We start from the raw sequence: 112,717 nt of genomic DNA on the forward strand, positions 1-112,717 counted from the left end.
GGCCAGCGAAAAGCGCGGGTCCTTGCGGTCGAAGTCGAGCGCGCGGACCGTGCCGACCGGAATGCCGTTGAAGCGGACGGCGGAGCCGACGCTCAGGCCGTTGGCGGAGCCGGGGATGCGCACCACCAGCCGCTCCATCTTGCCCTCGCGCCCATAGGCGGACATCCAGTAGACAAAGCCGAAGGCAAGCAGCAGCACCACCAGGGTGAACAAGCCGACGATTGCGTAATTTGCTTTCGTTTCCATGCCTCAAGCCGTTTCACTCATAAAAGGGTTCACTGAAATCCCTTTGGATTGACGTTAGGTGACCAGTCCCGGAATAGTGCGCGCGCGTTTGCCGCGGAAGTAAGACTGGACCCATGCATCCTTGCAATCGAGCATGTCCTGGATCGTCCCTTCCACCATTACACGTTTATTGCCGAGCACAGCAATCCGATCGCAGACAGAAAACAGGCTGTCGAGGTCATGGGTCACCATGTAGACCGTCAGCCCCAGCGTATCGCGCAATTTGGCGATCAGCTGGTCGAATTCCGCAGCGCCGATCGGATCGAGGCCGGATGTCGGCTCGTCGAGAAACACCAGCGCCGGATCGAGCGCGAGCGCCCGGGCGAGCGCCGCGCGCTTGATCATGCCGCCAGACAGTTCGGATGGATATTTGTCCCCCGCCTCAGGAGCCAGCCCCACCAATTCGATCTTCAAACGCGCCAGCTCGTCCATCAGTTGCTTTGGCAGGTCGAGATATTCCCGCATCGGAAACTGGATGTTCTCCTTGACGGTCAGGGCGGAGAACAGCGCCCCATGCTGGAACAGCACGCCCAGGCGCATGTCGAGCTCGAAACGCTCCTTGTCCGGCATCTTGCTGTAATCGGCGCCCAGCAGGCGGATCTCGCCGGCTCGACGCGGAATAAGCCGCAGGATGGTGCGCATCAGCACGGATTTGCCGGTGCCAGACGCGCCGACGAAACCGAGGATTTCGCCGCGATAGACGTCGAGATCGAGTTGATCGAGCACGAGATGATCGCCAAAGCCCACGGTGACGCCGCGCGCCGACAGGATGACGTCCTTTTCACCCTTGGCCGCCCCAGTCTGATGGTTCGTCACACTTTCCATGCCCGCCTCAAAAATCGATCGCTGCATAGAACATGGCGAAAAGACCATCCACCAGGATCACCACGAAGATGGCCTTGACCACCGAGGCTGTCACATGCTTGCCCAGAGACTCCGCGCTGCCGCCGACCTTCAGTCCCTCGATCGACGCCACGATGCCGATGATCAGGGCCATGAACGGCGCCTTCAGCATGCCGGAAACAATGGTGGAGATATCGATCGCGCCCTGCAGTCGGGCCAGGAAGACCTCATAGGTCACCCCCGAATAGACATTGGCCACCAGCGCCGCGCCGATCAGCGCCGCGAAATTGGAGATCACCGTCAGAAGCGGCAGCGCGACGATCAGCGCCAGAAGGCGGGGAAACACCAGCACGCCGACCGGATTGAGGCCCATGACCTGGAGCGCGTCGATTTCCTCGCGCATTTTCATCGAGCCGATTTCGGCCGTGATCGCGCTGCCGGAGCGGCCTGCGACCATGATCGCGGTCAGCAGCACGCCGATCTCGCGCAATTGCAGAATGCCGACCAGATCGACGACGAAGACTTCGGCGCCGAAGTAACGCAGCTGGAATGCGCCCTGCTGCGCGATGATCGCGCCGATCAGGAAGGACATCAGCGCGATGATCGGCGTGGCGTTGACGCCCATCTGTTCGAGCTGTGTGAAGACCGCCGCCGGCGACAGACCGCTGCCGCGGCCCAGCTTGAGCTGCGCGCCGCGCACCGCCGCGCCGATGATCGACATCGCCTGCAGGAAATCCTCGACGAAGCTCATCACCAGTCTGCCGAGCGGTTCGAACAGCCGATCGAACAGCGGTTTACGCGGCGAAGCGTCGAAACTCGGTTCCGGCAGTTGCGGCGGAAGGGCGGCGATCAGTTCCGCGATATCCTGCCCTGCGCCGTCGAGCTCGACAGCAATATTTCGGGCTTCGAAGGCGGACATGGCGCGCCGGATAATCCACGCGCCGCCGGTGTCCATCTGGCTGACCTCGGCGAGATCGAGCGACACGCGGCTGGCGTTTCTCTCGGCGGCGCTGCGAAGCTCGGCTTCGACGGGCGCGATGGTGCTGTTCAGCCACGCGCCCTTCAGGCGCAGGATAAGCGCGCCGGCGCTGTCTTCAGCACTCAGGACAGCCGCGTCCGCCGCATGCTGCATAGGGTCATCCTTCAATAGGACGGCCCTCATGGCCGCCTTGCACTAAAAACTCGTCGCGACCCAAGCGAGTCACGTAAGGGGACTATTGACAATAGTTTAATCACAGGAGCAAGGCGCTGTTTTGATCAGCATGACGCGATTGAGGATTCTATCATGACGCGTGCCCTGGAAATCACATTTGAACGCTATCCCATCGCCGGCGAGTTCCGCATTTCGCGCGGCGCCAAGACCGAGGCCGAGGTGATCGTCTGCGCGATCCGCGACGGCGCAGCGGTCGGACGCGGCGAATGCGTGCCCTATCGCCGCTATGGCGAGACGATGGAGAGCGTCGAAGCCGAAATCGCGGCAATCGGGGACGCGGTCGCGCGCGGGCTCGATCGCGAGCATCTCCTCGGCAAGATGCGACCCGGGGCGGCGCGCAATGCGGTGGATTGCGCGCTCTGGGATCTCGAAGCCAAGCTCGGGCTGGGCCGGGTCGCGGACCGGATCGGCGTCACCGCGCCCGCGCCTCTGGTGACGGCCTACACATTGTCTCTGGGAGACGCCGACGCGATGGGGCGGCAGGCTTCGCAGTACGCCCATCGCAGGCTTCTGAAGATCAAGCTCGGGGCCGAGGGCGACGAGGCGCGCATCCGCGCCGTCCGCGCCGGCGCGCCCCATAGCGCGCTGATCCTCGACGCCAATGAAGGCTGGAGCGAGGAGACGCTTGCCGGGCTGCTGGCGGTGTCCGCCGAATGCAAGGTGAGCCTGATCGAACAGCCCCTGCCCGCCGGTCGCGATCAGTTGCTGGCGACGATCGATCGGCCCGTTCCGATCTGCGCCGATGAGAGCGTGCATGCGACCGCCGATCTCGCCGGTCTCCGAGACCGCTATGACGCGGTCAACATCAAGCTCGACAAGACAGGCGGGCTGACCGAGGCTCTGTCGATGAAGCGCGAGGCGGAACGGCTGGGCTTCAAGATCATGGTCGGCTGCATGGTGGGCTCGTCGCTGGCCATGGCGCCGGCGACGCTTCTAGCGCAAGGCGCAGATTACGTCGATCTCGACGGTCCCTTGCTGCTCGCGCGCGATTGCGAGCCGGGACTGGTCTATGAGGGTTCGACGGTGACGCCGCCTGCGCCTGCGCTCTGGGGCTGAAGGAACCGCGCCCAGAGCACCATGACGAAACCGAGGCCGGCGGCCACAGACATGGCGTAGAAGCCGTGTACGCCGAAGGCATTGTAGAGATAGCCCGACACCCAGGTGCCCAGCGCCATGAACAGCGCGATCATGGTGGTGTAATAGCCCTGCGCCGAGGCCTCGCGGCTTTCATCGACATTGGCGATCAGGAAACGCTGGATGCCGATATGGGCGGTGGCGAAGGTGAAGGCGTGGGCGCATTGCAGGCCGAGATGCCCCCAGAAGCCGAGCTCCATCGGAAAGATGATCCAGCGCAGCACGGCGACGCCGCAGCCGAACAGAATGAGCCCCCAGAGCGAAATGCGCGACAGGAAGCGCGCCGACAGCCAGAACATCAGGATTTCGGCCACGACGCCCGCCGCCCAGAACAGGCTGATCGCCTCGCCCGAATAGCCCTGCTTGGCCCAATAGATCGAGGCGAAGGTGAAGAGCATTGCATGGCTGCCCTGAGACAGCGCCGCGCCGCCGACCACGAGAATGAAATAGGGCTTCAGGAATGGCGACGGCCCGGCCATCGGCGCCGCGTCGCCCGCAGCGCTCGCGCGAAAACCGGCGCGGCCGAGCCGCGGCGCCGTCAGCGCCATCACGATGGTGAGGACGAAAAAGACGGCCATGGCCGGCGCCACCATGCCGCCACCGGCAATGGCGAACAGCCAGCCGCCAATCAGATTGGTGAGAATGAAGGCGGCCGAGCCCCAAAGCCGGATCACGCCGTAATCGAACCCCCAGCGGCGCACCCCCGTCACCAGGATGGCCTCGGCCACCGGCACATAGGGCGCGTAAGCGATGCCCTGCAGGCCGTAGATGATCAGCACCGCCCAAAAGGATTGGCTGAAACAGAGCGCCAGCGCCGTGATCAACGATACGACCGACGACCAGACAAGGACATGAACGCGGTCGGGCGCGCGATCCGCTGCCCAGGATCCCAGCGGCGTTCCAATCATTCTGAGCAGATGCGGCATGGCGAGGATGATGCCGATTTCGGCGTCGCTCATGCCGAGATAATCTAGGAAGACAGGGAAATAGGGCAGACCGATGCCGTTGACCATCAGCGGGGCGCAGAACAACAGCGCGACGCGCAATCCGAACAGGCGCGGCGCGCCGGCGCGTTGGCTGGCGGAAAGGGACTGATGCATGCTGGTATTCCTGTCGCCGGCCATCGGGGATGACGGCCTCCTCCGGCGCCCCGACGAAACAAGGAACGGGCCGGGACATTCATCGGCTATCACTCGCGCAGCTGCTTCGCCATGGCAAATTGAGGCGCCCGGTCAATTCGTCATACTGATTGCAAAGCCGCAACACTCCGCATTATTTACGGCTTTGACCGGCTAATTTGCGATGACCGTCTTACCGATAGTTGATATCGTGACTTCAGGATGAAAGGTGATTTTTGATGCGATTTGTAGGATTTTATAACCAGAATCGCGATTCAACATCACATTCATTCGAATATTTCGGATTTTTCTGGACTTTCGGCTCAAATTCGTCACGATTCAGGCCGATTTCGGAAAAATCCGCACATGCGGAGAATGACTTCATTTTCTACTCATGGTAGCCGTCGACCATGAATTAGCCGATTCAGAGGCGGCAGGGGGAGTGACATGTCCAGCATCTATACCGGTCCGGTGTTCGAAATGGCTAGCAACCAGTTTCGCAGCGTGGCGGATTACCTCGAAATTCCCGAAGGCCGCCGGGACCGCCTGCTTTATCCCAAGCGCGCCATCACCATTTCCTGCCCGATCCATCTGGACAATGGCGAGGTCGCGGTGTTTCAGGGCTATCGCGTCCAGCATCATCTGACGCTCGGGCCCACCAAGGGCGGCACGCGTTTCGCCCCCAGCGTCGACATCGGCGAGGTCTCGGCGCTGGCGATCTGGATGAGCTGGAAATGCGCGCTGGCCGGCCTGCCCTATGGCGGCGCCAAGGGCGGCGTCACCGTCGACGCCTATTCGCTGTCCAAGCGCGAGCTCGAGGGCCTGTCTCGGCGCTACATGCAGGAAATGATCCCCTTCGTCGGCCCGCATATCGACGTCATGGCGCCGGATATGGGCACGAACGAGCAGGTCATGGCCTGGTTCATGGACACCTATTCCATGTATCAGGGCAAGACGGTCAACGAGATCGTCACCGGCAAGCCCGTCTCCTCCGGCGGCACCGAAGGCCGGCGTGAAGCCACCGGCCTCGGCGTCGCCCATCTGATCGGCCGATCGATGGAGCGGCTGAAGATGACGCCGTCCGAGACGACCGCGATCATCCAGGGCTTCGGCAATGTCGGCTCCTATGCGGCGATCGAACTTGCGCGCCAGGGCGTGAAGATCATCGGCGTCTCCGACCACACCGCCTGCTATCTCGACCGCAAGGGCCTCGACGTCGACGCGCTGATCGCGCATACCGCGCAGCACGGATCGCTGAAGGGCTATTCGAGCGAAGCCCTGTTCGATCCGAACCAGTTGCTCGTCCAGCCCTGCGACATTCTCGTGCCGGCGGCGATCGAACGGGTGATCGACGCAGACGTCGCGGCCAAGCTGAAGTGCCGCATTCTCGCCGAGGCCGCCAACGGCCCGACGACGCCGGAAGCCGACGCCGTGCTCGACCAGCGTCGCGACGAAATCTTCGTCATACCGGACATTCTGTGCAATTCCGGCGGCGTCATCGTCAGCTATTTCGAATGGGTGCAGGATCTGCAGCAGCTGTTCTGGAAGCGGCACGAAGTCCTCGACCGCCTGCGCGGCCTGCTCGACGACGCCTTCCAGCGGGTCATCGCGCGCGTGGAGAAGGACAGCATCTCCCATCGCGTCGCGGCCATGGCGATCGGCGTCGACAAGGTCGCTCAGGCCAAGGAGACTCGCGGCCTGTTCCCCTGAGAAACAACGCCATTTCACGCGAAAGGCCGCGACGGTTCGCCCGTCGCGGCCTTTTTCATTCGGGGTCAGTCGATCAGAAAGCCGCCCGCGCTGCGACTTCCATCTTGGGCTTGGGCGCGGTCAGGAGCTTGATCGGCACGAGCGGGCTAGCCTCGGAATTCGGCTTCTCCACCTTGTTCCAGCGCACCAGCTCCATCGTGCCGTCGTAATTCTCGATGATGGCGGTGCAGCTTTCGACCCAGTCGCCGGTGTTGATGTATTTGACGCCGCCGATATCCTCGATCACCGCGTGGTGGATATGGCCGCAGATGACGCCGTCGACCTGGTGGCGGCGGGCCTCCTCGGCGACGACATTCTGGAATTCGCCGATGAAATTGACGGCGCGCTTGACCTGAAGCTTCGCCCAGGCGGAAAACGACCAGTAAGGCAGGCCGAGGCGACGGCGGACCTTGGCGATCAGCACATTGAGCGCGATCGCCATGTCATAGGCCCAGTCGCCGAGATGGGCGATGAACTTGGCGTTGCGCACCACCACGTCGAATTCGTCGCCATGCAGCACGAGATAGCGCTTGCCGTCGGCGGCCTCGTGAATGATGCTCTTCTCGACCTCGATGCCGCCGAAATGGATGCCGGGATAATCGCGCATGAAGGCGTCGTGATTGCCGGGGATATAGATGATGCGGGCGCCCTTGCGCGCCTTGCGCAGCAGCTTCTGGACCACGTCGTTACAATTCTGCGGCCAATGCCAGTTGCGCTTCAGCCGCCAGCCGTCGACGATGTCGCCGACCAGCACGATGGTCTGGGCTTCGTGAACGCGGAGGAAATCGAGCAGGAAATCCGCTTTCGCCGCCTTGGAGCCGAGATGGATGTCGGAGAGAAACAGGGTGCGCACGCGGCGGGTATTGAGAGTATCTGTATCTTGGGACATGACATCGCCTCACGATTTTTCCGTGCCTCTCGAAAAGCAGAGTCCTGTTTCACCATTATGACAGGAGGGCCGGCAGCCGGATCGTTAAGCCCGCATTCATGTTTTTCGGCGAATGATCGCGGGTCTGGGACATGAAATCCACAAACAAGGTGCGTCGCGCGGTCATGACATCACGCCTGATCCTGACTGTCGTGCTGGCGAGCCTCGCCCTGCCCGGCGCGGCGTTCGCCTCGGATATCTGCGATCGGCTGAGCTTCGATCTCGCCACGCTTTCGGGACGCCAGAACCCGGTCGCCGAGAGCCTCAAATACGCCCGCGCCATCAATGACCAGAAAACGTCGCTGCGCGCGCTCGCGGTCGCGCTCCGGGAGAAAGGCTGTTCCTCCGGCAGCATCCTGACCGTGGGCGGCGAAACGGACGCAGCCTGTTCCGAGCTTGAGGACAAGCAGGCGCGAATGCGCCGCAACCTGTCCATCCTGGAAAGCAAGCGCATCTCGCTTCTGTCCGACGCCGAGGATCGGGCGCGGGATCGACGCCGGATCGAGGACGAACTCGACGCCTATGACTGCAACAGCGCGCCGCAACTGGTCAGCACCCCCGGCGAGACGGACGAGCCCCTGGTGCAGGACGCGCCCGGCGGCATGGAGATCATCCGCGCGCCGCAAAGCGAACCAGACCCCGCCAGCAACGGCTTCGTCGATCTCGGCGGCGCCGGCGACAATGGCGGGCTGGTGACGCTCTGCGTGCGCACCTGCGACGGCGCCTATTTCCCGATTTCGTCGCGCGCCTCGAGCTTCAATTTCCAGCGCGACGCGCAGGTCTGCTCGATGATGTGCCCGGGCCGAGAAACGGAACTGTTCTACCACAGCATCGCCAGCGAGAGCACGGAGATGCGCTCGGCGGTGTCGGGTGAAGACTATGCGGGCCAATCCTATGCCTGGCGCTTCCGCACCCAACCGAAGACAGCCGAATGCGGCTGCAATTTCTCGCTCTACTACAAGGAAATGCTGCGGCGGGAGGCGATCGTTTCAGGCAAGGCGCTGCCGAAAAAGCCGGCCGACTCCATCGTCTGGGTCAAGCCGCAATTGCGGGGCGGGCTCGCGCAGGTGGATGCGAAGAGCGCGCCGGCCGTCGAACGGCCCTACACGCCCGATCCGAAAATCCGTCTGATCGGCCCTGCCTTCCTGCCCGACGATCGCGCCATCGATTTCCGCAATCCCGCACAAGCGGAAAAAGACGCCGGATAAAACCTGCGGTCAAGGTTCTATCCAGCTTGCTCCTCCACTACAGTCGCGACAGAGAATCGCTGGGGCGGACGGGCATGAATCAACAGGTCATCATTCATTGGGGAATTTCGAGCTTCTTCGGCTGGGGCGTCTATGGCCTGAACCTCGCGCTCAACTGGGCGGGGGATTCCGGCATCGAAGCCCGCACCTCCTTCCCTTACAATCCCGATCAGGTGGTGGTCGATCCGCTGCGCCGGCTGGCGCTGCGCGGTTTCGAATATAATTCCCGTCAGTTCGTGTCGCAGCTCAAGCCGTTCGAAGGCAAAGCGGCCAATGTCGAGGCGACGCTGCTCGCGGCGCTCGGCAATGACTTCTCGATGAGCAAGGGGCCGCACAACACAGAAATCCACGGCAAACCGACCATCGGCGTGGTGTTCTTCGAAATCCCGCAGCTGTCGGCCGAGACGCTGGCGCGGGCCAAACGCTTCCCGCTGATCGTCTGCGGCTCGACCTGGAATGAGGACATCCTGCGCGCCTACGGACTGACCAATGTCACCACGGTGATCCAGGGCATCGATCCGACCCTGTTCCATCCCGCCCAGCGGCAGGGCGTGCTGTCGGATCGCTTCATGGTGTTTTCCGGCGGCAAGCTGGAATTGCGCAAGGGTCAGGATCTGGTGATGGCCGGCTTCGCGCGCTTCGCCAAGCGCCATCCCGAGGCGCTGCTCGTCACCGCCTGGCATAGCCCCTGGCCGCAATTCGCCCGCACGCTCGACCGTTCCGGCAAAGCCGCGCCCCTGCCCTTCGGCGCTGACAACAAGCCCGACCTCGCCGCCTGGGCCCGCGCCAACGGGCTTGCGGAAACACAGTTCCTCGATCTCGGCGCGGTGCCGAATGCGCTGATGCCTCCGATCCTGCGGGAGATGGACGTGGCGCTGTTCCCCAACCGCTCCGAAGGCGGCACCAATCTGGTGGCCATGGAAGCCATGGCCTGCGGCGTGCCGACCATTCTTTCGGCCAATACAGGCCATCTCGACCTGATCGATGGCAAGAACTGCTATGCGCTGGAAACGCAAGCCAGCGTGTCGGGCGAAGGCGCCGGCGTCGGCTCGGTTTCCGGCTGGGGCGAAAGCAGCGTCGACGAAATCGAGGATTCGCTCGAGCGCGCCTGGCGCGACCGCAATGACGCCCGCCGTCGCGGCGAACGCGGCGCGGCCAAGCTCGGCGGCTATTCCTGGTCGCGCACGGCCGAGCAGATGCGCAAGATCGTCCTGACAAACCGGGCCTGAGGCGGACATCGCCGATGGATATCGCGGTCTATGGCGGCCTGTTTCTCGCCGCCTTCGGGGCCGCGACCCTTCTGCCGATGCAATCGGAGGCGCTGCTGGCGGGACTGCTGATCGCCGGGGGCCATCATACCCTTATGCTGATTGCGGCGGCGAGCCTCGGCAATATTCTCGGATCTCTCGTCAATTGGGCGCTCGGCCGCGGCATTGAGCGCTTCGGCGGCCGGCGCTGGTTTCCGGCAAGCCAGGCGCAGCTCGACCGCGCCGCGCTCTGGTACCGCAAATACGGCCGCTACAGCCTGCTTCTGAGCTGGGTTCCCATCATCGGCGATCCCATTACGCTGATCGCCGGCGTGTTGCGCGAACCGTTCCTGCCGTTCCTGATCCTGGTGTCGATCGCCAAGATCGGGCGTTATCTCGTTGTCGCGGCCATCGCGCTCAACTGGGCCTGAGCATCGCTTCCGCGCGCGCGGCGGCGCGGGCGATCACCGGCGCATAATTTTCTCCAGCGCTTTGACGCTCGAGCCGCATTGCCGGATACCAGGGCGTCGTCTCGCCCGCCACCTGCCATCGCCAATCCGGAACGGCCCGCAGGAGCGCAATGGCGGGACGGCCGAGCGCGCCGGCGAGATGCAAGGGCGCGGTGCAGACGGAGACGACGAGGTCGAGATTGGCCATGATCGCGGCGGTGTCGACAAAGGCGTCAGGGCCGGAATCCGCATCGGGACCGGGATGCTCCAGAAGATAGCTCACGCCCCGGACGCGCCAGCCGGTTCCGAAATCGGTCGGCTCGAGGTCTTCGCGGTCGAGCTTCTGCAGCGCGATCAGGCGCGCATCAGTGATGGAGGCGAAAGGAGTGAGGTCCTCGGGCGACGACAGGCTCCTGCCCTTCTCCGCCGGCGAATTGGGATTGCCCTTCCAGACGAGACCGATCATGGGACGACCATCGGCCTTCGAACGCGCCCTCCATGCGGCTGTCGCTTCGGCCGGCGCGGTCAAATGCGCTGCCATCCGGGGCACGGCGCCGAGGGTCAGCTTCAACCTGTGCGGCAGACTGAGGAGCGCCGTGTGATAATCGCCGTCGGACGCGCCGTGAGTTCCCGTCACCTTGATCGGAAAGGGCAGCGACTTCATCAGCACTGCAAGCTTTTCGGGAACGTGAAACACGACGTCACCGCCCAGTGACGCAACAAGTCCGAGAAGCCGGGCGAACTGGATCGTATCCCCGAGCCCCTGCTCGCCATGCACGATGATGCGCTTGCCCGAAAGCGGCTCGCCCTGCCATTCGGGAATGTTGCGATAGCTCGGGCGATCCTTGAAATCGGCGGTCTTCCACCGCCATTCATACTCACGGAAACCATTGGCGAAATCGCCGAGCCGCATCAATGCGAGGCCGAGATTGTAATGGCCTTCCGGTGACTGAGGCCACAGCGCGGTCGCGCTGCGGAGCAATCCGATCCCTTCGAGCGAGCGACCTGTGTCGACGAGCAGATTGCCGAGATTGTGCATGGCGATCTTATAGCTCGGCTCCACGGCCAGAGACTGCCGATAGCACTGTTCGGCCTCCACGAGATCGCCGGTCTTTGCGAGCGCAATCGCCAGATTGCAAAGAGTTTGCGCAGAAACCGGCCCAAGTTCATGCGCCTTGCGATAGGATGAAATGGCGTCCTCGAAACGCTCCGCATCGGTCAGCGCATTGCCGCGATTGAACCAGAAATCCGACCGCGCCGGCTGCATTTCGGCGAGCTCGTCAAAAATCTGCAATGCTTGGTCCAGCCGCCCGGACTGCCTCAACGCGGAGGCCATCAACGCCTGCGCATCGAAATGGCCGCGATTCCAAGCGAGGACTTCGCGATAGATCGCGATGGCGCCCGCATAATCATGACGCCTGTGTAGATCCACGGCGCTGGTAAGCCGCGCCTGCACATCCTGTTCGCTCATCATCTGTCGGGGTTGCGCCGTCATCGATCCCTCCTCAACGCTCCGCCACCACCGCGGCAAGCCGTTCGGCCGCAGGGAGAACGGCGCTTGCCCAATCCCCGACGCTCTTTTGCCGGAACAATGTCAGAGACGGATACCACGGACTATCGGATCGCTCGTTCAGCCAGCGCCAGTCAGCATGATATTTCAACAGGCCGAAGGTCGGCACGCCCAGGCTGGCGGCCAGATGCAGGGTGGCCGTGCAGGAGGAGACGACAAGATCGAGCGCCAATATGGCGGCGGCCGTCTCGGCGAAATCGCCGAGATCCTGCCCCGGAACCAGCATCGAGCGGGCGAAGTCGCAGGACGCGATCTGATCCAGCCCATCGGTTTTCTGCAGGCTCACGAAACGGACGCCGGGCGCTGCGAAAAGCGGTTCAAGAGACGACAATGGCGGAGAGCGGCCGGCGTCGGCTCTGGCCTTGGGATTGCCCTGCCAGATCAGGCCGATATTCATGGCATCGCCGGCGAAGCGGCTCTTCCAGGCCGCCACACGGGCCGGATCGATGTTGAAGACCGGCGGCGGCGGCACAGTGTCGACCGTTGTTCCGAACACCAGCGGCAAGCTCAGGATCGGCACTTCCAGATCCATCTGCGGACGCTGACGGCCCTGCTCGATGATCACCACATTGGGACCGAAATCGATGGTCCGGAACAGAGTGAGAAGCGGCCCCCTCATTTCCAGCACCAGCTTGCCCACCCGGCGCGCCGCTTCCGAGACGAAGCGGATAAACTGGATATTGTCGCCGAAGCCCTGCTCGCCATGCACCAGCAGCACTTTTTCGGGCGCCGGCGAACCGTCCCACCGGGGAACGCTGAAATCGCGCTTGCGCATCTCCTTGCTGCCCCAGCGCGCCTCGTAATCGAGGAAGCCGCCGGGAAAATCGCCGGCGAACAATTTGGCGTGGGCGTGATCGAGAATCAGATCGAGATCCTCGCCGTCGAGCGAACGAGCGATTTCGAAGGCCGCGAGCGACTCAGCAGGCCGATGCAGATCCCGCATCGCATTGCCGATGCCGCGATGGGCCTTGGACAGTTTCGGCTTGAGTTTGATCGCGGCGCGATACTGTTCAACGGCCTCCTCAAAGCGGGTCTCGTCGCGGAGAATATTGCCGTAGGACAGATAGGCTTCCGCCGTCGGCTTGATGGCGATGGCGCGCGACAAGAGGGTCATGGCCTGCTGCGGCCGGTTCAAGCGACGAAGCGCGATGGAGTAGTTGGTCAGAAATTCCGGCGAATTCTCGCCTTCGCGCTCCGCCTCGCGGAAGAGCACCGCAGCCTGGGCGTTGCGGTCCTGATGGAGCGCGCTGACGCCGAGCATATGCAGGGCGCTCGGGCGCAGCTTCTTATAGCCCAGCACGCTGGCGAACCCCTTCTGCGCGCCGGTGAAATCGTTTCTGCGCTGCGCCTCATGGGCGGCGTTGTAAGCCGCGAGCGGATCGAACGGCTTGATCTCCCCGGGCGTCGACGGCGCGGAGACGCGGCGTTGCGAGAGATCGCCGGAGACGAGCCTCTGAAGCGCTTCGGTCACGCGTCCCATCACGGCGGCGAAAGGCTTGGGCTCAACCTCCCCCGCATAACGGCGGAAAAGACGGGTTTCCGGATACCAGGGGCTATCGGAACGCTCTCTCAGCCAGCGCCATTCGGGATGCGCTTTCAAGATCACCCAGCAAGGACGGCCAAGCGCGCCCGCAAGATGGGCGACGGCAGTGTCCGAGGTGACGATGAGATCGAGATTCATCATCATGGCGGCTGTGTCGGCGAACGCTTCCTTGCCGGAATCGTAGTCCGGGCCGGGGCGCTCCACCTCAAACAACCCGTCGAGCGCATCGATCTGTTCTTCACCCTTGCCCTTCTGCAAAGCGATCAGGCGAACGCCGGGGACCTTCGCCAGCGGCTCAAGCGCCGTCAACGGATAAGAACGGCCCTTGTCGACCTTGGGGTCGGGATTGCCCTGCCAGACGATGCCGACGCGGAAGCCGGGCTTCTCGGCAAGCCATTCGGCCCATTTCGTCACCCGTTCGGGATCGGCGGTGAAATAGCTGTCGCGCGACGGAATCGTTTCGAGCCGCATGCCGGTCAGTCCGGGCATGCTCATCATATAGGCCATGGCGTCGGTCTTGGGCAGTTTGTCGCCATCGCCGAACACGCCGTCGACGCCCGGCACGGTTTTCAGAAGATGTCCGATCACCGAGCGGCAGGCGATGTAGACCTTTGCGGCGCCGCGTTCCTTGAACCAGGTCGCATAGCGGCAGAACTGGAAGGCGTCGCCGAAGCCCTGCTCGGCCATCATCAGAATTTTAAGGCCCTTGGGATCGCCGCCGGTCCAGAGCGGCACGCGCGGGCGATTGGCCATCAGCCCGAGCTTTTCGGACTTCAGCCGCCATTCGTAATGCTGCAGACCGCGTTCGTAATCGCCCTCGTTCAGGAGCGCCATGCCGAGCGCCAGATGCGCATCGGCGTAACCCGGACGCACATTGATGGCGGTCATGAAGGCGCGCTTGGCCGCTTCGTCGTCGTCGCCTTCCATTTCGGCGATGCCGAGATTGTTCCAGCCTTCGGCATGTTTGGGATCAATGGCGACGGCGCGGCGCTGATAATAAAGCGAGAGGCCGAGTTCGCCATGGTTGCGCTCGTAGACGCCGAGATTGGACAGCGCATCGGTGTTTTTGGGATCGAGGAAGGACGCCTGCTCCCAGGCCTCCGCCGCCGCCCGGAATTTTTCCGCCGTATTCAGCGTGGCGCCGAGCTGCACCCAGAGCTTGGCGTTTTCCGGTTCGAGATCGACCGCCCGGCGCATGGCGCGTTCGGCTTCGACATGATTGCCCATGTCGGCATAGACCGAAGACAGCGCCGTGAGCACCGTCGTCGACTTGGGCTCGCGTTTGGCCACAGCCTCCAGCCTAGCCAGCGCTTCGGCATGTTTCCCCTCCCCGGATTCGCGCTTGGCAAGCGAGACCTGCGACGGGGAATGGGAAGGATTGACCGCAAGCGCAAAATTCAGCGCGCGACGGGCGTCGCCCCGTTGACCGAGACTGTCGAAGAGAACGGCGAGATTGCTCCAGTAATCGGCGGAGCCGGGCGAGATCGCTACGGATTGCATGGCGAAAGCGAGCGCTTTCCGCGCCGCTTCCGGGCTCCGGCGACCGCTTTCCAGAACAGCCATGGCGTAGAGGTTCATCAGATGCGCGTCGTCGCGGCGGTAGGCGATAGCTTTGCCGTAAATCGCGATCGCATTCTGGAACTGACCTATCGTGTGAAGCTTGACCCCGTCCTGAACAGGTTTGTCGCCGTGATCATGACCGAGTTCGCCGAACAACGCCGCAAGGTCGGATGCAGCCTCCTCGAACAGCGAACGCCAGTCGCCCGCCTCTTTCTTGCGGAACAGGCGCATGCTGGGATACCAGGGCGCCACCGCCCCCTCGGCGCCCCAGCGCCAATCCGGAGCCTTCTTGAGAAAGAGCCAGACCGGCCTCCCCAGAATGCCCGCGAGATGGGCGATCACCGTATCGGAGGTGATGACGAGATCCAGCGACAGGATCATCGCCGCAGTATCGACAAAGGCGTCGTCGCCGGCATCGAAGTCACTTCCCGGAGACAGGAGGCGCAGACCAGGAGGCGCGGCTTGATCGAGACCGAAATGGCGTTGCAACGAAATGAAATTCGCCCGATCCGCAAGCGACGCGAGCGGCGCCATGGCCGACAGCGGAATGGAGCGGCCGATATCGACCGCCGTCTTCGGATTGCCCTGCCAGCACAAGCCGATGCGCCAGGTGGTTTTGGATTCGCCCCGGAGCCCGAAACGGCGCCACTTCTCGGCGCGTTCGGCTTCGACGCGGAAGCGGCTGACGCCGATCGGAACATTGCCCGGTTCGAGACGGGCCAGCCGCGGCAGCGACATCAACGGCAACCAGGCGTCATGATCCGGAAGCGGCTCCAGATCGGAGCGCAGCTGAATATCCGTCTTCGTGAACAGATCAAGCCGCGAGAGAACATTGAACATCCGCCGATGGCAGACAAAGATCAGTTCCTTCACGCGCTTTCGCGCCGGCGCCAAAAGCCGAAGGAACTGGAAAACGTCGCCGAAGCCCTGCTCGTGGACGACAACGAGACGGCCGTCCGGCATTTCCTGCCCGACCCAGAGCGGTTGCTGTGACAACGGGCTTTTTTCAAGCGCCGCCGACACCCGCATCCTGAGTTCATAATCGTCCCAGGCCGCGAGCCAATCGCCGCGATAAAGACGGTTGACCGAGAGATTGTAGCGAAGCAGCTCCCAATCCGGCCAACGCTTGAGACCTTCGACATAGTGACTGATCGCGGCGTCGACCAGACCGAGATTTCGAAGCGACGCGCCGCCATTGATGAAGGCGACTTTATGCTCCGGATTGCGCTGCAACACCCATTCGAATTCCGCCAGCGCCTCGCGGTCGCGACCAACCGCCTGATAGGCCGCGCCAAGCGCCAGATGCGCCTCGATGCTCTCCGGCGCCGCCTTTAGAGCCGAGGCAGCCAGATTATACGCCCTCTCCTTTTCGCGCAGATCGAGCGAAAGTTGCGACGCCTGAACCAGTAGCGCGACATTGGCGGGCTCCAGCGCAAGCGCCTTGCCCACAGCCTCATAAGCTTCAGCGAAACGCCCTGCCCGGGCCAGGGCGACGCCCAGATTGGCGTAACCACCCACGACGCGGGGCCTGAGCGTGATCGCCTGCTGCGCGGCGGAAACTGCGTCTTCCGTATGGCCAGCAGCAAGCAAGGCGGTCGAATAGTTCTGCCATATGCTTGCCTGCTTGTCGTCGAGCTCGATTGCGCGCTGGAAATAATCCAGAGCGTCGGCAGAGCGCTCCGACATGTGCAGGGCGACGCCCATATAGTGCAGAACAGAGGGATCGCCGGGAGAGAGACGCGAAAGATCCTCGAGCGCAGCAAGACTTTCCGCCACTTTCCCGTCGCCGAGCATACGGCGGCAATCATCCACGGAATAGCGTTCGACTCCGGTCATCTCTCCGCCCATGCCTTCTTCGCTCCTCATTTCCCGGCGGCAACCCGCCTTATTGGACCTTGTACTTCTGGTAGGATTTCTCCTCCATAAGCCCCGACCCTAGCGCGAAGTTGACCTCGCGCTTCAATTCGGCGCGTTTGTCGTTGGTGATGTAGACGGAACGGGCGAGCTGGACGAATTTGTCGCTGAAATCGGCGGCGTTCTCACAATCGCGGATATCGTCCTCGATGTCCCAAAGCGCGGCGTTTACATCGTAAAGCGCCTTGGTCAGCCGGGCGACATCCGGATTTTGAGCATGAGCGCCCAGTTTTTCGGTGAGCAGCGCCAGTTCCTTACGGACATTGGCGAGCTTCCCCTCGTCCGTCATGCGGTCGGATTTGATCTGCAGAATGGTGATTTTGTCGACCAGTTCCCCCCAGGACACAGGCGCTTCGATCATCGGCGTTTCCTCGCTTATCAAGAATCATAATCGTTGGACGATCAGATTACGGGAGCACGCAGAAAACCGAAAACGAAAAGGGCGCGGATCACTCCGCGCCCTCCCCTTATTCAAACCTTGAAGCTTAGACCGACCAGGTGATGTCCGTCTCGCTGAGCTTTCCGGCGGTGATGTTGGTCAGCTTGATGCTGAGATCCGCCGATCCATCGCCGTTGGTGTCGACTTCCAGCAGGTTCGTCGAGGTGACGAACCGCGCTTCCGCAGAGCCGCTCGAGGTCCAACCGCTGTCGTCGCCGAGATAAGTCAGCGAACCGCTGCCGCCTTCGAGGTAGATCATGTCGGTGTCGACAGCGAAGTCGGTGATGACATCGGTGTTGCCGGCATTGGTGGTGATGTTGAAGTGGAACTCGTCCAGACCGCCGCCGCCGGTCACGGTGTCGTTCGCCGCGCCCGAGGTGAAGATGTCGGCGTTCGAACCGAGGTTGATCACTGCGCCTTGCGAGCCAGTCGTGACGATTTCATCGATGCGGGTCGAACCGGTGATCGTCTCGACATTGGTGAAGGTCACGTCCGTGGTGTCGCCGGAGAGCGTCACGGTATCGTTGCCTGCACCGCCGTTGACCGTCGAGTTCGAGTAGCTCGACGTCAGCGTGAAGCTGTCGTTGGAACCACTGCCGGTGATCAACTCGACCGCCGTGAACGTACCGGTCGTAGCGCTGTCGAAGCTGATCGTGTCGGTGCCCGTACCCAGAGAGACACGACCCGTAAACGTGCCGGTCACGCTGATATTGTCGGCGCTGGTGTTGCCTGTGACCGTTTCGACACCGGAGATGGTGACGGTATTGTCATAGGCGCCCATGATGATCGAGTCGCTGCCGGAGCCGAGGTTGAAGATCCCGCCCGTTCCGCCGGCAAGCGTCACCACATCCGAACCCGCGCCGCCCGTCACTGTATCGACGTTGGACACGGTGAAGACCGAGCCGCTGCCATTGGCGATCAGCGTGTCGCCGCCCGAGACGAAGTCGAACCAACCCGCATAAGCCGAGCCGTCGCCGATCGTCACGGTGTCGTCGCCGGTGCCGCCGGTGACGCTCTCGATGCTGAGGATCGTCAAGGCGTTGGTCTGATCATCGAGGAACAACTGGTCCGTGCCGGTGCCGAAGTCGGCATAAGCAATGGCCGCAGCGCCGGAGATCGTCACAACGTCAGCACCCGAGCCGCCGACCATGCTTTCGACATTCGCCACCGTGCCGGTGAAGCCATCGTCGAGCCAGGACAGCTTGTCGCTCGCGCCTGCGTCGAGGTCGATCAACTCGGCCCCACCTGTCGACACCGTCACGACTTCATTGCCGGATCCGCCGAGCACCGTTTCCGCGTTCGACACCGTGACCGTGCCGCCAAGCGCCGCGTCGAGCGTAAGCTTGTCGGACCCGGCTCCGAGGTCGACCGTCAGAGCCGTCACCGCCTGAGCGAAGGTCACGAGATCTGCGCCCGTGCCGCCGGTGATGGTTTCGACATTCGCCACGGTGATGTCGTTCGAGAAGTCACCGAGCACGATCTTGTCGCGTCCGGCGGCCAGATCGAAGTCGTCGCCGACGACGGCTGCGCCGAAGGTGATGACATCCTTGTTGGCCGAACCGACGATGCTTTCGATGTCGGTCACCGTGACGGTTGCGCCGGCTGCGGAGATGTCCAGTTCGTCTGTGCCGCCCTTGCCATCGATAGAGCCTGCGGTGAAGGCTGTGGCCACCACGATCACATCTGCGCCGGTGCCGCCGTTGATCGTCTCGATGTTGGAGGCTGTCAGAGTGTTGCCGCCAGCCGCGAGCGTCAGGCTATCCTTGCCCCCCGACAGGTCGATCGTCGCATCGATCTGGTACTCCAGGGTCAGCGCCTGGATGCTGGCGCCACCGACAATCGCGTCGACATTGTTCAATGTCGCAGTCACTGCCGCTCCGGAGAAATCGACGGTATCGGCCGCGCCGGTATCGAGGTCGATGTACATGCCCGTGTGGGTGCCCGCCACCACGATGAGATCGGTATCCGCGGATCCGTAGACAGTATCGACATCCTTGACCGTGACCGTCCAACCATTCTCGAGAACGACGAACTCTTGCATGGAGCCGCCGACGACGCTTTCGACCTCATCGATGCGATAGATCATGTTCATCGTCGTGCTCAGCGTGAGCTTGTCATTGCCGCCGCCGAGGTAGAACCGATCATGATCGGTGCCCTCAGTGACCGTAATGATGTCGCTGCCCGCATCGCCAGTCACCGTTTCGAACCAGGAAACCGTCAGCGTCGCGCCGGCAGAGTTCAGGGTCAGACTATCGGTGCCACCATCATCCGTGTAGACACCACCCGTATAGGCCGCGCCGAGAGTGACCGCCTCGTTTGCAGAACCACCAGTGAAGGTTTCTACACCTGTCACGGTCAGCGTATTATTGACGTCGGCAAGAGTGAGCGAGTCATTCGAGGCGCCGAGGTCGATGACCTGATCGGTGATGCCCGAAAGCATGGTGATGACTTCCATGCTCGCGCCGCCGACGAAGCTTTCGACGCCATCCAGGGTCGCGGTGACATTGAACGCCCCGAAGGACACATTGTCCCCGGCATCGCCGCCGAGATCGATCGTCAGACCCGTCGAGGCGCTGTTGACGTGCACCTCATCCACTTCGCTCGACGCGCCGGTGACGGTTTCGACCGAAGCCACCGTGATCGTCTGGGCTCCGACCAGGACGACCGTATCGGTGCCCGTGCCGCCGGTGATGACATCGACATCGGTCACATTCACGGAGTTCGTGAAGTTGCCGAGCGTCACCGAGTTGTTGCCTGCATCGAGATCAATTTCAGTGCCGGATTCAGCAGCGCTGAAGGTAATGACATCGTTGCCAGCGGCGCCGGTCACCGTTTCGAACTGGCTGAGCGTCAGGGTCGCGCCCGCCGCATCGGCGGTCAAGGAGTCCAGACCGCCCTGACCATCGAACTGGCCGCCGGCGTATGCCGCACCGAGGGTGATCAGGTCGACGCCTGCGCCACCGGTAAAGGTTTCGACATTGCTCACCGTCAGCGTATTGCCGCTTGCGGACAGAGTCAGCGCGTCATTGCCAGCCAGAAGGTCGATCGCCATATCCACCGAATTGGTGATGGTGATGGCCTGCGTGCTCACGCCGCCGGTCACGGCTTCCACATCGGTCAGCGTCGCGGTGACAGCCGCATTCGTGAAGTCCACGCTGTCGCCGGCGCCGGCGTCGAGATCAATCGTCGTGCCCTGGGACAGACCCGTGAACGTGACGACATCGTCACCCGCGTTGCCGGTCACGGTTTCCACATTCGAAACCGTGAAGGTGCCGGCAGACGAACCGACCAGGGTTACGGTATCGACACCCGCGCCGAGATCGATGATCGAACCCGTCACGCCGTCGAGGAACGAGATCAATTCGATGCCCGTGCCGCCCGTAATGGTTTCGACAGCATCCACAGTCACCGTGGCGCCCGAATTGCTGGTTGTCAGCGAGTCCGCGCCGCCGTCGAAGTAGTAGGTTCCGGACGCTTCCGCGCCGCTGAGGACAACGAGGTCGACATTCGTGCCGGAGGCGACGGTGAAGGTGTCGACGCCGCTGATGGTGGCATTGCCGCCATCGTTCAGCACCAGGGTGTTGTCGCCCGCGCCGAGCGAGAACGTGCCGTTGGCAGCCCCATCGACGAAGATGTAGTCGTCGCCGCTGTCGCCGATAACCGTTTCCACATTGGAAACAGAGAAGCTGTTGTTGACAGCCGCAAGCGTCAGCTTGTCGTTCGCGCCAGCGAGATCCACCAGCTGGTCCGTCATGCCGGAGCCAAGCGTGATGACTTCGATGCTCGCGCCGCCCTCGATGGTTTCGACAGACGTCAGGGTCGCCGTAGTGTGGCCCGTGCCGTCGAAGATCACCCTATCGTCGCCGTCGTCGCCGTCGATCGACATGCCGGTATGGCCTGCCGAAACAGTGATCTTGTCGTTGTTTGTGCCGTCACCGGTAATCGTTTCGACGTTGGAGACGGTGATCGTCATGCCGCCAGAAGCGCCGGAATTGGCGGTGATCGTGTCATCGCCCGAGGCGAGATCAATGACCGCCCCCGCTTCATCATCGATCAGCGTGAGCACTTCGGAAAGCGCGCCGCCGGTGATGGTCTCGACGTCGTCAAGCGTCAATGTCGCTCCGAGCGCCGAGGTGACCACCGTGTCGGAACCGTCGCCGCCATAGATCGTCATGGCGGTTTCTGCACCCGACAGGACGATGTTGTCGTTGTTGGAGCCGGAGACGGTGATCAATTCGATACCGGACACGGTGACAGTGCCGCCATCTTCCATCGTCAGCGTGTCGGTGCCGGCGCCGAGCGTCAGAACCATGTCGGCGACTTCAGAGGTGTAAACTTCGTCATTACCGGCGGCGCCGACGACTGTTTCGATATTTGCAACCGAAACAGTGTTTGCAGCGTTGGCGAGCGTCAGCTTGTCCGCAGACGTACCGCCCAGGTCGATTTCACCGCCCGTGAACTGCGTCAGGAGGGTCACATTTTCGGCAGAAGCGCCGCCGACGATGGTTTCGACATTCGACAGCGTCACGGTCACATCGCCTGTGCCATCGAAGGTGATCTGGTCTTCATCGCCATCGAGGTCGACCGTCATGCCGGTCACCGCTCCGACGACATAAACATCGTCCTTGCCGGTCGAACCGGTGATCGTTTCGATCAGCGTGACGGTGATCTGGTCCGCAGTAGTCAGCGTGATCGCATCGATCCCCGAAGAGCCGATGACCGATTCGATGTTCGTGACGCTGAAGTTGTTGCCGCCAACCGCGAGAGTGAGGCTGTCGTTGCCGGCGTCGAGATCGATTTCCAACGCGCTGATCGCGGTGGCCGAGGTGATGACGTCGTTGCCAGCGGCATCCGCAATGCTTTCGATATTGGCAATCGTCAGCGTTGCGCCGTTGGTGTCGAAGTCGAGAACGTCGCTATCGGCGCCGCCGTCGATATAGCCGCCGGTATAGGTGCCGCCGAGCGTCAGCAGATCGACGCCAGAGGAGCCGGTGACGGTCTCAACGCTGGTGATGGTCAGGGTGTTGCCGGCCGAAGCGAGCGTGATCGCATCGTCGCCGAGCTCGAGATCAACCGCCATGTCGACCGAGTTGGCGAATGTCAGCACTTCCACGCTGTCGCTGGCATGGATGGTTTCGACATCCGTCAGCGTCGCGGTGACGTCGGCGTTGTCGAAATAGACGACGTCCGTACCGTCGTCCAGGTCGATGGTCATGCCATCCGAAGACCCGGTGACATGAACCTCGTCGGCAGCCGTGCCGACGCCGGTGATCGCTTCGACATTCGCAACGGTGATCAAGAGATATTCACCGCTTGCGATCGTCACGCTGTCGGCGCCGTCGCCCAGGTCCAACACCGCGCCGTCTACGAGGTCGGTGCTGAAGGTGATCTTGTCCTTGCCGTCGCCGCCGGTGATGGTGTCGACGGTGTCGACAGTGATCGTCGCGCCGGAGTCGGAGGTCGTGAGAACGTCGGTTCCGCTGTTGAAATACATCGTCACGCCCGTCGCCGCGGCAGTCAGGGTGACGTCATCGTTGAACGAACCGGTCGAGGTGAAGGTTTCGATGCCCGAAACAGACACCGTACCGCCATCGAGAAGCTCGAGCGTATCGCTGCCCTGACCGAGGGACGCCGTCAGGGTCACTGCGCCGTCGACCACAACATAATCGTCATCGCGACCACCGGTGATGGTTTCGACATTGACGATGGTCAGCGAGTTCGTCGTGTTGGCCAAAGTGATGGCGTCGTTGCCGGCCTTCAGATCGATGTAGTCGCCTTCGAGGTCGTCAGCGAAGGTGATCACTTCGATGCCGGAGCCGCCGACCACCGATTCCACGCCGGTCAGGGTTACGGTTGCGGTTGTCGAGCTGAATTCGACAAGGTCGTCGCCATTGCCGAGATCGATGGACAAACCGGTCGCATCGCCGGTCACCATGATGTCGTCATCGCCTTCATTGCCGCTGATGACTTCGACATTCGCGACAGTCAGGGTGACTCCGCCAGGTCCGTCAGCCGAAATCGTGTCCGCGCCAGCGCCCAGATCGATCGTCGCGCCGGTCTCGGTGTCAAGAAGCGTGACGTTGTCGACGCTCGCGCCGCCGGTGATCGTTTCGACCGCATCGACCGTCACTGTGCCGCCAGCAGCAGCCAGGGTCAGTTTGTCGGTGCCGTCGCCGAAATACAGGGTCATTCCGGTTTCAGCGCCGGAAAGCGTGACGATGTCGGACGAAGTGCCGCCGGTCACCGTGTAGGTTTCCACGCCCGAGATGGTGAACGTGCCGCCAGCCGCGACTTCCAGCGTATCGGAACCAGCCGCCAGGTTGATTGTGGAGCCCGAAGCGGAGCTTGCAACGATGACATAATCGTCATCGGCGTTGCCGGTCAGGGTTTCGACGTCGGTCACGGTCAGGGAGTTCGCGGCATTCGCCAGCGTCAGCGAGTCGTTACCGCCCGCTAGGTCGATATCGGAGCCGTCGGCCGCCGTAGCGAGCACCACGACATCGGTCGACGCGCCGCCTTCGACAGTTTCGACATTGCTGAGCGTTGCGGTGCCGCCTGCGCTCAAGGTCACGGTGTCCGCGCCGTCATCGAGATCGATGGAAAGGGCAGACTGCGCCGTCAGGACCGTGACGTCGTCGGCATTTTCGGAACCGACAACGGTTTCGACATTGCTCAGGCTGATGGTCGCCGCCGCGCTTGCGCCGGACAGGTCGACAAGGTCGTTGCCGAGGCCGAGATCGTAAGATCCGCCGGTCATTTCGCCCGTGACATAGGCCAGGTCGACGCTCTTGCCGCCGATTACGGTTTCGACACCCTCGACGGAGATGGTGTTGAGGAAGTTGCCGAGCGTGATCTTGTCGTCGCCATCGCCGAGATCGATGAGGCGGTTATCGACGATCGTCGCGAAGACAACCTGATCGTCGCCGGCGTCGCCGGTGACAGTCTCGACGTTGCTGACGGTGATGGTGCCGCCGTTTGCGCCGAACGTGACGGTGTCATCGCCGGTGCCGAGATTGATCGAGACGCCGGTCGCCGCGGTGGAGCCAAGCGTAATCGCCTCGTCGCCAGCGCCGGCGACGACGGTTTCAACATTGTTGACAGTCGCGGTCGCGCCGTTCGATCCGCTGAAGGTCAGCGAGTCCGAGCCGTTGCCCAGATCGATCGAGCCGCCGGTCATGTCGGTGGAGACGATGACCACCTGCGCCGTCACCGAAGAACCGCCCGTCACGGTTTCGACGTTCATCAGCGAGAAGGTGCCGCTCGCATTGTCGAGCATCACAGTGTCTGCGCCGCCAGCGAGATCGATCTGCGTGGTGGTTTTCAGCGCGCCGTAAACTGCGACGATGTCGTCGTTCGAGCCACCTATCACCGATTCGACATTGGTGATGCTGAAGGTGCCAGAAGACAGGGTGGAAACGATGTCGAGCTTGTCGGTGCCGATACCGAGGTCGATCACCATCGTGTCGTCGATGTCGGATGCGACGACCACGTCATTCGTCTTACCGCCGACGATCGTTTCGATATTCGCCACGGTAACGGTGTTGATGAATGCGCCAAGCGTCAACTTGTCCGCGCCGTCGCCGAGATCGACGATGCCGCCGGTAATCTGCGAATTCAGCGTCACGACGTCGACATTGGAGCCCGCGCCGGATGTAATCGTTTCGACGTTGGAAATGGTAAACGTGCCGCCCGCATCACTGATGTCGAGAGTGTCGTCGCCGGCCTTCAGATCGACGATCACCCCAGTCGCGGCGCCTTCAATATAGACCTTGTCGTCGCCGGTGCCGCCGTTGATTGTTTCAACATTTTCGATCGTCAGCGTGTTGGTGGCGTTTGCGAGGGTGATCTGATCCTTGCCGCCGGCAAGATTGACCGAAATACCTTCGGCGACCGCGCCGAGGACGATGCTTTCGGTCTTTGAGCCGCCAGTGATGGTTTCGGCGTTCGAAACAGTCAAGCTCACGGCGCCGGAGGAAATCACGAGGGTGTCGTCGCCGCCGCCCATATTATATGTCGCGCCGGTGATGCCCGTCGAAAGCGCGACATATTCATTCTGGTTCGAACCGGTGAGGGTTTCGATATCACCCACGGTCAGCGAGTTCTGGAAGTTGCCGAGGGTCAGCGAGTCATTGCCCTTGCCGAGCTTGATCGAGGCGTCCGTCAAAATCGTCGAAGCGACGACCACATCGCTGGACACGCCGCCAACCACCGTCTCGACATTGGAAATGGTGAGAGTGTTGTTGACCTTGGAAAGGGTGATCGTGTCGTTGCCGCCAGCAAGATTGATCGAGAGATCGGCCGAACCGGTGAAGGTGATCGCGTCATTGCCGGCCTTGCCGACGATGCTTTCAATGTCAGAAACGGAGAGTGTCGCGCCCGCAGCGTTGAGCGTCAGGGTGTCGTCGCCTGCGCCGAGCTTGATCACGCCGGTAACCGCGCCACCGAGAGTGACCTCGTCATCCTTGCTGCCGCCATCGATCGATTCGACGTTGCTGACAGTAATATCATTCGCATAAGCGCCGAGAGTGACCTTGTCCTTACCGCCGGCGAGGTCGAGCTCAACGCCATTGGCGCGACCATCAAAGGTGACAGCATCGATGCCGGTGTTGCCGAGAACACTTTCGACACCCTTGATGCTGATGGCGTTCGCGCCCTTGGCCAGAACGACGGTGTCATCGCCCGCGCCGAGCGAAAGATTGATTTTCTTGACGGCGTCGTTGAGCGTGATTTTGTCATCAGCTTCGTCGCCAACAACAGTCTCGATGTTCGAGACCGTAACGGTGGCGCCATCCTCATCAAGGATAAGCTTGTCGTTGCCGCCCGCGAGATCGATCTTGCCCGAAGCATAGGCGCCATCGAGATAGACCGTGTCAGCCGAAGCGGCGCCGACGATCGTCTCGGTGTTGTCGATGTAAATCGTATTGGCGAACTTGCCGAGCGTCACCTTGTCGTTGCCGCCGCGCATGTCGACCTCGACACCCTGGGCCGCCCCCGTGAACACCACGGTGTCAGCGCTCGTGCTGCCCGTCAGCGTCTCCAGCCCGGCGACACTGACAGTCGACGCGTCGGACAAGGTCAGCTCGTCATCACCCGTCCCCAGAGAAAGGACCGCCTTCTGCGAAGCCGCAAGCGTAATCGCGTCGTCACCAGAGCCCCCGCTGATGGTTTCGACATTGGTCAGCGTCAGGTTGTTGCTGGATCCAGCCAGCGTGAGGCTGTCATTGCCGGCCAACAGATTCAGAGATCCCGACACCGACGAGTCGATTAGAATGGTATCGACTTTCGTGGTCGCAGTGATAGCGTTCAGGCTACTCACAGTCACGGTTACATTTGCCATAATACAGCCCCTTTTGCGTATTTGGGGCCATCCTATGCGGGAATGATTACTTAAAACTTACCGTCGAGGTATTAGAAAACGAGTTTCAAGGAAATTTATCGAATGATTTCAATGGGCATAGAATCCAGCCAGCCGTCATAAGTCGATAGAATTTTAATGCTAAATTTTTCACGACGCTTAAGGCCCTTTTAGAACATGCTTTAAGAAACTCCGCACTCGTATCTCGGCGTACTGGTATCCTCTGTTTGTGAGTTTCTTCAGAAACTGTTCTTTAGATCCGGAGTAGACAGTTGCTTATGCGCAACCAGACGCTTGTTTTACGGTTTTCAGGAGGTTCTCGACAACCAATTGCGTCCACGCGGCGGGGCGCGTTCCAATGCTTCTTTCTGGCTGCAATGGCGCGCCCTCATATTCGTCGTGTTGACGATTCCTAAAATACTCTTCTAGAAATAACGTCAAAAGTGAGCGGCAATAAAGACAGGGGCTTTCGAGAATGAGCGCAAGCGACAATGCGACCGGTAGCGGCATCGGAATCAAATCCGTGTCGGTGACCGGCGAAAACCTAATCGACGGCGTGCTGGAAGGCCATCGCTGGAACAGCAGCGTGCTTACCTTTGCGTTTCCGGACCAGAAGTCCGACTACAGTTACGCCGGGGAAAAAAATCACGGCTTTGGCGAAGTCGAGACAAATATAAAGGCGGCTGTTCGTTACACTCTCGATCAAAGTTTTGGCGGCGCGGCCAATGACGGTTTCTCGGTAGAAGGCTTCACCAAATTGAAGATCGCCGAGGGATCGGATACTGGGGCCGTCCTGCGTTACGCCAATTCGACATCCGCCAATCCAACAGCTTATGCGTACTATCCCTCCACGCATGAGCGCGGCGGGGATGTCTGGTTCGGCAACAAATACCCTTATGAAAACGCGAAGATGGGCAACTATTATTTCGCGACGATCATTCATGAGACCGGACACGCGCTCGGCCTGAAGCATGGCCACGAAACGTCGGGAGACTTCGACGCCCTGGAATCGAGATATGATTCTCTCGAATACACCGTCATGAGCTATCGCAGCTATAAGGGGGCCTCGACCACCGACGGCTACACCAACGGCACATGGGATTTCCCCCAAAGCTTCATGATGGCGGACATTGCCGCCCTTCAGCATATGTATGGAGCGGATTACAGCACCAATAGCGGCAACACCGTCTATAGCTGGAATCCGGATAGCGGCATCACCTATGTCAACGATGCGGCCGCGCTGACGCCTGGCGGCAAAAAGATCTTTGCGACGATCTGGGACGGCGGCGGCGTCGATACTTATGATCTGAGCGCCTACAAGAACAATCTTTCTCTCGATCTTCGCCCTGGCGAGGAGTCGCGCTTCAGCCGGTGGCAAAGCGCCAATCTCGACAGCAGCGATCCGAGCAATCTGGCCAGCGGCAATATCTACAACGCCCTTCTGCACGACGGCAACACGGCGTCGCTGATCGAGAACGCCATTGGCGGCTCAGGCAACGACACCATCCGGGGCAACCAGGGGGAAAACCGACTCTCCGGCTCGTCAGGCAATGACAAACTGCTGGGCGGCGATGCGCATGACGTCCTGATTGGCGGCAAAGGCGCAGACACATTTGTCTTCGCGGACGGCTGGGGTCGGGACCGGGTTGCCGATTTCAGCGGCAATGACCGCATCGACCTCAGCGACTTCGACCTGTCCAATTTTGCCGCCGTCAAAGCGCTGCTGGATCAATCCGGAGGAGATGTTCAAATCAAGCTGGGGGATGGCGACGTGCTGGTGATCGCCGACGTCAAGATCAGCGATCTCGAACGGAACGACTTCATATTGTAACCGCAGCCATTGTTCTGATACGGCAAGAGCCGCCCGGACATCCGGGCGGCTCTCTTTATTCATAGGATATCAACTGACCCTTATTCGCCGGCGTCTTCGGCAGCGGCCTTCTTCTTCGGCGCAGCCTTCTTCTTCGGCGCAGCGTCAGCAGCGTCTTCGCCGGCCTCAGCCTTGGCTTCGGACTTCGCAGCCTTCTTCTTCGGCTTGTCGGCCTTTTCAGCAGAGTCCTCCGAATCGTCGTCGGCCAGGAGCTCTTCCTTGGTCACGGTCTTGTCCGTCACCGAGATCTGCGTCAGCAGGTGATCGACGACCTTCTCTTCGAAGATCGGCGCGCGCAGGCCGGCGATCGCGCCGGGCGTTTCGCGGAAATACTTGATGATTTCCTTTTCCTGGCCCGGGAACTGCTGCATCTGGGCGTAAAGAGCCTTGTTCAGCTCGTCTTCGCTGACTTCGACGCCAGCCTTTTCGCCGATTTCAGACAGAACGAGGCCGAGCTTGACGCGGCGTTCGGCCAGCTTGCGATATTCTTCGCGGGCCTTTTCTTCCGTCGTGTCTTCGTCTTCGAAGGTCTTGCCGGACTGGGCGAGATCGGAAGCGATCTGGCGCCAAATCTGTTCGAACTCGGCGTCGACGAGACGGGCCGGGGTGTCGAAGGCGTAGAGCGCGTCCATCTGGTCGAGCAGCTGACGCTTCAGCTTCTGGCGCGTCACGTTGCCGAACTGGCTTTCCAGCTGGCCGCGAACGATTTCCTTGAGGCGATCAACGGATTCGATGCCGAGCTTGGACGCGAGTTCGTCATTGACTTCGAGCGGCTCGGCGGCGGCGACAGCCTTCACCTTGATGTCGAAGGTGGCGTCCTTGCCGGCGAGGTTGGCCGCCGGATATTCGGCCGGGAAGGAGACGTTGATGACCTTCTCGTCGCCGGCCTTGACGCCGACCAGCTGCTCCTCGAAGCCGGGGATGAAGCGGTTGGAGCCGAGCACAAGTTCGGCGCCCTCGTCCTTGCCGCCATCGAACGGCACGCCGTCGAGCTTGCCTTCGTAATCCATGGTCACGCGGTCGCCGTTTTCAGCCGCGCCGTCCTTGTCGGCATAGCTGCGGGCGCTCTCGGCGATGCGGAGGATCTGCTCTTCGACTTCGGAATCGGGGATTTCGACGATTTCGCGGGTCACGGCGATGGAGCTCATGTCCTTGAGCTCGATCGGCGGGATCACTTCGTAGGAGAGCGTGAATTCGAAATCCGCCTCGGCGTTGAGGATCTTGTCGGCTTCCGACTGGTCCTCGGTCATGGCGATTTCCGGCTGGGTGGCGGACTTTTCGCCGCGGCCGGTGAGGATTTCGGTCGGCCGGTCGCGAATGATCTCGTTGACCAGCTCGGCCATCACCGACTTGCCATACAGTTTCTTCATATGGGCGAAGGGCACCTTGCCGGGACGAAAGCCGTTGATACGGACGCGGCCCTTCACTTCCTCAAGCCGCTCGTTCATCCGAGCTTCCATGTCCTTGGCCGGGATGACGACCTTGAGTTCGCGCTTCAGCCCTTCCGCGAGCGTTTCGATAACCTGCATGTTCCTACCTTCATAATCGCGGCGGCGCAGCAGAACGCGCCAGCCTCTCGTTATAGATGAACTCCACCGCTCATCCGCCGGAAAAGCGCTTTATGCAAATTCGGAGTCCTTTTGCAAGCAAAATGGGCCGGGAGAGCCGGAGTTCCCGTCTTTTCCCTCGCCTTTGCCTGTGTATGCCGATTGCGCGAGCGAACGCTCGCCGTCTCATCACTGAATGGAGCCTGGTGCGGGTGGAGGGACTCGAACCCCCACGCTTTTGGCGCGAGAACCTAAATCTCGTGCGTCTACCAGTTCCGCCACACCCGCATCGCCGACGCCCTTCAAGCGGCGTCTTGGCGCGTCCTTAGCACTCGATTCCGAGCATGAAAAGAAAAAAGAGCGTTTGCCTCCCAGGCTTTTACACAATGTAAATCCGAACTTACTATATTGGGTTCGATCGCCAGACAGGCGAGAGACATGCAGACTGCGCATAGCGCCCCTGAGTTTTTTGCGCTGCAAAAGAGAAATTTATCATACTATTCTCTTTTTCAACGACAGGGCGGACCTGACGAGACGGAGATGGCGAACCGTCGGCGCGCAAGCGACAATGCCCTCCCAAAAGGGTGATATGAATTCGGGGTCGCGATCTCCTCCTCCCACGCGCCCCGATGTGACTGACGACACTCCTCCTCCCAGTCGTCGGTCAAACTCAACGACGCCCACCGGACCTCCTCCCCCGGTGGGCGTTTTGATTCCGAGATTTCCAGCATGTTCAGCCCGTGGCGACCGGTTGGGCCGCAGAGCTTTTCCCATATGACCCTGCGCCGGCATTGACGGCTGGCGCTTTACCCGGATGGGCATCCCCCACACTCCGCCCGACCTCCCATACTCTCTCCAATGGATCCGTCACGGTCTTGTCATGATTGTGGGGCTCCAAGCCGATGCTCGGGTGATAAAAATGTGTTATCGCCTTAAAAACAGGCGCCGTGACCACAAATGCGCCGTTGAAACGACATAGTCATTAACAAAACCCAAATATTGTGAGTGACTTAGGTTAATGAGATGCACTTTTTGCATAGGTGCACTGCCAGATTGGCGCTGGTTTCCTGTGCGCCGCAACATTATCTTCTGATCATGAAATTCAGGGCGGCAAACGGACCGCTCCACACAAAAAGGATCAGGATCATGAACATCGCTCGCGCTTACAACAACTGGGTCAAGTATCGCCAGACCGTCACCGAACTCGGCCGCATGACCAACCGCGAACTGAGCGATCTCGGCATCGCTCGCGAAGACATCCGCAAGGTTGCTCGCCAGGCCGTCCGCTAAGCCAGACGACAGATTTTCAACGAAAGCCGCCGGAGCGATCCGGCGGCTTTCGTGCGTCTGGGCGCAGCCTTCGGCGATGCAACATTCTGCGCGGGTTCATCTCCCCTCGGCATCCTCATTCTTCAAACAGCCTGAAATTCAACCTTTGTTAACGCCGCAATCCTCTGCGGGCGACCTGTTAACCAGTGGCGAAACTTTGCGCCGCGCCTCGTATTTGTGCAATGCATGCTTATTTGCATAGCAGCTGCACACAAATCGCACTCCACCTTATTATTATTCGCATGTATAAAGAGCACATCAAGTTTCGAGCCGGGCAGAAAGTCAGGCCGCCAGAGAAAAGTCTAAAGAGGAAACGTCCATGAACCCGCTTCGCATCGCCATCAATTGGGTCAACTATCGCCGCACCATCTCCGAGCTGTCCAACCTGTCCAACGACACGCTCCAGGACATCGGCGTGAACCGCTACCAGATCCGCAACATCGCGGCCCGCTCTTTCCGCTAATCGCGCGAGAGCAAAATTTCTGAACATGTCGACGGCGCCCAATCGGGCGCCGTTTGCATTTGGGGCTATTTCCTTTGAAAAGGGCGGCGGGCAAGCCGCCGCCCCTGGGCGTCACACGAGCTCGCCGAGCGCCGCCGGGCTGAAGTCCTTGAGAGCGTCCAGCTGGCCGTGGCGCACCTTGGTGACCCATTGCGGATCGTTGAGCAGGGCGCGGCCCACGGCGATCAGGTCGAATTCGTCGCGCTCCAGACGCTCGATCAGATTGTCGAGGCTGGCCGGCGTGGAGGTTTCGCCGCCGAAGGCCGCGATAAACTCGCCGCTCAAGCCGACGGAGCCGACGCTGATCGTCGTGGCGCCCGTAAGCTTCTTGGCCCAGCCGGCGAAGTTCAGGCCCTTCTCGCCATCGATCTCCGGGAATTCCGGCTCCCAGAAGCGGCGCTGCGAGGCGTGGATGACGTCGACGCCGGCATCGACCAGCGGCTGCAGCCAGCTCGCCAATTCGTCGGGCGTCGTCGCCAGACGGACCGAGAAATCCTGCTGCTTCCATTGGCTGGCTCGAAAAATGATCGGGAATTCAGCACCGACGGCGGCGCGGACAGCCTTTGTGACCTCGACCGCAAAGCGGCTACGCTCGGCGATCGTCGCGCCGCCCCACTTGTCCTGGCGTTCATTGGTGCCGGCCCAGAAGAATTCGTCGATCAGGTAGCCATGCGCGCCATGAATCTCGACAGTGTCGAAGCCGAGGCGCTTGGCGTCGGCAGCGGCCTGCGCGAAAGCGGCGATGGTGTCGGCGATATCGGCGTCGGTCATCGCCTTGCCGCGCGGCTTGCCCGGCGCGAGCAGGCCCGAGGGGCTTTCGATGCCGTCGGGATTGTAGTCCTTGTCGGCGATGGTGCTGCCGGTATGCCAGATCTGCGGCGCCATGCGGCCGCCGGCGGCGTGCACGGCGTCGATGACGTTCTTCCAGCCGACCAGGGCCGAGTCACCATAGAAATTTGGGATGTTGGGATGATTCTTGGACGCCGGACGCGCCACCACGGTGCCCTCCGACAGGATCAGGCCGACATCGGCTTCGGCGCGGCGGCGATAATAGTCGGCGACGTTCTGGCCCGGCAAGCCCTGAGGCGAGAAGGTGCGCGTCATCGGCGCCATCACGATGCGGTTCTTGAGCGTCAGGCCCTTGATGGTCAGCGGCCGAAACAGCGTGTCTACGGTTTTCTCGGTCATGTAGTCCTCTTTGATATCAGCACCTCGGGAGGTGGACTCCCTATGTATAAATTGTATACCAAGTGGCAAGAACGCACTCTGAAGCTACCAGATATATTCGAGGAAACCGCATGCCGGGAGACGCCTGCTTTCCGATCCGAACCGGGGCCACCAACCGGCTGATTCTCGACCAGATCGCCGACAAATGGTCGATCCTCATCCTTGCCGTGCTCTGCCAGCAGCCGCGCCGGTTCAACGACATCCGCCGCGCGCTTGACAGCGTCACCCAGAAGGCCCTGACGCAATGCCTGAGACGATTGGAGCGCAATGGGCTCGTGTCGCGTCGGATTATCGCCGGCTCGCCCATCGGCGTCGAATACGCCATCACGCCGCTCGGCTCATCCTTGAAGGAGCCGATCCGCGCGCTGCATGCCTGGACGCTCGATCACGAGGAGGAAATCCTCACGGCGCAGCGCAGCTACGACGCGGCGCAGGGCATATTCAGTCAAGCGGCCGAGTGACGCGGCTGAACCGGCTTGGTCTTTTGCAGATCGTCATGTTATGAGCCGCGCCATGAGCACACATCCCTCCCCCATTCATGTCATCGGCGGCGGTCTGGCCGGCTCGGAAGCCGCCTGGCAGATCGCCAACCGCGGCGTTCCCGTCATCCTGCACGAGATGCGCGGCGTCCGCAAAACAGACGCGCACCAGACCGACAGCCTCGCTGAACTGGTCTGCTCCAATTCCTTCCGCTCCGACGATTCCACCTCCAACGCCGTCGGCGTCCTGCATGCCGAAATGCGCATGGCGGGATCGCTGATCATGGCGGCGGCGGACGCCAACCAGGTTCCCGCAGGCGGCGCGCTCGCCGTGGACCGCGAAGGCTTCGCAGAAGCCGTGACGAAAAAGATCGCCCAGCATCCGCTGATCACCGTCATCCGCGAGGAAATCACCGCACTGCCGCCCGAAGATTGGGACAATGTCGTGGTGTCGACCGGACCGCTGACAGCGCCTGACCTCGCCGAATCCATCCGCGAAGCAACGGGCGCCGATTCGCTGTCCTTCTTCGACGCCATCGCGCCGATCGTGCATCGCGACACGATCAACATGGATATCGCCTGGCACCAGTCGCGTTACGACAAGGTCGGACCGGGCGGCACGGGCAAGGACTACATCAACTGCCCGATGACCCGTGAACAATACGAGGCGTTCGTGGCGGCGCTGATCGCCGGCGAGAAGACCGAGTTCAAGCAATGGGAAAACGTGCCCTATTTCGACGGCTGCCTGCCGATCGAGGTGATGGCCGAGCGCGGACCCGAAACGCTGCGTCACGGCCCGATGAAGCCGATGGGCCTGACCAATGCGCATAACCCGACGGTGAAGGCCTATGCGGTGGTGCAATTGCGCCAGGACAATGCGCTCGGCACGCTGTTCAACATGGTCGGCTTCCAGACCAAGCTGAAATATGGCGCGCAGACCGAGATCTTCCGCATGATTCCCGGCCTGGAAAATGCGGAATTCGCCCGTCTCGGCGGCCTGCATCGCAACACCTACATCAACTCGCCGGTGCTGCTCGACCATTCGCTGATGCTGAAGAGCCGAAAGGGCCTGCGCTTCGCCGGCCAGATCACCGGCTGCGAGGGCTATGTGGAAAGCGCGAGCATCGGGCTGCTCGCCGGCCGTTTTGCCGCCGCCGAACGGCTGGGCGAGACGCCGTCCCTGCCGCCCGCCACCACCGCCTTCGGCGCACTGCTCGGCCACATCACCGGCGGGCATCTGGCGACCGACGAGGAGCCCGGCAAACGCTCCTTCCAGCCGATGAACATCAATTTCGGCCTGTTCCCTGAGCCGGAGCCCGGCAGCGTCGCGACGACGTCCGAGGGCAAGCGCCTGCGGGGCAAGGACAAGACTGTCGCCAAACGCCGGGCGATTGCCGCCCGCGCGCTCTCGCATTGCCGCGAATGGCTCGGCGGTGAAGCCACCGCCAACTGACGGATAAGCTAAGACACGCTAATATTCGGAAAATTACCGGGCGCTCAGATGGTGGCGCTCGGTTCGGCATCCCGGTCGATGCGGGTCGCGACGGATCCCAGAAGCCAGAGCGAGACTTCCGCAGCATCCTTCTCGTTTCTGAAGGAAAAGGACCCGGTCAACGCCGGGTGATCGTGAAAATCGATCGAGATCGTCTTTGGATCCTGGGTTGGCGACAGGGTGACGCGTTCGGCATCGATCAGCGTGCAGAGATAGCGGTTGGAAACACGGCGCATGCAGCCTGCGCCGCCGGTCCACAATCTCAAAAACACCATATCGCCATCGGAACTCATCACCAGATTTCGGATGGCTTCATTGGGATAGGCGCGCGCGAATTCCAGGACAGCAAGACCTGCGTCGAACCGTTCGTCCGCTTCGCTTTTGCGTACGAAGCCCGTTGCCCAATAGAAGAAACTCAAGGCGGCTCCGAGAATAACCACCCAAATCGCCAAAACCATCGGCCCACTCCAGCATCATCGCTCTCACGGCTAGCGGATCAAGCTTGCGTGAATGTGGCTCGCGTCGCAATTGCCTTTGCATGCAAAAACGCCGGAGCCTGGGGCCCCGGCGCAGTTTTTCACAACAACCGCAGGATTATTCCGCCTGGGCGACCGGACGCACCAGCGGCGTGATGCGGCGGATGGTGACGCGGCGGTTTTCACGCTCGGCTTCTTCGGTGTTGATCTTGAGATAACGTTCGCCATAGCCTTGGGTGACCAGGTTTTCCGCCGGAATATCGAACATGTCCGACAGCACCTCGGCTACCGATTCCGCGCGACGGTCGGAAAGGACGAGGTTGGATTCGTCCGAGCCTACGGCATCCGTATGACCTTCGATCAGGAAGGTTTCACCCGGATCCTTGTCGAGAATTTCCCGGATCGCAGCGCCGACGCGCTTCAGCGACGAGGCCTGATTCATCGAAATGTCCCAGCTGCCGGTGTCGAAGGTAATCGTATCCAGATCGATGCGGCGAACCTTGTCGCGGATACGCGCCGAATACTTCACTTCGTCGACTGAATAGACGCGTTCGACCGGCTCCACCGGCGGCTCTTCCAGAAACTCGACGTAATTCCGGTTCGGTTCCTTCGACACATCGATGATGTAATCCTCGACCGGAATGGTCAGGCGCATCGGCGGCAAACGGACGCCCGGGTCGCGCAGATACAGTCTATCGGCGCGGCCGAGATCAAGAACCGGAGAGTAGAAGATCACCACTTCGCGCCCAGCCCTTTCGATGCGCGTGCGCTTGATGATTTCGCCATAGCGGTTGCGGATTGTCACGATCCGGGTTCCGTCGGGGCGCACCACCACTTCACGAACGCGATTGTTGGCCAGTCGTTCATAGCGGGTGTCGCCGCGGCGGCCCAGGCGATCGCGATCGTCATCGCGGACGATGACGCGATCGCCCAGCTTGATGATCACGCGACTGTCGCGATCATTCAACCTGCGGCCTTCGCCGAGGTCGTAACCCTGGAAGCCGGTGATCCGGTCGCCCTTTTCCTCTAGCGCCGGGCGCACGCGGATGGGTTTGCCGTCAGCATCCTTGAAGCCAGCCTGCGCTTCGCGATCCGAGCGAGGCGCACGCACCGGTTCGGCCTCCTGGCGCTCACGACGACGACGCTCGCGGGCGGTTTCGTCGCCGTTGTCGGCGTCCTTTTCACTGTCCAGCACCGCGGCGCCGTTCTTCACCGGCAGGCGCTTGGGCTCGCCGCGATTTTCGCCGTCGTTATTGGCGTCGCGCGGCTTCTCGGTCTGGATCTCCTCGATCGAACCGTTGTTCCGCTTCCGCGGCTTTTCAGCCTCATTCGACTGCGAACCGTTTTCTTCTGTCTGGTTGTTGCGCTTGCGAGGCTTGTCCTGCCCCTGATCCTCGATCACGGGTTTGACCTCGCCCTGGCCTTCGGCGTTGTTGCGCTTGCGATTGTCGCGGTTCTCGTCCTGCTGCTGGCCCTGCTGTTCTTCCTGCTGCTGACGCTTGCGCTCCTGACGGCGCTGCTCCTTCTGGCGCTGGGCGTCGTCATTTTGTTGCTGCTGCTCTTCCTGCTGCTGGCGCTGACGCTCCTGGCGCTGTTTCTGACGCTCCTGCTGGCGCTGCTGATCTTCCTGATCCTGCTGCTGGCGCTCCTGTTGACGCTGCTTCTTTTCCTGCTGCCGTTGTTCGCGCTGCTGCTGCTGATCCTGATCCTGATCCTGCTGGTTTTTCTGGCGCTCCTGCTGACGCTGTTGCTTTTCCTGTTGCCGTTGCTGACGCTCCTGGCGACGCTGCTCCTTCTGCTGTTGCAACAGTTCCTCTTCCGACTGCACCTGCGTCGCGTCCGTTGTCTGCGGCGCAGACAACACCGATTGCGGGATCGGCGCAGCCTGAACGGGAGAAAGTCCGGTCAAGGCGATCAGCGGAATCGCCGCCGTGGCCAAAAGCTTGTGTCGTAACGCCATTAGACTGTTTCCTCGCGCTTCGTGTTGTTGTGTTTTCCGAATCGCATTCGATTCGAGGCCATTTTATGTTTCCATCCCGGCCTTGCCGCCAGACTTACGAAATCTGCCCTTTATCAACACTGAACCGACGGTTCAGTTCCCATTCATAAATACGGCCGGCAACATTCATCTGGATGAGCTTATGTTTGGGTGTTGCAATTCGCTGCGGAAAAGGACCATTATTTCAAGGCGAGGCGCTATGAAAAAGCGTCCACGAACAACCGTCGGGCGCAACGCCCGCATCGCATACAGGGGAAACTCATGAAAATCGCTCGTCGCCTGACCCTAGCCGCGGCCGTTTCGGTCGTCGCCGCTTTCTCCGGCGCAAGCTTCGCCGCCGACAAGATCGTGATCGGCACGGAGGGCGCGTATCCTCCCTTCAACAATCTCGAAGCCGACGGCACGCTGACCGGTTTCGACATCGATATCGGCAAAGCGCTCTGCGAAGAGCTGAAGGCCGAATGCACCTTCGTGACCAATGACTGGGACGGCATCATCCCGGCGCTCCAGGCCAAGAAGTTCGACGCCATCCTCGCTTCCATGTCGATCACGCCCGAGCGCAAGGAAAAGGTCGACTTCACCGTCAAATACTACAACACGCCGCCGGCCATCGCCGTGCCGAAGGATTCGCCGATCACGGAAGCCAGCGAAGCCGGCCTCGACGGCAAGGTGCTCGGCGCGCAGTCCTCGACCACCCATTCCAACTATGCCGAAGCGCATATGAAGAAGTCCGAGCTCAAGCTCTATCCGACCGCGGACGAGTATAAGCTCGACCTCGCCAACGGCCGCATCGACGCCGTGATCGACGACGTCGTGGTTCTCTCGGAATGGCTGAAGACCGAAGACGGCGCATGCTGCAAGATCCTCGGCACGTTGCCGGTCGATCCGCAGATCAACGGCGAAGGCGCCGGCATCGCCGTCCGCAAGGGCGACGACGCGCTGCGCGAAAAGCTGAACGGCGCCATCGCCGCCATCCGCGCCAACGGCAAGTACAAGGAAATCAACGCCAAGTACTTCCCCTTCGACGTCTACGGCGAATAATCACAGGCAAAATGCTGAAACGCGGCGGGAGACTTGCTCTCCCGCCCGTTTTGTCTGACAAGAAGAGCGAGAAATCCCGAAAAGGGAACAAAGGGGAAAAGAATGCAGGGAGAAGCCGTCTCGACGGCGGAGAGCAGCGTGTCTCTCCTCGCTTCCATTTCGGCTGGCATCGATGCGTTGTTCGGCGCCATCTGGGCGTTGCTGCATCCGGTGTTGGCGACGGTGGATCCGCTGTGCGGCCCCGTCGGCGTGTTCAATCTGTTTCTGTCGAAATCGCTGCTCGCCTGCGGCGCGACCGGATGGGGCGACGAGATCGCTTTCGGCTTCTATGTCACGGCGTCGCTGTCGGTCTGCACCCTGCCCTTCGGCCTGTTGCTCGGCTTCTTTCTGGCGCTCGCCAAGCAGTCGCAGGAACCCTATCTGCGCCGCGCCGCCGATATCTACATCACACTGTTTCGCGGCCTGCCCGAGCTGCTGACCCTGTTCATCATCTATTACGGCCTGCAGCAGGCGCTGCAATCGGCGCTGGCCGGCATGGGCTATGAAGGGCCGGTGGAAATCAACGCCTTCGCAGCCGGCATGATGGCGCTCAGCGTGGTGTTCTCCTCCTATTGCGCCGAAGTGCTGCAATCGGCCTTCAAGGCCATTCCACGCGGCCAGTATGAAGGCGGCTATGCCGTCGGCCTGTCGCGCGGCAAGACCATGCGGCTGGTGGTGCTGCCGCAACTCATCCGCATCGCCCTGCCCGGCCTCGGCAATCTCTGGATGACGCTGCTCAAGGACACGGCGCTTGTCTCGATCGTCGGTCTCTCCGACATCATGCGCCAGACGCAGATCGCCGCCCGGGTCAGCAAGCAGGCCTTCTTCTTCTACGGCAATGCCTGCATCCTCTATCTGTTTCTCGCCATTCTCTCCTCGATTGTCTTTTCCTGGATCGAACGGAAGGCCAAGCAGGCGGAGGTCCGGACATGAGCATCGCGCACGACTTGATCCCGCCGCAGCCCGCCCCGCCCGCCCCGCCGCGCGCCTTCACGCTGGAGCGGCTGGCCGGCATCGTGTTCATGGGCGTCTGGCTGGCGGCCATCATCGCCGCCGGCTTTTCGATGGTGGAAGGGTTCAGCGGCGACAAATTCGCCCGCTACGCGCCCAAGCTGCTGTCCGGCCTGATGATCACGCTGGAACTGGTCGCCGTGTCGATCATCCTCGGCGCCATCCTGTCGCTGCCGATCGCGTTTGCCCGCATGAGCAGCAACAGGCTGCTGTCGACGCTGTCCTACGGCTATGTCTATCTGTTCCGCGGCACGCCGCTGATCGCCCAGCTCTTCCTGGTCTATTACGGCTTCGGCAGCTTCAAGAGCTTCTGGGAAGGCCTCGGACTCTGGTGGTTCTTCCGGGAAGCCTATTACTGCGCGATCCTGTCCTTCGCGCTGAACACCGCCGCCTATCAGGCGGAAATCCTGCGCGGCGCGATCGAAAGCGTGGCGCGCGGACAGGTGGAGGCCTGCCATGCCCTCGGCCTCAATCGCTTCCACGCCTATCGCAAGGTGATCCTGCCGCAGGCGATCATCGTGGCGCTCAGGCCCTATGGCAACGAGATCATCCTGATGATCAAGGCATCGGCGATCGTCTCCATCGTCACCGTGCTGGACGTGATGGGCGAAACGCGACGCGCCTTTTCCCGCACCTTCGACTACCAGATCTATATCTGGGCGGCGGTCATCTATCTGGTGATCGTGGAAGCGCTCCGGAACCTCTGGAACTGGCTGGAAGCGCGGCTGACGCGCCATCTCAAGCGATAGGAAGTGTTGGCAGCACTCGGGGAGATATGCTGCCAACCCTCTGATTTTTCACAGAAATGTCATAAACCACGCAATTTCTTAAGCTTTGGTCAACCATGCAGGCGTTCAATGGAACGGCAAGCTCAGGGAACTCAAACATTAAGAGGTTGCCATGCACAAAGAACTCGACATGCGGCTCAAGGGCTACGGCCTCACCACAGCCGAAATCATCTATCGCATGCCCGATCATCCCAGCCTGCTGCAGAGCTATATCTGGCAGCATTACGATCTCGCGCCGGACTTTCCCGAGATGATGAATTTTCTCGCTTTCTGGCGGACAAAGCTCGACGGCGCGCTGCATTCCGTCCGCTATGTCCATAACAAGCTGATCACGCCGACGGAATGGCGGGCGCTGAAGGGCGAGATGATCCTGCATTGATTTTGGAGGCCATCAGCCGTATGAGCCCCTCAAACACGGGCGAAGGACGGCGAGTGATGGCCAAGAAAAAGAAGATCGACGAACAGGCGCTCGCGGACGCCTATAACAAGGCTTTGGCGCTCGAAAAATCGGGCCAGTTCCCTGAAGCGGCCGAAGCCTATAAAAAGGTTCTGGCGCTCGACCCGGACGATCACGGCGGCGCGGCCGTCCGTCTCGCCTCGATGGGGCTTGGAGACACGCCGCCGAAGGCGCCCGACGCCTATGTCGCCACGCTGTTCGACCAGCATGCCGAAGCCTTCGAGAGCATTCTCGTCGACCAGCTCGAATATTGCGTGCCGATGCTGACGCGCCAGCGCATCCAGGCGCTCGGCCTCGGCCCGTTCAAGAAGATGCTCGACCTCGGCTGCGGCACGGGCCTGACCGGCGGCGCGCTGCGCGATATCGTCGAGGACATCACCGGCCTCGACATTTCCGAAAACATGGTCGAGATCGCCCATGAGAAGGATCTCTACGAGACGCTTTATGTCTCGGAGGCCGCCGACTATCTAGAAGACAACGAGGACGGCCCCTTCGATCTCGTGACCGCCACCGACGTGCTGCCCTATCTCGGCTTTCTCGAAGAACTGTTCTTCGGCGTCGCCGACAATATGACCTCAGGCGGCCATTTCATCTTCTCCTCCGAAACGCTGCCCGAGGACACGCTGCAGGGCCGCGACTTCATGGTCGGTCCCCACCAGCGCTTCGCCCATGCCAGCGGCTATGTCGCCCGCGCGCTCGACGGAGCCGGCTTCGACGTGGTGGAGATGGTCGACATCACCGTGCGGCTGGAAGACGGCGCGCCGATCGCGGGGCATCTGGTGACGGCGAAGAAGCGCGCCGACTGATTGTTCTCAAACTGCCTGATCGGGTGCAATCCGCCCTTTCCCAACCTCTTCCAATCCTCTAAACCTCCCGCAGTTCATCTGAAATGCGGGAGTTTTTTCATGGCGAAGGCGGCGTTTATAGGGCTTGGGGTAATGGGCTATCCCATGGCGGGCCATCTCAAGGTCAAGGGCGGCCATGAGGTGACAGTCTATAACCGCACCACGGCAAAAGCGGAGAAATGGGCGGCTCAGTTCAGCGGCGCATTCGCGCCGACCCCGGCGGAGGCTGCCAGGGACGCGGATTTCGTCTTCACCTGCGTCGGCAATGACGACGACCTTCGTTCGGTCACCACGGCCCCCGACGGCTGCCTGTCGTCGATGAAGCCCGGCGCGATCCTGATCGACAACACCACCGCGAGCGCTGAAGTCGCCCGTGAGCTGGAAGCGGCGGCGGAAGCGCGCGGCGCCTTCTTCATCGATGCGCCCGTCTCCGGCGGCCAGGCCGGCGCAGAAAACGGCGTGCTGACGGTGATGTGCGGCGGCAGGCCCGACGTGTTCGAGCGCGCCAAGCCCGTCATCGACGCCTATGCCCGCATGGTCGGCCTGATGGGCCCCGCCGGTTCCGGCCAGCTCGCCAAGATGGTCAACCAGATCTGCATCGCCGGGCTCGTTCAGGGCCTCGCTGAGGGCATCCATTTCGCCAAGAAGGCCGGGCTGGACGTGGAAAACCTGGTGAGCGTCATTTCCAAGGGCGCCGCCGGCTCCTGGCAGATGGAAAACCGCCACAAGACCATGAACGAAGGCAAATTCGATTTCGGCTTCGCCATCGACTGGATGCGCAAGGATCTCGGCATCTGCCTCAACGAAGCCCGTCGCAACGGCGCGAAGCTGCCGGTGACGGCGCTGGTTGACCAGTTCTACGGCGATGTGCAGGCCATGGGCGGCAATCGCTGGGACACCTCGTCGCTGCTCGCCCGTCTGGAGAAATGAGCGGGCTCGCCAAAACATCCGATGCGAACGAGGTCATCGCCGCGCTCAAGGCGATGGCCAATCCCGACACGGCCGCCGGCATGGCCCGGTTCGGCATCGTCACGGAGACGGCGCTGGGCGTCTCCAACACCGATCTCCGGACGCTTGGCCGGAAGATCGGCCGCAATCACGAGCGTGCGCTGGCCCTTTGGGAAAGCAATATCCGCGAAGCGCGGCTGCTGGCCGCCTTCACTGAAGAACCTGTTCGCATGAATGTCGATCAGGCGCGGGCCTGGACGGCGGACTGCAATTCCTGGGAACTGGTCGACGCTGTCAACGAGCCGATCATGCTGGCGGGCCACGGGCCGCTGCTCATTCCGGAATTTGCCGCGGACGATCGCGAATTTACGCGCCGCATGGCCTTTTCGATGATCTGCTGGGGCGCCGTGCACCAGAAGACATTGCCTGATGAAGACGTGATCGGCTGGCTCGCTTTTGTCCAGGCGCATGCCCGCGATCCGCGCAACTTCGTGCGCAAGGCCGTCAACTGGGCGCTCCGGCAAATCGGCAAGCGCAACCGCGGCTGTCACGCGGCGGCGCGGACGCTTGCGGAAGAGCTGGCGGAGAGCGCGGACAAAACGGTGCGCTGGATCGGCAAGGACGCCCTGCGCGAACTCGAGAGCGAGGCGGTCTACAAACGCCTCGCCAGGCGCGACTGATTATTCCTCGTGGTTCTTCGGCTGTTCGAGGATCATGTAGTCGAGCGGAAGTTCCGTCGTATATTTGATCTGCTCCATCGCAAAAGCCGAGGAGACGTCGCGGATCTCGATCTTGGAGATCATGCGCTTGTAGAAAGCGTCATAGGCGGCGATGTCGGGCACCACCACGCGCAGGAGATAGTCGACATCGCCGCTCATGCGATAGAATTCAACCACTTCCGGGAATTCGGCAATCACTTCAGAGAAACGCTTCAGCCATTCGATCGAATGGGAGTTGGTGCGGATCGACACGAAGACGGTGACCTTGGTGTTGACCCTGCCGGGATCGAGGATCGCGACACGTCGCTTGATGACGCCGTCTTCTTCCATTTTCTGGATACGCCGCCAGCAGGGCGTGGTGGACAGGCCGACCTTCTTGGCGAGATCCGCGACGGCCAGCGTCGAGTCCTCTTGTAGAAGCCTCAAGATTTTTCTATCGAGCCGGTCCATTTACGCCCCCAGAGGAATAATTTTTCACATAATTGCATGTTTTCCATAAAATGACAGACGGTCAATCAGATAATCCACCGGGAAACACGCGTGCGCAATTCCGGGAGCAGATCGGTCTCGAACCATGGATTGCGCCTCAGCCAAGCTGTGTTGCGCCAACTCGGATGCGGGAGCGGCAGCACGCCGCTTTCGAGATGACCGCGCCAGTCGCGCACCGTGTCGGTCATGGGCTGTTTGCGGCCGAGATGCCAAGACTGCGCGTAGGCGCCGATGGCGAGCACGAGTTCGACCTGCGGCATCAAGGCGAGCGCGCGAGCCCGCCAGAGCGGCGCGCATTCGCGACGCGGCGGAAGATCGGAACCGTGTTTGTCGTAACCCGGGAAGCAGAACCCCATCGGCAGGATGGCGAAATTGTCTTCGTTGTAGAACTGCTCCCTGCCGACGCCCAGCCAGTGGCGAAGCCGGTCGCCCGAGGCGTCGTTGAACGGCAGGCCGCTGTCATGCACCCTGAGCCCCGGCGCCTGGCCGGCAATGAGGACGCGCGCCCGGCCTGAGAGAACCGCCACCGGGCGCGGCTCATGCGGCAAGCGCCGCCCCTGGCCTCCGGCGGGATCATCCCGGCAAAGACGACAGCGGGCGATGTCCGCCGCCAGCGCATCGATCGCATCCATCACGCCATCGCGGCGGCGGGGCGCGCGCCGATCCGCTCGCGCCAGGCGAGAAGGGCAGCGCAGTCCTCAGGACAGGAAAGTCGGGCCGCTTTCAAAAAGTCGAACGCCACGAGCAATGTGATATCGGCTATGGAGAAATAGTCACCGACAAGCCATGGTCCGCCATCCAGATGGCGATCGAGGAAACGCAGCGCGTCGAGGGCCTTGGGGCGGTTCGCCTCTGCCCATTCCCTGACCTGCGGCTGTTCCGCCACGGCCATGCCCGGGTGTCCATGACGAAAGGCGGCGCCGATATGGGCGAAGACGCCAAGCTCGATCCGCCTGTTCCACATCTCCACCAGCGCCCTTTCCCGCGCATCGCGACCGAAAAGCGGCGGCTCGGGATGGAGCTCCTCGACATAGCGACAGATCGCCACCGATTCCGAAATGCAGGTCCCGTCGTCCAGCTCGAGCACGGGCACCCTGTGCAGCGGATTGAGCCGCGCGAAATCAGGATGTTTATGAGCGCCGGATTTGAGATCCACCTCCACTCGTTCGACCGTCACGCCCTTCTCGGCGAGGAAGGCTTTAACCCGGCGCGGATTGGGCGCCCAATCGGAATCATAGAGTTTCATGCGTCTATCCTGCGCTGGCGTTGAGGCGATCGGCGTCTTTTGTTTAAGGAAGGTCGAAAAGCCGCGCAAGGAAGGAGCCGCCATGCTCCTTCTCATCGGCCATGGCGTGGCGGTGGCCCTTGCGCCAATCGGAGGGCCGTTCGAATTCGCCTGCCCAGATGCCCCTTTGCGCCTGCCGGGCCTCGCTCTCCTCCGGCTGGTAGCCGCCGAACGACACCGCCATGCCGGAGCGGACCATGGCGGCGTTCAGATCCTCGCCGGACGCAGCGCATTCGACCAGCAGCCGACGATATTTGTCGGTGCGATCGCCCGAGCAGACAACACCCTTTCGGGTCATGAGTCGCTTCAGCGCTTCCCGCGCCTCGGCGCCGCAGGGCCAGGCGAGACCATCGCGAAAACAGGTCTGTGCGAGTTCAGGCGCATCGATCGCCCTCAGCCTGAGCTTGCGCCCATCGAGATCGAGGCTGTCGCCATCCACCACCCTGAACGCGCCGCCGAGGCGTTCGGCGTCGTCCCGCTCCAGCTTCATCGCGATGAGGCCGATTAGGGTCAGGAAGCAGACAGTGAGAAGCAAGTCCCTGACGAGTCTCATATTTTCATCCTTTTTGTCGCCATCGCGCGGTAGCCCGGGGGAATGCGACATGGCAAACGAAAGCTTAGCGAGGCAGCATCTTCTTAACGAATAAGAGATATTCTTCATTCCTAAATCGCATATGCCAGTTTTGGGTCATGAGTCAGAAAGCCAGTTTGTCTCCAGACAAAATCATCGTGGATCGCTCCCGCGTCTCCCGTAACAAGGACGTGGCCAGGGCGGTGAAAACCACGCGTGAACGGCTGCAGACCAATTCAGGCGCGGCAGGATCTTTCGACAAGGAGCTTCTCGCCCTCCACCTGTCCTCGATCCAGATCAGCGCCGCCGCGCTGCCACTGTTCGTGATCGTGATCAGCCTTTTCGCCAATTCGCTGTTCACCAATATCAATCTGTTCGACTGGATGTTGGCGAGCCTCGGCGTTCATTCGATCCATCTTCTCGTCACGGCCCGCGCGCGTCGCAGTAAGATCACCACCGAAAACGTTACGCGCTGGCGTCGCGCGCTGATCGCCGCGCAGATTCCGGTGGGTTTCTGCTGGGCTTGGTTCGCGGTTCTCGGCTGCCAGACATGCGGGGTCGATTCGTTCTTCTACTTCAAGAGCGCGGTTCTGATTCTGGCTCTGTCGGCGACGTCGATGGCGCAATCGATGCTGCGGGGCGCGACGCTCAGCACATTCCTGCCCGTGGTCGCGGCGCTGGCCTATATGTCGTTCAGCTCGCGCGCGCCGACCGATGTGGCGCTGACGGCGGTGTTCACCACGTCGCTGATTTTTTTCGTGTTCATCACCAGCCAGCTCTATAGCTCGAACATCCGGGTCATGTCCTTCCAGTCGGAAAAGGACGACCTGATCGCCGAACTCGAAGTGGCGAAATCGATGTCGGACGAGGCGCGTCGTCGCGCCGAAGAGGCCAATCTGGCCAAATCCCGCTTCCTCGCCTCGATGTCGCATGAGCTGCGCACGCCGCTCAACGCCATTCTCGGCTTTTCCGAGGTCATGGCCACCGAAGTGCTCGGGCCGCTGAACAACCCAACCTACAAGGAATATGTCGGCGACATCCACACGTCGGGCCAACATCTGCTCAATCTGATCAACGAGATCCTCGATCTCTCGCGCATCGAGGCCGGACGTTATCAGCTCAACGAAGAAGCCGTGCAGCTGGTCGACATCACCGAAGACTGCATCGGCATGGTGCAACTGCGCGCGAAGTCGAAATCCATCCGGATCGTCGAGCAATACGAGCCGTCGATGCCGTCGATCTGGGCGGATGAGAAGGCGGTGCGGCAGATCGTGCTCAACATCCTTTCCAACGCCGTGAAATTCACCCCGCAGGGCGGGGAGATCGTCGTCAAGGCGGGCTGGACGGCGTCGGGCGGTCAATATGTTTCGATCAAGGACAATGGTCCCGGCATCGCCGAAGAGGAAATACCCGTGGTGCTCTCGGCCTTCGGCCAGGGCTCGATCGCCATCAAGAGCGCCGAACAGGGCACAGGTCTCGGCCTTCCGATCGTGCAGGCGCTGCTGCACAAGCATGACGGCCAGTTCTATCTGAAATCCAAGCTGCGCGAAGGCACCGAATGCATCGCCATCCTGCCCGCCAAGCGCGTTCTGCAGACGGTGCCGGCCGTGGAGGAAACCTCCGCCGTCGATCGCAAGAAGAAGAGCTTCGCCTGATCGGAGGCGAAGAGACCGGGCGTCTTCAGAGAAAGACGACCCAGGCCATATAGAGCCCCACCGCCACCAGCATGCAGAAGACGGCGAAGGATCCGAGATCCTTGGCGTGCTTGCCGGTCTTGGACACTTCCGGCGACACACGGTCGACCAGTTCCTCGACGGCAGTGTTCAGCGCTTCGAAGCCGAACAGGATCAGGAAGAGGATGACCAGGATCAGGAATTCCGAAAGCGTCGCGCCGACGAAGGCGAACAGCGCAAGCGCCGCTGCAAACATGATGATTTCGTGCCGGAAGGCGGATTCGCCCAGCGCACGGCGAAAGCCGGCCAGCGAATAGCTGGCGGCGGCGAAAAGATGCGCCAGACCCGTCTTCTTTTCTTCCGGCGCTTCCATGCGCATGTCTCCCGTCACAACCTCACGATCGCGCGCCTGTTCGGCGCCGTCATCCGCGGAATCACAAACATCCGAGAATGTTCTTTAGCAAGGCGATGCTGTCGCGAAGCCTGCGCCCGCGCAGGATCAGGCCTTGTTGCTGACGCCCGCGCTGTCGAATGTCGCCATGCCGGCATGGCAGGCGGCGGCGGCCTTGACGATGCCTGCGGCGAGCGCCGCGCCCGAGCCCTCGCCCAGCCGCATGCCGAGCGCCAGAAGCGGCGTCTTGCCGAGCTTTTCGATCGCCTTCATATGCGCGGGCTCGGCGGAGACATGGCCGATCAGGCAGTGATCGAGCGCCGAGGGATTGGCGGCTTTCAGGATGGCGGCGGCGGCGGTCACGACATAGCCGTCGAGCAGCACCGGAATGCGCTCCATGCGGGCGGCGAGAATCGCGCCGGCGATGGCCGCGATCTCGCGTCCGCCGAGGCGGCGCAGAATTTCGAGCGGATCGGAGAGATGATCCTTGTGCAGTTCCACGGCCTTTTCGACGGCGGCGATCTTGCGCTTCAGCACCTCGCCTTCGGAACCCGTGCCGGGGCCAACCCAGTCTTCGGCCGTTCCGCCATACAGCGCGAGATTGATGGCGGCGGCGATGGTGGTGTTGCCAATGCCCATTTCGCCGAGGCAGAGCAGATCGGTGCCGCCGGCGATGGCTTCCATGCCGAAAGCCATGGTGGCGGCGCAATCGCGCTCGGAGAGCGCGGCTTCCTCGGTGATGTCGGCGGTCGGATAATCGAGCGCGAGATCGAAGACCTTCAGCCCGAGATCATAAGTGGCGCAGATCTGGTTGATCGCGGCGCCGCCGTTCGAAAAATTCGCCACCATCTGTTTGGTGACCTCAGGCGGATAGGGGGTGATCTTCTGCTTGGTGACGCCGTGATTGCCGGCGAAGATCGCAACGAGCGGGCGATTGACCGACGGCTTGCGACCGGTCCAGGCGGCGAGCCAATAGGCGATCTCCTCGAGGCGTCCGAGCGAGCCGAGCGGCTTGGTCAACTGGCTGTCGCGATCGCGGGCCGCAACGAGCGCCATGCTGTCGGGACCGGGCAGATTGGCGATCAGATTGCGGAAATCGTCGAATGGCAGGCCGCTCACGCTCATAAACCAGGTCTCCTGTTTTTGCTTTTCCGGCGACGGATGCGTCCCTATTATCCGCAGTCACCGCAAGCGGCAACCTTCATGACGCCGCAGCCGGTCGCAAAGGAATGAGTTTGATGACTGAAGCAAATCTGGTCGTGGACACCGCGCGCGCAACGGGCTTTCTGAGCCGGCTGCCGGTGCCCGACCGCTTCTTCGAAGGCCATGACGGATCGCTTACGCAGGCGTCGCGCGCCTTCCCGCTGGCCGGGCTGGTCGTGACTGCGCCGGCGGGCGTCGTTCTTGCGCTGACGCTCGGCGTCGGTCTGGAACCGCTGGCCGCGTCTTTTCTCGCCTATGCCGTCATCGCCATGACCACGGGCGCGCTGCATGAGGACGGACTCAGCGACGCCGCCGATGGGCTGGGCGCGACGCGGGATCGCGAACGCGCGCTGACCATCATGCGCGACAGCCGGATCGGCTCGTTCGGGGCGGCGGCGTTGATACTCTCCTATGGCCTCAGGGCCAGCGCGCTTGCGGCCGTGGCCGCTGCTTTAGGGCCGCTCGCGACCCTCGCGACTTTCCTGGCTGTCGCAGCGCTCAGCAGGGCCGCAATGGTCTGGCACTGGCGCGTTCTTCCGCCGGCGCGGACGGATGGGCTGGCGGTGGCGATGGGCGGCCCGGATGGGGCGAGCGCGCTCTTCTCCACCGTTTCCGCCGCTATCATCGCCACCCTCCTGATCGGAGCGGCGGCCGGGCCGCTCGAGGCTCTAGGAGCGATGGCGGCGGCGGCGGCGGCGGCGGCGGGCTTCAGCCGCTATGTGCGCAATCGTCTCGGCGGGCAGACCGGCGACACGATCGGGGCGACGCAGCAATTGTCTGAGATCGCTGCGCTGCTTGCTCTTGCGCTCCTGACCTGACAAACACCATATCTGACGCGACGCGCATCTGAAGGCTTGCCATGGAATCTCCCTGCATTCTCGTTTGTTCGATCGACGACAAGACCGGCTACTGTTTCGGCTGTGGGCGGACCCGCAACGAGATCGGCGCCTGGACGCTCTATTCGAGCGAGGAACGGCGCGCCATCATGGCGTCGCTTCCCGCTCGGCTGGAAACCATGGAACGCAAACCGCGCCGCGAAACGCGGCGCACGCGCATGGCGCGGGAGAGCAAAGTCTGATGCATCGTCTGTTGATCGCCATCATCATCGGCCTCGTCCTGCTGATCGGAGCCATGGCGCTCGCCCCCGACAGCTTTAACATGGATGGCGACGAGATCGCCGAACTGGTGAAATACGGCATGATCGCCGCGTTGATCGGCTCCGGCGTGCTGGCGAGCCAGCGCAATCTCGGACAGGCGGTGCGCAGCCTGGCGATCTGGTCGCTGATCGCGCTTGCGCTGGTCACCGTCTATCTCTACCGCAACGACGCGCAGGACGTGGCGTCTCGGCTGACGGCCGGCCTCATTCCCGGCCGCGCTTCCACCTATACGGATGCGCAGGGCTTCAACACGGTCGTGCTCTACAAAGCGAGCAACGGCCATTTCCAGGCCAATGTGTCGATCAACGGCAAGAGCGTGCCGATGATGGTCGACACCGGCGCGAGCATGATCGCGCTGACCTATGAGGACGCCGAGCGCGCCGGCGTCGACATGGCCGGGTTGTCGTTCACTTCGCCCGTGATGACCGCCAACGGTCAGGCGATGATGGCCCCGGTGACCATTCCCTCGCTCAGCATCGGCGGAATCGAACGCACCAATATCCGCGCAGGCGTGGCCGAACGGGGCCGCATGGACGAGAGCCTGCTCGGCATGAGCTTCTTGCAGACGCTCAGCTCCTTCTCCTTCGAAGGCGACGAGTTGAAGCTCCGCGATTGATCAGGCGAGGCTGACGAAGAAACGGAGCGACACGGCGGTCAGAAACAGGCCGAAGCCGATTTCGAGCTGCCGTTTGTCGAGCGCATGGGCGAGCTTCACCCCATAGGGCGCGACCAGAAGCGTCATCGGCATGACCAGCGCCACGGTGATCCAGTTGACGAATCCCGTCGAGAATGGCGGCAGGAACGGTTCGCCCCAGCCTGCCCAGACATAGCCGATCAGGCCGGGAATGGAGATGAGCACGCCGACGCCCGAGGCGGTGGCGACCGACTGGTGCACGGAGCGCCCGAACAGCGTCATCCAGAGGTTCGACAACACGCCGCCGCCGACGCCCATCAGGCCGGAGAACAGGCCGATGCCGAAGCCCGCCCCGGCATTCAGCGCGCCCTTCGGAAGGTCGTCGCCCAGCCGCCAGCTCTGGCGATTGAGAAACATGCGGATGGCGATGAGCATGGACAGGACCGCGAAGATGCCGCGGAGTTCGGCGCCCGAGACATAGGCCGCGATCAACGCCGCTGCGACCGTGCCGGCCGGGACGGACAGGGCCCAGCCCTTGAGGATCTCCATGTCGACCGCGCCGCGGGCCTTGTGGGCGCGAAACGACCGGATCGAGGTTGGGACGATGATGGCCAGAGAAGTGCCGACCGCGACATGGGTTCTGACCGCATCCGCGACGCCGAGCAGACCATACACCTGATAGAAGACCGGCACCAGTATAGCCCCGCCGCCGACGCCGAACAGGCCGGCCAGCAAACCGGACACGACGCCCGCGGCGACGAGCGCAAGGGCGAAGACGATGAGTTCGGACAATTCGGGCATGGCGAGCCTCCTGCGATCAGGAGACCTGCGCTAAGCTTCAAACGTCAGCGCGACAAGCCGCAAGCAGGGCCAAACCGTCCTGCGGCTCGCTTTTCGGTTACTTCCACTGTCCGTCGACATCGCATCCGCGCGGCGGAATGGGCAGGTTGCCGAAGCGCTTCTTGAGCATGTCGCAGCCGTATTTGTTGATGGGGCCGGGCATCAAGGCGTTGAGGCTCGAGCCGAAATCGTCGAAGGGGCTGTCAGCATGGGCGACATAGGCATACCACTTGCCCCCGAGAAGCAGGAGAGCGGCGGCAAGGAGCGTGGGCTTGGCGATTTTGTAAAGTCTTGAAACTGATGTCTGGGTCATGGCGGCGAACTCTATCTGTCGCCAACATAACGCGCCGCCATTAAGGACTGTTCATGGCGACATATAAAATCTTAACGATTGTGGCGAAGGTTTACAGGCTGCAGTGCCGATAGCCCTTTTTGCGGGCGCGCAGATCGAAGTGGAAGTGATCGCCGTGATAGGGATCGCCGGGTCCGAGCACGGTGGTGAAGTAGCGGCAGGAATCCTCGCGAACGGTCTTCAGCAGCCCCTTTTCGCGGAACTGGAAGAAGCCCTTCTTGCGCACGTCGATTTCCTTACCGTTGTTCAGCACAAATTTGCCGATGTCGATGGCGTTGCCGCGCGCATGTTCGGACCAGGGATTGTTGGAGCGGGAATTCATCTTGCGGCAGGAATAGGACGACATCTGATGGATCGTCTTGATGCCTGAGAAATAGCGATAGCGGGCGGCCGGCACGAGCTCGTTGCGCACCCATTTGGCGAAGGCGCGGGTCACGTTGCAGTTCAGCTTGGCGGCCGGCTTCAACTGCACGCCATTGGAAAAGCCGCTGACGAGGATCGGGTGAGCGATGCCGCAACTGGGGCCGTTGGAAATCGGCGGAATGTCCTCGAAGCGGACGCCGAGCTTCTGAAGATCCTGCCGGCAGGCCTTGTCCGCCTTGGTCAAGCCGCCATAGGATTCCGGGACCTGCATCGGATCCGAAAAACGCGGCACGAAGGCCACCTGCTGCTCAGGCTCCTCCCGACGGCGGCTGGGAAGCGTGATCTGGTTCGCCTCCCGCGCCTGGTCGAACGGCACCGTCTGGGGAGCCGATGGCGCCGACATGTCGACGAGCTCATCCGTGCCGAGACCGGCGACGACCGGTTGGGACGTCGTGCCCTCGGCGATGTCTCGCGCCTGTTCTTCCGCAAGTCCGACGGGGGCGACGCCGAGGCTGTCGTCGATATTGACGCCCTGTTCGGGAATGGTCATCGCCTGCGCGTTGGAAGGCATGGGCTGGCTCGCCTCGGGGGCGGCGTCGACAAGCGGCTGGTCCGTCGATGAGGACAGATCCTGGCCCGGATCTCCCACGCCGGCCAGGTTGGGCTGATCGAGATAGGGATCGACGTTTTCGGTCGTCTGCGCTGGATTGGCTGGCGCGGCATAGGTGGCCTGGCGGGTCTGCCGGGTCACCTTAACGCTGGAGACGGTTTCCGAGCCGATATCGGCGGGCGGCGTCAGATCACCCGAACAGGATGTCAGCGCGACGGCGACGCCGACCGTCAGAAGACGCCGGCTCCAAGTGATGCAGAACGCAATACGCATAGTCTCATCCGTCGGCCAAATTCCGATGCGATTGCTCAGTTTAAGGCCGAAAGGGTTAGCAGAGCGTAAAGCCGGCTATCTTCCCACAGGACAATCAGAAGGCGGCGCGGCGATGGGCCCGCCACAGGCGCCACATTCTGAGCCATTGCGGCGAAACCGGAGGCTCGGACAAGCAGGCAGGGCCGAGCTTTTCGGCCTTGTCAAACACAGACTGCGCCAGTGCGACCGGCAGATAGGCGTCGGCTGCGGGCTGGGCCAGCTTGCCTTTCGCCGCCGCGCGGGCGGAGGCGAGATGATCGCGGCCGTAGCCGATGAAGGCCTTGATAGCGTGGGCGACGGCGGGGCTCTCGCCTTCGAGGAAAGCCGGAGCGGTCAGGCCGGTGGCGGAAAGGATGTCCGCGGGCAGATAGACCTGACTGCGACGCCGATGCAGCGGCGTCAGCAGGAGAACGCCGGCGACGAGTTGGGCGATGCCCGCATGGCCGGCGGCGTCGGCCAGTTGCGGCGCGGCGTCGGGGGCCAGGATCAGGGTGGTCATCTGGATCAGCGCCGACGATGTCTCGCCGGCATAGCCTTCGAACATGCTCCGGCTTTCCATGGGGTCGTCATAGAGATCGAAGATGCGCGCTTCCGTCATGGCCGCGAGCGCTGCCCGCGGCAGCTTGTGTTCTTCGATGGCGTGTATGAGGCCGGCGGCGAGCGGATTGGCCATGGCGTCGCCCGCGCCCTGCCCTTCTACGAGATCGCGCCACCATTGCAGACGGATCTCACCCGGCAAGGGGTCGCGCACCACGTCGCGCACCCGCGCCAGTTCGGCGTTGAAGGCGTAGAGGGCCGCGACCGCGCCGCGCTTTTCCTCGGGCATCAGCAGGCAGGCGAGATAGCGATCGAGATCGGTCGAGCGCAGCGTGGTCAGGCACGCCTCATAGGCTTCGTCGCGGCCCGTGGCCATGGCTCACTCCACGGCGATCAGGGCGGCGGCTGCCGCGCGGTTTTCGGCGAGCAGGATGTTGAAGGTGCGCACCGCCGCCCCGGTCGACATGGGGTCGGCGGAAATCTGCGCCTCCTTGAGCGCCTCCCGAAGGGGACGCTTGAGCGGCATCAGGTTCTTGCCGGTGCCGACGAGCAGCACCTCGATCTCGGCCGCCTCGGACAACACGCGCGCAAGGCTCGCCTCGTCGATATCGGCTCCGTCCGCGACATCCCAGCCATAGATGCCCGAAGGCAGGCAGAGGATCGAGCCGCGATGGCTCATATCCGCGAAACGGAAGCCGCCATTGCCGTAAGCGTCGATCGGCGCCCGTCCCGGGAAATGCTGCTCGCGGATGATGATGCCTCTGGCCACGCTTTACACCGCCTGCGCTTCGCCGGCCTTTTCATCCTTCTCGTCCTTCTTGTCGAACGCATCCGACCGAAGCTTGAAGAGGATAAGGATCGGCGCGGCGATGTAGATCGAGGAGAAGGTGCCGACGAGAACGCCGAACAGCATGGAGATGGTGAAGCCGCGGATGACCTCGCCGCCGAACAGCACCAGCGCCGCAATCGCGATCATCGTCGTGACCGAGGTCAGGATGGTGCGCGACAGCGTCGAGTTGATCGAGGTGTCGATCAGGAGCTCGAGCGGCATCTTTTTGTAGCGTCTGAGATTTTCACGCATTCGGTCATAGACCACGACGGTGTCGTTCAGCGAGTAACCGACGATGGTCAGGATCGCCGCGATACTGGTGATGTCGAATTCCAGCCCGGTGAAGACGAAGAGGCCGATGGTCAGCAACAGGTCGTGCAGGGTCGCGACGATGGCGCCGAGCGCGAACTGCCATTCGAAGCGGAACCAGATATAGACCATGATCGCGAGCAGCGAGAGGCCGACGCCGATCGCGCCCGTCATCGCCAGTTCGCCCGACACGGACGGACCGACCACTTCGACGCGACGGAAATCGTAATCGTCGCTCAGCTCGCCGCGGATCTTGTTGACGGCGGACTGCTCGGCGTTTTCGCCGGCGTCCTGGCTCTGGACGCGCACCAGCACCGAGCTCGGATCCCCGAAGCCCTGCACCTGCACGCCGCCGAGATTGAGTTCGCCGAGACGGTTGCGGATATCGCCGAGATTTGCGTCGCCCTGCTTGGCCTTCAGCTCGATCATCGAGCCGCCGGTGAAATCGATGCCCAGTTCCAGCCCCTTGGTCGCAAAACCTGCGACCGAGGCGATAGCCAAGACCAGAGATGCGCCGAAGGTCCATTTGCGCACGCTCATGAAACGGATCTGCGCAAAATCGAAGAAGCCGGTGCGCACACCCTTGGGCAGCGCCTTCGGACGGGTGCGGCGCAGCCAGATGGAGATCATCAGGCGCGACACGGTGTAAGCGGTAAACACGGTGGTGATGATGCCGATCGACAGCGTGACGGCGAAGCCGCGCACCGGGCCGGACCCCATGTAGAACAGGATGATGGCGGCGATCAACGTCGTCAGGTTGGCGTCGATGATGGTGCCGAACGCCTTGTTGAAGCCGGTCTCCATGGCCTGGGTGATAGGCCTGCCGGCCTTCACCTCTTCGCGGAAGCGTTCATAGAACAGCACGTTGGAGTCGACAGCCTGACCGATGGTCAGGACGATGCCGGCGATGCCGGGCAAGGTCAGCGTCGCGCCCAGCATCGACAGGATGGCGATGATCATCACGACGTTGATGACCATGGCGGCGGACGCGATCGCGCCCAGCGTGCCATAGAAGAACTGCATGAAGGCGATGACGGCGATGAGGCCGATCACGCCGGCGATGAAGCCTGCGCGGATCGAGTCGGCGCCGAGGCCCGGGCCGACGGTGCGTTCTTCGACCACGGTCAGGGTCGCAGGCAGCGCGCCCGCGCGCAGCAGGACCGCGAGGTCGGAAGCGCTCTGGGCGGTGAAATTGCCGGAAATCTGTCCGGCGCCACCGAGGATCGGTTCGTTGATGACGGGCGCGGTGATCACCTGATTGTCGAGCACGATCGCGAAGGGCTCGCCGACATGCTCCTGCGTGATGCGGCCGAACTTCTGCGCGCCGGCGGAATCGAAGCGGAACGACACGATGGCGGCATTGTTCTGCTGATTGAAGCCCGGCTGCGCGTCGACAAGGTTTTCACCCGTCAGGATGGCGCGCTTCTGGAGAAGATACGGCGCCGGCGGATCGTCGTTGGAATAGACGATTTCCGAGCTGGCCGGCGGACGACCATTCATGGCTTCCTGCACCGGCATCGAATTGTCGACGAGGTGGAAGGTCAGCTTGGCGGTCTTGTTGAGGATGGACTTGAGGCGCTGCGGATCATCGAGACCCGGCACCTGCACCACGATGCGATCGGCGCCCTGACGCTGGATCAGCGGTTCGGTCGTGCCGAGTTCGTCGACGCGCCGACGCACGACTTCGATCGACTGCGACACGGCCGACTGGACGCGATAGTTCAGGCCTTCGTCGGTCAGTTCGACGGTGAAGGTCCCATCCGCCGTGTTGCTGACGCGCGCTTCCTGGATCGAGGAGCCGCCGAAACCGCCGACGCTCACCGGCAGGGTGAGATCCTTCAGCGCCTCCTTGGCGGCGTCGATCTGGCTGGCGTCGCGCAGCTTGAAGGTCACCTGCTGGCCGCGGGCGGCGAGACCGGTATAGCCGATCGAGGCCTTGCGGAGATTGCCGCGAACATCGTCGAGCACTGTGTCCATGCGCTCTTTGAGGATGTCGTTGCGGTCCAACTGCAACATGATATGCGAGCCGCCCTGGAGGTCGAGGCCCAGCGTCATCGTCGTCTTCGGGAACCAGGACGGCATGCCGGCAAGCACATCCTTGGGGATGAAGTTCGGAGCGGCGATCAGGATACTGACCAGCGTCACGAGCCAGATGGCGATGGCTTTCCAGCGCGAAAAATACAGCATGAGCGTCTCGATATGGTTCCGTCAGGCGAAAATGCGAAACGGCGCGGAGACCGCGCCGTCAAAATATCAGGGCTTGTTCGCGGCCACGGGCTCGCCCTTGACGCGGACTTCCGCGATCATGGCGCGGACGACGCGGACCTTCACGCCTTCGGCGATTTCGGCTTCGATCTCGTCTTGGCCTTCGGTGACCTTGGTGACCTTGGCGACGAGACCGCCGCCGAGCACAACCTGGTCGCCGCGACGGATGTTCTTCAGGATTTCCTCGCGCTTTTTGACCTGCTGGCGCTGCGGCCGGAAAATCAGGAAATAGAAGACCACCATCATCGGCACGAAGAGAAGAAGAATGTCCAATCCGCCGCCCAGCGGCGAGGACTGCGACGTTGCCGACTGCGCGAAGGCTTCCGTGAAAATCATCTGATACTCCCGACGATGAAACTTGGACGGCCTGATATGGCCGGTTTTCTGGCCGCCGGAATATAGGAAGATGGCCTGTCAATGCAACAGCGGCGTTGGAAATAACCATTCGTAAACCGACGTTTTCACCCGCTTCCGACCTTTCGGGCCCCTGCCCCGCATGTTAGCTGCCTCCCTCACAGGAAAAAGGAGCGACACGATGAACGACGAAATCCTCGCCGCGATCCTCACCGAATTGAAAAGACTGGCCGATGCGGCGGAACGAAGCGCCGGTCCCAAGGCGCCCGTGGTCGACTGGGCGGCGGCGGATTGCTTCGTCTGGGCGCCGGAGCGCCTGGCGCTGCAGGCGGTCGCCCGACCCAACCGCGTCGATCTCTCGCTCATCAAGGGCGTCGATCATGTGAAGTCGATTCTGCATGACAACACCGAGCGTTTCGGCGCGGGCTTTCCGGCCAACAATGTGCTGCTCTGGGGCGCGCGCGGCATGGGCAAGAGTTCGCTGGTCAAGGCGGTGCATGCCGCCGTCAACGACGCGCTGTCGATCCGGCTCAAACTGGTGGAGGTGCATCGCGAGGATATCGACACCCTTCCGGCGCTGATGGACATCCTCAAGACCAGCGGCGAGCGGATCATGCTGTTCTGCGACGACCTCTCCTTCGACCATGACGACACGTCCTACAAGTCTCTGAAGGCGGCGCTGGACGGCGGCGTCGAGGGGCGGCCCGACAATGTCGTCTTCTATGCGACGTCCAACCGGCGGCATCTCCTGCCGCGCAACATGATCGAAAACGAGCAGTCCACCGCGATCAATCCGTCCGAGGCGGTCGAGGAGAAAGTGTCGCTGTCGGATCGCTTCGGCTTGTGGCTCGGCTTCCACAAATGCAGCCAGGACGACTATCTCGCGATGATCGACGGCTATGCCGACTATTTCAAGCTCACGGCCGCACGCGAGCAGATGCATGCGGAGGCGCTGGAATGGGCGACGACGCGCGGTTCGCGCTCCGGCCGCGTCGCCTGGCAGTTCATCCAGGATCTCGCGGGGCGTCTGCGGCAAACGCTTTGAGATCTACCGGAAACGAAGGAAGCCCGGCTGAGGGGCCGGGCTTCTCACGCGCGATCCTCCGACGCACAACTTACTGGAGGAACGTCATCGGGTTGACGGCCACGGCGTTCTGCCGGACCTCGAAGTGAAGCTTGGGACGCTTGGCGCCGCCGCTCATGCCGGAATTGGCGATGACCTGGCCGCGGGTGACCTTGTCGCCGCGCTTGACGTTGAGCGCCGCGGCATTGCCGTAGACGGTGACGGTGCCGTCATCGTGACGGACGAGAACCGTGTTGCCGAGATCCTTGAGGCCGCTGCCGGAATAGATGACGACGCCGTTTTCAGCCGCCTTGACCGGCGTGCCTTCGGGCACGGAAATGTCGATGCCGGTGTTGCGGGCGCCGTCGACGTTCTGGCCGTAACCGGCGATCACCGCGCCGCGAACCGGCCAGCGGAACTTGCCGATGCCCGTGGCGTCAGGAGCGTCCTCGCCGTTGTCGGACGATTTCTGCACTTCGGCGACGCTCTTCTCGGCCGCGGGCGGCGTATAGGTCTTCGGCTTGGCGGCGGTCGCCTGCTTGACGGCCTGGCCTTCCGGAACGGCTGCGGTCTTGACCGGATCAGCGGCTACGGCGCCGGCGGCCGGGATGACCAGCTTCTGGCCGATGCGGATATCGGCGACCTGCATGCCGTTGGCTCTCTTGAGCGCCTCGATGCTCACCTTGTTGGCGCGGGCGATCTTGGCGAGCGAATCGCCCGGCTTGACGACATAGCCTGCGCCATCGGGAGCGTCGCCGGCATCGGCGAGCTTGGCGTCGACGGCCTTCTTCTTGTCCTGCAGCGAGGCGGGAAGCGCGGCCTGCTCCTGGGCCGGGGCCTTACCCGGAACCGGGACCTTCTTGGAGCCTTCGACTGCGGGCGGCATGGCCTGCGCCACGGAATCGGTGACCGGGATCACGACGGTGCGGCCATATTTCAGGTCGGCGGCGCTTTCCATATTGTTGGCGCGCAGGATTTCCCGCTGCGGCACGCCGTATCTCGCCGAAAGGCCCGAAAGCGTCTGGCCGCTCTTGATCTCGACGCGCGGCGACCGGCTGGTGACCTTCCAGATCGACTTGGCGCTGCCGGTGCGGATCGGATCGGCGTTCCGCTGGCTGTCGAGCGTCATCACCTGGCGGGCCGGCATCGGCTGGGCGAGCGCCACGCGCTCCCCGCCCTGGCCGGGCGCGCTCAACTCAGCGCGCTGGACGCGGGACGGAGCCGCCGGAACCGTGCTGGTCCGAAGCGCGTCATAGGGCTGACCCGGATAGGGCTGGTTCGTCGCATCATTGCCATAGACATCGCCATTGGCGATGTTGGCTCTGGGCGTCGGCACCTTGCCGTTGACGGCGTTGACCCGGTGGGGAACGGATGCGGTCGTCAGCGTGTCCGTCCGCGATCGGGAAAACAGGCTGTCGAAACGCGTGACATCCGAACTGCAACCCGTCGCCGCGCCGGCGAGGAGCAACACCGTAACCAAACGGATGGAAGACATTCTGGACTTTACGACTTCATAGCTACGCATGACTGCAACCCGTGCAACGCATTACCTTGGCTATGATTAAAGCGCGTTAGAGTTACCGGGCGGTTAACCGCGAGGGATTCATTGAAATAAATCTAGGAAACGATAACCTTAACAATATCTTGCAACAGGGCTCAAAGCCCTGCGTCACAGGGTCTGCGCGACCTGTTGGACGATCGGCTGGAAGGGTGTTTCGAAAAGATCTTCCCGTTCGAAACGGCTGCCGGCCTTCACGAGACGGATCATGCGGGCCACGCCGTCCTCTCCCAGCACAGGCGCGAGCATCACGCCGCCGGACACCAATTGCTCGGCATAGATCCGCGGAAAGGCGGAAAAGCCGGCGGTGATGAGAATGCGATCGAAGGTGCCCTCGCCCTGCAGCCCGACATTGCCGTCGGCCTGGCGGACGATGACGTTGCGCAGCGCGAGCTTGTCCATGCGCTCCTGGGCGAGATTGACCAGGGTGCGATAGCGATCGATGGTCAGCACTCTTTCCGCGATACGCCCCATCACGGCGGCGGTGAAGCCGCTGCCGGTGCCGATTTCCAGCACGCGATGGCTGGGCTTGAGCTTGAGGAGATCGATGAGCATGGCGGCGAGATCCACGCCCTCCATCACCGCACCGCATTCGATCGGCAGGGTGCGCGCGCTCCAGGCATTGGCCATGAAATCCGAGGGCACGAAGAGATGGCGCGGCGTCTGCTCGATGGCATTGAGCAGTTCGGGACTGGTGACGCCCCGGGCGCGCAGCCTGAGGCAAAGAGCGGCAAATCCTTCCTTGCTGCTCACGCTCTGGGGCATGTCAGCCGTCCTTCAGCGCCTGGTCGATCCGGTCGAGCAGGCTGTAATCGGTCAGGTCGAGCTTGAGCGGCGTCACCGAAATCTTGTCGGCCTTCAGCGCATGGATATCGGTGCCCTCGCGGAAATCGCCCTGCCGATTGTCGAATTTCAGCCAGTAATAGGGGAAACCGCGTCCGTCGATGCGCCGCTCGACATTGACGCCGAAATCGAGCTTGCCCTGCGAGGTCACCTCCACACCCTTGACGTCCGCAGGCGCGCAATTGGGGAAGTTGAGATTCATCAGCGTCCAGGCGGGCATGTCGACGTCGATCAGCTTTTTGATCAGGTCCGGCGCATAGAGCTCGGCGATCTCCCAGGGGGTGACGCGCTCGCCGTCGACATAGGCTGCGGCCTGGCTGAGCGCGAAAGACTTCACGCCCTGCAGCGTGCCCTCGATTGCGCCGGCGATCGTGCCAGAATAGGTGACATCGTCGGCCATGTTGGCGCCGGCGTTGACGCCCGAAAGCACCAGATCCGGTTTGCCCGGCAGCACTTCCTTGCAGCCCATGATGACGCAATCGGTCGGCGTGCCGCGGAGCGCGAAATGCTTGTCGGAAATCTTCCGGAGCCGCAAAGGCTCCGAAAGGGTCAGCGAATGAGCGAGCCCGCTCTGATCGGTCTCCGGCGCAATGATCCAGACGTCGTCCGACAGCGTGCGGGCGATGCGTTCCAGCACCGCGAGGCCTTCGGCATGGACGCCATCGTCATTGGTCAAGAGGATCCGCATGGGCTCAGCTCGCTTTCTCGATCTTCTTCAGACCGCCCATATAAGGCAGCAACACATCCGGAATTGTGATGGAGCCGTCCTCATTGAGATAATTTTCCATCACGGCGATCAGGGCGCGACCCACGGCGGTGCCGGAGCCGTTCAGCGTATGGACGAACTTGACCGATTTGTCGTCGCGGTCGCGATAACGCGCATTCATGCGGCGCGCCTGGAAATCGCCGCAGACCGAGCAAGACGAGATCTCGCGATAGGTGTTCTGGCCCGGCAGCCAGACTTCGATGTCATAGGTCTTCTGCGAGCCGAAGCCCATATCACCGGTGCAGAGCGTCATGGTGCGGAAATGCAGGCCGAGCTTCTTGAGCACGGTTTCGGCGCATTCCGTCATCCGCTCATGCTCGGCGATCGAGGATTGGGCGTCGGTGATCGACACGAGCTCGACCTTGTTGAACTGGTGCTGGCGCAGCATGCCGCGCGTGTCGCGACCTGCCGAGCCCGCCTCCGAGCGGAAGCAAGGCGTAAGCGCGGTCAGGCGCAGAGGCAGCGCGTCGTGTTCGAGGATCTGCTCGCGAACGAGATTGGTCAGCGGCACTTCCGCCGTCGGGATCAGCCAGCGGTCGTCGGTGGTGCGGAACAGGTCCTCAGCGAATTTCGGCAGCTGGCCGGTGCCGTACATGGCGTCGTCGCGCACCATCAGCGGCGGCTGCACTTCGGTATAACCATGCTCCATCGTATGCGTGTCGAGCATGAACTGGCCGATAGCGCGCTCCAGCCGGGCGAGCTGGCCCTTGAGGATGGTGAAGCGGGCGCCGGCGATCTTGGCTGCGCCTTCGAAATCCATCCAGCCGAGCGCTTCGCCGATTTCGTAATGCTCTTTGGCGGGATGGTTCCAGCGCGGCTTGTCGCCGATGACGCGGGTTACGGCGTTGTCGTGCTCGTCCTTGCCGACCGGCACGTCGTCGAGCGGAATATTGGGGATTCGCGACAGCGCGTCGTTGAGCTCGGCGGTGATGCGGCGCTCTTCTTCCTCGGCGGCGGGCAGATCGAGCTTGATCGCCGCGACTTCCGCCTTCAGCTTGTCCGCCAGCTCCGTATTCTTCTGGCCCATGGCCGCGCCGATCTCCTTGGAGGCGGCGTTGCGGCGCGACTGCATGTCCTGCGCCTTCTGGACGATGGCGCGGCGCGCCTCATCGAGCGCGATGAGGGTGGCGGACTGGGCTTCGGCTCCGCGTTTTCCGAGCGCGGCGTCGAGCGCCGCCGCATTGTCGCGAATCCATTTGATATCGAGCATATGAACACCGTCTCTTGGCTCAGGGGCGGAATCCCGACGCATCGTGATTCCGGGTCACCGTGGTTTTGGCGCGAGGAGAGCGGAAAGACAAGCCGCAAGCGCGGCTTGCCGGGCAAATCAGGCGGAACCCTCTGAGCTTTCGTCGGAAAGCCGCAATTTCCTCGTCTTTTCGATCAGACGCGCCGCGTAGATGGCGATCTCATAGAGGATGATCGTCGGGATCGCGAGACCGAGCTGCGAGATCGGATCCGGCGGGGTCAACACGGCAGCGACGATGAAGGCGATCACGACCGCGTATTTGCGCTTGTCGGCGAGCGTCTTCGAGGTCAGCAGATCGACGCGCACCAGCAGCGATGTCACCACCGGAAGCTGGAACACCAGTCCGAAGGAAAAGATCAGCGTCATGATCAGGCTGAGATATTCCGAAACTTTCGGCATCAGCGAAATCGCGATCTGCCCCTCGCCGCCCGTCTGCTGCATGGACAGGAAGAACCACATCACCATCGGGGTGAAGAGGAAATAGACCATGGCGCCGCCGAGCAGGAACAGCACCGGCGAGGCGATCAGAAACGGCATGAACGCGGCGCGTTCGTTCTTATAGAGGCCGGGCGCAACGAATTTGTAGATCTGCGTCGCGATCACCGGAAAGGCGATCACCATAGCGCCGAACATCGCCACCTTGATCTGGGTGAAGAAGAATTCCTGCGGCGCGGTGTAGATCATCTCCGTCGTGGCAGGGTCGAGATGCGACCAATCGACGGCAATGCGATAGGGCACCACCAGCGCATTGAACAACTGCTCGGCGAAATAGAAGCAGACCAGAAAGGCCGCGAAAAACGCGACGACGGCCCAGATCAGCCTCTGGCGCAGTTCGATCAGATGCTCGATGAGCGGCTGCGGCTTGTCCTCGATCTCGTCACTCATGCGTCACCGGTCTCGTCGGTTTTCTTGGCAGCCTTTTTCCTAGGCTTCGGCGCGTCGGATGCAACGCCTTCCGCTTTGGCGGCGGTCTTGCGCGGCGCGCGCGGCGTTTTCACCACTTCGCTTTCGCCTTCGGCTTTTTCCGCCTTGGGCTTGGAGGTCCGCTTGGCCTTTGGCTTTGCGTCCTGAACGACCGGAAGAGGGTTCGCCTCCACCACCGCCGGAACGGGCTTGGGGTCGACCACGGCCGGCGGCGAAGCCGGCTGCACGACGGCAGGCGGAGCGGCCACAGGCGCTTTGGTCTCGTCCGGCTGCGCTTCAGCGGGCGATGGCGCGAGCTTCGCCACCGGTTCAAGGACCGGATTGGATGCAGGCGCGGGGGCCTCGTCCTCGGTCTTCTCACCGGTCACGGGCGTCTCAGCAGACGAAGCAGGCTCGTCCTTGAGATCGGTCGCCTTGCGCAGGTCGGACTTGATGTCCTCGCCGAGCTTTCGGATCGGATTGATCGCGTCACGCAGGCTGTTGGCCGGATTGAGCTTGTTGACCTCGCTCAGACCTTTTCGAACATCGTCGAGTTCCGCCTCGCGCAGAGCCTCATCGAATTGTGAACGAAACTCGTTGGCCATACCGCGCACGCGCGTCGCCATGCGTCCAAATGTCCTGAGCATTCCAGGCAGGTCCTTGGGACCCACCACGATGATGAGTATGAGCGCGATGACGAGGATCTCGCTCCAGCCGACTTCCAGCATGATGATTATCCTGCGGCTGGAGCGGCAAGGGCCGCCCCTGCCGGCGCTTTGTTACTTCGCTTCGTCGGCCTTGTGGTCCACGGTCGGCGTCTTCTCGGCAGTTTCTTCCTCGGCCATGCCCTTCTTGAAGTTCTTGATGCCCTTGGCGACGTCGCCCATCAATTCGGGGATCTTGCCGCGGCCGAAGAAAATCAGGATCACGGCCAGAACAATCAGCCAGTGCCATACGCTAAAGGAACCCATGCTCACACTCCCAGTTTTGTGCCCTAAAGACTTAGTCGCTCTTTATGGCTTTTTCAAACACCAATGTATCACGTTCGCTCATCGAGACAACGACGTCCCTAAGGCCATGCGGCACTTCGTCGGCCCGGATACGCGCCCGGATCGGCTCTTCGAGGCCTTCAACGGCCAGTGTGAACATGTCGACCACGCCCAAAAACCGGCGTGACAGGATGCGGGCCTTGGCGCCGTCGCCATCGGCAGCGATTTTGAGACCCGACAGCCGCAAGGCAACATCCACAGTTTTGTGATCGTCGACGCCGGGCGCGGCGATTGCGCCGAGCGGAGTTTCCACCTGACCGCGTAAAACCACGCCTTCGAACAGATTGACCTCGGAAAAAAACGACGCGGCGAACAGATTGGCCGGATTCCGGTAGAGGATATCGGAAGGACCGACCTGCACCAATCGGCCATCCTTAAGAAGCGCGATGCGGTCGGCCATGCGCATGGCCTCTTCCGCGTCATGGGTCACCACGATCGCGGTCACGCGCGCCTCGCGAAGAATTGAAAGCGTGTCGGCGCGGATCGCATCCTTGAGCCGGGAATCGAGACCCGAAAAGGGTTCGTCCATCAAAAGCACCGCCGGGCGCGGCGCGAGCGCGCGCGCCAGGGCGACGCGCTGCTGCTGGCCGCCCGACAGCCGGTGCGGATAATCCTCGGCGTAATCGGCGAGCCCCACCCGCTCCAGCGCGTGAAGCGCCTCGGTCCTCGCTTCCTCCTTGGGAAGCGCAGTCAGCCCATAGCGGACATTGTCGGCGATGGTCATATGCGGAAACAGTGCGAAATCCTGGAACATCAGGCCGACTCCCCGCCGCTCGGGCGGCAGGAACGTCGCCGGTCCAGCGATTTCGCGACCATTCAGAAGAACGCGCCCGGCGCTCTGGGCCTCGATGCCGGCGGCGATGCGCAAAAGCGTCGTCTTGCCGGAGCCGGAAGGCCCGAGCAGGCAGAGCACCTCGCCCGGCTCCACAGTGAGGGTCAGATCCTGCAGGATCGGCTTGCCGCCATAGCTATGGGTGATGTTCTCGAAGCTCAGGCCGGCTGCGAAGGTCACGCCAGCCGATCGGCGGGGGCTCTGCGCATCCTTCTGGCTGTTGGTCGTCGGCAATGGCGTCTGTCCCGGCGGGGACAGGCCCGCTCACTTAAAGATGACGCTATTCATCCGCTTCACCCCCGGGAGTCAAGAGGCCGAGCTCTTCGAGATCGAGCTGGGTGATGGGATCCTCGTCGCCCGAGAGCTCGTCGTCGCTCTTGGGGATGGGCGCGGACAGTCCGGCAGGAATGCGGCCCGTCAGCAGGCCGGCGGCCTTGAGCTCTTCAATTCCCGGAAGATCGCGGATCTCCTCAAGGCCGAAGTGATCGAGGAAGTCGCGGGTGGTGCCGAAGGTGACGGGGCGGCCCGGCGTGCGGCGGCGGCCGCGGAACTTGACCCAACCCGCCTCCAGCAACACATCGAGGGTGCCCTTGGACGTCTGCACGCCTCTGATGTCCTCGATCTCGGCGCGCGTCACCGGTTGGTGATAGGCGATGATCGCCAGCACTTCGAGCGCGGCGCGCGACAGCTTCTTGGGCTCCTGCCCTTCCTGTCGAACGGCGAAGGAGAGATCGGCCGCGGTGCGGAAGGCCCAGAAGCCGTCGATCTTGACGAGATTGACGCCGCGGGCGGCGTAGAAACGGCTGAGTTCTGCAAGGATGCGCGGCACGTCGGCCCCGCGCGGCAGGCGTTCGGTGAGGTAATGCTCCGACACCGGATTGGCGGAGGCGAAGATCAGGGCTTCGGCGGCCCGCGCCGCGTCCGAATTCAGGATGTCGCCGAGAAGAGCCTGGGTCTCAGGCGTGATGACGTCAGTCACGGCCCGCCTCCATGGCTTCGAGATCGGCGTCGGTGATGGGATTGGAGCCCGTGCGCATGAAGATCGGCTGGAAGGCGCCCTCCTGCCGCACCTCGATGCGGCGTTCGCGGATCAGTTCCAGCGTGGCGGCGAAAGAACTGGCGATGGCGGTGGCCCTTTCTTCGGGATCGGCGGCGTAGCGGATAAGAAATGTGTCGAGCGCCGTCCAGTCATCGAGCGCGCCGACGATCCGCGCCAGCATCAGCCGCGCGTCGGCGAGCGACCAGACCTTTCGTCTCTGGATGGTGACATTGGTGATCGCCTGCCTCTGCCGCAAATTTGCATAGGCCGAGAGCAGATCATAGAGCGAGGCGTCATAGGCCGACTTCCGCTCATCGGGAATGAATTCCGGCGCGCCGCGAGCGAAGAAATCCCGGCCCAGCCGGTTTCGATTGACGAGGCGCATGGCGGCGTCGCGGATCGCCTCGAGCCGCCGGAGGCGATAAGCGAGCGTGGCCGCCAACTCCTCGCCCGAGGGACCGTCATCCTTCGGCGCCTGCGGGATCAGCAGGCGCGACTTGAGATAAGCGAGCCAGGCGGCCATCACCAGATAGTCGGCGGCCAGTTCCAGCCGGACACGGCGGGCGCTTTCGATGAAGTCGAGATATTGCTCGGCCAGCGCCAGCACCGAGATGCGGGCGAGATCGACTTTCTGATTGCGGGCGAGATGAAGCAGCAGGTCGAGCGGACCTTCGAACCCGCCGACATCGATCACCAGCGCAGGCTCGACCTCAGCCACAGGCAGGGTTTCGTCGACCCTGACCGGCCGATCCTCCCAGAGTTTTTCGAGAGGCGCTTGATCCTGCGCGTCAGCCCCCGCCATTGCGCTGCCTCAAGCCGACGGCAGAAGCGCGGCGAACTCTGCCCGCAGTTCGGCCTCATTGCTGTCGTCCGGCGCGGTGAAGGCCGCCATAGCGCGGTCGGCGCGTTCTTTCGTCTTGCCGGCGATCGGCTTGACCTGCGCGATGACGTCCAGCATCTCTTGCATCGCGCCATTGCAATGGAGGACGACATCGCAGCCGTTCGAGGCGATGGCGCGGGCTCGTTCGCCGAGCGTGCCCTTGAGCGCGTTCATGGAGCTGTCGTCGGACAGCAACAGGCCGTCGAAGCCGAATTCGCCGCGAATGATCTCCTCGATCACCTTACGCGAGGTGGTGGCAGGGTTTTCCGGATCGATGGCGGTGAACACCACATGGGCGGACATGCCCATCACTTCGCCGGTCAGCGCCTTGAAGGGCGGGAAATCATGGGCGCGCAACTCGTCCAGCGGCGTGTCGACCACGGGTAGATCGTGATGGGAATCGGCGAAGGCGCGGCCATGACCCGGCATGTGTTTCATCACCGGCAGCATGCCGCCGGCCTTCAGACCATCGGCGGCGGCGCGGCCCATCTGGGTGACGATCTCGGGATTCTTGCCATAAGCGCGGTTGCCGATCACGTCGTTTGCGCCTTCCACCGGCACGTCCAGCACCGGCAGGCAGTCGACATTGATGCCGAGCTTCAGAAGGTCGAAGGCGTGCAGGCGCGACATCAGCCAGGCGGCGCGGACGCCTCTGGCCGGGTCCTGCCGCCAGATATCGCCGAGGTCGCGGCCGGAAGGGTAACGCGGGCAGAGCGGTTCGCGGATGCGCTGGACGCGACCGCCTTCCTGGTCGATCAGCACCGGAGCATTGCGGCCGACGCTGTCGCGCATATCCGCGACCAGCCGCTTGATCTGCTCGGCGTCGGCGGAGATGTTGCGCGCGAACAGGATGAAGCCCCAAGGGTTGGCGTCGCGATAGAAGGCGCGCTCGGCTTCGGTGAGTTCGAGGCCGCTCGCCCCGAAGATAACGGCGTTGACGTCGGTCATGGATGATCTCTCGTGTCGATGTTCAGATGCCGTCATCGCAAGAACCGCGTTTCAGCTCTGCGCGACATGCTGGAAAACACGCGCGGCCGGAACGAAATGTCCCGGCCGCGCGCAGATTAATCGGAAAACTTACTTGGAAACAAGGCAGGAACCGCCGGCGGCCTTGTAGCGAGCGCAGAGCTCCTGAGCCTCCTGCTTCGAGCCAGCAGGAATGCGGACGCGATAATAGGTGCCCTTGTTGGCGATCTGAGCGCGCTTGATATCCACGCCGCGGCCGCCGATCACGCCGGCAAACTTCACCGACAGACGCTTGTAGGAAGTTTCGGCGTCGGACTGGCTCGGCAGCGAGGCGATCTGGATCACATAGGAGCCGGCCGGCGTCGGCGTCTGCGCCACGGGCGCTTCAGCCTGCGGCTCGGCGCTCGCTGTCTGGGCCTCGGCAGGCTGACCGTCGGTCACGCGTCCCTGATCCGTGACGGCGCCGATGACGTTGACCGGCTGCTCCGCGGGACGGCTTGATGGAACCGGCGTGTTGGCCGGCGCGGACGCAGTTTCCACCGACTCGGCCGGCGCCGTCTGCTCAGGCGCGGTTTCTACAGGCGCGGTTTCCGGCGAGGCTGTGTCGGTCGGTTCGGTCGCGGCCGGGACATCGGCCTGCGAGGCGGCGGCGATGGCCGCCTGGTCGGCGGTGACGCCGCCATCGGCCGGAGCCTCGGTCGTGGTCTCTGCTGCGTCGGTTTCGTTGTCGGCGGCGGGCTGAGTCTCCGCGGCTGCGGGTTCGACGGAGCGAGCCGTCTGTTCCTGACCGATGGAGGGGTCGGCGGAAGCCTGCTCGATCGTGCGCGAAATATCATCCGGCTGCAGCCGTTCGGGCACGTCCGCCGGCTGGGTGGTCGCCTCTGCCGGCGCGTCCGGCGTGGCGGCGGCGGTTTCCGCCACGATCTCCTCGCGCGGCACCAGCGAGCCGTCCGGACGGACGATCATGGTGCGCACCTTGCGCGGGGCGACGCCGGTGGCGACCTTCTCCGACGTCGAGACATTTTCCGACGCGCCTTCGGGCAGAAGGCGGGCGTCGGTCGTGTCTTCGGTCGGCGTTCCCATGGCGTCCTGTTCGTCGTCCATGGGCAGGCTTTCCGGCAACAGCGTCTTTTGGACGACGTCGACGGGCTCCTCATTCGAGGTCACGAGGCGCGGCTGCTTGGATTCGTCGGTGCTCGCGCCCGACACGCGGTCATAGACGGCCTTGTCCTGGTTCGGAACCTTCTGGCCGCCGGGATTTTGCGGCGCGACCTTCATCGGTTCCTTGTCGGCGAGAATGATCTTCGGCTCGCCTGTCGACGCCACAAGTCCATCCGCGCCGCCGATAAAGGCGTAGACGCCCGCACCGCCCAGCAAGGCGACGCCGACCACGGAGGCGGCGAGAACCAGAATGCGCCGCGAGCGGCCGCGATCCTCCCGCGTCTCCTCGATATCGACGGGCGACAGGGCCACGCGGTCGAGATTGACGGTGGCGCGGTTCTCCGACAGCGAGCGGCGGAAATCTTCTTCAAGGGCCTTTTCGAATTCGTCGAAATCGCCCGTCGCCTTGTCAGGCGCAGCAGCGGGAGCAACGCTTTCGACGCGTCCAGCCGACCGGCTCGGAATTACGGTGGCCGTCGGCTCGGGACGAGCGGCGAAAAACTCCGCCATATCAGCGTCGATATCGAGGTCGTAGTCGGCCGGATCGGTCGCAGCCGGTTCGTGATCGACCACCGGCAGTTCCGGCACATCGATCTCGGCCAGAGCCTCGAGCGCGTCTTCCTCGACGGAGATCTGCGAGGGATCGAACGGCAAGGAGGCAAGATCGGCGACTTCAGGCTTGACCGGAGCCGCGTCGATGACCACGGGCGCTTCGCGCGCAGGCTTCACGATATTTTCGACGGCGGGATAGGAGTCGTCGATCACCTTCGGCGCAGGTGCGGCGGCAACGGGCTTTGCGGCCGGCGCGTCATCCATGACGTCGAGCAGGTCGAGTTCGATTTCGCGGAGATCGAGTTCGAACGCGCTCTCATCGAACAGATCGGCGTCGGAGAAAAACGGGAAATCGTCGTCATCGGCGGTTTCGACCACGTCCTTGCGGGCCACCGGCTCGACGAGGGCGACATCCGGGGCGGCCGAGGGAGCGCGCGGCGCAGCAACCGGCTCTGCAGGAACCGCAACCGGCGCCATGGCCGTAGCGACGGGGGCCGGCTCGGGCGCGTCAAAAGAGGGAGCAGGAGCGACCGGCGGAACGATTTTGTCCGCGCCCGCGCCGAAGGAGGTCGACCGCGACCAGCCGGTGCGGGTCACGACGGGATAGCGTTCCACATCGGCGAGAAGCCTGTCGAGCGCCATGGCGTCCGCCGTCGAGGGGCGGTCGTCGCGCACGGGTTCGGGTTCGACCACCGCTTCCACGAAGGGCTCGGCGGCGATCGGCTGGCGCCAGAACGCGTCGTCATCCAGAGACGATGGATCGACGGAGGGCGTGGACCGGGACACGGATTGCGGTTCGTCGCGATCGGTTTCATCGTGACGAACGTCGACCGGCTCAGACAGATCCGAGGTTTCGGCCATGGACCGATGCAATTCGTCTTCGAGCGCCTCGACCAGGGTGTCGACCGGAAAATCCTCGGCGTCGTCCCAATCGGCGGCGGCGAAATCCTGGGGCTCCACATATTCGGCGTCGCTCTCAGGCTCGGCGTCGATATCGAGTTCGCCGAACGCCTCGACGAAGTCGGCTTCGTCCAGCGGCCAAGCGCCGGCGTCGAGGCTCTCTTCCTCCTGATGCGCGACCGGCGCGGGTTCAGGAGCGTAGACCGGTAGCTCGGGTTCGCGGCGGGCAAAGACAGGAATGCTCGGGGAGACCGGCGCCGAACCGCCACGGCGGGCGTCGAAGGCCGCGAATTCCTGCATGATCTCTTCTTCGAGATCGAACAGCGAGCGACCCACGGGGTCGAGACGAGGCTGCGGCGCGGCGTCGAACACCGGTTCTGCAGGCGATGTTACGACGGACGGATCGGGAACGGACCGAGCGACGGTTTCTTCGGGCGCGACGGGCGCATAGACCTGAGGCTCGCCGGCGACCGGCTCGAAAGACGGCGCGGACCAGGGATCACGAGCGACCGGCGCTGCGGAAAAGCGAACATCCTGATCGAGATCAGGCGCGACGAAAGAGTCCGGCACAGCAGGCGTCGGCGCAGCCGGCGCGTCCTCTCCAACCTCATATTGCTCGAGCCCCTTCAGGAGTTCGTCTTCGAGGTTGAATTCGGGTTCGCGCCGCGGGGTCGAGATCCGCGCGCGGCTGGGCGTGACGGGAAGGTCGAAATTGACGATCCGGGCAAGCTCGGCCAACGGATCGTCTTCCGCCAGGAAGCCGTCGTCGGCGTTTTTCTTCAGCACCCGCTGGTTATCTGCCATTTCACCACTCAATCACGCATCTCGCACAGGACATGCCAGAGCATTGTGGGCAAATGGTGGCTTCGTTACATCTCGTCCGGCGCGGATGTGCCAAGAATGGACAATCCGGATTTCAGAACAGCAGAAACGGCGCGCACCAGCCCAAGCCTGGCCTGGGTCAATTCTCTATCGTTAGCCTTAACAAACCGTAACTCGGGATTATCACGGCCCTTGTTGTAATGCGCACTGAAGACTCCCGCCAAATCATACAGGAAATACGGCAGGCGGTGCGGCTCCATTGCGGAGGCTGCTGATTCGATCAGTCTCGGATATTCTGCCAGTTTGGCGACAAGCTGCAACTCGCTGGGGTCGGTGATCAGCTTTTTCGCCGCTTCCGAGAGCGATTCCGCGTCGATTTCGAGATCCGGGAAGGCTTCCAGCGCCTGACGGAACACCGAAGCGCAGCGCGCATGCGCATATTGCACATAGAAGACCGGATTGTTGCTCGACTGCTCCGTCACCTTGGCGAAGTCGAAATCGAGCTGTTCGGTGCTCTTGCGATAGATCATCATGAAGCGGACGGCGTCGGAGCCGACTTCGTCCACCACGTCGCGCAGCGTCACAAAGTTGCCGGCGCGCTTGGACATCTTGAACGGCTCGCCGTCCTTGTAGAGATTGATCAGCTGGTAGAGCAGCACGGTCAGCTTGGCCTTGCCCTCGGACACGGCGCGCGCCACGGCTTCCAGGCGCTTGACATAGCCGCCATGGTCGGCGCCGAGCACATAGACCATCTCGCTGAAGCCGCGATCATACTTGTTCTTGAAATAGGCCACGTCGGCGGCGAAATAGGTGTAGGAGCCGTCCGACTTCATCAGCGGCCGGTCCATGTCGTCGCCGACATCCGTCGACCGGAACAGCACCTGCTCGCGATCTTCCCAGTCTTCCGGAACCTGGCCCTTCGGCGGCGGCAGCGAGCCGCGATAGACATGGCCCTTATAGGTCAGGTCGTTGATGGCGCTCTGGATCAGCGCGCCGCCATCGGCATGCAGCGTGCGCTCGGAGAAAAACACGTCGTGATGAACCTTGAGCATGGCGAGGTCGTCGCGGATCATCGCCATCATCGCGTCGATGGCGCGATCCTTGATGATCGGCATCCATTCAGCTTCGGTCATGCCGCGCAGCTTCGAGCCGAATTCATCCTTGAGCGCCTGACCGACCGGCACGAGATAATCGCCGGGATAGAGACCCTCCGGGATGTCGCCGATGGTTTCGCCGAGCGCCTCGCGGTAACGCAGGAACACCGAACGGGCGAGCGTCTCGATCTGCGAGCCGGCGTCGTTGATGTAATATTCCTTGGTGACGTCGTAGCCGGCGGCGATCAGCAGATTGGCGAGCGAATCCCCCACAACGGCGTTGCGGCAATGGCCGACATGCATCGGGCCGGTCGGATTGGCGGAAACATATTCCACATTGACCTTGCGGCCGCCGCCGACGGTCGACAGGCCATAGGCCTCGCCCTTGGCGATCACGCCCGCCAGGAACCGGCTCCAATAGGCGACCGAGAGGCGAATATTGATGAAGCCGGGGCCGGCGACCGCGACTTCGGCCACATCGGCGTCTTCCCTGAGATGCTTGATGATCTCTTCGGCCAGCGCGCGCGGGGCCATGCCCATCGGCTTGGACAGAACCATGGCGGCATTGGTGGCGAGATCGCCATGCGAGGCGTCGCGCGGCGGTTCGACGACGACGCGGCTCAAATCAGCGCCGCGCTTGTCCTCCGGAATGACCTTGTCGGTCAGGATGGATTTGATCCGGGTTTCGAATTCCGCAAACAGGTTCATCGCATATCCTTTCGGCGGCGGTCGCTATCGCAGCCGCCGTCTCAGCCTTTTAGCGGGCTGCCCTATCGCAAATCGGGTGTGCGGTCAAACAAGCGCCTGTGCGCGGCGATGGCGTAGGTGTCGGTCATGCCGGCCAGATAGTCGCCGACATGCCGCGCCTTCACATGCTCCGGCATGCTCTCGATCTGGTCGTACCAGTAATGGCTCTGCATCTCCTTGGGCGCGGCCATGAAGGCGGCATAGAGGTCGGTGACGATCTGGGCTGCGCCTGCGCGGATGCGCATGATCTCGGGATGCCGGTAGATATGGGTGAACAGCAGTTTCTTGATCTGCTTGTCGGTGACCGACATTTCCTCGGAGAAACCCGCGAAGGTCAGTCCGGCGCCGCGGATGTCATCGGCGCTCATCGGCTGCACGTCCTTGAGACGCTGCTGGGTGACGCCGATCACATCCTCCACCATGCGGGTGATCTGACGGCGCATGATTTCATGGGTGAGCCGGCTCTCTTCCAGGCCCGGATAGCGGTCGCGCACCTCGCGCATCAACCCGGCGAGGAACGGCACCTCTTCCAGCATGTCGAAGGTCAGATAGCCCGAACGGAGGCCGTCGTCGATGTCATGGGTGTTGTAGGCGATGTCGTCGGCGATCGCCGCGACCTGGGCTTCGAGACTGGCGTGATTGGACAGTTCGAGATCGTAAAGCCCGCAATAATCAAGAATCGGCTGCGGCACGGGGCCGCGCGTGCCCTGCCCGTCCGGCCCGATCAGCGGACCGTTGTGCTTGACCAGGCCTTCAAGGCTTTCCCAGGTCAGGTTCAACCCGTCGAATTCCGCGTAGCGGCGTTCGAGCTTGGTGACGATGCGCAGCGACTGGGCGTTGTGGTCGAAGCCGCCATAGGGTTCGAGCGCGGCATGCAGGGCGTCCTCGCCGGTATGGCCGAAGGGCGTGTGGCCGAAATCATGGACCAGCGCCACGCCCTCGGCCAGATCTTCATCGAGCCTGAGCGCGCGGGCCAGAGCGCGGGCGATCTGCGCCACTTCGATCGTATGGGTCAGCCGGGTGCGGTAATGATCGCCGTCATGGGCGATGAACACCTGCGTCTTGTGCTTCAAACGCCGGAAGGCGGTGGTGTGGACGATACGGTCGCGGTCGCGCTGGAAATCGGAGCGCGTCGGGCTGCCGCCTTCGGGAAACAGTCGTCCGCGCGTCTTCCAGGCATCCGCTGCGTAAGGCGCGAGCGCGCCGACGCCGAAACCGAGGGCCTGCCTGTCTATCGTCATGAACTCCATTCCCATTGACGCCTGTCCGCCTCCTACTTACCTAGTGCTTCAAGTCAATAAAAGCAGGACATTGCCCGAAGCTTCTCTTTTGGCGTATCATCAACTCACCCAACGGACCTTGACCCCGCTTGGAGAGGAAGACCAGCATGAGCAACACAGTTTCACTCACCGACGCGGCCGCCCGCCGCATCGCCACGATCGTCGCCAAGGATCCAGCCAAGACCGCATTGCGCGTCTCGGTCGAAGGCGGCGGCTGTTCGGGCTTTTCCTACAAGTTCGATCTGGTCAGCGACCAGGGCGACGACGATCTCGTCATCGAGAAGAACAACGCCAGGGTGCTGATCGATTCGATGTCGGTCGTCTACATGGAAGGTTCAGAAATCGACTTCGTCGACAATCTGATGGGCCAGAGTTTTCAGATCAAGAATCCGAATGCGGTAGCAAGCTGCGGATGCGGAACGAGTTTCGCCATCTGAAGGCTGTTCGGCGATTGATTCAGGATCTGGCGGCACATCTCGGAAAAGGTTAGACAAACCGTCCGAGACATCGAGCGCCGAGGAAGACCCGCATGAAAATCGCCACCTGGAACATCAACGGCGTCCGCGCGCGCATCGACAATCTCCTGGCCTGGCTGAAGGAATCCGCTCCGGACATCGTCTGCCTGCAGGAAATCAAGTGCCAGGACGACGCCTTCCCGCGCGGCGAGATCGAAGCGCTCGGCTATCATGTCGAGACCCATGGCCAGAAGGGCTTCAACGGCGTGGCTCTTCTGTCGAAGCTGCGGCCTGAAGACGTGCTGCGGGGATTGCCGGGCGACGAGACCGGCGAGCAGTCGCGCTACATCGAAGGCGTTTTCTCGATCGAAGGCGGCGTGGTGCGCGTGGGTTGCCTCTATCTGCCCAACGGCAACCCCTCCGCTGACCCCGTCAAATATCCCTACAAACTGAACTGGATGCAGCGGCTGGAAGCGCATGCGCAGGCGCGGCTTGCGCTCGAAGAACCCTTCATCCTCGCCGGCGACTACAATGTCATCCCCGAGCCGCATGACTGCTGGGATCCGAAAGTCTGGGAGAATGACGCCCTCTTCCTGCCCGCGACGCGGCAGGCGTTCCGGCGGCTCGAAAATCTCGGCCTGACAGACGCCGTCAGGGCGACGTCGGACGGCGCGCCGCTCTATACGTTCTGGGACTACCAGGCCGGCAGCTGGCAGAAGAACTGGGGCATCCGCATCGACCATCTCCTGCTGTCGCCGGAAGCCGCCGATCGCCTGCAATCGACGAGCATCGAGAAATATGTCCGCGACTGGGACAAGCCGTCGGACCATGTGCCCGTGGCGGGCTTCTTCTCTTTCTGATCGGATCAGCCGAACAGTTTATCGCAGGCGAAGATCAACGCATGGCCATGGATGCCGAGCGCCGCGTAATAGCCGAAGCCGACCAGCATGCGTTCGGCCGGGGTCATGTCGTCGAGTTCGTGGCGCGGCTTGACGGTCGATTTGCTCTGGGTCAGGACGCTGAGCGCCACCATCACCGCGAGGCCGCCATAGAGCGCCGGCCAGGGAATGCCGATTCGCCAGCCGATCCACAACACGGCCGCCGTGACCAGAAATGTCGCGCCCATCAGCCCGTCGCGGGTCGGAAAGATCTGACGGATCACCTGCCCGCCGTCGAAACGCGACATCGGCAGGAGATTGAGCATGTTGAAGGCGCCGCCGACCAGCAGGAACAGCAGCACGAGATCTGCCGCCATCGGGTTTGACGGCGACGCCAGGCCATGCAGCGCCACGCCGATCGGAACCAGGAAGGCCGAGAAACCGGCTCCCATCAAGGCGCAGACGGCGACTTCCAGTCTGGAATTATAGGGCCTGCCGCCCACCGCAACACCGCCGAGCAGCGGAATGAAAATCATGCGGACTTTCTCATGCCCGAAAGCGCGATAGGCGGCCATATGGCCGAGTTCATGCAGCACGATCGTCACGGTGAGGATCGTCGACAGCGCCAGCCCATGCCCCGTCAACCCGAAGAACGGCCAGAGCAGCAGCGTCGAGATGACGGCGAGCGCCACCTGCGTCAAGGGTCGCTCGAGCAGGCCGGACTGACCCGCCTCCCCTGTCTTCAGCCATGTCTCGATATCGCGCAGCTCGCGCCTGAGCATGATGACACGATAGAGGAAGAAGGCCAGCCCACGATAGCGATCGACCAGTTCGACCGTCAGTTCCGTCCTGTTTCCGGCGCCGGTCACGCTGCGCGTCTCGGAGTAATCGGACCAGAAGACAGGATCGAGGGCGGAATCCTCCAGCACGCGCGCCGCATAGGCCAGGCCCGGCCCGCCCTGAATGCTCTCGATGGCGAGCATTCGCCGGATCGGCTCGCCGCGACGATCGTGATGGCTCATCGTCTGGAGCACGCAGCCTTCGGTTTCGCCGGCGCGGCTTTCCAGCAGCTTCGGCGACCAGGTGGCGTGTTTGCCGAGCGGATGCACCATCGCCCAAACCTGTTCCGGCGCGGCTTCGAATGTGCGGCGCATGACGATGCTGCGGCGGCCAAGCGGCGCGGCCATCAACAACCAGAGTAGCCCGACATTCAGAGCAAGCAGCAGGATCGAGGATGGCGACAGGGGCATGGGCGCTCCAAAAGAAGACGTTCGCCCCTGTTTAGACGACCGAAGATTGAAACTGCCCTTTGTCTTTCGTTAAATTTCGAGCGGTCTCACTCGAAAGCAGGGTTCTCGCTGCAGGGCTTGAAGTGAACAGCCACCACCGCGCCATCCCTGTTGAAAAAGCGCGCTTCGCCGCGCAAGCCGTCGGCGAAAGACTGGATCAAGCGAAAACCGAGCTGACGGCTCGTCGACGGATCGAAATCCTCCGGATAGCCGCCGCCATTGTCCTGAACTTCGAGAAGGGCCGAGCCATCGTCCAGGCGCTTGAGCTTGAGCGACAGGCTGAGTTTAACTTCGGCGCTTCCAGCATGCTTCAGCGCATTCATCAGCGCTTCCAGCACGATCATCGACAGATTGGTGAGCTGCTGCACGCTGAGTTCGATCGGGTCGCATTCGACCACGAGATCGCAATCGGCCACGCCGCCGGTGTTGAGCAGATCTTCGCTGAGCTCGCGAAAATAGCGGTCCAGCCGCACCGCGTCGGTCGAGGGATCGTAGAGACGGCGATGAACGCGGGACATCTGGTCGATTCTGAGTCTCGCGTCCTGCAGCACGTCCACGGCCTCGGGAATATGCTTCAGCTTGCGCTGGCTGATCGACAGGAGCGAGGCGACCATGGCGAGATTGTTGGCCGTCCGGTGCTGAAGCTCCTGGAAAAGGGAGCGCTGGTGGCGGGCGAGATCAAGACGCTCCTCCGCCAGCTTGCGGCTGCGCTCCTTCTCGATCTCGAGCGCCGCGATGGTCTTGTTCAGCCAGGCGATGATGGCGATGTCGATGGTCGCGACAAGCCCGAAATAGGCCAGAGCGAGGATGACCGGCCCGCTGACGCCGAAGGCGCCGAAGGGCTCGATGAAGAAGTACCAGGCCGAGAGAAGCGACAGCATCGCGCAGAGCGCGCCGGCCCGCGCGCCGCCGAACACGCTCGACAGGATGACCGCCGGGAAGAAAGTGACGAAGGGAAAGCCGGGGGGCAAATATTTGTCGGACGCCAGCCGCACGACAAAGGCGATCGAAAAGGCTGCCATCGCCAAGCCATAGCCGAATCCCGGAACCCGCTGCACTGTCCTCGCCAGCCGGTGCAAGCCGATCAGGCGACGTTCATGCCAGGCGCCGTCTGTCCACATGTCTCATCGCCTTTCGACTGCAGCATATCCGCAAATCTTTCAAAGGCACCACTGAGGAAAATCTAACATAAGTCAACACACGGAAAGCCGTCGGGCGATATTCTTCGCCATGGCCCAAACGCAAAAAAGCCCGCCTCGAAAGGCGGGCCTTTTTGATTGGTGCGGTCGAGAAGACTCGAACTTCCACGGGTTGCCCCACAGCGACCTCAACGCTGCGCGTCTACCAATTCCGCCACGACCGCATCGTGGTAGAGTGCCGAACTCCGTCGGCGAGGGAGCATCTAGCAAAAGGATTCCGGCGGCACAAGAGCGGTGTGAAAGATTTTTGACGATATTTTTCGGCGGCGCCGCAAAGCGGTGAAACTCTCGGCTCCAGCTCCGGCGGCTTGCCTTTGTGGATAAATTTCCCCACATAGGCGGCAGATCGCATTCAAGGATTTTTTCGCCATGCAGCGCGCCGAACTTTCGCAGTCCATGTGGCCCAGAGAGGCTGGAAATCCCGTGCGTTGGCGTATTTCCGAAGGGCTCGTGAGCTATCCGGAGGCGGTCGCGGACATGGAATCGGAAGTGGCGAGAATCGCTTCGGGCGAGGCGGACGAACTGATCTGGCTGCTCGAACATCCGCCGCTCTACACCGGCGGCACCAGCGCCGACGCGAAAGATCTGCTCTCCCCGGATCGCTTTCCGGTCTTCGCCACGGGGCGCGGCGGGGAATACACCTATCACGGTCCCGGCCAGCGGGTCGCTTATGTGATGCTGGATCTCAAGCGCCGCAAACAGGACGTGCGCGCCTTCGTCGCTGCGCTCGAAGATGTGGTCATCGGCGCGTTGGCCGACATGAACATCAAGGGCGAGCGGCGCGAGGATCGCGTCGGGGTCTGGGTGCAGCGGCCCGAGCGCCCTCGCCTGCCCGACGGCTCCATGGCCGAGGACAAGATCGCCGCGATCGGCATACGCCTGCGCAAGTGGGTCAGCTTTCACGGCTTTTCCCTGAATGTCGATCCGGAGCTCGATCATTTCGGCGGCATCGTGCCCTGCGGCATCTCGCATTACGGCGTGACCAGCCTCGTCGACCTCGGCCAACTGGTGATGATGAGCGACGCCGACACGATCCTAAAGGCCAATGTCGAGCGAGTGTTCGGACCTGTAGAGGCCGAACGGCGCGGCTGAGGCGAGCGCGTCCGACGAATTCGGATCGCCGGCCCCCTGCTTTGGCATAGGGGCCGATTGCGGGCCTTATTGCGGGGTGCTATGGCCTCGGCAAGAGCGCCTCGCAGCGCCAATCCTGCAAGAACAAGCGACTGTCATGGGAGACGCGCAGATGCACAGACCGATCCGGATCGCCCCTTCTATCCTCGCCGCCAATTTCGCGCGGCTCGGGCAGGATGTGACGGACGCCGTTGAGGCCGGCGCGGACTGGATCCATCTCGACATCATGGACGGCCATTTCGTCCCCAACATCTCCTTTGGACCTGATGTCGTAAAAGCGCTCAGGCCGCTGACCGACGCCGTGTTCGACTGCCATCTGATGATCGCGCCCGCCGACCCCTATCTCGAAGCCTTCGCCAAGGCCGGCGCCGACATCATCACCGTGCATGCCGAAGCCGGCCCGCATCTGCATCGCTCGCTGCAGGCGATCCGCGCGCTCGGCAAGAAGGCCGGCGTCTCGATCAACCCGGCCACGCCGGAAAGCGTGCTCGACTATGTCATCGATCAGGTCGACCTCATTCTGGTGATGAGCGTCAATCCGGGCTTCGGCGGTCAGAAATACATTCCCGCCGTGACCGAAAAGATCGCCCGCATCCACAAGATGATCGGCGACCGGCCGATCGAGCTCGAAGTCGATGGCGGCATCACCGCCGAGACCGCCGGCATTCCGGCCGCTGCGGGCGTCAACGTGCTGGTGGCGGGCTCCGCCGTCTACAAGGGCGACGGCGTCGACGCCTATCGCGCAAACATCGCGGCCATTCGCGCGGCCGCCGAAAAGGCTCGCGGATGAAAAAGCGCCTCCGAACCCTGATCCTCACTCTCGCCTGCGCGGGCGGCCTGCTGCAGGCCGATGCTTCGCTGGCGAGCGATGCGGCGGAGATGCGCGTCATCGGTTTTTCCGCCGATGCGAGAATTTTCGCCTTCGAGGAATTCGGCGTTCAGGACGGCTCGGGCTTTCCCTATTCCAATATCTATGTGATCGACCTCGCGCGGGACAAATTCGCGCCCGGCTCGCCGGTGCGGGTCACGATCGAGCGCGAAACTCCGTTGAAGGACGCCCGCGCCCAGGCTTGGGCCAAAGCACGCGACTTGATCGCCCGTTACGGCGCGGATTCCGATCCGGGCGCTTTCGCCGTCTTTCGCGCCGCAGCCGATCTCGGCGCGGAAGGCGAAACAGTCCGGTTCAACCGCTATCCGCGCGCGCCGAAGGTGGCAAAGCCTTACTCGATCAAACTCGAGACCAAGCCTTTCCCCGCCACCAAGGACTGCCTGAACGCCAGCAACGGCTTCAACGGTTTCCAGTTGAAACTCGTCGAGGCGGACGGCAAGCCGGTGGATCGCCTGCTCTATGAAGACGCAACCGTGCCGCCGAGCCGCAAATGCCCGACTGGCTATCGGATCGGCGCGATCGTCCTCGACGGCGAAAACGCCTCGACCGCCGTCGCCATGATCCAGGCGTCGAGCCAGGGCTTCGAGGGCGACGATATCCGATGGATCGCGGTTCCCATCCAGCTGGATGCGCCATGACGTCCGGGCGCGGACGCGCGGCATCGCTTCGGGCGCGGCTTGCGGAAACCGCGCCCTCGCCCCTGACGGTCCTGTGTGGATCCATCCTCTTCGGCGCGTTGATGGCGCTTGTCGCGACGCTCGATCTCTACGACCGCAATCAATTTCTGATGCCGCAATGGCCGGCGGTGCTGGCGATGTTTTTTCTGGGCGGCGCGCTCGGGTTCACTCCGGCGCTGTGGCTGTCGCGGCTGTTGTTCGGGTCGCGCGAGGCGATCGCCCGGACGATGGGGGCCACGATCGTCATCGCGCTATCCACGCATCTGGCGATTGCGGCGCTGTTTGCGCTCGAATATCGCTTCTATTACGCCCATTGGCATGCCCCCGCTTTCACGCTGATCTGGGGATTTCAATTCGCCTTCACCACGCTCAGCGCCGCCTATCAGTTCACGGTGATCTCGTTTTCCATCTATGGAATCCCGGGAACAGCGATTTTCCTGGGCTTCGGCCTGTGGTTTGGGCGCGCGTCGCATTGAAGCCGGCGGGTTCATTTGTTAGAGGGGCCGCAACCCCAAGCGCCGCAAGGAAAACCGCCGATGATCCCGCGTTACTCCCGCCCCGAAATGGTCGCCATCTGGTCGCCGGAAACCAAGTTCCGCATCTGGTTCGAGATCGAGGCGCATGCCTGCACCGCGCTCGCCAAGATCGGCGTCATTCCTGAAGACGCCGCCCGCACGATCTGGGAAAAAGGCTCGGCCGCGCAGTTCGACGTCGCCCGGATCGACGAAATCGAGGCCGTCACCAAGCATGACGTCATCGCCTTCCTGACCCATCTCGCCGAATTCATCGGCCCCGACAGCCGCTTCGTCCATCAGGGCATGACCTCGTCCGACGTGCTCGATACGACTCTGAACATTCAGCTCGTGCGCGCCGCCGACCTGCTGCTCGCCGATATGGACCGGGTGCTTGCGGCGCTGAAGACCCGCGCCTTCGAGCATAAGGATTCGGTCCGCATCGGCCGCAGCCACGGCATCCATGCCGAGCCGACCACGATGGGCCTGACCTTCGCCCGCTTCTATGCTGAAATGCACCGCAACCGCGCGCGACTCGTCGCCGCACGCGCTGAAATCGCCACAGGCGCGATCTCCGGCGCCGTCGGCACCTTCGCCAATATCGATCCGTCGGTGGAGGAATATGTCTGCGAACAGCTCGGACTCGTCCCCGAGCCCGTCTCCACCCAGGTCATTCCGCGCGACCGCCACGCGATGTTCTTCGCCACCCTCGGCGTGATCGCCTCGTCGATCGAAAACGTGGCGATCGAGATCCGGCACATGCAGCGCACAGAAGTGCTGGAGGCGGAAGAATTCTTCTCGCCGGGCCAGAAGGGCTCGTCGGCCATGCCGCACAAGCGCAATCCGGTGCTCACCGAAAACCTGACCGGGCTTGCCCGTCTCGTGCGCATGTCGGTGGTTCCGGCGCTGGAAAACGTGGCGCTCTGGCATGAACGCGACATCAGCCATTCGAGCGTCGAGCGCGCCATCGGCCCCGATACGACGATCACGCTCGATTTCGCGCTCAACCGCCTGGCCGGCGTCGTCGAAAAGCTGGTGATCTATCCCGAAAACATGCTCAAGAACATGAACAAGTTCCGCGGTCTCGTGATGAGCCAGCGCGTTCTCCTGGCGCTGACGCAGGCCGGCGTGTCGCGCGAGGACAGCTATCGTCTCGTGCAGCGCAACGCCATGAAGGTGTGGGAACAGGGCAAGGACTTCCTGGAGGAACTGCTCGGCGACGCCGAAGTGCGCGCCGCGCTCTCCGAAGAGGAAATCCGCGAGAAATTCGACCTCGGCTATCACACCAAACATGTCGACACGATCTTCCGCCGGGTGTTCGGCGAAGTCTGAGAAACAAACGATCTCAAGTTGCGGCGGCGCGGTTCCCGAGGGAGCCGCGCCGTTTTTGTTTGGAAATTCGCCGAAGAATTCGCTGCGCAGCGGGATTCATAGTTCAATTCCGCTTGGATTCGTTCGAACACATAGAATAACTTGCCGCCGCCATCCGTCTCGACTTGGCGAAACGCGATCCCGGCGCGCGCAGCTCAGAAACCGGGGCAGATTCAAGGGGTCACCATGCCACGCATTATTCGCAGCGTTCTTCCCGCGACGCTGATTTCCCTGGGACTCGCTCTCAGTCCCATGACATCCGTGGCGAGCTACGCCGCAACGTCGGCGGCCTATCAATCCCGATCTCTCAGCGCCGGCCAGTTGCTCGACAAGCAGGCGCAGGCGATCCTCTACACCGCGCGCGCAATCCAGGCGCTGCCGAAAAACAAGCGCGGGCAGTCGGCGCCCCTGCTGAAGGCGCTGGCCGAGGCGGCCAAGCAATTGCAGGCGGTCGACAAGGCGGCCCGCGGCAAGAAGACCGCAACCCTCGCCAAGACCCTGCCGAAATACGCCTCCGCCGTGGCGCAGGTCCAGTTGAGCTACAGCCTCGCCAAGATCAAGGACAAGAAGGTCAAGATCGGCGTCGATACTCTCGGGAAAGCCTGGGAAGACTACCTCAAGCGCGTTCAGGGCGGCAAGGCCGCCAACGCCAAGGACGTCGCCGTCAAGAACGGCCGCCGCCTCGCCGCAATCCAGAAGCGGCTCGCGCAAATGGCAGCCCTGAAGGCGCTGAACGCCCAGCAGAAGCGCGAAATCGAACGCCTGCAGCGCCTTCTCGATCGCGCCTGGCAGGCCAACCGGCTTCCCAGCCAGCAATGGCAAACGATCTATCTGATCGCCGCCTTCGAAGGCTATTATTCCGGTTACTATTACTATTACGCGGCTTATGAACCGCAATATTACACTGTCTATCGGGACCAGTGGGAATATATCTCCACGACCACGACCTATTTCTACGAAGAGACGACATACTATTACGAGTCCTATTCATGGGAGACCTATGAGGAGACCGTACAGGTTTCCGAAAGCTACGACTTCTCTTATACTGCGGAGGAGTACCAGTCTTTCGAAAGCGAATATCAAAGCGTCGAGACCAGTTTCGCCGAGACGGTCGAGCAGGAATATTCGTCCACGGAGGAAGTGCAGCGGATCGAAGCCGCCGAAACCTACGACGCGCAGGAAGTGGTCGAGGACGCGGCGGAGACTGCCGATCCTCAGGCTGACGAAGCCGCGACGCTCGAAGAGGAGCCCGCCAACGCATCGGACGATCAGCAGGCTCTGCCTGTCGAAGACCCCGCCGATGCGGCCGTGACGGATGATGCCGAGCAGGAGCAGCCTGCCGATGCAGCCCCGGCAGAGGATGCCCAGCCGGACCAGGCCGCCCCTGCTGACGATGACAACGAGCAGGCAGCGCCAGCGGACGAAACTCAGCAGGACACGGCTCCTGCCGAAGACGATTCCGATCAGGCGGCTCCCGCCGAGGAAAACCCGGACCAGGCAGCGCCCGCAGAAGACAATACCGAACAAGCGGCCCCCGCAGAGGAAGCTCCGGAGGAGGCTGCGCCTGCCGAGGATAATTCCGAGCAGGCGGCTCCCGCCGAGGAACCGCAGGAAGACGCGGCACCTGCAGAGGAACAGCAGGAGGAAGCCGCCCCCGCCGAGGACAATAGCGAACAGGCAGAACCCGCAGAAGAGCCGCAGGAAGAAGCAGCTCCAGCGGAAGAGCAGCAGGAAGAAGCAGCGCCCGCCGAGAACAATACCGAACAGGCAGAACCCGCCGAAGAGCCGCAGGAAGAGGCGGCCCCTGCCGAGGAACAGCAGGAAGAAGCGCCCGCCGAAGAGCCGGCCGATGACGGCGGCGCCGTCGAGGAATAATCGGGCCGTCGGGCTACAGCCCGCCCCCTGACAGCTGACGAAAGACCGATCGCGCGACGCTTGACACAGGCGCCGCGCGATCGCATGTGAGAGGCATGAAAGCTTCAGAAACAGACATTCTCCTCATACCGGGCTACGGGGTTCCGCATCAGGACCACTGGCAGAACAGATGGTCGGCGAAACTCGCCACCGCGCGCCGCATCGAACAGGCCTCCTTCACGCAGCCGGATCGCGACGCCTGGGTCGAGACGATCCGAAAGGCGATCATCGAGGCCGAGCGGCCCGTGGTTCTGGTGGCGCATAGCGTCGGGATCGGCGCGGCGTTGCATGCGCTCGACGGCGCCGCCGACAAGGTCGCGGGCGGCTTTTTCGTATCGCCGCCGGATCCGGCGCTCAAAGGACCGCGCAAGAAGATCTTCGAAACCTTCGGCCCCTATCCGAATGCGCCGCTGCCATTTCCCTCGATCACGGTCGCCAGCCAGAACGACATCTACGGGACCTACGAACATGCGGGCGACATCGCCAACGCCTGGGGTTCGTTCCTGGTCGACGCCGGCAATTCCGGTCACATCGACATCGAATCGGGGCATGGCCCCTGGCCTGAAGGCACCATGGTCTTCGCGCAGTTCCTGTCGCGGCTGAAGCCGAGAGGATAGAGCGTGTCTCAGCTTTTCAGCCTCATTCTACGGGGGGCACCCAGATGTGCGACGGAGCTAAAACGAAGATAGTGGCCGGAATTCTTCCGGCAGAATGAGGCGGATAAGCTGAGGCACGCTCTAGTGCCCCGAAGGCAACAAAAAAGCCGCCCCGAAGAGCGGCTTTGAAGCGTGAAAAAAGCTGAAATCAGCCCTTTTCGATCTGATCGGCGGCCACAGAGAGCAGATCAGCCAGCTTGGCGCGGATTTCTTCGGCGGACTTCGAAACGCCGCCGGCTGTCAGGTCGCCCTGCACCTTGCGAATGACGTCGTCGTCGCCGGCTTCCTCGAAATCGGCCGCGACCACTTCCTTCGCGTAAGAATCCGCATCGGCCTTGCCGAGCAGCTCAGCGGCCCAAAGGCCCAGCAACTTGTTGCGCCGCGCGATGATCTTGAACTTCTTCTCTTCATCGTGGGCGTATTTGTTTTCGAAGGCCTTTTCGCGATCGTTGATAGCCGACATTGGGGTCTCCCGAATTGTTGCACCGTCCGGGTCGCTTATAGTCGTTCAATTCGGAAATCGAAAGTGCGATTTCGTCTCAGTCCGCGGACTGGCCGCAGCGAAACGAAATGACGAAACCGCTCCGACGATCATTTCGTCGGAGCGGTCGCGAATGAAATTTTCGAAGACGCGGATCAGGCTGCGATCGCCTGCTGCTCGGCAAAGAGAAGTTCGACCATCTTGACGCGCACCTCGTAATGGGCGCAGGCAATGCCGGCGCGGTTGAGATCGAGCCGCACCTTGCCGGCCATCACGTCATCGTCGGGCGTGGTGAGATAAAGATTGGCGAGCTCGGACGCATAGGCGTCGCTGTCGGCGCCGGTCTGTTCGGAGGCCCAGGCGGCAAGACGGCGCGTGCGGCGCATGATGGCGCGGAAGCGGACATCCTCGTCATGAGCGAATTTGTTTTCGAGCGTGCTTTCGAGCTTCTTGAGATTGTTCATTTTTCGTCCCCGTTTGTCTGTGATCTTGCTGATCATCGTTGCGACAAGGACAGGTATACAACCTTCGCCCGAAAACTTCGCAAAGCAGATCGCTACAATTTTCACGAATCGACGTTCTCTGGACAGCGGACGATGCGTGATTGTGAATTCCGAACTTTTCGGCTAATGAGCGTTTAACGCAGCGACGGGGCGCAGCAGTCCGCGTGAGTCCCCGCCAAACGAAAAGAGAAGACTTTATGAACAACCGCCGCCGCCGGATTTACGAAGGCAAGGGAAAGATCCTTTACGAAGGTCCGGAACCTGGCACCCTCGTGCAATTCTTCAAGGACGACGCCACCGCGTTCAACAAGAAGAAGCATGAGATCATCGATGGCAAGGGCGTCATCAACAACCGCATCTCCGAGTTCATCTTCACCCATCTGAACCGGATCGGCATTCCCACCCATTTCATCCGCCGCCTCAACATGCGCGAGCAGTTGATCCGCGAAGTGGAGATGATCCCGCTCGAAGTCGTGGTGCGCAATGTCGCCGCCGGCGAACTCGCCTCGCGCCTGGGCATCGAGGAAGGTCTCGTTCTGCCGCGGTCGATCATCGAATTCTACTACAAGTCGGACGCCCTCGACGACCCGATGGTGTCGGAAGAGCATATCACCGCCTTCGGCTGGGCGAGCCCGCAGGAGCTCGACGACGTGATGGCGCTCGCCATCCGCATCAACGATTTCCTGACCGGCCTCTTCCTCGGCGTCGGAATCCAGCTCGTCGATTTCAAGATCGAATGCGGCCGCCTCTATGAAGGCGACATGATGCGCATCATTCTCGCCGACGAGATCTCGCCGGATTCCTGCCGCCTGTGGGACATCGAAACCCGCGAGCGGCTCGACAAGGATCGCTTCCGTAAGGATCTCGGCGGCCTGCTCGACGCCTACCAGGAAGTCGCGCGCCGTCTGGGCATCATCAATGAGAACGAGCCTATCCGCGGCGCAGGCCCGGTGCTCGTCAAGTCGGACTGAACGGTCCGCAGCAAGCTTCTATCGGATATGCAGAGGGACATATGATCAAGGCGCGTGTAGTTGTAACGCTGAAGAACGGGGTTCTGGACCCGCAAGGCAAGGCCATCGAGGGCGCGCTTTCGGCGCTCGATTTCTCGGATGTCGGCAGCGTCCGCCAGGGCAAGGTGTTCGACATCGAAATCGCCCATGACGACAAGGCCAAGGCGGAAGCCGATCTCAAGGCGATGTGCGAAAAGCTGCTCGCCAACACCGTGATCGAAAACTACAGCGTCAGCCTGGGCTAATCTGAAGTTCGTAGTTGAACTTGAGGCCGCTGCGGGATTTCTCGCGGCGGTTTTTGTATTTTGACCATTCTCATGCCTAGAATCCACCATGAAGAAGATGTATGGTTCTCGAGCTCGTTATGGTTGAGGATCAGCCGATGGCCGACGTGACGCAGGAATTGATGTTCGAAATCCTGAAAAACCTTCAGCAGCGGTTCGACAAAGTGGATCACGCGGTTTCAGAGTTGCGGCAGGACATGCTGTCCATTCGTGGCCATCTTCACAATGTACAGGGTGATTTGAATGGAATTAGGAGCGTTTGCGCCCGTATTGATGATCGGACCGATCGGATCGAAAAACGACTAGACCTGCGCGAATTCGCAGAAGCGGCGCAAAAGCCCCTGACGCCTTGATACTCAGTGATGCCCACTGACGCCCAGATTTCCAAATTCATGAGCTATGTCTTGCGCCATGCGCCGCACGAGCTCGATCTTGAACTCGATACGCATGGCTGGACCGACTACTCGCAGTTCAGCGACAGGCTTTGCGAGAAGCTCGGCGTGTCCGACGACGACATCAGGCGCGTCATCGCCGAGAACGCCAAGAAGCGCTTCACACTTGAAGGCGGGCGCATCCGCGCCGCCCAGGGGCACAGCGTTGACGTCGACCTGGCGCTGGAGGCGGTCGCGCCTCCGAGGATCCTCTATCATGGAACGACGGCGACAGCCTGGGAGGAGATCCAGATATCCGGGCTGAAACCCATGCAGCGCAGCTATGTCCATTTGTCGCCGGATATCGAAACGGCCAGGCAGGTCGCCATGCGGCGGCGAGGGCCGCATATGCTGTTGACGGTGAATGCGCTGGCAATGGCGGAAGCAGGTTATGCTTTCCTTCGCGCCGACAATGGCGTATGGCTCACCGCGAACGTCCCGCCGGACTTCTTGTCCCCCGTTACGGAGATTGCCCGATGAAATCCGCCGTCGTCCAGCTTCCCGGCCTCAACCGCGACCGCGACATGATCGCCGCCCTGACCAAGATTTCGGGCCATGCGCCCGTGACAATCTGGCAGACAGAGACCGAGATCCCCGACGTCGACCTGATCGTCATTCCCGGCGGTTTCTCCTATGGCGACTATCTGCGCTGCGGCGCGATCGCCGCGCGCATGCCGGTGATGCAGGCGATCCGCGAAAAGGCGGAAAAGGGCGTGAAGGTGATGGGCGTCTGCAACGGCTTCCAGATCCTGCTCGAAGCGGGCATGCTGCCGGGCGCCCTGATGCGCAACGCATCGCTGAAATTCGTCTGCCGCGAAGTGAAGCTCGAAGTGGTCAACGCCGAGACCGACTTCACACGCGCCTATGAAAAGGGCCAGATCATCCGCTCGCCTGTCGCTCATCACGACGGCAATTATTTCGCCGACGCCGAAACGCTGGCGCGGATCGAGGGCGAAGGACAGGTGCTGTTCCGCTATACGCCCGAGACCAATCCCAACGGCTCGATCAACAACATCGCCGGCGTCATGAACGACAAGGGCAATGTGCTCGGCATGATGCCGCATCCGGAAAACCTCATCGAGGCCGCCCATGGCGGTTCCGACGGCAAGGGCATCTTCGCTTCGGCGCTCAACGTCATCGCCGCCTGAGCTTTCATTCGGGTCCCAAACAGTCCGATTCCTGTTCGACGGAGATATCCGGCATGCGCCTGTTCGCTCGCACCGCGCTCATCGCGCTTTCGGCGCTTGCCGCCTCCTGCTCCACGGCGCGCGCCCCTGCCCCACAGGCCTCGATGCGGGCGCTGCCGGTGATGGAGCGCGTGGCGCTCGGCGCCAATGCCTGCTGGTTCAAATCCGGCGATCCCGCCTTCAAGAAGTACCGCCTCGCCCCGGAACTCAATTCCTTCAGCGGCACGCCGCGCATTCTGGTGGTGCCGGCGCATTCGCCCGAGTCGCGTCCGCTGCTGGTCGTGCAGGCGAGCGGCGAGCAGGCGAAACTCAGCGCTTTCGGCCCGATGATGCATGACGCCTCCGTGTCTGGCCGCATCAATGCGGATGTCCTGCGCTGGGCGCGCGGCGGCAAAGGCTGCTGACCTGTTTCATTCCGGCGCAGTCAAGGCGTTCGTATTCGGGACAGTCGTTAGGGTTTTGCAAACCAGACGCTCGATCCATGCGCGCATTCCCCGCAATTCCCACAGTCAGAGGCTGCGGGAATCTGTTGGACGGCCGGAAACGTGGTAAACAAAGGCCTTCACATTCCAATTCGCTAAAATCTTAACAAAACGCTTAAGGCGGATTTCAATCCGAATAGCGAGGCTCATCCCATCAATCCAGGGGAGAGAGCCATGAAGTCTCTGACAGCCATGCTGAGCGACCGCAGCGGCAATTTCGCGCTGATGACGGCGCTGGTCGCCACACCGGTCATCATCGCCTCCGGCATCGCGATCGACATGATCACCGCCTACGCCACGCGCACCGAGATGCAGAACGCCGCCGACGCCGCGGTGCTGGCGGCCGCGAGTTCCGGCGAAACGGAAACCGCGAAACTCAAGACAATCGCGCAGAATTCCTTCCAGGCCAATTTCAAGTCGGCTTTCGCCACCGAGGTCAGCATCACCGACTTCTCGGTGACGCCGGACAACCGCATCACCTTGAAAGCGAAAGCCAAGACGCCGCTGACGCTCGCCAAGCTGATCCGTCCGGAGGGCATCGACGTGAAGATCCTCTCGCAGGCGCAATCCGGCAGCGAAGACGATATCGAAATCGCGCTGGTGCTCGACAACACCTATTCGATGACCGGGCAGAAGCTGACCGACCTCAAGGCGGCGTCGAACGCGCTGCTCGACGTGTTCGAAAAGATGGACGCCAAGCAGAAGAAGGCGCGGTTCTCGATCGTGCCCTTCTCCCGCTATGTGAATGTCGGCATGTCCTATCGCAAAGCGGGCTGGCTCGACGTGAAAGACGACTATTCGACCACAGCGCGCGTCTGCACCAAATCACGACCGATCATTTCCCAGAGCGGCTGCACGACGGTGAAGAAGACCGGCTATAATGACGGTGTGCCCTATACCTACAACCAGAAGATCTGCAGCACCACGGTCTATGGCGACGAGGTGGAAACCTGTTCCAACAAGACGACGACATACAAATGGACGGGCTGCGTCGGTTCGCGCAACAACCCGCTGGATACGCAGGACGTCAGCCCCGACAAGAAATATCCGGGTCTTCTGAACACCAGTTGCGGCGCCGCCATCACCACGCTCACCAGCGATTACACAAAGCTGCGCGCCGCGATCAAGGCGATGGTCGCCAATGACGAGACCTATATCGCGCCCGGCGTGCTGTGGGGCTGGAACACGCTGTCGCAGGGCGAGCCGTTCACCGATGGAAAGACTTATGACGCGGACGTCAAGAAGTTCATCATCATCATGACCGACGGCACCAACACGGTGTCTCCGACCTATCCCACCCACACCAAGAGCGACGTGGTCAAATCCAACACGCTGATGAGCTCGGTCTGTCAGAACGCCAAGAACAAGGGCGTGACGATCTTCACGGTCGCCGTCGGCATCGACAAAACCTCAAGCACCGCCGTCGAACTCGGCAAATGCGCGAGCGACGCCGACAAAGCCGTGCTCGTGCAGGAATCCAAGAAGCTGGTCGGCGTCTTCGAAACCATCGCTGGGCAGATCCTGACTCCCCGGCTGACGATGTGATCCCGGTATCGTTACAGCCAGATCCAACGTCGCGCCTCGGCCTCCGCTTCCCGGCGGCTGAGGCCGATATCCTCCAACGCCGCATCGGAAAGATCCGAGAGATGAAGCCGTGTCCGGCGGTTGCGGCGAATTTTGAGGAGGAAGGTCCACACGATCCGCCCAATAGACCACAGACCACGATCCGAGGGAGCAATTGTCTCTATTGTCATCATATTCTCCTGAAACTCAGGTCGTATTGTCTCCTTTTCTGTATGCATTGACGAAGTAGTGATGACAATGTAGATAATTGTCACCATGACACATTGGCTTCCCGACATCAAAACCGGCTCCGGACCCCTCTATATTCGCATCGCGGATGCGGCGGAGGCGGCGATCAAGGCCGGAACGCTCGCAAATGGGGCGAAACTGCCGCCGCATCGCGATCTCGCCTTTGACCTGAAGGTGACAATTGGTACAATCACGCGGGCCTATGCGGTGCTGCGCGAGCGCGGCCTCGTGTCAGGCGAAGTCGGACGCGGCACGTATGTGCAGGGCGGCATGCGGCAGATCTCGCCGTCAGTGGATCCCGTGACATCGGCGTTCGGCGGTACGCGGGCGCTCGTTCCGCCCTCCGGCAAGTTGCGCTTCGACACGACTGCGGCCGTGGATGTCGGCCAGGCGGAGATCATCGGACGGGTGATGATGGAGATCGCAACGGAGCATCCAAGCGAGATTTCCAGCTATACGCGCACCATCTCGCCGGACTGGGCCGAGGCGGGACGGCGCTGGCTCTCGCAGGGAAGCTGGGCTCCCGATCCGCAAAACATTCTGCCGCAACTCGGCGTGCATGCCGGCGTCAACGCCGTGATGGCAGCCGTCACCGGGCCCGGCGATCGACTGGTCTGCGAACACCTCACCTATTCGCAGGTCGCCCGCAGCGCCACATTGATGGGCCGGCGGGTCGTGCTGGCCGATATGGATGAGCAAGGCGTGCTGCCCGAGGATTTCGAGCGCGTCTGCGCCCGCGAGCACCCCAAAGCCGCCTTCATCATGTCCTCCGGACAAAATCCCACGACGTCCTGCCTGCCGCTGTCGCGGCGCAAGGAAATCATCGAGATCGCGCGCCGGCATAATGTCTGGCTGATCGAGGACTATCTCTATGGCGGCATGATCGCCGACGGCGTTCCGACGCTGGCCGAGCTCGCTCCCGACCGCACCTTCATCCTGAACGGCCTGTCGAAAAGCGTGGCGGCCGGCGTTCGCGGCGCCTGGGTCGCCTGCCCGCCGCATATGGCGCAACGGGTTCGGCTGACGCAGAAGCTGGTCAGCGGCGGACTGCCGTTTCTGCTGGCGGAACTGTCGGCGCGGCTTGTGCTATCCGGCGCGGCGGATGAAATCCGCTCCCGCGTTCTCGCCGAACTGGCGGTGCGGGAGCAGGCGGCGCGAACGCTGCTGGCAGGCCGGGAGTTCCGGTCGCATCCCTACCTGCCCTTTCTCTGGCTAAAGCTCCCGGAGCCCTGGCTTTCCGGCACCTTCAAACAGGCGGCGCTTGATCAGGACGTGCTGATCGACGACGAGGACGAGTTCAAGGCGGGACGTTCAGACCGGGTGTTTCATCATGTCCGTGTCGGTTTCAGCGAGGGGCGCGATCGCTCCATTTCGATCGCCGGGCTGAAGATCCTCAACCGCATCCTCGATCAGGCGCCGACGGGCGAAAGCGCGGTCATATGACGCGAAAAGGCCGCCGGCGCGGATGCGCCGACGGCCCCAGAACTGGAAGCCTGGGTAAGCGTTACAGGCGGTCGACGCCGCGCTTGACCGCGTCCTTGGCGTCGCCCACGGCCTTCTGGGTCTTGCCCTTCAGCTCCTGGGCTGCGCCTTCGCCTTCCAGACGCGGATTGTCGGTGGCGCGGCCCACAGCCTGCTTGCCCTTGCCGACGACTTCATTGGCGGCGCCCTTGACCTTGTCTGCTACAGAACCCATGTCGAAGCTCCTTTTGCTTGCTTGTGACGTCGGGAAAACGCGGCAGGCCCGCCGGGGTTCCTTGAGGCTGCGTTACAATTCGTTCATGTTCAGGAGCGCCGTCGACCGAGGGTTCGACCCGCGTTGCGTTTCCGGGCGATTTGCGCCTGTTGATCCCGCATTTTCCAGTCGCATCAACGGCCCCCATCGGCTATAGGCAGGCAAACGCCGCCCTCCAACTTTTCTTGAGAGCCCGATGACCGTTTCCAACGACCGCCCGATCACCCCGGACCTCATCGCCAGCCATGGCCTGAAGCCGGACGAATATCAGCGCATTCTCGATCTCATCGGCCGCGAACCCACATTCACCGAACTCGGCATCTTCTCGGCGATGTGGAACGAGCACTGCTCCTACAAATCCTCCAAGAAGTGGCTGAAGACGCTGCCGACAAAGGGCCCGCGCGTCATCCAGGGACCGGGCGAAAACGCCGGCGTGGTCGATATCGACGACGGCGACGTGGTGGTCTTCAAGATGGAGAGCCACAACCACCCCTCCTATATCGAGCCCTATCAGGGCGCCGCGACCGGCGTCGGCGGCATCCTGCGCGACGTCTTCACCATGGGCGCGCGCCCGGTGGCGGCGATGAACGCGCTGCGCTTCGGCGCGCCGGATCATCCGAAGACGCGGCATCTGGTGGCGGGCGTGGTCGCCGGCGTCGGCGGTTACGGCAATTCCTTCGGCGTGCCCACCGTGGGCGGCGAAGTCGAATTCGACGCGCGCTATAACGGCAATATCCTCGTCAACGCCTTTGCGGCGGGCCTCGCCAAGTCCAACGCCATCTTCCTGTCCGAAGCCAAGGGCGTGGGCCTGCCCGTCGTCTATCTCGGCGCCAAGACCGGCCGCGACGGCGTCGGCGGCGCGACCATGGCGTCGGCCGAATTCGACGAGTCGATCGAGGAGAAGCGGCCGACCGTTCAGGTCGGCGACCCCTTCACCGAAAAGTGCCTGCTGGAAGCCTGCCTCGAACTGATGCAGACCGGCGCCGTCATCGCCATCCAGGACATGGGTGCGGCCGGCCTCACCTGCTCGGCGGTGGAAATGGGCGCCAAGGGCGACCTCGGCATCGAGCTCGATCTCGACACGGTGCCGGTGCGCGAAGTCAACATGACCGCCTATGAGATGATGCTGTCGGAAAGCCAGGAGCGCATGCTCATGGTGCTCGAGCCCTCCAAGGAAGACGTCGCCAAGGCGATTTTCGTGAAATGGGGTCTCGATTTCGCCATCGTCGGCAAGACCACCGACGACCTGCGGTTCCGCGTCAAGCATCAGGGCGTTGAAGTCGCCAATCTGCCGATCAAGGACCTCGGCGATCAGGCGCCGGAATATGACCGTCCCTGGACGCCTGCTGTGAAGCCAGCTCCGCTTGCCGCTAATGACGTGCCGCAGGCCGATGTCGCCGATGCGCTGGTCAAGCTGGTGGGCTCGGCCAACAATTCCTCGCGCCGCTGGGTGTGGGAACAGTATGACACGCTGATCCAGGGCAACTCGCTGCAGCTTCCGGGCGGCGACGCCGGCGTCGTGCGCGTCGAAGGCCACAAGTCGAAGGCCCTCGCCTTCTCGTCCGACGTCACGCCGCGCTATGTCGAGGCCGATCCGTTCGAAGGCGGCAAGCAGGCGGTGGCCGAGTGCTGGCGCAACCTGACCGCCACCGGCGCCCTGCCGCTGGCCGCCACCGACAACCTGAATTTCGGCAATCCCGAAAAGCCTGAGATCATGAGCCAGCTCGTGCACGCCATCAAGGGCATCGGCGAGGCCTGCACCGCGCTCGATTTCCCGATCGTGTCGGGCAATGTGTCGCTCTACAACGAGACCAACGGCCAGGCGATCATGCCGACCCCGACCATCGGCGGCGTAGGCCTCATTTCCGACTGGTCGGCGATGGCGCGCATCGCCTTCTCCGAAGACAATCAATGCATCCTGCTGGTGGGCGCGCCCTCGTCCTGGGGAACGCATCTCGGCCAGTCCGTCTATCTGCGCGATATTCACGGCCGCACCGACGGCCCGCCGCCGGCGGTCGATCTCGAACATGAGCGCAAGGTCGGCGACTTCGTGCGCGAACTGATCCGCGACCGCATCGCCACCGCAGTCCATGACTGCTCCTCGGGCGGCCTGGCTCTGGCGATCGCCGAGATGTCAATGGCGTCGGGCATCGGCGCGAGCATCAACGCGCTCGACGGCGCCGATCCCATCCCGGTGTTCTTCGGCGAAGACCAGGGCCGCTATGTGGTGACGGTGTCGCGCGACGATCTCGATTCGGTTCTGGAGATGGCCGAGACGCGCGGCGTCTTCGCGCCCTTCATCGGCACGACCGGCGGGGCGTCGGTTACGCTGGGCGCCGCCAAGCCCATAGCAATTGAAGAATTGCAAAAGGCTCATGAATCATGGTTCCCTGCTTTCATGGATGGTCGCAAGGCGGCCGCCGAGTAAGCAGGAGACTGACCATGCCCATGAATCCCGGCGATATCGAAGACATGATCAAGGAGGGCATACCCGGCGCGCGCGTCGTGATCCGGGACCTCGCCGGCGACGGCGACCATTACGCCGCCGAAGTGGTGGCCGAAGCCTTCCGCGGCAAGAGCCGGGTGCAGCAGCACAAGATGGTGTATGACGCCCTGCAGGGCAAAATGGGCGGCGTGCTGCATGCGCTCGCCCTGCAGACATCGGCTCCGGATTGAGGGGGCGGCCATGTCCAATGTCATGGACGCCGTCATCTCGGGCATCGTCAAAAGCGCGGTGTCCGAAATCCTCAAGAAAAGCGGCCTGAAGCCGACCGCGACAAAGCGCACGAAACGCAAGACCCGCAGTTCGACCGCTTCGACGTCGAGCAGAAAGACGCGGCGGGTCGTCGAGAAGTCCGGATCCGGCTCCGGATCGGTGGGCCGCAACGCCCGTGACGCCGACGCGCCAACCGCTGCAAAAAAACAGGTCAGCAAACGCCGCACGAGCGCCGCGCGCTCCAAGGCCAAGCGTCGATCCTAACAGGGCATTTCCATGTTCAATCCGATCTTGTTATTCTTCACATGCGGCTGCGTGTCGCTTGCTTCCGTCAGCATGGCCGAACCGCAATGCCACACCAGCAAGTCCTATCACGTCGTCGAACAAGCCTTCGATGAGGAGCCAGGCGCCCGCTTCGCCGTGACCAAAATCTCCGGCGGCGCAGCGCCATCGGAATGCGTTTTCGACGAAAAGGCGGCGGATTATGTGATCGGCGGGGAAGGCGATCCGCTCTGGTTCGGCGAAATCTCCGGCTCGACGCTGGTGCTGACGCGCTCCACCGGCCCGCAAGGCAATCTGGTCGTCTATGATCTCGGCTCAGGCGAAGCGATACTCGACGCGCCTGCAGACGAATATGAGCTGAAGGGCAAGACACTGTCCTATTGGGAGCGCACAACCATCAAGGCTACCGCCAAGACTTGCCCCACCTTCGCGGAAAACGAAGCCAACGGCATGGGATCGACGATCGTTGCGCTCAAGACGTTGAACGTCGAGACGGGAACTATACAAAAGGCCGGCGAGCGCAAATGCGCGGCGACGCAATAAGCGCCGTTGGAGCATGTCTCAGCTTTTCAGCCTCATTCTGCCGGATCAATTTCGGTCAGGATCAAGGCTTTTGGCGAGGGCGTACCCAGATGTACGGCAGAGCCAAAAGCCGAAGATAGTGACCGAAATTCATCCGGCCCGAAGGGTTGGTCGAAACCGGGCGCCCGCGTCGTCGGAGAGCTTGGCCGTAGCATCGGCTACGACCCGCGCCCTTCTCCTCGCGGATCATCCCGGTTTGGACCAACAGAATGAGGCTGAAAAGCTGAGACATGCTCTAAGTCAGCCGCGTAGAAAGCAGGAAAGACCGATCGGATAGAGAGCGATGGCTGATTGTTCGAGCGCATCGAGATCGAACCAGCCCGCTGTCTGCTCCGAGCCTTCGTGCTCGAAGAAGACAATCCGGTCTTTGGCGACGCTATCTGCGTCGATGATCGCGATATCGGCGAAGAAAACGATTTCATGCCCGGCCTTCCCTTCATGCGTGAAGAGGTTTTCCACCACATTCCACGGCCCGAGAATTTCGATATCGACGCCCAGTTCTTCGCGGAACTCTCGGCGCAGGGCCTCTTCCCGCGTTTCTCCGAATTCGATGCCGCCGCCGAGCGGACGAACGCCGACCACGACGCCATTGTCGGCTTTCACTTCGGCAGCCAGGATCTGGCGTCCGCGGCGCGCGATGCCGATCACGATCACGCGGATATTTTGAACCGGTCGCCAGGTGGCCATCAATTCTCTCCTCCCCAGCGATATACGCTGAAAAAAACTGCGCCGCTTCTTTAAAAAGCGGCTCCGGTTGACTATAGATAGACAAAAGCGGCCGGCCCTTGAACCCGGCATGGCAAAAAGGACAATTTCATGAGCGGCATCAACGATTTCATCGACAATGAAGTGAAGAGCAACGATGTGGTGCTCTTCATGAAGGGCACGCCCGATTTCCCGCAATGCGGTTTCTCGGGCCGCGTGGTCCAGATTCTCGATTATGTCGGCGTCAACTATAAGGGCCACAATGTGCTGGCCGACGCCGATCTGCGCCAGGGCATCAAGGACTATTCGAACTGGCCGACCATTCCCCAGCTTTACGTGAAGGGCGAATTCGTCGGCGGTTGCGACATCATCACCGAAATGTTCCAGGCCGGCGAATTGCAGCAGTTGTTCAGCGACAACGGCATTCCGCACAAGGGCCAGGCGGCCTGATCCAGCCAGACAGGTTTTCCTCACGGGCCGGGTTTTCCGGCCCGTAACTTTTTCAGCGTTCGCGCATTGCTGTTCCGGCGTTTTCTTGCGCGCTGCCCAGACATTTTCCGAGGTTTTTCCATGCATGACGTCAGCATGCCAGAGGGGGCGACTGCGCCCGGCCATCAGCTCAAACTGGGCATGGCCGAATTCATCGCCATGGCGGCGTCGCTTGCCGCCGTCGCGGCCATGTCGATCGACATCCTGCTGCCCGCCTTGCCGGCGATCGGCCAGACCTTCGGCGTCGCCGATCCCAACAGCCGCCAGCTGGTCATATTGATCTATGTCGTGACGTTTTCGATGTCGCAGCTGTTCTTCGGCCTGCTGACCGACCGCTACGGGCGCCGGCCGTTCCTGATCTTCGGCCTCGCTCTCTATCTCGCCGGCAGCGTGGCGGCGATGTTCTCCACCAGTTTCGAGATGCTGCTCGCCATGCGCGTCGTCCAAGGCGTCGGCACCGCCGCTCTGCAGGTGGTGGTGATGGCCGTGATCCGCGACTGTTTCTCCGGTCAGGCCATGGGACGGGTGCTGACTTTCGTCTTCACCACCTTCATGATCGTTCCGATCATCGCCCCCAGCATCGGCCAGATGATCCAATACGCCAGCGGCTGGCGCGGCGTTTTCCTGTTCAACACGGTGGCGGCCTTAGCACTGTTCGCATGGGTCTATCTGCGGCTCGAGGAAACGCTCGCGCATGAGGCCAAGCGCGCCTTGTCTTTCGCCAATCTTTTCGAAGCGCTGAAGGCCATCGCCACCAATCGCATCACCGCCGGCTATGCGGTGGCCAGCATGGCGACCTTCATCGGTCTCTTCGGCTATGTCGTCTCTGTGCAGCAGGTCTATGGCGAACTTTACGGTCTCGGCGAGTTTTTCGCGCTGGCGTTCGGGGCCTCCTCGATCGGCGTTGCTGCCGCTGCGCTCGGCAGCGCGCGGCTGGTGCGGCTGTTCGGCATTCGCGCCGTCGCCCATAGCGCCATGCTGCTGTTCACCGCCTCGGGGCTGACGCTGGCGGCGCTGTCGCTGGTCGCCGTGCCGCCTTTCTGGGTGAGCTTCCTGTTCCTGTCGATCTGCATGATGGCCTTCGGCGTGCTTCAGGGCAATTTCAACGCCATGGCGCTCGAACCGCAGGGCCATATCGCTGGCGTCGCCTCCTCCCTCTACGGCGTCGTCACGATGACCGTGGGCTCGATCGGCGGGGGATTGGTGGGACAGGCCTATGACGGCACGCCGACGCCGCTGGCGCTCGCCTTCGGCCTGGGCGGGCTGGTCGCCAGCCTTGCGGTGCTATGGACGCGCAAAGGACGCCTCTTTCGCGCCATCGGCCCCACAGTCTGAGCAAAACAAGACATGAACATGCCTCCGAAGACCAGCGTCTCAAAACCCGAATTCATCGCCATGATGGCGGCGCTCATGGCGCTCAACGCGCTCGCGATCGACATCATGCTGCCTGCGCTGCCGGCGATGGCGGCTGCGCTCGACATCGTCGAAGACAATCACCGCCAGTTCGTCCTGACGGCCTATCTGGTCGGCTTCGGGGCGGCGCAACTGTTCTTCGGACCGCTGTCGGACCGGTTCGGACGACGCCCGCCGCTGATCTGCGGCCTCGTGGTCTATGTCGCTGCGGCGGCGCTGGCCGTGATTGCGCCGAGTTTCGAAACGCTCCTCGCGCTCCGCTTCATCCAGGGCCTCGGCGCGGCGGGCACGCGCGTCGTGGCGCAATCGGTGGTGCGCGACCGTTTCCATGGACGGCAGATGGCGGAAGTGTCGTCGCTGATCTTCATGGTGTTCATGGTGATCCCGGTCTTCGCGCCATCCGTCGGGCAGTTGCTGCTGTTCAGCGGCCATTGGGAAATGATTTTCCTGTTCATGTCGGGTCTTGCCGCCGTGATCGGTCTCTGGGCGTTCATCCGCATGGATGAGACGCTGGCCGTCGAAAATCGCCGGCCGCTGAAGCCTGCGGTCATCCTCGAAGGCTTCCGGCTGGTCGTGTCCAACCGTTCCGCCTTCTTCTACGGCATCGCTTCGACCTTCGTGCTCGGCGGATTGTTCGGCTTCATCAACACCGCGCAACCGATCTATGTCGACATCTATGGCCTCGGCGACAAGTTCCCCCTCGCCTTCGGTTTCGTGGCGATGATGATGGCGGTGTCGTCCTTCACCAATTCGCGTATCGTCGGCGCGCTCGGCATGCGCCGGGTCGCGCATGCGGCTCTCATTTTCTTCATGGGCATGAGCGGCATATGGCTGGCGCTCGGCTATGCCGGCTATCTGCCCTTCTTCGCCTTTCTCGGCGTGTTCACCGTCATCATGTTCACCTTCGGCCTGCTCGGCTCGAACATGAACACGCTGTCGATGGAGCCCCTCGGCGCCGTGGCCGGCACGGCCTCCTCCGTGTTCGGCTTCATGCAGACCGTGGGCGGGGCGGCGCTGGGCGCCATCATCGGCACGCTGTATGACGGCACGGTCATGCCTGTGGCAGCCGGCTTCTTCGGCCTCAGCCTCTGCGCCATCGGCGCGGTGCTGGTCGCGGAAAAGGGCCGGCTGTTCGGCGTCGGCAAAAAATATGGCGGCGCGGCCTGAGCCGCCCCGCCTGCATCTCCGGATCTGTCTGAGGATCAGATGTCGAAGATCTCGCGCTTCAACTCGTCCCAGGTGTCCTTGTCGGTGGTCAGCACCAGGCCGCCTTCGGTATGGCTCGGCAGATAGGGCGAACCATCGAGCCGGGCGGCGTAAGCGCCCGCCTCCTGCGAGATCAGCGTGCCCGCAAGGTGATCCCAGGGCATCAGCTTGTTGTACATGAGATAATGCACATGGCCGCCGGTGAAGGCGCGATATTCGTGGCCGGCGCAGCGATAATTCATCAGGAAGCGGACCTTGGCGAAATTGGCGAGCAACTGGGCGCGCTTCTCCGGCCCGACATAGCCCGTGGACGCCATTCCGAACATTTCCGCCAGCGGCGCAGGCTCGCGCACCTTCAGCTTGGTGCTGACGCCCTCCGGGGTGATCTGAAAGGCGCCTGCCCCCTTCTCCGCAAGAATCCAGTCGTCGCCCATGGGATCATAGATCACGCCCGCAACCGTCTCGCCCTTGGAGACCACCGAGGCCATCACAGCAAACAGCGGAATGCCCGAGGCGAAATTGAAGGTGCCGTCGATCGGGTCGATGACCAGCGCGAGATCGGCGTCCGCCAGCTTCGGCAGCAGGTCCGGTTCGGCGGCGACGCTTTCTTCGCCGACGAACAAGGCGCCCGGCAGCACGCTGTCGAGTCGCGCCTTGATGAAGCGCTCGGCGGCTTCATCGCCTTCGGTCACGAGATCGGACGCCTCGGTCTTGATGCGGATGTCTCCGGAGCCGAGCTTGCGGAAACGGGGCAGAATTTCGGCTTTCGCCGCTTCCCGAAGGAGGGTCGAAAGAGCCTGGATATCGACGACAGCCATGAAATGTGATTCCTTTCAAAGACTTGAGGGGAAAGTTTGAGGGACTGAATCCGCGACTTCAGATCCTGATTCAACGCCCGGAGCGCTTCCCTGTTCAGCCGGCATGGAGGATCTCGCGAGCGATCATCTCCCAGCTGTCGCGATCCGGCGCGGAGAGGATGCCGCCGCTCAACTGTCCGATGCGGAAAAGCGAACCGTCGTGATGGGCGCTATAGCCGCCGGCTTCGGCATGGATCAGAAGGCCGGCGAGATGATCCCAGGGCATCAGCTTGAAATGACCGATAAAGTCGACCTTGCCGGTCGCGGCCATCCAATATTCATAGGCAGAGCAATTGTAGCCGAAGGCCATCTTGGTCTTGGCCAGATTGCCGGCGATGCGGCGACGCCTGTCGCGGTCGATATCGTTGATGGATATTGTTCCCACCATGCTGACCAGCGGGCGCGGCGTGACCACCCTGGCGGGAACCTTATTGTCTCCCTTGCCATGCACGAAAGCGCCCGCGCCGCGGGCGGCGATCAGCGTGTCGCCATTGACCGGGTCATGGATGAGGCCGGCGACCGTCTCGCCCTTCTCGACCACGGCGAGGATCGTGCCGAACACCGGCAGGCCGGCGGAGAAGTTGAATGTCCCGTCGACGGGATCGATGACGAAAGCGAGATCGGCGTCGACAAGCCGGTCCATCAGTCCCGGATTTTGCTCGCAGGCCTCTTCGCCGACGACGAGCGCGTCGGGATAGATCCGCAACAGGGCTTCGGTCACCCGCTTTTCGGTGAAGAGATCCGCGTCGGTAACGAGATCGATCGAGGACTTCTTTTCCGTGACGTCGCCGTCTCCGAGAGCGCGGAAGCGCGGCATGATCTCCGCCTCGCCCGCTTCGATGAGAATGTTGCGGATGAGGTCGAGATCATGGTCGCGAAAGGAGGTCATCGGGTCAGGCCTGCGAAATCGAATAGTTTGGGGTCCATCAGATGCGACGGGTTCACGTGACCAAGCGCGCGGAGCATCGTGTCCTTGCGTCCGGGCATGCGCGTCTCGATATCGGCGAGCATCGCTTTCATGGCGTTGCGCTGCAGGCCGTCCTGCGAGCCGCAGAGGTCGCAAGGGATGATCGGAAACTGCATAGCGGCGGCGAAGCGGGCGAGTTCGTCCTCGGCGCAGAAGGTCAGCGGACGCATCACCGTCAGGTCGCCCTCGTCATTCATCAGTTTCGGCGGCATGGCGGCGAGCCGCCCGCCATGGAAGAAGTTCATGAAGAAGGTTTCGAGAATATCTTCGCGATGATGGCCGAGGATGACGGCGTCGCAGCCTTCTTCGCGGGCGATGCGATAGAGATTGCCGCGCCGGAGCCGCGAACAGAGCGAGCAATAGGTCGCTCCCTCCGGCACCTTCTCCTTCACGATCGAATAGGTGTCGCGATATTCGATCCGGTGCGGCACGCCGAGGCCCGAGAGGTAATCCGGCAGGATATGCTTGGGAAAATTCGGCTGGCCCTGATCGAGATTGCAGACCATCAGTTCGACCGGCAAAAGTCCGCGCCAGCGGAGCTCGAGGAGCAGCGCCAGGAGACCATAGGAATCCTTGCCGCCCGAAAGGCAGACGAGCCAGCGCGTCTGGCCGTTCAGCATGCCGAAATCATCGATCGCCTGGCGGACATTGCGCAGCAGGCGCTTGCGGAGCTTGTTGAAGTTGCCCGATTGCGGCGCATGCCGATAGAGCGCCTCCATCGTGGCGTCGCCGGCGAATGCGCCGTCGTCCTCGTCTCGCGCGTCGGGATTGGTGGTGAGCATGGATCTTGTCCCGCCTCGAATTCGTCCCCCGAGGCAATAACGGATTGCGCCGGAGGGTCAAGCCAAACCTGGGTTATTGCGCCGAGTTGGACGGCTGGGTCTGCTGGGCCGGCGCCGGCTCCGCCTTCTGGGCGCCGAGCAGGCGGATGCTGGTGAACAGGCTCAGCACAGCGGCGATGACCACCGCCGCAAGGGCGAGACCGAACAACAGTTTTCTCATTGCGATGCCTCCAAAAGGCGCTGAAAACAGAAAAGCCGCCCTTGCGAGCGGCTTTCCAAAATTCCGATCCAGCCAGAAATTAGCGGGAGTAGAATTCGATGACCAGATGCGGTTCCATGATGACCGGATACGGCACGTCGGCGAGACCCGGAACGCGGCCGAAGGTGGCCTTCATCTTGGAGTGATCGGCTTCGATATAGTCCGGAACGTCGCGCTCGGCGAGAGACACGGCTTCGAGAACGATGGCGAGCTGCTTGGAGCGCTCACGCACTTCGATCACGTCGCCGGCCTTGCAGCGGTAGGAACCGATGTTGACGCGGACGCCGTTCACGGTCACGTGGCCGTGGTTGACGAACTGACGGGCAGCGAAGATGGTCGGCACGAACTTGGCGCGGTAGACGATGGCGTCGAGGCGCGATTCCAGAAGACCGATGAGGTTTTCCGGGGTGTCGCCCTTGCGGCGGGCAGCTTCGTCATAGATGGCGCGGAACTGCTTTTCGGAGATGTCGCCGTAGTAGCCCTTGAGCTTCTGCTTGGCCTTCAGCTGAACGCCGAAGTCCGAAAGCTTGCCCTTGCGGCGCTGGCCGTGCTGGCCGGGGCCGTACTCACGACGGTTCACCGGGGACTTCGGACGGCCCCAGATATTTTCGCCCATGCGGCGGTCAATTTTGTACTTAGACGATGCGCGCTTGCTCATCGCATTTCCTTTCTTGTTATCCGGCGGTGAGAACCCGCCTTTATGGTTAAGGAAACACGCCCTCCTCTGAAAACCGCCATTTACGACGGCCTCCGACAGGCTTCTCACGCCGCGAGACGGATAAACCACGGGACATGCTCTCATTTTCGCCGTCATTTAAGGTCAGCAAAAACGAAACACCGGACGTTTCCGCCCGGAGTTGAGCGGCTTCTAGACGGGGATTCCGGAAAAGTCAATCAAAGGGACTTGAAAACTTTGTGAACTTGCCCCATTTGCAAAACGCAATTGGGAGCCGGGCCCCTCTGACGCGCTTTCCGGACAGCGCGTGATGTCGGATCCTCCTAGCCAACCGCGTCCGGCTTAGGTTGACTTAATGGACCTTCTCCTTCTCGATTTTCTCGGCAAGCCCCTGTGGATGTGGGCGGTCTTCATCATTCTGGTGCTCGGGCTCCTGATTCTCGACCTGGGCGTTCTGCATAAGGGCTCTCGTGAGATCGGCATCCGCGAGAGCCTTCTGATGTCCGCTTTCTACATCACCATCGGCATCGCCTTCGGCGGCTGGATCTGGTACCAGTCCGGCGAGCAGCCGGCGCTTGAATATCTGACCGGCTTCGTGGTCGAAAAATCGCTGGCGATGGACAATATCTTCATCATCGCGATGATCTTCTCCTACTTCGCCATTCCCCGCGAGTATCAGCACCGCGTGCTGCTCTGGGGCATCCTGGGCGTGATCGTGCTGCGCGGCATCATGATCGCGGCGGGCGCGGCGATCGTCGAAAACTTCCACTGGGTGCTCTATCTCTTCGCGGCGTTCCTGGTCATCACCGGCATCAAGATGCTGTTCTCGTCGGGTCATGACGAGAACGATATCGGCAACAATCCGGCGCTGAAATTCCTGCGCAAGCATCTGCCAGTATCCGACAAGCTGCATGGCGAAAGCTTCATCGTGCGTGAAACCGATCCCAAGACCGGCAAGCTGAAGACCCTGATCACGCCGCTCTTCCTGGCGCTGATCATGGTGGAACTCGCCGACCTCGTCTTCGCAGTCGACTCGATCCCGGCGATCTTCGCGATCACCACCGACCCCTATATCGTCTACACCTCGAACATCTTTGCGATCCTTGGTCTGCGCGCCCTCTACTTCGCGCTCGCCGCGCTCATCCACCGCTTCGCCTATCTGAAATACGCTCTTGCTGCGGTGCTGGTGTTCGTGGGCTCCAAGATCTTCGTGGCCGATATGTTGGGCCTCGCCAAGATCCCGCCCGCCGTCTCACTCAGCGTCACCGTCGCCATCCTGGCGGCCGGCATCCTCGGCTCGCTCTGGGCGACGCGCAACGAAGAGACGCATAAAGCGTAAGGCGCGGACATAGAAGATTGTGAGGCCGTCGCTGCAAAGCGGCGGCTTTTTTTGTTTCGGTGGTGACAGTCACGGGGCGCGCTGCGTGTGTTTCGAGAGCATTTGCGCCGCAGCCTCAGGTCAACCGACTGGACCTGGAATGAAGATCTTAAAAACAAGGCCGTTCGGCGCGTTGCTCGTGAGAGATAAGGCGCCGTGATGGGCATGAACAATATCGGCGACAATCGACAGTCCGAGCCCGAACCCTTCCTGCCCCTGCCCGCGCGCATCATCTCCCTTGAAGAAGGGCTCGAAAACCTGTGTTCTTAAATGTTCAGGAATTCCCGGTCCGTTATCAGTAACGGCTATTTCGCAGCCTGTTTTGTATTCCTGTAAACTGACAATGACTTCAGTCGCAAATTTGACGCTGTTGTCGCAAAGGTTGGTGACTGCGCGCATGATGGCCAGTGGCTTGCAGTCGATGATCATCCGATTGGGGCCCTCGAACCGCACTTGGTAACCCACATCAGCAAACTCAGCGCAAGTCGTTTGCAGCAGGCTAGCAACATCCGCGCGCTGTATCGGTTCAGACGCGTAATCGTCCCTCAGATATTTCAAGACTTCGTTCAAGAGACCATCAATGCGGATGATGTCCGATAGCAGGCCCTCGCGCACCGGTCCTTCCTCCATTCGTTCGGCGCGAAGCCGCAACCGGGTCAACGGGGTTCGAAGATCGTGGCTGATGCCACGCAGCATTCGCGTCCTCGTTCCAACCATTAGCTGTATCCGGCTTCGCATCACGTTGAGCGCATGAGCGAGCGCCACGATTTCAGTGGGTCCGCGTTCTTCAAAAATCTCCGCGCTGTTTGCGATGTCCGAATGGGTGGCGGCTTCTGATATCCGCTTGATTGGTTCCGTGATGACCCGAATGGCGAATAGAAAAAAGAACGCGATCAAAACCAGGATAGCGACAGAGTAATAGGGAGCCTCGTTCACGACCGCACTGTTCAGGATTGTATCAGGAAAGCCGGAAAGGATAAGGAGCGTGGCGCTGTCGACCTTTGCTGCGATGACTCTCTCGCCCCTCCAGAAGGTGCGCCAACCTCCCACTGGCGGGGGGGGAGTGTTGTCGGTTGGAAAGATCGAATCGATGATCACGATCAGTACGCCGTCAAGTTCCGGCGGCCCGGTGAAGCTTTCGCTCACCGAAACGGGTTCCAACGAGAAACGCCAGCCGGCGGCGCGCGATGACGCGAGGATTGTTTCGCGTGCGCCCGGTGAAGCCGTTTTGAGCAGTTCAGCCACCATGTCGACGCGCGTGGCGATTTCTTCTATGTCCGGCGCAGCATCTCCGGCCCATTGCTCCAATGCTCTGCCGACAATGCCGACAACGAGCAGCGCCATCACAATGATCAGCGTGATCTGGCCTCTTATGGTGGCGGGCAGGAGTCGCTTCAGCCTCATACTTCCTCGACATTCGCCGTAAACACGTAGCCGCCAAGCCGCACAGTTTTGATGACAACGGGGTCGCGTGAATCATGCTCGATCTTCTGCCTCAACCGACTGATGTGCACATCGATGCTGCGTTCGATCGGGCCGGCCAAACCGGCATGGGTGACGCCCAGGAGCTCCTCGCGCGTCAAAACGCGTCCCGGGTTTCGGCAAAAGGCGAGCAGGATATCGAACTCATGCGTCGTCAATCCGACTCGTGCGTTGGTCGGATCATAGAGCTGCCGTCGAATGGGATCCACGAACCACCCGTCAAAACGCAGTTGCTTTGGCCGAAAATCCCTTAACGAAGGCAAGGCGGCGCGCCGCAGCAGACCGCGTATGCGCGCGATCAGCTCCCGCACGCTGAACGGTTTCGTGACATAATCGTCGGCGCCAATTTCGAGACCGATGATCCTGTCAATTTCCGCACCGGCGGCCGTCAGCATAAGGATGGGTATGTCCGTCGTAGCCCGAAGACGCCGACACAGACTGAGCCCATTTTCGCCAGGCAGCATAACATCGAGGATCACGAGGTCGAAACCGGATCCCCGCATCCGTGCATCCATTGCAACGCCGTTCTGGGCGATCTCCGCGTTCATTCCACTTTCATTGAGACTATCGCGCAGCATGGCGGCTATCACCACGTCGTCTTCGACAATCAGAATTCGAGCAGCCTCCGACAAGCCCTGGCTCCCTATACCGTCCGCATCACACTTTCCGATTTCCGTAGCACGACGGCGCCGGTCTTTGGCCCGCGCGAATATTAAGATTTGTTTCAGATCTCGCCTTTTCCGGCCAACCTGAAACAAATCTTCACATAATCAAACATTCCGCCTGTCCACGCCGTGGCAGAAAAAGAGGCCTCGAAAGCGCCCTCTTCAATCCAGCCCCTGGCAGAATTTCGTGAAGGCCAGGACCTTTTTAAGCGGATGTTCCCAGTGCAAAATTCATCTTCGGTCTCGAAGGACGACAGTCAACTGTCATTCAAGAAGATTTCTTATATCCGGCGCCTCAACGAAACAGTTCGCCGACATTGGAACCCCGTGAGCGTTTATGTCTCCTTGAATCCGCTTGCTGCGCTGGGAATCGTGATCCTGCTCTGCAGCATGCTGTTCGTCATGTTTCCACAAATCGACATGGGCGTTTCGAGGTTCTTCACCTTCGGAACGCGGTTTTATCTGTCTGAAAATCCACTACTGCTGTGGATCCGCGACGCTAACCGCATGCTTCCCTACATTGTATTGCCCATCATGATCGTCCTGCTAGCGGCGCGACCACTTCATAGTTCCTTTCGTTCGATGACAAGACGCGCCTTGTTCGTCGTATTGAGCTATGTTCTGGGATCGGCGATCACGGTTCAGGTGTTCAAGAACTTCTTCTCCCGGGCCAGACCTCGGGATGTGATTGAGTTTGGCGGGACCTTGGTGTTTACGCCGGCATGGCAATTCGCATCGGTGTGCGAGCGCAATTGTTCGTTCCTGTCCGGGGAAGCAGCATCGGCAGCCGCATTTCTCGCTATCCTGGTGTTCGTGCCCCGCCCCTACCGAATGGTCGTCGCAGCGCCGTTGGTTCCGCTGTCGATAATCGTCGCTCTGAACCGTGTCGCTTTTGGCGCCCATTTCCTGTCCGACGCCTTGCTCGGATGGCTGATCGTCCTATGGCTTATGCTTTGGCTCTACCGAAAAATGGGGCTCGATCCTGCCCCATGAGGGCGGCAAACCTGTCTTGCGGTGCTCCGAAGCCTTCCACAAGTTTTGTCAGCAAAGACAGTCCGCCCTTGGCGGAAGTCGAAATGCCCGCCCGTCAAGACATTTGGCCAGTCGCGGGCCTAGCATACACACCCGCATCTCAGGTCGGGAGGAAGCTATTTTGGACCAACATTCAGCACGACGCAAACCAGACCGAAGAGCCCAAGAGGATAGCAAGTGCGATCACGTGCAGGAAACAGGCAAAACCCCAGTTGCATCGCTGTCGGACTTTCGGAAAATACCGTCCGCTTCAGCGCCCTCCGGTCAGGGGCGCGAAGAGAAACCTTCGTGGAGAAGACGGTTGCTTGCCGGATTTTTGTTCGGACTGAGCATGATTGCGAGCATCTATTTTCAGCCGCTTGCGCAACGGATACTTGAGTAGATCTCGCGGCCGTCGCCGGCAATGTCGCTGGGCGTCACCGTCGCCATCCTCGCCGCCGGTATTCTCGGCCCGCTCTGGCCGACGCGCAAGGAAGAGACGCACAAGGCGTAACGGAACGTCGCCACACAAGACCGATCAGGCTGTCGCTATAATGGCGGCAGCCTCTTTACTATCGACTTGCCCTTCACCACGGCCGTGCTGGTGACGGCATGTTCGGATAAGCCTTCCAACACGTCATCAAGCTCTTCGACAGACCGCACCACCAGACGCGCCAGGAACGGATCGTCGCCTGTGACCTTGTCGCATTCGATGAAATGCGGTTCCTCCTGGATGAGTCTTTCGACCAGATGCAGCTTTCCCGGCAGAGGCCGAATCCGCACCAGCGCCTGGATCTGATAGCCGAGCGCGCGCGCATCCACGTCAATGGTGAAATTGCGGATGACCCCGCTCTCCTGCAGATGACGGACCCGTTCCGCCACGCTTGGCGCCGACATGCCGACCGCGCGCGCAAGTTCGCTCATGGGAAGCCGTCCCTCCCGATCCAATAGGTCGATGATCCTCCGATCGACATCATCTGGCCGAAAATTTTCATTCTTAGGCATTTTGGCGATTTCCCCTCATCCAATTTGACGATCCCGCAACTCATCCTTCGATCATCGATATAATTCACCAAAATCTCCTTTCATAATAGCCTGATTAGGGAAAGGGGACACTCATGTTGCTCGGCGTGCTCGCAGGTCTCGCCACCTGCGCCCTTTGGGGACTGACATTCATCGCGCCCCGCGCGGTCGAGCCATTCACCGTGTGGGACCTCACCATCGCGCGCTATCTGGTGTTTGGCGCGGCCTCGGGGCTTCTGATGATTTCGCCGAGATTTCGGCCACACGGTCTTGGCCTTGGCCAGGTGGCGGCCGGCCTCTGCCTCGGCGGAGCGGGCTATATCGGATATTTCCTGAGCGCGTCCTTCGCGGTGAAAAGCGCGGGCGCCACGCTGCCGCCGCTGATCATTGGAACGATGCCGGTGATCCTGGCCCTGATCGGCAATGCGAGGGAGAGATCATTCGCCTGGACACATCTCGCTTTACCTCTGGCGCTGATCGCTGCGGGAATTGTCGTCGTCAACGCCGACGCCGCGTCCCTCGCTGCGTCGGAGGCCTCCACGACATCCGGCGCAGGATTGGCATGGGCCCTGTTGTCCCTGGCGATCTGGGTCGTCTACGGACTGGTGAACTCGAGCATTCTGAGAGGCCCGGCGCCGCCTGACATTCTTGCCTGGACCGGCCTTCAGGGGCTCGGGGCCGGGTTTGGAGCGCTTGCCCTCATGCCGATGTCGTCCCTGCTTGCGCCGCAGCTTGTCGCCGCCGCAAATCCCGCGGCCCTGATCGTCTGGGCGCTGGTCATGGGACTGGCCGGATCCTGGCTTGCGACCTGGTTCTGGGCCGTCGCGTCGACGCGCCTGCCGTTGAGCTTCGCCGCGCAACTGATCGTCGCCGAAACGATCTTCGGCCTCCTCTACGGCTTTCTCTGGGAAAACCGGTTTCCGACCATGCTGGAAATTGCCGGGATTGCGCTGCAAATCGCCGGCGTCAGCCTGACGCTTGCGAGGCTGGGTCACGCCAGCGAGGCGGAGGCGCAAAGCATGACATAGGATCGACTCGTTGCGTTATTCCGCGGCCGACCGTGTCTCCACCTCGGGCTGATCGGGATTGCCCGGCGCTGTTTCCGCATCGAGATCCGGAAAAGCGGCGATGCGGGCGCCGACGCGGTCCTGATGCAGTACGATCAAGCCCTGTTCCTCGAAATAGGAGAGAAGACGGCGGGCGCGGCGGGCGGAATGGGTGCCATAGGCGCGCGCGATCGCCTGATCGGACGGACAGGGCTGGCCGGTGATGGCGGCGTTGGCGATCAGCAGAAACACCGCCTTCAAGTCGTCGGTGACGCTGCGGGAGAGATCGAGCGCCTTTGCCCAGGTCTCGCTGCCGCGCGTCTCCTCGTCGGCGCCGGAGCGAATGATCGCCAGCCTTTGGCGGAATTCCGGCAGCGCGACGGTCGCGCCGGTCAGACGCCGGATGCGGCAGCGGACGAGAAACTCCTGAAACAGTTCGGCGTCGGGCCGGAAGGCGGAATCCCCCTGGCTCAGCACATCCTCCAGCGCCGCCTGCACCAGTTGTTCGCGCTCTTCCTCGGTGAGCTCAGCGCGCTTGGGCCTTGCCTCGCGGGTCTCAACAGGTTCGATGTCGCGCGCCTTGGAGAGTTCGGCGAGAATATCGGTTGAGGGGCGCGGCGCCGGCTGCACATAGCGCGGGATCGGCCGCGTCAATTCCTGCGGGTCGGGCGTCAGGATGAGATCGGCGGCGTCGACATTGGCCTCGGGCAGCGGCATCAGCTTGGGGCTGGAAGAGCGCGCCGAGGTCTCGACCTTGCCGATCTCCACCTTCAGCGGCTTGCGGCTGAGCGCTGGGCCGAGCGCCACGAAATTGCCGCGCGGCAGATCTCGGAACATCTCCGCCTGACGGCGCTCCAAACCAAGAAGATCGGAAGCGCGCGCCATGTCGATGTCGAGAAAGGTGCGGCCCATCAGGAAGTTGGAGGCTTCGGCGGCGACGTTCTTGGCGAGTTTCGCCAGGCGCTGGGTGGCGATGACGCCAGCCAGTCCGCGCTTGCGACCGCGGCACATCAGATTGGTCATAGCGCCCAGCGACAGGCG

105 protein-coding genes and 2 tRNA genes (2 of these 107 cut by a window edge) are annotated in these 112,717 nt (G+C 62.1%); 49 read left to right on the forward strand and 58 right to left on the reverse strand.

The window, feature by feature from the left end:
• The 3 genes in view from E8Q41_RS23875 to E8Q41_RS23885 are tightly spaced (at most 54 nt apart) and all read right to left on the reverse strand, a layout consistent with a single transcriptional unit that may run on beyond the window.
• On the reverse strand, window positions 1-246 hold the 5' end (the start) of the coding sequence (locus tag E8Q41_RS23875; protein ID WP_137158068.1) for an MlaD family protein. Its footprint begins 1,125 nt before the window's first position; 246 of the gene's 1,371 nt are visible here — the first part of the coding sequence; its start codon is at window positions 244-246; its stop codon lies beyond the left edge, outside the window.
• A gap of 54 nt (window positions 247-300) precedes the next feature.
• The gene (locus E8Q41_RS23880) at window positions 301-1,110 is read right to left on the reverse strand and encodes an ABC transporter ATP-binding protein (protein WP_137158069.1); all 810 of its coding nucleotides are present in this window, start codon (window positions 1,108-1,110) and stop codon (window positions 301-303) included.
• 7 nt (window positions 1,111-1,117) lie between these two features.
• Complete coding sequence (locus tag E8Q41_RS23885; RefSeq protein ID WP_246660307.1) at window positions 1,118-2,275, reverse strand: ABC transporter permease; 1,158 nt, start codon at window positions 2,273-2,275, stop codon at window positions 1,118-1,120.
• 138 nt (window positions 2,276-2,413) lie between these two features.
• On the opposite strand from E8Q41_RS23885, the gene dgcA reads away from it, so the two are divergent.
• The gene (gene dgcA / locus E8Q41_RS23890) at window positions 2,414-3,397 is read left to right on the forward strand and encodes an N-acetyl-D-Glu racemase DgcA (protein WP_137158071.1); all 984 of its coding nucleotides are present in this window, start codon (window positions 2,414-2,416) and stop codon (window positions 3,395-3,397) included.
• On the opposite strand, the gene E8Q41_RS23895 is transcribed toward dgcA, so the two are convergent.
• The gene (locus E8Q41_RS23895; protein ID WP_137158072.1) at window positions 3,349-4,575 is read right to left on the reverse strand and encodes an MFS transporter; all 1,227 of its coding nucleotides are present in this window, start codon (window positions 4,573-4,575) and stop codon (window positions 3,349-3,351) included. The genes dgcA and E8Q41_RS23895 overlap by 49 nt on opposite strands.
• A gap of 465 nt (window positions 4,576-5,040) precedes the next feature.
• Between E8Q41_RS23895 and E8Q41_RS23900 the strand changes: the two genes are divergently transcribed.
• The gene (locus E8Q41_RS23900; protein ID WP_137158073.1) at window positions 5,041-6,303 is read left to right on the forward strand and encodes a Glu/Leu/Phe/Val dehydrogenase; all 1,263 of its coding nucleotides are present in this window, start codon (window positions 5,041-5,043) and stop codon (window positions 6,301-6,303) included.
• 73 nt (window positions 6,304-6,376) lie between these two features.
• Here the strand turns inward: E8Q41_RS23900 and E8Q41_RS23905 are convergent, their stop codons facing one another.
• A complete protein-coding gene (locus E8Q41_RS23905; RefSeq protein WP_137158074.1) occupies window positions 6,377-7,231 on the reverse strand; it encodes a UDP-2,3-diacylglucosamine diphosphatase in 855 nt (284 codons plus the stop codon).
• A gap of 131 nt (window positions 7,232-7,362) precedes the next feature.
• On the opposite strand from E8Q41_RS23905, the gene E8Q41_RS23910 reads away from it, so the two are divergent.
• From E8Q41_RS23910 to E8Q41_RS23920, 3 genes are all read left to right on the forward strand, one after another.
• Window positions 7,363-8,478 carry a DUF2865 domain-containing protein gene (locus E8Q41_RS23910; protein WP_137158075.1) on the forward strand — a complete coding sequence of 372 codons (1,116 nt, stop codon included), beginning with the start codon at window positions 7,363-7,365 and terminating at the stop codon, window positions 8,476-8,478.
• A gap of 74 nt (window positions 8,479-8,552) precedes the next feature.
• Entirely contained in the window at window positions 8,553-9,746 is a 1,194-nt protein-coding gene (locus E8Q41_RS23915; protein WP_170976596.1) for a glycosyltransferase family 4 protein, read from the forward strand.
• A gap of 14 nt (window positions 9,747-9,760) precedes the next feature.
• Complete coding sequence (locus tag E8Q41_RS23920) at window positions 9,761-10,195, forward strand: YqaA family protein (RefSeq protein WP_137158077.1); 435 nt, start codon at window positions 9,761-9,763, stop codon at window positions 10,193-10,195.
• Here E8Q41_RS23920 and E8Q41_RS23925 read toward each other — a convergent pair.
• The 4 genes from E8Q41_RS23925 to E8Q41_RS23940 form a co-directional block, all read right to left on the reverse strand.
• Window positions 10,182-11,708, reverse strand: a complete 1,527-nt coding sequence (locus tag E8Q41_RS23925) for a tetratricopeptide repeat protein (RefSeq protein ID WP_137158078.1) — start codon at window positions 11,706-11,708, stop codon at window positions 10,182-10,184. The two genes, E8Q41_RS23920 and E8Q41_RS23925, sit on opposite strands and share 14 nt — an antisense overlap.
• Window positions 11,709-11,718: 10 nt before the next feature.
• Entirely contained in the window at window positions 11,719-16,722 is a 5,004-nt protein-coding gene (locus E8Q41_RS23930; protein ID WP_170976597.1) for a tetratricopeptide repeat protein, read from the reverse strand.
• A gap of 49 nt (window positions 16,723-16,771) precedes the next feature.
• Window positions 16,772-17,161, reverse strand: coding sequence for a DUF6165 family protein (locus E8Q41_RS23935; protein WP_137158080.1), 390 nt, complete (start codon window positions 17,159-17,161; stop codon window positions 16,772-16,774).
• Between the two features lie 124 nt (window positions 17,162-17,285).
• Entirely contained in the window at window positions 17,286-26,492 is a 9,207-nt protein-coding gene (locus E8Q41_RS23940) for a calcium-binding protein (protein WP_137158081.1), read from the reverse strand.
• 577 nt (window positions 26,493-27,069) lie between these two features.
• On the opposite strand from E8Q41_RS23940, the gene E8Q41_RS23945 reads away from it, so the two are divergent.
• Window positions 27,070-28,425, forward strand: a complete 1,356-nt coding sequence (locus tag E8Q41_RS23945) for a M10 family metallopeptidase (RefSeq protein WP_137158082.1) — start codon at window positions 27,070-27,072, stop codon at window positions 28,423-28,425.
• A gap of 80 nt (window positions 28,426-28,505) precedes the next feature.
• Here E8Q41_RS23945 and tig read toward each other — a convergent pair whose 3' ends face one another.
• Together tig and E8Q41_RS23955 are read right to left on the reverse strand one after the other, a co-directional pair.
• The gene (tig, locus tag E8Q41_RS23950; RefSeq protein ID WP_137158083.1) at window positions 28,506-29,993 is read right to left on the reverse strand and encodes a trigger factor; all 1,488 of its coding nucleotides are present in this window, start codon (window positions 29,991-29,993) and stop codon (window positions 28,506-28,508) included.
• A gap of 222 nt (window positions 29,994-30,215) precedes the next feature.
• A tRNA-Leu gene (locus tag E8Q41_RS23955) sits at window positions 30,216-30,299 on the reverse strand.
• A gap of 858 nt (window positions 30,300-31,157) precedes the next feature.
• On the opposite strand from E8Q41_RS23955, the gene E8Q41_RS23960 reads away from it, so the two are divergent.
• Both E8Q41_RS23960 and E8Q41_RS23965 read left to right on the forward strand, forming a co-directional pair.
• Complete coding sequence (locus tag E8Q41_RS23960; RefSeq protein ID WP_137158084.1) at window positions 31,158-31,301, forward strand: DUF1127 domain-containing protein; 144 nt, start codon at window positions 31,158-31,160, stop codon at window positions 31,299-31,301.
• A 358-nt stretch (window positions 31,302-31,659) separates the two neighbouring features.
• Window positions 31,660-31,803, forward strand: coding sequence for a DUF1127 domain-containing protein (locus tag E8Q41_RS23965; RefSeq protein ID WP_137158085.1), 144 nt, complete (start codon window positions 31,660-31,662; stop codon window positions 31,801-31,803).
• A gap of 111 nt (window positions 31,804-31,914) precedes the next feature.
• Here E8Q41_RS23965 and E8Q41_RS23970 read toward each other — a convergent pair whose 3' ends face one another.
• Entirely contained in the window at window positions 31,915-33,030 is a 1,116-nt protein-coding gene (locus tag E8Q41_RS23970; RefSeq protein ID WP_137158086.1) for an NADH:flavin oxidoreductase, read from the reverse strand.
• A gap of 110 nt (window positions 33,031-33,140) precedes the next feature.
• Here E8Q41_RS23970 and E8Q41_RS23975 point away from each other — a divergent pair, with 110 nt between their 5' ends.
• Window positions 33,141-33,530, forward strand: a complete 390-nt coding sequence (locus tag E8Q41_RS23975) for a helix-turn-helix domain-containing protein (protein ID WP_137158087.1) — start codon at window positions 33,141-33,143, stop codon at window positions 33,528-33,530.
• A 40-nt stretch (window positions 33,531-33,570) separates the two neighbouring features.
• Entirely contained in the window at window positions 33,571-35,001 is a 1,431-nt protein-coding gene (gene trmFO / locus E8Q41_RS23980; protein WP_137158088.1) for a methylenetetrahydrofolate--tRNA-(uracil(54)-C(5))-methyltransferase (FADH(2)-oxidizing) TrmFO, read from the forward strand.
• A 44-nt stretch (window positions 35,002-35,045) separates the two neighbouring features.
• On the opposite strand, the gene E8Q41_RS23985 is transcribed toward trmFO, so the two are convergent.
• Window positions 35,046-35,498 carry a hypothetical protein gene (locus E8Q41_RS23985; RefSeq protein ID WP_137158089.1) on the reverse strand — a complete coding sequence of 151 codons (453 nt, stop codon included), beginning with the start codon at window positions 35,496-35,498 and terminating at the stop codon, window positions 35,046-35,048.
• Between the two features lie 136 nt (window positions 35,499-35,634).
• On the reverse strand, window positions 35,635-37,476 hold the full coding sequence (locus E8Q41_RS23990; protein ID WP_137158090.1) for an OmpA family protein: 1,842 nt from the start codon (window positions 37,474-37,476) through the stop codon (window positions 35,635-35,637).
• A 300-nt stretch (window positions 37,477-37,776) separates the two neighbouring features.
• Here E8Q41_RS23990 and E8Q41_RS23995 point away from each other — a divergent pair, with 300 nt between their 5' ends.
• The 7 genes from E8Q41_RS23995 (at window position 37,777) to E8Q41_RS24025 (ending at window position 43,324) form a co-directional block, all read left to right on the forward strand.
• Window positions 37,777-38,556: an ABC transporter substrate-binding protein gene (locus E8Q41_RS23995; protein WP_137158091.1), complete on the forward strand. Its 780-nt coding sequence runs from the start codon at window positions 37,777-37,779 to the stop codon at window positions 38,554-38,556.
• Between the two features lie 168 nt (window positions 38,557-38,724).
• Window positions 38,725-39,528 carry an ABC transporter permease gene (locus E8Q41_RS24000; protein WP_137158260.1) on the forward strand — a complete coding sequence of 268 codons (804 nt, stop codon included), beginning with the start codon at window positions 38,725-38,727 and terminating at the stop codon, window positions 39,526-39,528.
• Complete coding sequence (locus E8Q41_RS24005; RefSeq protein WP_137158092.1) at window positions 39,525-40,355, forward strand: ABC transporter permease; 831 nt, start codon at window positions 39,525-39,527, stop codon at window positions 40,353-40,355. Before E8Q41_RS24000 ends, E8Q41_RS24005 begins: the two co-directional genes overlap by 4 nt.
• 151 nt (window positions 40,356-40,506) lie before the next feature.
• Entirely contained in the window at window positions 40,507-40,773 is a 267-nt protein-coding gene (locus tag E8Q41_RS24010) for an usg protein (RefSeq protein WP_137158093.1), read from the forward strand.
• 56 nt (window positions 40,774-40,829) lie between these two features.
• Window positions 40,830-41,657 (forward strand): methyltransferase domain-containing protein, encoded by an 828-nt coding sequence (locus E8Q41_RS24015; protein ID WP_137158094.1) that lies wholly within the window; start codon window positions 40,830-40,832, stop codon window positions 41,655-41,657.
• 78 nt (window positions 41,658-41,735) lie between these two features.
• The gene (locus E8Q41_RS24020; protein WP_281405318.1) at window positions 41,736-42,626 is read left to right on the forward strand and encodes an NAD(P)-dependent oxidoreductase; all 891 of its coding nucleotides are present in this window, start codon (window positions 41,736-41,738) and stop codon (window positions 42,624-42,626) included.
• Window positions 42,623-43,324, forward strand: coding sequence for a DNA alkylation repair protein (locus tag E8Q41_RS24025; protein WP_137158096.1), 702 nt, complete (start codon window positions 42,623-42,625; stop codon window positions 43,322-43,324). The genes E8Q41_RS24020 and E8Q41_RS24025 overlap by 4 nt, the downstream gene beginning before the upstream one ends.
• Here E8Q41_RS24025 and E8Q41_RS24030 read toward each other — a convergent pair whose 3' ends face one another.
• The 4 genes from E8Q41_RS24030 to E8Q41_RS24045 form a co-directional block, all read right to left on the reverse strand.
• Window positions 43,325-43,813 carry an Lrp/AsnC family transcriptional regulator gene (locus E8Q41_RS24030; protein WP_137158097.1) on the reverse strand — a complete coding sequence of 163 codons (489 nt, stop codon included), beginning with the start codon at window positions 43,811-43,813 and terminating at the stop codon, window positions 43,325-43,327.
• Window positions 43,814-43,878: 65 nt separating this feature from the next.
• A complete protein-coding gene (locus tag E8Q41_RS24035) occupies window positions 43,879-44,484 on the reverse strand; it encodes a uracil-DNA glycosylase family protein (RefSeq protein WP_137158098.1) in 606 nt (201 codons plus the stop codon).
• Window positions 44,484-45,098: a glutathione S-transferase family protein gene (locus E8Q41_RS24040; RefSeq protein ID WP_137158099.1), complete on the reverse strand. Its 615-nt coding sequence runs from the start codon at window positions 45,096-45,098 to the stop codon at window positions 44,484-44,486. Before E8Q41_RS24040 ends, E8Q41_RS24035 begins: the two co-directional genes overlap by 1 nt.
• 43 nt (window positions 45,099-45,141) lie before the next feature.
• Complete coding sequence (locus E8Q41_RS24045) at window positions 45,142-45,690, reverse strand: thermonuclease family protein (protein WP_170976598.1); 549 nt, start codon at window positions 45,688-45,690, stop codon at window positions 45,142-45,144.
• A 137-nt stretch (window positions 45,691-45,827) separates the two neighbouring features.
• On the opposite strand from E8Q41_RS24045, the gene E8Q41_RS24050 reads away from it, so the two are divergent.
• Window positions 45,828-47,363 (forward strand): HAMP domain-containing sensor histidine kinase, encoded by a 1,536-nt coding sequence (locus E8Q41_RS24050; protein WP_137158101.1) that lies wholly within the window; start codon window positions 45,828-45,830, stop codon window positions 47,361-47,363.
• 25 nt (window positions 47,364-47,388) lie between these two features.
• On the opposite strand, the gene E8Q41_RS24055 is transcribed toward E8Q41_RS24050, so the two are convergent.
• Window positions 47,389-47,754, reverse strand: coding sequence for a diacylglycerol kinase (locus E8Q41_RS24055; RefSeq protein WP_137158102.1), 366 nt, complete (start codon window positions 47,752-47,754; stop codon window positions 47,389-47,391).
• Between the two features lie 126 nt (window positions 47,755-47,880).
• Complete coding sequence (cobT, locus tag E8Q41_RS24060; protein WP_137158103.1) at window positions 47,881-48,897, reverse strand: nicotinate-nucleotide--dimethylbenzimidazole phosphoribosyltransferase; 1,017 nt, start codon at window positions 48,895-48,897, stop codon at window positions 47,881-47,883.
• Window positions 48,898-49,010: 113 nt separating this feature from the next.
• Between cobT and E8Q41_RS24065 the strand changes: the two genes are divergently transcribed.
• The 3 genes from E8Q41_RS24065 to E8Q41_RS24075 are packed head-to-tail and all read left to right on the forward strand — an operon-like array spanning window position 49,011 to window position 50,748.
• Window positions 49,011-49,793 carry an adenosylcobinamide-GDP ribazoletransferase gene (locus E8Q41_RS24065; RefSeq protein ID WP_137158104.1) on the forward strand — a complete coding sequence of 261 codons (783 nt, stop codon included), beginning with the start codon at window positions 49,011-49,013 and terminating at the stop codon, window positions 49,791-49,793.
• A 41-nt stretch (window positions 49,794-49,834) separates the two neighbouring features.
• Complete coding sequence (locus E8Q41_RS24070; protein ID WP_137158105.1) at window positions 49,835-50,053, forward strand: DUF1289 domain-containing protein; 219 nt, start codon at window positions 49,835-49,837, stop codon at window positions 50,051-50,053.
• Window positions 50,053-50,748 (forward strand): TIGR02281 family clan AA aspartic protease, encoded by a 696-nt coding sequence (locus tag E8Q41_RS24075; RefSeq protein ID WP_137158106.1) that lies wholly within the window; start codon window positions 50,053-50,055, stop codon window positions 50,746-50,748. The genes E8Q41_RS24070 and E8Q41_RS24075 overlap by 1 nt, the downstream gene beginning before the upstream one ends.
• Here the strand turns inward: E8Q41_RS24075 and E8Q41_RS24080 are convergent, their stop codons facing one another.
• From E8Q41_RS24080 to yajC, 7 genes are all read right to left on the reverse strand, one after another.
• Window positions 50,749-51,567 carry a sulfite exporter TauE/SafE family protein gene (locus E8Q41_RS24080; RefSeq protein WP_137158107.1) on the reverse strand — a complete coding sequence of 273 codons (819 nt, stop codon included), beginning with the start codon at window positions 51,565-51,567 and terminating at the stop codon, window positions 50,749-50,751.
• 97 nt (window positions 51,568-51,664) lie between these two features.
• Window positions 51,665-51,919 (reverse strand): hypothetical protein, encoded by a 255-nt coding sequence (locus E8Q41_RS24085; protein WP_137158108.1) that lies wholly within the window; start codon window positions 51,917-51,919, stop codon window positions 51,665-51,667.
• 91 nt (window positions 51,920-52,010) lie between these two features.
• Window positions 52,011-53,204 (reverse strand): extensin family protein, encoded by a 1,194-nt coding sequence (locus E8Q41_RS24090; RefSeq protein ID WP_170976599.1) that lies wholly within the window; start codon window positions 53,202-53,204, stop codon window positions 52,011-52,013.
• 94 nt (window positions 53,205-53,298) lie between these two features.
• A complete protein-coding gene (locus E8Q41_RS24095) occupies window positions 53,299-54,156 on the reverse strand; it encodes a phytoene/squalene synthase family protein (protein WP_137158109.1) in 858 nt (285 codons plus the stop codon).
• Window positions 54,157-54,159: 3 nt separating this feature from the next.
• The gene (locus tag E8Q41_RS24100) at window positions 54,160-54,549 is read right to left on the reverse strand and encodes an Mth938-like domain-containing protein (protein ID WP_137158110.1); all 390 of its coding nucleotides are present in this window, start codon (window positions 54,547-54,549) and stop codon (window positions 54,160-54,162) included.
• A 3-nt stretch (window positions 54,550-54,552) separates the two neighbouring features.
• Complete coding sequence (gene secDF, locus E8Q41_RS24105) at window positions 54,553-57,105, reverse strand: protein translocase subunit SecDF (RefSeq protein ID WP_137158111.1); 2,553 nt, start codon at window positions 57,103-57,105, stop codon at window positions 54,553-54,555.
• 66 nt (window positions 57,106-57,171) lie between these two features.
• Window positions 57,172-57,519, reverse strand: a complete 348-nt coding sequence (gene yajC / locus E8Q41_RS24110; RefSeq protein ID WP_137158112.1) for a preprotein translocase subunit YajC — start codon at window positions 57,517-57,519, stop codon at window positions 57,172-57,174.
• Window positions 57,520-57,718: 199 nt separating this feature from the next.
• On the opposite strand from yajC, the gene E8Q41_RS24115 reads away from it, so the two are divergent.
• The gene (locus E8Q41_RS24115) at window positions 57,719-58,582 is read left to right on the forward strand and encodes an ATP-binding protein (RefSeq protein WP_137158113.1); all 864 of its coding nucleotides are present in this window, start codon (window positions 57,719-57,721) and stop codon (window positions 58,580-58,582) included.
• 70 nt (window positions 58,583-58,652) lie between these two features.
• Here the strand turns inward: E8Q41_RS24115 and E8Q41_RS24120 are convergent, their stop codons facing one another.
• The 14 genes from E8Q41_RS24120 to E8Q41_RS24185 all read right to left on the reverse strand — a co-directional run bounded on the left by E8Q41_RS24120 (window position 58,653) and on the right by E8Q41_RS24185 (window position 75,202).
• The gene (locus tag E8Q41_RS24120; protein WP_137158114.1) at window positions 58,653-60,125 is read right to left on the reverse strand and encodes a peptidoglycan DD-metalloendopeptidase family protein; all 1,473 of its coding nucleotides are present in this window, start codon (window positions 60,123-60,125) and stop codon (window positions 58,653-58,655) included.
• Window positions 60,126-60,269: 144 nt separating this feature from the next.
• Window positions 60,270-60,923: a protein-L-isoaspartate(D-aspartate) O-methyltransferase gene (locus tag E8Q41_RS24125; protein WP_137158115.1), complete on the reverse strand. Its 654-nt coding sequence runs from the start codon at window positions 60,921-60,923 to the stop codon at window positions 60,270-60,272.
• A gap of 1 nt (window position 60,924) precedes the next feature.
• Window positions 60,925-61,689 carry a 5'/3'-nucleotidase SurE gene (gene surE / locus E8Q41_RS24130; RefSeq protein WP_137158116.1) on the reverse strand — a complete coding sequence of 255 codons (765 nt, stop codon included), beginning with the start codon at window positions 61,687-61,689 and terminating at the stop codon, window positions 60,925-60,927.
• 4 nt (window positions 61,690-61,693) lie between these two features.
• The gene (serS, locus tag E8Q41_RS24135; protein WP_137158117.1) at window positions 61,694-62,977 is read right to left on the reverse strand and encodes a serine--tRNA ligase; all 1,284 of its coding nucleotides are present in this window, start codon (window positions 62,975-62,977) and stop codon (window positions 61,694-61,696) included.
• Window positions 62,978-63,094: 117 nt separating this feature from the next.
• A complete protein-coding gene (gene tatC / locus E8Q41_RS24140; protein WP_137158118.1) occupies window positions 63,095-63,901 on the reverse strand; it encodes a twin-arginine translocase subunit TatC in 807 nt (268 codons plus the stop codon).
• Window positions 63,898-64,647: a Sec-independent protein translocase protein TatB gene (gene tatB / locus E8Q41_RS24145; RefSeq protein ID WP_137158119.1), complete on the reverse strand. Its 750-nt coding sequence runs from the start codon at window positions 64,645-64,647 to the stop codon at window positions 63,898-63,900. Before tatB ends, tatC begins: the two co-directional genes overlap by 4 nt.
• Window positions 64,648-64,698: 51 nt before the next feature.
• Window positions 64,699-64,890, reverse strand: a complete 192-nt coding sequence (locus E8Q41_RS24150) for a twin-arginine translocase TatA/TatE family subunit (RefSeq protein WP_137158120.1) — start codon at window positions 64,888-64,890, stop codon at window positions 64,699-64,701.
• A gap of 31 nt (window positions 64,891-64,921) precedes the next feature.
• Window positions 64,922-66,034 carry an ABC transporter ATP-binding protein gene (locus tag E8Q41_RS24155; RefSeq protein ID WP_137158121.1) on the reverse strand — a complete coding sequence of 371 codons (1,113 nt, stop codon included), beginning with the start codon at window positions 66,032-66,034 and terminating at the stop codon, window positions 64,922-64,924.
• Between the two features lie 46 nt (window positions 66,035-66,080).
• On the reverse strand, window positions 66,081-66,779 hold the full coding sequence (gene scpB / locus E8Q41_RS24160; protein WP_170976600.1) for an SMC-Scp complex subunit ScpB: 699 nt from the start codon (window positions 66,777-66,779) through the stop codon (window positions 66,081-66,083).
• Window positions 66,772-67,641 (reverse strand): ScpA family protein, encoded by an 870-nt coding sequence (locus E8Q41_RS24165; RefSeq protein ID WP_137158123.1) that lies wholly within the window; start codon window positions 67,639-67,641, stop codon window positions 66,772-66,774. Before E8Q41_RS24165 ends, scpB begins: the two co-directional genes overlap by 8 nt.
• A gap of 9 nt (window positions 67,642-67,650) precedes the next feature.
• Window positions 67,651-68,667 (reverse strand): beta-N-acetylhexosaminidase, encoded by a 1,017-nt coding sequence (nagZ, locus tag E8Q41_RS24170; protein ID WP_137158124.1) that lies wholly within the window; start codon window positions 68,665-68,667, stop codon window positions 67,651-67,653.
• A gap of 129 nt (window positions 68,668-68,796) precedes the next feature.
• Entirely contained in the window at window positions 68,797-72,102 is a 3,306-nt protein-coding gene (locus E8Q41_RS24175) for an SPOR domain-containing protein (RefSeq protein WP_137158125.1), read from the reverse strand.
• 65 nt (window positions 72,103-72,167) lie between these two features.
• Window positions 72,168-73,922, reverse strand: a complete 1,755-nt coding sequence (gene argS, locus E8Q41_RS24180; RefSeq protein ID WP_137158126.1) for an arginine--tRNA ligase — start codon at window positions 73,920-73,922, stop codon at window positions 72,168-72,170.
• Between the two features lie 62 nt (window positions 73,923-73,984).
• On the reverse strand, window positions 73,985-75,202 hold the full coding sequence (locus E8Q41_RS24185; protein ID WP_137158127.1) for a deoxyguanosinetriphosphate triphosphohydrolase: 1,218 nt from the start codon (window positions 75,200-75,202) through the stop codon (window positions 73,985-73,987).
• A gap of 146 nt (window positions 75,203-75,348) precedes the next feature.
• Here E8Q41_RS24185 and erpA point away from each other — a divergent pair, with 146 nt between their 5' ends.
• Window positions 75,349-75,678: an iron-sulfur cluster insertion protein ErpA gene (gene erpA / locus E8Q41_RS24190; protein WP_137158128.1), complete on the forward strand. Its 330-nt coding sequence runs from the start codon at window positions 75,349-75,351 to the stop codon at window positions 75,676-75,678.
• A gap of 92 nt (window positions 75,679-75,770) precedes the next feature.
• The gene (gene xth, locus E8Q41_RS24195; protein WP_137158129.1) at window positions 75,771-76,556 is read left to right on the forward strand and encodes an exodeoxyribonuclease III; all 786 of its coding nucleotides are present in this window, start codon (window positions 75,771-75,773) and stop codon (window positions 76,554-76,556) included.
• A gap of 5 nt (window positions 76,557-76,561) precedes the next feature.
• On the opposite strand, the gene E8Q41_RS24200 is transcribed toward xth, so the two are convergent.
• From E8Q41_RS24200 to E8Q41_RS24210, 3 genes are all read right to left on the reverse strand, one after another.
• Entirely contained in the window at window positions 76,562-77,824 is a 1,263-nt protein-coding gene (locus E8Q41_RS24200; protein ID WP_137158130.1) for a hypothetical protein, read from the reverse strand.
• 86 nt (window positions 77,825-77,910) lie between these two features.
• Window positions 77,911-78,984, reverse strand: a complete 1,074-nt coding sequence (locus E8Q41_RS24205; protein WP_137158131.1) for a histidine kinase dimerization/phosphoacceptor domain -containing protein — start codon at window positions 78,982-78,984, stop codon at window positions 77,911-77,913.
• A gap of 157 nt (window positions 78,985-79,141) precedes the next feature.
• Window positions 79,142-79,226 (reverse strand) — tRNA-Leu (locus E8Q41_RS24210).
• A 205-nt stretch (window positions 79,227-79,431) separates the two neighbouring features.
• On the opposite strand from E8Q41_RS24210, the gene lipB reads away from it, so the two are divergent.
• The 7 genes from lipB (at window position 79,432) to E8Q41_RS24245 (ending at window position 86,173) form a co-directional block, all read left to right on the forward strand.
• Window positions 79,432-80,154, forward strand: a complete 723-nt coding sequence (gene lipB, locus E8Q41_RS24215) for a lipoyl(octanoyl) transferase LipB (protein WP_137158132.1) — start codon at window positions 79,432-79,434, stop codon at window positions 80,152-80,154.
• Between the two features lie 151 nt (window positions 80,155-80,305).
• On the forward strand, window positions 80,306-80,983 hold the full coding sequence (rpe, locus tag E8Q41_RS24220; protein WP_137158133.1) for a ribulose-phosphate 3-epimerase: 678 nt from the start codon (window positions 80,306-80,308) through the stop codon (window positions 80,981-80,983).
• Window positions 80,980-81,720: a DUF2259 domain-containing protein gene (locus E8Q41_RS24225; RefSeq protein WP_137158134.1), complete on the forward strand. Its 741-nt coding sequence runs from the start codon at window positions 80,980-80,982 to the stop codon at window positions 81,718-81,720. The genes rpe and E8Q41_RS24225 overlap by 4 nt, the downstream gene beginning before the upstream one ends.
• Window positions 81,717-82,235, forward strand: coding sequence for a hypothetical protein (locus tag E8Q41_RS24230; protein WP_137158135.1), 519 nt, complete (start codon window positions 81,717-81,719; stop codon window positions 82,233-82,235). The genes E8Q41_RS24225 and E8Q41_RS24230 overlap by 4 nt, the downstream gene beginning before the upstream one ends.
• Window positions 82,236-82,295: 60 nt before the next feature.
• The gene (gene purB, locus E8Q41_RS24235) at window positions 82,296-83,603 is read left to right on the forward strand and encodes an adenylosuccinate lyase (RefSeq protein WP_137158136.1); all 1,308 of its coding nucleotides are present in this window, start codon (window positions 82,296-82,298) and stop codon (window positions 83,601-83,603) included.
• A gap of 225 nt (window positions 83,604-83,828) precedes the next feature.
• Window positions 83,829-85,517, forward strand: coding sequence for a hypothetical protein (locus tag E8Q41_RS24240; RefSeq protein ID WP_137158137.1), 1,689 nt, complete (start codon window positions 83,829-83,831; stop codon window positions 85,515-85,517).
• Window positions 85,518-85,612: 95 nt separating this feature from the next.
• Window positions 85,613-86,173, forward strand: coding sequence for an alpha/beta hydrolase (locus tag E8Q41_RS24245; protein WP_137158138.1), 561 nt, complete (start codon window positions 85,613-85,615; stop codon window positions 86,171-86,173).
• Between the two features lie 187 nt (window positions 86,174-86,360).
• Here E8Q41_RS24245 and E8Q41_RS24250 read toward each other — a convergent pair whose 3' ends face one another.
• Both E8Q41_RS24250 and E8Q41_RS24255 read right to left on the reverse strand, forming a co-directional pair.
• The gene (locus E8Q41_RS24250; protein ID WP_137158139.1) at window positions 86,361-86,675 is read right to left on the reverse strand and encodes a DUF1476 domain-containing protein; all 315 of its coding nucleotides are present in this window, start codon (window positions 86,673-86,675) and stop codon (window positions 86,361-86,363) included.
• Window positions 86,676-86,848: 173 nt separating this feature from the next.
• Window positions 86,849-87,157, reverse strand: a complete 309-nt coding sequence (locus E8Q41_RS24255) for an ATPase inhibitor subunit zeta (protein ID WP_170976601.1) — start codon at window positions 87,155-87,157, stop codon at window positions 86,849-86,851.
• Between the two features lie 236 nt (window positions 87,158-87,393).
• Between E8Q41_RS24255 and purC the strand changes: the two genes are divergently transcribed.
• The 7 genes from purC (at window position 87,394) to E8Q41_RS24290 (ending at window position 92,135) form a co-directional block, all read left to right on the forward strand.
• Entirely contained in the window at window positions 87,394-88,167 is a 774-nt protein-coding gene (gene purC, locus E8Q41_RS24260) for a phosphoribosylaminoimidazolesuccinocarboxamide synthase (RefSeq protein ID WP_137158141.1), read from the forward strand.
• A 41-nt stretch (window positions 88,168-88,208) separates the two neighbouring features.
• Entirely contained in the window at window positions 88,209-88,451 is a 243-nt protein-coding gene (gene purS, locus E8Q41_RS24265) for a phosphoribosylformylglycinamidine synthase subunit PurS (RefSeq protein ID WP_137158142.1), read from the forward strand.
• Window positions 88,452-88,588: 137 nt separating this feature from the next.
• Window positions 88,589-88,843, forward strand: coding sequence for a hypothetical protein (locus tag E8Q41_RS24270; protein ID WP_137158143.1), 255 nt, complete (start codon window positions 88,589-88,591; stop codon window positions 88,841-88,843).
• A gap of 9 nt (window positions 88,844-88,852) precedes the next feature.
• On the forward strand, window positions 88,853-89,401 hold the full coding sequence (locus E8Q41_RS24275) for an RNA 2'-phosphotransferase (protein ID WP_137158144.1): 549 nt from the start codon (window positions 88,853-88,855) through the stop codon (window positions 89,399-89,401).
• Entirely contained in the window at window positions 89,398-90,069 is a 672-nt protein-coding gene (gene purQ / locus E8Q41_RS24280; protein ID WP_137158145.1) for a phosphoribosylformylglycinamidine synthase subunit PurQ, read from the forward strand. Before E8Q41_RS24275 ends, purQ begins: the two co-directional genes overlap by 4 nt.
• A 53-nt stretch (window positions 90,070-90,122) precedes the next feature.
• The gene (locus E8Q41_RS24285; protein ID WP_137158146.1) at window positions 90,123-90,512 is read left to right on the forward strand and encodes a hypothetical protein; all 390 of its coding nucleotides are present in this window, start codon (window positions 90,123-90,125) and stop codon (window positions 90,510-90,512) included.
• Window positions 90,513-90,764: 252 nt separating this feature from the next.
• Entirely contained in the window at window positions 90,765-92,135 is a 1,371-nt protein-coding gene (locus tag E8Q41_RS24290; protein WP_137158147.1) for a VWA domain-containing protein, read from the forward strand.
• Between the two features lie 11 nt (window positions 92,136-92,146).
• Here the strand turns inward: E8Q41_RS24290 and E8Q41_RS24295 are convergent, their stop codons facing one another.
• A complete protein-coding gene (locus E8Q41_RS24295; RefSeq protein ID WP_205910419.1) occupies window positions 92,147-92,431 on the reverse strand; it encodes a DUF1127 domain-containing protein in 285 nt (94 codons plus the stop codon).
• Between E8Q41_RS24295 and E8Q41_RS24300 the strand changes: the two genes are divergently transcribed.
• Window positions 92,430-93,845, forward strand: coding sequence for a PLP-dependent aminotransferase family protein (locus E8Q41_RS24300; RefSeq protein WP_137158148.1), 1,416 nt, complete (start codon window positions 92,430-92,432; stop codon window positions 93,843-93,845). The genes E8Q41_RS24295 and E8Q41_RS24300 overlap by 2 nt on opposite strands.
• Window positions 93,846-93,906: 61 nt before the next feature.
• Here the strand turns inward: E8Q41_RS24300 and E8Q41_RS24305 are convergent, their stop codons facing one another.
• Window positions 93,907-94,098 carry a CsbD family protein gene (locus E8Q41_RS24305; protein ID WP_137158149.1) on the reverse strand — a complete coding sequence of 64 codons (192 nt, stop codon included), beginning with the start codon at window positions 94,096-94,098 and terminating at the stop codon, window positions 93,907-93,909.
• 235 nt (window positions 94,099-94,333) lie between these two features.
• Between E8Q41_RS24305 and purL the strand changes: the two genes are divergently transcribed.
• The 4 genes from purL to E8Q41_RS24325 are packed head-to-tail and all read left to right on the forward strand — an operon-like array spanning window position 94,334 to window position 97,678.
• A complete protein-coding gene (gene purL / locus E8Q41_RS24310) occupies window positions 94,334-96,565 on the forward strand; it encodes a phosphoribosylformylglycinamidine synthase subunit PurL (protein WP_137158150.1) in 2,232 nt (743 codons plus the stop codon).
• 14 nt (window positions 96,566-96,579) lie between these two features.
• Window positions 96,580-96,813, forward strand: a complete 234-nt coding sequence (locus tag E8Q41_RS24315; protein ID WP_137158151.1) for a BolA family transcriptional regulator — start codon at window positions 96,580-96,582, stop codon at window positions 96,811-96,813.
• Between the two features lie 10 nt (window positions 96,814-96,823).
• Window positions 96,824-97,117, forward strand: a complete 294-nt coding sequence (locus tag E8Q41_RS24320; RefSeq protein ID WP_137158152.1) for a hypothetical protein — start codon at window positions 96,824-96,826, stop codon at window positions 97,115-97,117.
• A gap of 12 nt (window positions 97,118-97,129) precedes the next feature.
• Window positions 97,130-97,678 (forward strand): hypothetical protein, encoded by a 549-nt coding sequence (locus E8Q41_RS24325; RefSeq protein ID WP_137158153.1) that lies wholly within the window; start codon window positions 97,130-97,132, stop codon window positions 97,676-97,678.
• 279 nt (window positions 97,679-97,957) lie between these two features.
• Here the strand turns inward: E8Q41_RS24325 and E8Q41_RS24330 are convergent, their stop codons facing one another.
• The gene (locus tag E8Q41_RS24330; protein WP_137158154.1) at window positions 97,958-98,404 is read right to left on the reverse strand and encodes an NUDIX domain-containing protein; all 447 of its coding nucleotides are present in this window, start codon (window positions 98,402-98,404) and stop codon (window positions 97,958-97,960) included.
• Window positions 98,405-98,533: 129 nt separating this feature from the next.
• Here E8Q41_RS24330 and grxD point away from each other — a divergent pair, with 129 nt between their 5' ends.
• The 3 genes from grxD to E8Q41_RS24345 all read left to right on the forward strand — a co-directional run bounded on the left by grxD (window position 98,534) and on the right by E8Q41_RS24345 (window position 101,491).
• Complete coding sequence (gene grxD, locus E8Q41_RS24335; protein ID WP_137158155.1) at window positions 98,534-98,872, forward strand: Grx4 family monothiol glutaredoxin; 339 nt, start codon at window positions 98,534-98,536, stop codon at window positions 98,870-98,872.
• 120 nt (window positions 98,873-98,992) lie between these two features.
• Window positions 98,993-100,246 carry a multidrug effflux MFS transporter gene (locus E8Q41_RS24340; protein ID WP_137158156.1) on the forward strand — a complete coding sequence of 418 codons (1,254 nt, stop codon included), beginning with the start codon at window positions 98,993-98,995 and terminating at the stop codon, window positions 100,244-100,246.
• Between the two features lie 12 nt (window positions 100,247-100,258).
• Window positions 100,259-101,491 (forward strand): multidrug effflux MFS transporter, encoded by a 1,233-nt coding sequence (locus E8Q41_RS24345; protein ID WP_246660308.1) that lies wholly within the window; start codon window positions 100,259-100,261, stop codon window positions 101,489-101,491.
• 35 nt (window positions 101,492-101,526) lie between these two features.
• Here E8Q41_RS24345 and E8Q41_RS24350 read toward each other — a convergent pair whose 3' ends face one another.
• From E8Q41_RS24350 to rpsD, 5 genes are all read right to left on the reverse strand, one after another.
• Window positions 101,527-102,348 carry an inositol monophosphatase family protein gene (locus E8Q41_RS24350; RefSeq protein WP_137158158.1) on the reverse strand — a complete coding sequence of 274 codons (822 nt, stop codon included), beginning with the start codon at window positions 102,346-102,348 and terminating at the stop codon, window positions 101,527-101,529.
• A 94-nt stretch (window positions 102,349-102,442) separates the two neighbouring features.
• On the reverse strand, window positions 102,443-103,276 hold the full coding sequence (locus tag E8Q41_RS24355) for an inositol monophosphatase (RefSeq protein ID WP_137158159.1): 834 nt from the start codon (window positions 103,274-103,276) through the stop codon (window positions 102,443-102,445).
• Window positions 103,273-104,073 (reverse strand): tRNA 2-thiocytidine(32) synthetase TtcA, encoded by an 801-nt coding sequence (gene ttcA, locus E8Q41_RS24360; RefSeq protein WP_246660312.1) that lies wholly within the window; start codon window positions 104,071-104,073, stop codon window positions 103,273-103,275. The genes E8Q41_RS24355 and ttcA overlap by 4 nt, the downstream gene beginning before the upstream one ends.
• Window positions 104,074-104,209: 136 nt before the next feature.
• Window positions 104,210-104,356, reverse strand: a complete 147-nt coding sequence (locus tag E8Q41_RS25700; RefSeq protein WP_170976602.1) for a hypothetical protein — start codon at window positions 104,354-104,356, stop codon at window positions 104,210-104,212.
• A 79-nt stretch (window positions 104,357-104,435) separates the two neighbouring features.
• Window positions 104,436-105,053 carry a 30S ribosomal protein S4 gene (gene rpsD / locus E8Q41_RS24365; protein ID WP_137158161.1) on the reverse strand — a complete coding sequence of 206 codons (618 nt, stop codon included), beginning with the start codon at window positions 105,051-105,053 and terminating at the stop codon, window positions 104,436-104,438.
• 373 nt (window positions 105,054-105,426) lie between these two features.
• Between rpsD and E8Q41_RS24370 the strand changes: the two genes are divergently transcribed.
• The gene (locus E8Q41_RS24370) at window positions 105,427-106,410 is read left to right on the forward strand and encodes a TerC family protein (RefSeq protein WP_137158162.1); all 984 of its coding nucleotides are present in this window, start codon (window positions 105,427-105,429) and stop codon (window positions 106,408-106,410) included.
• Window positions 106,411-106,530: 120 nt separating this feature from the next.
• On the opposite strand, the gene E8Q41_RS24375 is transcribed toward E8Q41_RS24370, so the two are convergent.
• Both E8Q41_RS24375 and E8Q41_RS24380 read right to left on the reverse strand, forming a co-directional pair.
• Window positions 106,531-107,853, reverse strand: a complete 1,323-nt coding sequence (locus tag E8Q41_RS24375; RefSeq protein ID WP_137158163.1) for an ATP-binding protein — start codon at window positions 107,851-107,853, stop codon at window positions 106,531-106,533.
• Window positions 107,850-108,563 carry a response regulator transcription factor gene (locus E8Q41_RS24380; RefSeq protein ID WP_137158164.1) on the reverse strand — a complete coding sequence of 238 codons (714 nt, stop codon included), beginning with the start codon at window positions 108,561-108,563 and terminating at the stop codon, window positions 107,850-107,852. Before E8Q41_RS24380 ends, E8Q41_RS24375 begins: the two co-directional genes overlap by 4 nt.
• A gap of 162 nt (window positions 108,564-108,725) precedes the next feature.
• On the opposite strand from E8Q41_RS24380, the gene E8Q41_RS24385 reads away from it, so the two are divergent.
• On the forward strand, window positions 108,726-109,589 hold the full coding sequence (locus tag E8Q41_RS24385; protein WP_137158165.1) for a phosphatase PAP2 family protein: 864 nt from the start codon (window positions 108,726-108,728) through the stop codon (window positions 109,587-109,589).
• Between the two features lie 567 nt (window positions 109,590-110,156).
• Here E8Q41_RS24385 and E8Q41_RS24390 read toward each other — a convergent pair.
• Complete coding sequence (locus tag E8Q41_RS24390; RefSeq protein ID WP_137158166.1) at window positions 110,157-110,612, reverse strand: Lrp/AsnC family transcriptional regulator; 456 nt, start codon at window positions 110,610-110,612, stop codon at window positions 110,157-110,159.
• 113 nt (window positions 110,613-110,725) lie between these two features.
• On the opposite strand from E8Q41_RS24390, the gene E8Q41_RS24395 reads away from it, so the two are divergent.
• Complete coding sequence (locus E8Q41_RS24395) at window positions 110,726-111,658, forward strand: DMT family transporter (protein WP_137158167.1); 933 nt, start codon at window positions 110,726-110,728, stop codon at window positions 111,656-111,658.
• Window positions 111,659-111,673: 15 nt separating this feature from the next.
• Here E8Q41_RS24395 and E8Q41_RS24400 read toward each other — a convergent pair whose 3' ends face one another.
• Window positions 111,674-112,717, reverse strand: partial view of an ATP-binding protein gene (locus tag E8Q41_RS24400; protein ID WP_137158168.1) — the 3' portion only. It continues 468 nt past the right edge of the window; 1,044 of the gene's 1,512 nt are visible here — the last part of the coding sequence; its start codon lies off the right edge, out of view; its stop codon occupies window positions 111,674-111,676.

The sequence above is a fragment of the Rhizobium sp. FKL33 genome, assembly GCF_005222915.1.
Lineage (GTDB): Bacteria > Pseudomonadota > Alphaproteobacteria > Rhizobiales > Rhizobiaceae > Rhizobium_E.

Coding starts and splice junctions, on each gene's coding strand:
- E8Q41_RS23880 (WP_137158069.1), bottom strand. CDS start 1,110: ATGGAAAGTGTGACGAACCATCAGACTGGGGCGGCCAAGGGTGAAAAG.
- dgcA (WP_137158071.1), top strand. CDS start 2,414: ATGACGCGTGCCCTGGAAATCACATTTGAACGCTATCCCATCGCCGGC.
- E8Q41_RS23895 (WP_137158072.1), bottom strand. CDS start 4,575: ATGCATCAGTCCCTTTCCGCCAGCCAACGCGCCGGCGCGCCGCGCCTG.
- E8Q41_RS23900 (WP_137158073.1), top strand. CDS start 5,041: ATGTCCAGCATCTATACCGGTCCGGTGTTCGAAATGGCTAGCAACCAG.
- E8Q41_RS23905 (WP_137158074.1), bottom strand. CDS start 7,231: ATGTCCCAAGATACAGATACTCTCAATACCCGCCGCGTGCGCACCCTG.
- E8Q41_RS23910 (WP_137158075.1), top strand. CDS start 7,363: ATGAAATCCACAAACAAGGTGCGTCGCGCGGTCATGACATCACGCCTG.
- E8Q41_RS23915 (WP_170976596.1), top strand. CDS start 8,553: ATGAATCAACAGGTCATCATTCATTGGGGAATTTCGAGCTTCTTCGGC.
- E8Q41_RS23920 (WP_137158077.1), top strand. CDS start 9,761: ATGGATATCGCGGTCTATGGCGGCCTGTTTCTCGCCGCCTTCGGGGCC.
- E8Q41_RS23925 (WP_137158078.1), bottom strand. CDS start 11,708: ATGACGGCGCAACCCCGACAGATGATGAGCGAACAGGATGTGCAGGCG.
- E8Q41_RS23930 (WP_170976597.1), bottom strand. CDS start 16,722: ATGACCGGAGTCGAACGCTATTCCGTGGATGATTGCCGCCGTATGCTC.
- E8Q41_RS23935 (WP_137158080.1), bottom strand. CDS start 17,161: ATGATCGAAGCGCCTGTGTCCTGGGGGGAACTGGTCGACAAAATCACC.
- E8Q41_RS23945 (WP_137158082.1), top strand. CDS start 27,070: ATGAGCGCAAGCGACAATGCGACCGGTAGCGGCATCGGAATCAAATCC.
- tig (WP_137158083.1), bottom strand. CDS start 29,993: ATGCAGGTTATCGAAACGCTCGCGGAAGGGCTGAAGCGCGAACTCAAG.
- E8Q41_RS23960 (WP_137158084.1), top strand. CDS start 31,158: ATGAACATCGCTCGCGCTTACAACAACTGGGTCAAGTATCGCCAGACC.
- E8Q41_RS23965 (WP_137158085.1), top strand. CDS start 31,660: ATGAACCCGCTTCGCATCGCCATCAATTGGGTCAACTATCGCCGCACC.
- E8Q41_RS23970 (WP_137158086.1), bottom strand. CDS start 33,030: ATGACCGAGAAAACCGTAGACACGCTGTTTCGGCCGCTGACCATCAAG.
- E8Q41_RS23975 (WP_137158087.1), top strand. CDS start 33,141: ATGCCGGGAGACGCCTGCTTTCCGATCCGAACCGGGGCCACCAACCGG.
- trmFO (WP_137158088.1), top strand. CDS start 33,571: ATGAGCCGCGCCATGAGCACACATCCCTCCCCCATTCATGTCATCGGC.
- E8Q41_RS23985 (WP_137158089.1), bottom strand. CDS start 35,498: ATGGTTTTGGCGATTTGGGTGGTTATTCTCGGAGCCGCCTTGAGTTTC.
- E8Q41_RS23990 (WP_137158090.1), bottom strand. CDS start 37,476: ATGGCGTTACGACACAAGCTTTTGGCCACGGCGGCGATTCCGCTGATC.
- E8Q41_RS23995 (WP_137158091.1), top strand. CDS start 37,777: ATGAAAATCGCTCGTCGCCTGACCCTAGCCGCGGCCGTTTCGGTCGTC.
- E8Q41_RS24005 (WP_137158092.1), top strand. CDS start 39,525: ATGAGCATCGCGCACGACTTGATCCCGCCGCAGCCCGCCCCGCCCGCC.
- E8Q41_RS24010 (WP_137158093.1), top strand. CDS start 40,507: ATGCACAAAGAACTCGACATGCGGCTCAAGGGCTACGGCCTCACCACA.
- E8Q41_RS24015 (WP_137158094.1), top strand. CDS start 40,830: ATGGCCAAGAAAAAGAAGATCGACGAACAGGCGCTCGCGGACGCCTAT.
- E8Q41_RS24025 (WP_137158096.1), top strand. CDS start 42,623: ATGAGCGGGCTCGCCAAAACATCCGATGCGAACGAGGTCATCGCCGCG.
- E8Q41_RS24030 (WP_137158097.1), bottom strand. CDS start 43,813: ATGGACCGGCTCGATAGAAAAATCTTGAGGCTTCTACAAGAGGACTCG.
- E8Q41_RS24035 (WP_137158098.1), bottom strand. CDS start 44,484: ATGGATGCGATCGATGCGCTGGCGGCGGACATCGCCCGCTGTCGTCTT.
- E8Q41_RS24040 (WP_137158099.1), bottom strand. CDS start 45,098: ATGAAACTCTATGATTCCGATTGGGCGCCCAATCCGCGCCGGGTTAAA.
- E8Q41_RS24045 (WP_170976598.1), bottom strand. CDS start 45,690: ATGAGACTCGTCAGGGACTTGCTTCTCACTGTCTGCTTCCTGACCCTA.
- E8Q41_RS24050 (WP_137158101.1), top strand. CDS start 45,828: ATGAGTCAGAAAGCCAGTTTGTCTCCAGACAAAATCATCGTGGATCGC.
- E8Q41_RS24055 (WP_137158102.1), bottom strand. CDS start 47,754: ATGGAAGCGCCGGAAGAAAAGAAGACGGGTCTGGCGCATCTTTTCGCC.
- cobT (WP_137158103.1), bottom strand. CDS start 48,897: ATGAGCGTGAGCGGCCTGCCATTCGACGATTTCCGCAATCTGATCGCC.
- E8Q41_RS24065 (WP_137158104.1), top strand. CDS start 49,011: ATGACTGAAGCAAATCTGGTCGTGGACACCGCGCGCGCAACGGGCTTT.
- E8Q41_RS24070 (WP_137158105.1), top strand. CDS start 49,835: ATGGAATCTCCCTGCATTCTCGTTTGTTCGATCGACGACAAGACCGGC.
- E8Q41_RS24075 (WP_137158106.1), top strand. CDS start 50,053: ATGCATCGTCTGTTGATCGCCATCATCATCGGCCTCGTCCTGCTGATC.
- E8Q41_RS24080 (WP_137158107.1), bottom strand. CDS start 51,567: ATGCCCGAATTGTCCGAACTCATCGTCTTCGCCCTTGCGCTCGTCGCC.
- E8Q41_RS24085 (WP_137158108.1), bottom strand. CDS start 51,919: ATGACCCAGACATCAGTTTCAAGACTTTACAAAATCGCCAAGCCCACG.
- E8Q41_RS24090 (WP_170976599.1), bottom strand. CDS start 53,204: ATGCGTATTGCGTTCTGCATCACTTGGAGCCGGCGTCTTCTGACGGTC.
- E8Q41_RS24095 (WP_137158109.1), bottom strand. CDS start 54,156: ATGGCCACGGGCCGCGACGAAGCCTATGAGGCGTGCCTGACCACGCTG.
- secDF (WP_137158111.1), bottom strand. CDS start 57,105: ATGCTGTATTTTTCGCGCTGGAAAGCCATCGCCATCTGGCTCGTGACG.
- yajC (WP_137158112.1), bottom strand. CDS start 57,519: ATGATTTTCACGGAAGCCTTCGCGCAGTCGGCAACGTCGCAGTCCTCG.
- E8Q41_RS24115 (WP_137158113.1), top strand. CDS start 57,719: ATGAACGACGAAATCCTCGCCGCGATCCTCACCGAATTGAAAAGACTG.
- E8Q41_RS24120 (WP_137158114.1), bottom strand. CDS start 60,125: ATGCGTAGCTATGAAGTCGTAAAGTCCAGAATGTCTTCCATCCGTTTG.
- E8Q41_RS24125 (WP_137158115.1), bottom strand. CDS start 60,923: ATGCCCCAGAGCGTGAGCAGCAAGGAAGGATTTGCCGCTCTTTGCCTC.
- surE (WP_137158116.1), bottom strand. CDS start 61,689: ATGCGGATCCTCTTGACCAATGACGATGGCGTCCATGCCGAAGGCCTC.
- serS (WP_137158117.1), bottom strand. CDS start 62,977: ATGCTCGATATCAAATGGATTCGCGACAATGCGGCGGCGCTCGACGCC.
- tatC (WP_137158118.1), bottom strand. CDS start 63,901: ATGAGTGACGAGATCGAGGACAAGCCGCAGCCGCTCATCGAGCATCTG.
- tatB (WP_137158119.1), bottom strand. CDS start 64,647: ATGCTGGAAGTCGGCTGGAGCGAGATCCTCGTCATCGCGCTCATACTC.
- E8Q41_RS24150 (WP_137158120.1), bottom strand. CDS start 64,890: ATGGGTTCCTTTAGCGTATGGCACTGGCTGATTGTTCTGGCCGTGATC.
- E8Q41_RS24165 (WP_137158123.1), bottom strand. CDS start 67,641: ATGGCGGGGGCTGACGCGCAGGATCAAGCGCCTCTCGAAAAACTCTGG.
- nagZ (WP_137158124.1), bottom strand. CDS start 68,667: ATGACCGACGTCAACGCCGTTATCTTCGGGGCGAGCGGCCTCGAACTC.
- E8Q41_RS24175 (WP_137158125.1), bottom strand. CDS start 72,102: ATGGCAGATAACCAGCGGGTGCTGAAGAAAAACGCCGACGACGGCTTC.
- argS (WP_137158126.1), bottom strand. CDS start 73,922: ATGAACCTGTTTGCGGAATTCGAAACCCGGATCAAATCCATCCTGACC.
- E8Q41_RS24185 (WP_137158127.1), bottom strand. CDS start 75,202: ATGACGATAGACAGGCAGGCCCTCGGTTTCGGCGTCGGCGCGCTCGCG.
- erpA (WP_137158128.1), top strand. CDS start 75,349: ATGAGCAACACAGTTTCACTCACCGACGCGGCCGCCCGCCGCATCGCC.
- xth (WP_137158129.1), top strand. CDS start 75,771: ATGAAAATCGCCACCTGGAACATCAACGGCGTCCGCGCGCGCATCGAC.
- E8Q41_RS24200 (WP_137158130.1), bottom strand. CDS start 77,824: ATGCCCCTGTCGCCATCCTCGATCCTGCTGCTTGCTCTGAATGTCGGG.
- E8Q41_RS24205 (WP_137158131.1), bottom strand. CDS start 78,984: ATGTGGACAGACGGCGCCTGGCATGAACGTCGCCTGATCGGCTTGCAC.
- lipB (WP_137158132.1), top strand. CDS start 79,432: ATGCAGCGCGCCGAACTTTCGCAGTCCATGTGGCCCAGAGAGGCTGGA.
- rpe (WP_137158133.1), top strand. CDS start 80,306: ATGCACAGACCGATCCGGATCGCCCCTTCTATCCTCGCCGCCAATTTC.
- E8Q41_RS24225 (WP_137158134.1), top strand. CDS start 80,980: ATGAAAAAGCGCCTCCGAACCCTGATCCTCACTCTCGCCTGCGCGGGC.
- E8Q41_RS24230 (WP_137158135.1), top strand. CDS start 81,717: ATGACGTCCGGGCGCGGACGCGCGGCATCGCTTCGGGCGCGGCTTGCG.
- purB (WP_137158136.1), top strand. CDS start 82,296: ATGATCCCGCGTTACTCCCGCCCCGAAATGGTCGCCATCTGGTCGCCG.
- E8Q41_RS24240 (WP_137158137.1), top strand. CDS start 83,829: ATGCCACGCATTATTCGCAGCGTTCTTCCCGCGACGCTGATTTCCCTG.
- E8Q41_RS24245 (WP_137158138.1), top strand. CDS start 85,613: ATGAAAGCTTCAGAAACAGACATTCTCCTCATACCGGGCTACGGGGTT.
- E8Q41_RS24250 (WP_137158139.1), bottom strand. CDS start 86,675: ATGTCGGCTATCAACGATCGCGAAAAGGCCTTCGAAAACAAATACGCC.
- E8Q41_RS24255 (WP_170976601.1), bottom strand. CDS start 87,157: ATGAACAATCTCAAGAAGCTCGAAAGCACGCTCGAAAACAAATTCGCT.
- purC (WP_137158141.1), top strand. CDS start 87,394: ATGAACAACCGCCGCCGCCGGATTTACGAAGGCAAGGGAAAGATCCTT.
- purS (WP_137158142.1), top strand. CDS start 88,209: ATGATCAAGGCGCGTGTAGTTGTAACGCTGAAGAACGGGGTTCTGGAC.
- E8Q41_RS24270 (WP_137158143.1), top strand. CDS start 88,589: ATGGCCGACGTGACGCAGGAATTGATGTTCGAAATCCTGAAAAACCTT.
- E8Q41_RS24275 (WP_137158144.1), top strand. CDS start 88,853: ATGCCCACTGACGCCCAGATTTCCAAATTCATGAGCTATGTCTTGCGC.
- purQ (WP_137158145.1), top strand. CDS start 89,398: ATGAAATCCGCCGTCGTCCAGCTTCCCGGCCTCAACCGCGACCGCGAC.
- E8Q41_RS24285 (WP_137158146.1), top strand. CDS start 90,123: ATGCGCCTGTTCGCTCGCACCGCGCTCATCGCGCTTTCGGCGCTTGCC.
- E8Q41_RS24290 (WP_137158147.1), top strand. CDS start 90,765: ATGAAGTCTCTGACAGCCATGCTGAGCGACCGCAGCGGCAATTTCGCG.
- E8Q41_RS24300 (WP_137158148.1), top strand. CDS start 92,430: ATGACACATTGGCTTCCCGACATCAAAACCGGCTCCGGACCCCTCTAT.
- E8Q41_RS24295 (WP_205910419.1), bottom strand. CDS start 92,431: ATGGTGACAATTATCTACATTGTCATCACTACTTCGTCAATGCATACA.
- E8Q41_RS24305 (WP_137158149.1), bottom strand. CDS start 94,098: ATGGGTTCTGTAGCAGACAAGGTCAAGGGCGCCGCCAATGAAGTCGTC.
- purL (WP_137158150.1), top strand. CDS start 94,334: ATGACCGTTTCCAACGACCGCCCGATCACCCCGGACCTCATCGCCAGC.
- E8Q41_RS24315 (WP_137158151.1), top strand. CDS start 96,580: ATGCCCATGAATCCCGGCGATATCGAAGACATGATCAAGGAGGGCATA.
- E8Q41_RS24320 (WP_137158152.1), top strand. CDS start 96,824: ATGTCCAATGTCATGGACGCCGTCATCTCGGGCATCGTCAAAAGCGCG.
- E8Q41_RS24325 (WP_137158153.1), top strand. CDS start 97,130: ATGTTCAATCCGATCTTGTTATTCTTCACATGCGGCTGCGTGTCGCTT.
- E8Q41_RS24330 (WP_137158154.1), bottom strand. CDS start 98,404: ATGGCCACCTGGCGACCGGTTCAAAATATCCGCGTGATCGTGATCGGC.
- grxD (WP_137158155.1), top strand. CDS start 98,534: ATGAGCGGCATCAACGATTTCATCGACAATGAAGTGAAGAGCAACGAT.
- E8Q41_RS24340 (WP_137158156.1), top strand. CDS start 98,993: ATGCATGACGTCAGCATGCCAGAGGGGGCGACTGCGCCCGGCCATCAG.
- E8Q41_RS24345 (WP_246660308.1), top strand. CDS start 100,259: ATGAACATGCCTCCGAAGACCAGCGTCTCAAAACCCGAATTCATCGCC.
- E8Q41_RS24350 (WP_137158158.1), bottom strand. CDS start 102,348: ATGGCTGTCGTCGATATCCAGGCTCTTTCGACCCTCCTTCGGGAAGCG.
- E8Q41_RS24355 (WP_137158159.1), bottom strand. CDS start 103,276: ATGACCTCCTTTCGCGACCATGATCTCGACCTCATCCGCAACATTCTC.
- ttcA (WP_246660312.1), bottom strand. CDS start 104,073: ATGGAGGCGCTCTATCGGCATGCGCCGCAATCGGGCAACTTCAACAAG.
- E8Q41_RS25700 (WP_170976602.1), bottom strand. CDS start 104,356: ATGAGAAAACTGTTGTTCGGTCTCGCCCTTGCGGCGGTGGTCATCGCC.
- rpsD (WP_137158161.1), bottom strand. CDS start 105,053: ATGAGCAAGCGCGCATCGTCTAAGTACAAAATTGACCGCCGCATGGGC.
- E8Q41_RS24370 (WP_137158162.1), top strand. CDS start 105,427: ATGGACCTTCTCCTTCTCGATTTTCTCGGCAAGCCCCTGTGGATGTGG.
- E8Q41_RS24375 (WP_137158163.1), bottom strand. CDS start 107,853: ATGAGGCTGAAGCGACTCCTGCCCGCCACCATAAGAGGCCAGATCACG.
- E8Q41_RS24390 (WP_137158166.1), bottom strand. CDS start 110,612: ATGCCTAAGAATGAAAATTTTCGGCCAGATGATGTCGATCGGAGGATC.
- E8Q41_RS24395 (WP_137158167.1), top strand. CDS start 110,726: ATGTTGCTCGGCGTGCTCGCAGGTCTCGCCACCTGCGCCCTTTGGGGA.